The sequence below is a fragment of the Algoriphagus resistens genome (genome assembly GCF_001442615.1).
Taxonomy (GTDB): Bacteria; Bacteroidota; Bacteroidia; order Cytophagales; family Cyclobacteriaceae; genus Algoriphagus; species Algoriphagus resistens.
The window spans coordinates 1-115,343 of the sequence record NZ_LMXN01000001.1; the positions used below are offsets into that span (position 1 = coordinate 1).

78 protein-coding genes and 1 pseudogene (1 of these 79 running past the window's edge) are annotated in these 115,343 nt (G+C 41.7%); 43 read left to right on the forward strand and 36 right to left on the reverse strand.

What is annotated here, in order from left to right; genetic code table 11:
* The 7 genes from AS141_RS00005 to AS141_RS00035 form a co-directional block, all read left to right on the forward strand.
* A partial coding sequence (locus AS141_RS00005; protein WP_157243343.1) for a DUF7507 domain-containing protein occupies positions 1 to 2,068 on the forward strand: 2,068 nt, incomplete at its 5' end.
* Between the two features lie 107 nt (positions 2,069 to 2,175).
* Positions 2,176 to 3,438, forward strand: coding sequence for a replication-associated recombination protein A (locus AS141_RS00010; RefSeq protein WP_057935573.1), 1,263 nt, complete (start codon positions 2,176 to 2,178; stop codon positions 3,436 to 3,438).
* 218 nt (positions 3,439 to 3,656) lie between these two features.
* Positions 3,657 to 4,106 (forward strand): MarR family winged helix-turn-helix transcriptional regulator, encoded by a 450-nt coding sequence (locus tag AS141_RS00015; RefSeq protein WP_057935574.1) that lies wholly within the window; start codon positions 3,657 to 3,659, stop codon positions 4,104 to 4,106.
* Positions 4,107 to 4,163: 57 nt separating this feature from the next.
* Positions 4,164 to 5,168, forward strand: a complete 1,005-nt coding sequence (locus AS141_RS00020; RefSeq protein ID WP_057935575.1) for an NAD(P)/FAD-dependent oxidoreductase — start codon at positions 4,164 to 4,166, stop codon at positions 5,166 to 5,168.
* Positions 5,169 to 5,183: 15 nt separating this feature from the next.
* The gene (locus AS141_RS00025; RefSeq protein WP_057935576.1) at positions 5,184 to 5,504 is read left to right on the forward strand and encodes a 2Fe-2S iron-sulfur cluster-binding protein; all 321 of its coding nucleotides are present in this window, start codon (positions 5,184 to 5,186) and stop codon (positions 5,502 to 5,504) included.
* Positions 5,505 to 5,698: 194 nt separating this feature from the next.
* Positions 5,699 to 6,448: a hypothetical protein gene (locus tag AS141_RS00030; protein WP_057935577.1), complete on the forward strand. Its 750-nt coding sequence runs from the start codon at positions 5,699 to 5,701 to the stop codon at positions 6,446 to 6,448.
* Between the two features lie 73 nt (positions 6,449 to 6,521).
* Positions 6,522 to 6,968, forward strand: coding sequence for a YybH family protein (locus AS141_RS00035; RefSeq protein ID WP_057935578.1), 447 nt, complete (start codon positions 6,522 to 6,524; stop codon positions 6,966 to 6,968).
* 119 nt (positions 6,969 to 7,087) lie between these two features.
* On the opposite strand, the pseudogene AS141_RS26955 reads toward AS141_RS00035, so the two are convergent.
* Positions 7,088 to 7,213 (reverse strand): annotated as a pseudogene (locus AS141_RS26955) (ATPase); the annotation flags it as partial.
* 352 nt (positions 7,214 to 7,565) lie between these two features.
* Here AS141_RS26955 and AS141_RS00040 point away from each other — a divergent pair.
* Both AS141_RS00040 and AS141_RS00045 read left to right on the forward strand, forming a co-directional pair.
* Positions 7,566 to 7,916, forward strand: a complete 351-nt coding sequence (locus AS141_RS00040) for a DUF2147 domain-containing protein (protein ID WP_198293471.1) — start codon at positions 7,566 to 7,568, stop codon at positions 7,914 to 7,916.
* A 157-nt stretch (positions 7,917 to 8,073) separates the two neighbouring features.
* Positions 8,074 to 8,820, forward strand: a complete 747-nt coding sequence (locus AS141_RS00045; RefSeq protein WP_057935579.1) for a Dph6-related ATP pyrophosphatase — start codon at positions 8,074 to 8,076, stop codon at positions 8,818 to 8,820.
* Positions 8,821 to 8,825: 5 nt separating this feature from the next.
* Here AS141_RS00045 and AS141_RS00050 read toward each other — a convergent pair whose 3' ends face one another.
* From AS141_RS00050 to AS141_RS00065, 4 genes are all read right to left on the reverse strand, one after another.
* Positions 8,826 to 10,724 carry a TIGR00341 family protein gene (locus AS141_RS00050; protein ID WP_057935580.1) on the reverse strand — a complete coding sequence of 633 codons (1,899 nt, stop codon included), beginning with the start codon at positions 10,722 to 10,724 and terminating at the stop codon, positions 8,826 to 8,828.
* Between the two features lie 26 nt (positions 10,725 to 10,750).
* A complete protein-coding gene (locus AS141_RS00055) occupies positions 10,751 to 12,100 on the reverse strand; it encodes an AGE family epimerase/isomerase (protein ID WP_057935581.1) in 1,350 nt (449 codons plus the stop codon).
* A 186-nt stretch (positions 12,101 to 12,286) separates the two neighbouring features.
* Positions 12,287 to 14,404, reverse strand: a complete 2,118-nt coding sequence (gene scpA / locus AS141_RS00060) for a methylmalonyl-CoA mutase (protein WP_057935582.1) — start codon at positions 14,402 to 14,404, stop codon at positions 12,287 to 12,289.
* The gene (locus AS141_RS00065; protein ID WP_057935583.1) at positions 14,401 to 15,807 is read right to left on the reverse strand and encodes a methylmalonyl-CoA mutase family protein; all 1,407 of its coding nucleotides are present in this window, start codon (positions 15,805 to 15,807) and stop codon (positions 14,401 to 14,403) included. Before AS141_RS00065 ends, scpA begins: the two co-directional genes overlap by 4 nt.
* Before the next feature lie 405 nt (positions 15,808 to 16,212).
* Between AS141_RS00065 and dnaA the strand changes: the two genes are divergently transcribed.
* The gene (dnaA, locus tag AS141_RS00070; RefSeq protein WP_057935584.1) at positions 16,213 to 17,631 is read left to right on the forward strand and encodes a chromosomal replication initiator protein DnaA; all 1,419 of its coding nucleotides are present in this window, start codon (positions 16,213 to 16,215) and stop codon (positions 17,629 to 17,631) included.
* 86 nt (positions 17,632 to 17,717) lie between these two features.
* Here dnaA and AS141_RS00075 read toward each other — a convergent pair whose 3' ends face one another.
* The 3 genes from AS141_RS00075 to AS141_RS00085 all read right to left on the reverse strand — a co-directional run bounded on the left by AS141_RS00075 (position 17,718) and on the right by AS141_RS00085 (position 23,097).
* On the reverse strand, positions 17,718 to 18,134 hold the full coding sequence (locus AS141_RS00075) for a nucleotidyltransferase substrate binding protein (protein ID WP_057935585.1): 417 nt from the start codon (positions 18,132 to 18,134) through the stop codon (positions 17,718 to 17,720).
* Positions 18,135 to 18,419: 285 nt separating this feature from the next.
* Positions 18,420 to 19,862 carry a SusD/RagB family nutrient-binding outer membrane lipoprotein gene (locus tag AS141_RS00080; protein WP_057936179.1) on the reverse strand — a complete coding sequence of 481 codons (1,443 nt, stop codon included), beginning with the start codon at positions 19,860 to 19,862 and terminating at the stop codon, positions 18,420 to 18,422.
* Between the two features lie 10 nt (positions 19,863 to 19,872).
* Positions 19,873 to 23,097, reverse strand: coding sequence for a SusC/RagA family TonB-linked outer membrane protein (locus AS141_RS00085; RefSeq protein WP_057935586.1), 3,225 nt, complete (start codon positions 23,095 to 23,097; stop codon positions 19,873 to 19,875).
* 644 nt (positions 23,098 to 23,741) lie between these two features.
* Here AS141_RS00085 and AS141_RS00090 point away from each other — a divergent pair.
* The gene (locus AS141_RS00090) at positions 23,742 to 24,143 is read left to right on the forward strand and encodes a hypothetical protein (protein ID WP_057935587.1); all 402 of its coding nucleotides are present in this window, start codon (positions 23,742 to 23,744) and stop codon (positions 24,141 to 24,143) included.
* Between the two features lie 3 nt (positions 24,144 to 24,146).
* On the opposite strand, the gene AS141_RS00095 is transcribed toward AS141_RS00090, so the two are convergent.
* Complete coding sequence (locus AS141_RS00095) at positions 24,147 to 25,592, reverse strand: trypsin-like peptidase domain-containing protein (RefSeq protein ID WP_057935588.1); 1,446 nt, start codon at positions 25,590 to 25,592, stop codon at positions 24,147 to 24,149.
* Positions 25,593 to 25,952: 360 nt separating this feature from the next.
* Here AS141_RS00095 and AS141_RS00100 point away from each other — a divergent pair, with 360 nt between their 5' ends.
* The 5 genes from AS141_RS00100 to AS141_RS00120 all read left to right on the forward strand — a co-directional run bounded on the left by AS141_RS00100 (position 25,953) and on the right by AS141_RS00120 (position 33,495).
* Entirely contained in the window at positions 25,953 to 27,119 is a 1,167-nt protein-coding gene (locus AS141_RS00100; protein ID WP_057935589.1) for a 1-deoxy-D-xylulose-5-phosphate reductoisomerase, read from the forward strand.
* Complete coding sequence (gene rseP / locus AS141_RS00105) at positions 27,119 to 28,444, forward strand: RIP metalloprotease RseP (protein WP_057935590.1); 1,326 nt, start codon at positions 27,119 to 27,121, stop codon at positions 28,442 to 28,444. The genes AS141_RS00100 and rseP overlap by 1 nt, the downstream gene beginning before the upstream one ends.
* 307 nt (positions 28,445 to 28,751) lie before the next feature.
* On the forward strand, positions 28,752 to 31,229 hold the full coding sequence (gene lon, locus AS141_RS00110; protein WP_057935591.1) for an endopeptidase La: 2,478 nt from the start codon (positions 28,752 to 28,754) through the stop codon (positions 31,227 to 31,229).
* Positions 31,230 to 31,339: 110 nt separating this feature from the next.
* Positions 31,340 to 32,737: an ATP-dependent protease ATPase subunit HslU gene (gene hslU / locus AS141_RS00115; protein WP_057935592.1), complete on the forward strand. Its 1,398-nt coding sequence runs from the start codon at positions 31,340 to 31,342 to the stop codon at positions 32,735 to 32,737.
* 23 nt (positions 32,738 to 32,760) lie between these two features.
* Positions 32,761 to 33,495: an SDR family NAD(P)-dependent oxidoreductase gene (locus AS141_RS00120; RefSeq protein ID WP_057935593.1), complete on the forward strand. Its 735-nt coding sequence runs from the start codon at positions 32,761 to 32,763 to the stop codon at positions 33,493 to 33,495.
* 146 nt (positions 33,496 to 33,641) lie between these two features.
* On the opposite strand, the gene AS141_RS00125 is transcribed toward AS141_RS00120, so the two are convergent.
* A complete protein-coding gene (locus AS141_RS00125; RefSeq protein WP_057935594.1) occupies positions 33,642 to 34,127 on the reverse strand; it encodes a SixA phosphatase family protein in 486 nt (161 codons plus the stop codon).
* An 88-nt stretch (positions 34,128 to 34,215) separates the two neighbouring features.
* Between AS141_RS00125 and AS141_RS00130 the strand changes: the two genes are divergently transcribed.
* Positions 34,216 to 34,407, forward strand: a complete 192-nt coding sequence (locus AS141_RS00130) for a cold-shock protein (protein WP_057935595.1) — start codon at positions 34,216 to 34,218, stop codon at positions 34,405 to 34,407.
* A gap of 25 nt (positions 34,408 to 34,432) precedes the next feature.
* Here AS141_RS00130 and AS141_RS00135 read toward each other — a convergent pair whose 3' ends face one another.
* Positions 34,433 to 37,006: a mechanosensitive ion channel family protein gene (locus AS141_RS00135; RefSeq protein WP_057935596.1), complete on the reverse strand. Its 2,574-nt coding sequence runs from the start codon at positions 37,004 to 37,006 to the stop codon at positions 34,433 to 34,435.
* Positions 37,007 to 37,353: 347 nt separating this feature from the next.
* Here AS141_RS00135 and AS141_RS00140 point away from each other — a divergent pair, with 347 nt between their 5' ends.
* Both AS141_RS00140 and AS141_RS00145 read left to right on the forward strand, forming a co-directional pair.
* On the forward strand, positions 37,354 to 38,856 hold the full coding sequence (locus AS141_RS00140) for a S1C family serine protease (protein WP_057935597.1): 1,503 nt from the start codon (positions 37,354 to 37,356) through the stop codon (positions 38,854 to 38,856).
* Positions 38,857 to 38,986: 130 nt separating this feature from the next.
* Positions 38,987 to 40,279 (forward strand): serine hydrolase domain-containing protein, encoded by a 1,293-nt coding sequence (locus tag AS141_RS00145; protein WP_057935598.1) that lies wholly within the window; start codon positions 38,987 to 38,989, stop codon positions 40,277 to 40,279.
* A gap of 714 nt (positions 40,280 to 40,993) precedes the next feature.
* Here the strand turns inward: AS141_RS00145 and AS141_RS00150 are convergent.
* The 3 genes from AS141_RS00150 to AS141_RS00160 form a co-directional block, all read right to left on the reverse strand.
* Complete coding sequence (locus AS141_RS00150) at positions 40,994 to 42,439, reverse strand: DUF6600 domain-containing protein (RefSeq protein ID WP_057935599.1); 1,446 nt, start codon at positions 42,437 to 42,439, stop codon at positions 40,994 to 40,996.
* Positions 42,440 to 42,996: 557 nt separating this feature from the next.
* Positions 42,997 to 44,322, reverse strand: a complete 1,326-nt coding sequence (locus AS141_RS00155) for a Gfo/Idh/MocA family protein (protein WP_057935600.1) — start codon at positions 44,320 to 44,322, stop codon at positions 42,997 to 42,999.
* A gap of 894 nt (positions 44,323 to 45,216) precedes the next feature.
* On the reverse strand, positions 45,217 to 45,660 hold the full coding sequence (locus tag AS141_RS00160) for a hypothetical protein (RefSeq protein WP_057935601.1): 444 nt from the start codon (positions 45,658 to 45,660) through the stop codon (positions 45,217 to 45,219).
* A gap of 516 nt (positions 45,661 to 46,176) precedes the next feature.
* On the opposite strand from AS141_RS00160, the gene AS141_RS00165 reads away from it, so the two are divergent.
* Entirely contained in the window at positions 46,177 to 47,130 is a 954-nt protein-coding gene (locus AS141_RS00165) for a GIN domain-containing protein (RefSeq protein ID WP_057935602.1), read from the forward strand.
* A 143-nt stretch (positions 47,131 to 47,273) separates the two neighbouring features.
* On the opposite strand, the gene AS141_RS00170 is transcribed toward AS141_RS00165, so the two are convergent.
* From AS141_RS00170 to AS141_RS00205, 8 genes are all read right to left on the reverse strand, one after another.
* Positions 47,274 to 49,421 (reverse strand): family 10 glycosylhydrolase, encoded by a 2,148-nt coding sequence (locus AS141_RS00170; protein ID WP_057935603.1) that lies wholly within the window; start codon positions 49,419 to 49,421, stop codon positions 47,274 to 47,276.
* A 417-nt stretch (positions 49,422 to 49,838) separates the two neighbouring features.
* Positions 49,839 to 52,646, reverse strand: coding sequence for a PQQ-dependent sugar dehydrogenase (locus AS141_RS00175; protein ID WP_057935604.1), 2,808 nt, complete (start codon positions 52,644 to 52,646; stop codon positions 49,839 to 49,841).
* A 225-nt stretch (positions 52,647 to 52,871) separates the two neighbouring features.
* Positions 52,872 to 55,079, reverse strand: coding sequence for an alpha-galactosidase (locus tag AS141_RS00180; protein WP_232424779.1), 2,208 nt, complete (start codon positions 55,077 to 55,079; stop codon positions 52,872 to 52,874).
* Between the two features lie 60 nt (positions 55,080 to 55,139).
* Positions 55,140 to 55,934, reverse strand: coding sequence for an SDR family NAD(P)-dependent oxidoreductase (locus AS141_RS00185; protein ID WP_057935605.1), 795 nt, complete (start codon positions 55,932 to 55,934; stop codon positions 55,140 to 55,142).
* Positions 55,935 to 56,183: 249 nt separating this feature from the next.
* A complete protein-coding gene (locus AS141_RS00190) occupies positions 56,184 to 57,185 on the reverse strand; it encodes a Gfo/Idh/MocA family protein (RefSeq protein WP_057935606.1) in 1,002 nt (333 codons plus the stop codon).
* A 60-nt stretch (positions 57,186 to 57,245) separates the two neighbouring features.
* Complete coding sequence (locus AS141_RS00195; RefSeq protein WP_057935607.1) at positions 57,246 to 57,755, reverse strand: heme-binding domain-containing protein; 510 nt, start codon at positions 57,753 to 57,755, stop codon at positions 57,246 to 57,248.
* 98 nt (positions 57,756 to 57,853) lie between these two features.
* On the reverse strand, positions 57,854 to 58,087 hold the full coding sequence (locus AS141_RS00200; protein ID WP_057935608.1) for a beta propeller repeat protein: 234 nt from the start codon (positions 58,085 to 58,087) through the stop codon (positions 57,854 to 57,856).
* A 290-nt stretch (positions 58,088 to 58,377) separates the two neighbouring features.
* Positions 58,378 to 59,838 (reverse strand): Gfo/Idh/MocA family protein, encoded by a 1,461-nt coding sequence (locus AS141_RS00205; protein WP_057935609.1) that lies wholly within the window; start codon positions 59,836 to 59,838, stop codon positions 58,378 to 58,380.
* A gap of 408 nt (positions 59,839 to 60,246) precedes the next feature.
* Here AS141_RS00205 and AS141_RS00210 point away from each other — a divergent pair, with 408 nt between their 5' ends.
* The 3 genes from AS141_RS00210 to AS141_RS00220 are packed head-to-tail and all read left to right on the forward strand — an operon-like array spanning position 60,247 to position 63,059.
* Entirely contained in the window at positions 60,247 to 61,371 is a 1,125-nt protein-coding gene (locus AS141_RS00210; protein WP_057935610.1) for a Re/Si-specific NAD(P)(+) transhydrogenase subunit alpha, read from the forward strand.
* An 18-nt stretch (positions 61,372 to 61,389) separates the two neighbouring features.
* Positions 61,390 to 61,677, forward strand: coding sequence for an NAD(P) transhydrogenase subunit alpha (locus tag AS141_RS00215; RefSeq protein WP_057935611.1), 288 nt, complete (start codon positions 61,390 to 61,392; stop codon positions 61,675 to 61,677).
* A complete protein-coding gene (locus AS141_RS00220) occupies positions 61,674 to 63,059 on the forward strand; it encodes an NAD(P)(+) transhydrogenase (Re/Si-specific) subunit beta (protein WP_057935612.1) in 1,386 nt (461 codons plus the stop codon). The genes AS141_RS00215 and AS141_RS00220 overlap by 4 nt, the downstream gene beginning before the upstream one ends.
* A gap of 138 nt (positions 63,060 to 63,197) precedes the next feature.
* On the opposite strand, the gene AS141_RS00225 is transcribed toward AS141_RS00220, so the two are convergent.
* From AS141_RS00225 to AS141_RS00240, 4 genes are all read right to left on the reverse strand, one after another.
* Positions 63,198 to 64,121 (reverse strand): dihydrodipicolinate synthase family protein, encoded by a 924-nt coding sequence (locus AS141_RS00225; RefSeq protein ID WP_232424780.1) that lies wholly within the window; start codon positions 64,119 to 64,121, stop codon positions 63,198 to 63,200.
* A 39-nt stretch (positions 64,122 to 64,160) separates the two neighbouring features.
* Positions 64,161 to 65,159: a sialidase family protein gene (locus tag AS141_RS00230; protein ID WP_057935614.1), complete on the reverse strand. Its 999-nt coding sequence runs from the start codon at positions 65,157 to 65,159 to the stop codon at positions 64,161 to 64,163.
* A 60-nt stretch (positions 65,160 to 65,219) separates the two neighbouring features.
* Positions 65,220 to 66,362, reverse strand: coding sequence for a glucuronyl esterase domain-containing protein (locus AS141_RS00235; RefSeq protein ID WP_232424781.1), 1,143 nt, complete (start codon positions 66,360 to 66,362; stop codon positions 65,220 to 65,222).
* Positions 66,363 to 66,552: 190 nt separating this feature from the next.
* Positions 66,553 to 68,292 carry a BamA/TamA family outer membrane protein gene (locus tag AS141_RS00240; protein ID WP_057935616.1) on the reverse strand — a complete coding sequence of 580 codons (1,740 nt, stop codon included), beginning with the start codon at positions 68,290 to 68,292 and terminating at the stop codon, positions 66,553 to 66,555.
* 909 nt (positions 68,293 to 69,201) lie between these two features.
* Between AS141_RS00240 and AS141_RS00245 the strand changes: the two genes are divergently transcribed.
* Both AS141_RS00245 and AS141_RS00250 read left to right on the forward strand, forming a co-directional pair.
* The gene (locus AS141_RS00245; RefSeq protein WP_057935617.1) at positions 69,202 to 72,288 is read left to right on the forward strand and encodes a SusC/RagA family TonB-linked outer membrane protein; all 3,087 of its coding nucleotides are present in this window, start codon (positions 69,202 to 69,204) and stop codon (positions 72,286 to 72,288) included.
* 133 nt (positions 72,289 to 72,421) lie between these two features.
* Positions 72,422 to 74,167: a RagB/SusD family nutrient uptake outer membrane protein gene (locus tag AS141_RS00250; RefSeq protein ID WP_057935618.1), complete on the forward strand. Its 1,746-nt coding sequence runs from the start codon at positions 72,422 to 72,424 to the stop codon at positions 74,165 to 74,167.
* Positions 74,168 to 74,671: 504 nt separating this feature from the next.
* On the opposite strand, the gene AS141_RS00255 is transcribed toward AS141_RS00250, so the two are convergent.
* Together AS141_RS00255 and AS141_RS00260 are read right to left on the reverse strand one after the other, a co-directional pair.
* On the reverse strand, positions 74,672 to 76,501 hold the full coding sequence (locus tag AS141_RS00255; protein WP_057935619.1) for a metallophosphoesterase family protein: 1,830 nt from the start codon (positions 76,499 to 76,501) through the stop codon (positions 74,672 to 74,674).
* Positions 76,502 to 76,518: 17 nt separating this feature from the next.
* Positions 76,519 to 77,598, reverse strand: coding sequence for a phosphatidylinositol-specific phospholipase C1-like protein (locus tag AS141_RS00260; RefSeq protein ID WP_057935620.1), 1,080 nt, complete (start codon positions 77,596 to 77,598; stop codon positions 76,519 to 76,521).
* Positions 77,599 to 77,852: 254 nt separating this feature from the next.
* Here AS141_RS00260 and AS141_RS00265 point away from each other — a divergent pair, with 254 nt between their 5' ends.
* The 3 genes from AS141_RS00265 to AS141_RS00275 all read left to right on the forward strand — a co-directional run bounded on the left by AS141_RS00265 (position 77,853) and on the right by AS141_RS00275 (position 85,606).
* The gene (locus tag AS141_RS00265; RefSeq protein WP_057935621.1) at positions 77,853 to 79,670 is read left to right on the forward strand and encodes an alkaline phosphatase; all 1,818 of its coding nucleotides are present in this window, start codon (positions 77,853 to 77,855) and stop codon (positions 79,668 to 79,670) included.
* Between the two features lie 1,244 nt (positions 79,671 to 80,914).
* Complete coding sequence (locus AS141_RS00270) at positions 80,915 to 84,022, forward strand: SusC/RagA family TonB-linked outer membrane protein (protein WP_232424803.1); 3,108 nt, start codon at positions 80,915 to 80,917, stop codon at positions 84,020 to 84,022.
* A gap of 27 nt (positions 84,023 to 84,049) precedes the next feature.
* On the forward strand, positions 84,050 to 85,606 hold the full coding sequence (locus AS141_RS00275) for a RagB/SusD family nutrient uptake outer membrane protein (protein ID WP_057935623.1): 1,557 nt from the start codon (positions 84,050 to 84,052) through the stop codon (positions 85,604 to 85,606).
* A gap of 75 nt (positions 85,607 to 85,681) precedes the next feature.
* Here the strand turns inward: AS141_RS00275 and AS141_RS00280 are convergent, their stop codons facing one another.
* Both AS141_RS00280 and AS141_RS00285 read right to left on the reverse strand, forming a co-directional pair.
* Positions 85,682 to 87,166, reverse strand: coding sequence for a sulfatase-like hydrolase/transferase (locus AS141_RS00280; protein WP_057935624.1), 1,485 nt, complete (start codon positions 87,164 to 87,166; stop codon positions 85,682 to 85,684).
* Positions 87,156 to 87,821 carry a TetR/AcrR family transcriptional regulator gene (locus AS141_RS00285; RefSeq protein WP_057935625.1) on the reverse strand — a complete coding sequence of 222 codons (666 nt, stop codon included), beginning with the start codon at positions 87,819 to 87,821 and terminating at the stop codon, positions 87,156 to 87,158. The genes AS141_RS00280 and AS141_RS00285 overlap by 11 nt, the downstream gene beginning before the upstream one ends.
* Positions 87,822 to 88,285: 464 nt before the next feature.
* On the opposite strand from AS141_RS00285, the gene AS141_RS00290 reads away from it, so the two are divergent.
* The 6 genes from AS141_RS00290 (at position 88,286) to AS141_RS00315 (ending at position 98,390) form a co-directional block, all read left to right on the forward strand.
* Positions 88,286 to 89,917: a sulfatase family protein gene (locus tag AS141_RS00290; RefSeq protein WP_057935626.1), complete on the forward strand. Its 1,632-nt coding sequence runs from the start codon at positions 88,286 to 88,288 to the stop codon at positions 89,915 to 89,917.
* A gap of 105 nt (positions 89,918 to 90,022) precedes the next feature.
* A complete protein-coding gene (msrA, locus tag AS141_RS00295; RefSeq protein WP_057936181.1) occupies positions 90,023 to 90,523 on the forward strand; it encodes a peptide-methionine (S)-S-oxide reductase MsrA in 501 nt (166 codons plus the stop codon).
* A 46-nt stretch (positions 90,524 to 90,569) separates the two neighbouring features.
* Positions 90,570 to 92,261: a sulfatase family protein gene (locus AS141_RS00300; RefSeq protein ID WP_057935627.1), complete on the forward strand. Its 1,692-nt coding sequence runs from the start codon at positions 90,570 to 90,572 to the stop codon at positions 92,259 to 92,261.
* Positions 92,262 to 92,545: 284 nt separating this feature from the next.
* Positions 92,546 to 93,343 carry a phytanoyl-CoA dioxygenase family protein gene (locus AS141_RS00305; protein ID WP_057935628.1) on the forward strand — a complete coding sequence of 266 codons (798 nt, stop codon included), beginning with the start codon at positions 92,546 to 92,548 and terminating at the stop codon, positions 93,341 to 93,343.
* An 80-nt stretch (positions 93,344 to 93,423) separates the two neighbouring features.
* The gene (locus tag AS141_RS00310) at positions 93,424 to 94,827 is read left to right on the forward strand and encodes a sugar porter family MFS transporter (protein ID WP_057935629.1); all 1,404 of its coding nucleotides are present in this window, start codon (positions 93,424 to 93,426) and stop codon (positions 94,825 to 94,827) included.
* Between the two features lie 281 nt (positions 94,828 to 95,108).
* Positions 95,109 to 98,390, forward strand: coding sequence for a glycosyl hydrolase (locus AS141_RS00315; protein ID WP_057935630.1), 3,282 nt, complete (start codon positions 95,109 to 95,111; stop codon positions 98,388 to 98,390).
* 68 nt (positions 98,391 to 98,458) lie between these two features.
* Here the strand turns inward: AS141_RS00315 and AS141_RS00320 are convergent, their stop codons facing one another.
* Complete coding sequence (locus AS141_RS00320) at positions 98,459 to 99,619, reverse strand: sialidase family protein (RefSeq protein WP_057935631.1); 1,161 nt, start codon at positions 99,617 to 99,619, stop codon at positions 98,459 to 98,461.
* A gap of 499 nt (positions 99,620 to 100,118) precedes the next feature.
* Between AS141_RS00320 and AS141_RS00325 the strand changes: the two genes are divergently transcribed.
* A complete protein-coding gene (locus AS141_RS00325) occupies positions 100,119 to 100,499 on the forward strand; it encodes a hypothetical protein (RefSeq protein WP_057935632.1) in 381 nt (126 codons plus the stop codon).
* A 75-nt stretch (positions 100,500 to 100,574) separates the two neighbouring features.
* Here AS141_RS00325 and AS141_RS00330 read toward each other — a convergent pair whose 3' ends face one another.
* Complete coding sequence (locus tag AS141_RS00330; RefSeq protein ID WP_232424782.1) at positions 100,575 to 101,918, reverse strand: ammonium transporter; 1,344 nt, start codon at positions 101,916 to 101,918, stop codon at positions 100,575 to 100,577.
* Between the two features lie 152 nt (positions 101,919 to 102,070).
* Complete coding sequence (locus AS141_RS00335) at positions 102,071 to 102,919, reverse strand: N-acetylmuramoyl-L-alanine amidase-like domain-containing protein (protein WP_057935633.1); 849 nt, start codon at positions 102,917 to 102,919, stop codon at positions 102,071 to 102,073.
* A 684-nt stretch (positions 102,920 to 103,603) separates the two neighbouring features.
* Between AS141_RS00335 and AS141_RS00340 the strand changes: the two genes are divergently transcribed.
* The 7 genes from AS141_RS00340 to AS141_RS00370 all read left to right on the forward strand — a co-directional run bounded on the left by AS141_RS00340 (position 103,604) and on the right by AS141_RS00370 (position 111,411).
* Positions 103,604 to 104,593, forward strand: coding sequence for a glycosyltransferase family 2 protein (locus tag AS141_RS00340; protein WP_057935634.1), 990 nt, complete (start codon positions 103,604 to 103,606; stop codon positions 104,591 to 104,593).
* Positions 104,594 to 104,637: 44 nt separating this feature from the next.
* Positions 104,638 to 106,470 (forward strand): ABC transporter ATP-binding protein, encoded by a 1,833-nt coding sequence (locus tag AS141_RS00345; RefSeq protein ID WP_057935635.1) that lies wholly within the window; start codon positions 104,638 to 104,640, stop codon positions 106,468 to 106,470.
* A gap of 6 nt (positions 106,471 to 106,476) precedes the next feature.
* On the forward strand, positions 106,477 to 107,577 hold the full coding sequence (locus tag AS141_RS00350; protein ID WP_057935636.1) for a glycosyltransferase WbsX family protein: 1,101 nt from the start codon (positions 106,477 to 106,479) through the stop codon (positions 107,575 to 107,577).
* Positions 107,578 to 107,695: 118 nt separating this feature from the next.
* On the forward strand, positions 107,696 to 108,661 hold the full coding sequence (locus AS141_RS00355; RefSeq protein ID WP_057935637.1) for a glycosyltransferase family 2 protein: 966 nt from the start codon (positions 107,696 to 107,698) through the stop codon (positions 108,659 to 108,661).
* Positions 108,640 to 109,374, forward strand: coding sequence for a glycosyltransferase family 2 protein (locus AS141_RS00360; protein WP_057935638.1), 735 nt, complete (start codon positions 108,640 to 108,642; stop codon positions 109,372 to 109,374). The genes AS141_RS00355 and AS141_RS00360 overlap by 22 nt, the downstream gene beginning before the upstream one ends.
* Before the next feature lie 31 nt (positions 109,375 to 109,405).
* Positions 109,406 to 110,371, forward strand: a complete 966-nt coding sequence (locus AS141_RS00365; RefSeq protein ID WP_057935639.1) for a glycosyltransferase family 2 protein — start codon at positions 109,406 to 109,408, stop codon at positions 110,369 to 110,371.
* A gap of 83 nt (positions 110,372 to 110,454) precedes the next feature.
* Positions 110,455 to 111,411, forward strand: a complete 957-nt coding sequence (locus AS141_RS00370) for a glycosyltransferase family 2 protein (protein ID WP_057935640.1) — start codon at positions 110,455 to 110,457, stop codon at positions 111,409 to 111,411.
* A 319-nt stretch (positions 111,412 to 111,730) separates the two neighbouring features.
* Here AS141_RS00370 and AS141_RS00375 read toward each other — a convergent pair whose 3' ends face one another.
* Complete coding sequence (locus AS141_RS00375; RefSeq protein ID WP_057935641.1) at positions 111,731 to 112,897, reverse strand: glycosyltransferase family 4 protein; 1,167 nt, start codon at positions 112,895 to 112,897, stop codon at positions 111,731 to 111,733.
* 637 nt (positions 112,898 to 113,534) lie between these two features.
* Complete coding sequence (locus AS141_RS00380; protein WP_057935642.1) at positions 113,535 to 113,906, reverse strand: winged helix-turn-helix transcriptional regulator; 372 nt, start codon at positions 113,904 to 113,906, stop codon at positions 113,535 to 113,537.
* Between the two features lie 109 nt (positions 113,907 to 114,015).
* Between AS141_RS00380 and AS141_RS00385 the strand changes: the two genes are divergently transcribed.
* Positions 114,016 to 114,657 carry an NAD(P)H-dependent oxidoreductase gene (locus AS141_RS00385; RefSeq protein WP_057935643.1) on the forward strand — a complete coding sequence of 214 codons (642 nt, stop codon included), beginning with the start codon at positions 114,016 to 114,018 and terminating at the stop codon, positions 114,655 to 114,657.
* 45 nt (positions 114,658 to 114,702) lie between these two features.
* Here AS141_RS00385 and AS141_RS00390 read toward each other — a convergent pair whose 3' ends face one another.
* Positions 114,703 to 115,343 carry the 3' portion of a LacI family DNA-binding transcriptional regulator gene (locus AS141_RS00390; protein WP_057935644.1) on the reverse strand. 382 nt of this gene lie beyond the right edge of the window, so only the last 641 of its 1,023 coding nucleotides appear in the window; the start codon falls outside the window, past its right edge — the gene reads right to left on this strand; the stop codon is at positions 114,703 to 114,705.

Here is a 115,343-nt window from a genome sequence, read left to right on the forward strand (position 1 = left end):
ATTGACGAACGTCTTGGTAACCGATCCGCTGACAGGGATGGTTGAGACTATTCCTAATATGGAACCTGCCGAGTCTATCACTTATGAGACTTCCTACACAGTTACTCAGGAGGATGTGGTTAGTGGTAGCATCACAAATATAGCTTCAGCCACTGGTACAGGTCCTGAAGGAGAAGATGTAGAAGATAGTGATGATGCAGTTGTTGTTGTTTCTGGCAATCCTTCAATAGAAATAGTCAAGGATGCCGACAAGCATGCCGTGGTACTAGTTGACGAGGTGATTACTTATACTTTGGCTGTGACAAATACAGGAAATGTTCCTCTTGAAGACCTGGTGATCACTGACCCACTGACTGGTTTTGAAGCAAGTATACCTCAGTTGGAAATAGGAGAATCTGTGTTCTATGAAACTAACTATACGGTCACTTCGGAGGACATTGCCGCAGGCGAACCTATAGTGAACGTAGCCTTTGTTACCGCTCCTGATCCAAATGGTGGAGAGGACTTAGCTGATGAAGATGATGCGGTTACCGTATTGGTATGTGATGGGGAAACGTTGGTGACCGGACTGATTGCCAGTGTGCCGGACGGGGATCCATTATCAAATGTTCCAGTAGTCTTGATACCAAATGCCGGTGCCGCAGGCGATACACTCATGGTATTGACCAATGGAGCAGGTAGGTATATATTCAGGGATATTGCAGCGGGTGATTATACTGTTCAGGTGTTGGATGCCAATCTAATAGCTAGGGGCTATAGACCGATTGATGATGATGCTGTGGAAATTACCGTAGCACCTTGCGACTATAGCCCTGTTGATTTCAGCTATGCCCAAGGAGGAGATGGTGATCATAGTCCATTGATCAGCGGATATGTCTGGTATGATATTAATGGAGATGCTATCCAGAATGAATGGTATGATGCCGACGGCGATGATCAGGTCACTCAAAACCAAATCACTCCAGGTGTTCCTGTCAATATCTTCAATTGGGAATGGATAGATCTGAATGGTGACGGTAGCTATGAAGGGCCGGAAAATGAAGGTGAATTGAATAAGGCCGGATTTGGTAATCCTGTAGGCCAAAATATCTCTATTAAAGGTCCAGATGGTTACGAAGCGATGGCTACTGTGAGAGATTTTGGTAACTGGAAACATGTATTGCCTCAACCTGATCCATTCGGAGAATATGAAGTTACCCTGGTGACCGATCCAATATTTGATGCTCACGGGCTTCAGTTGGGTGTTTCAGGATTAGTGAAGGTATTGCCGGATGAGGGTGGTAGACTAACTGATCCAGAGGAGTTGAATAAGCTTGTCTGTGAAGTCACTACAGATATTGTGCAGTTCGGAACTGTTTCCCTAGATAGTCAGTCAAACTTCGATTTCGATTACGGTTTGCGCTGTTATGTAGTGGATGACGAGGTCAACTTGTCTGTGGAGAAAACCAGCTTCGGAGTAGAGATCTATGAAGGTGATGAATTTGAGTACGAAATTGTACTTGGCAACATCGGAGGGACAGATGCTACAGAAGTAGTCTTGATTGATGATCTGCCAGCAAATGTGACATACATAAGTTCTGAAGTAGCGACGAATGAAAGTGATGCTGAGATAAACACTACGGTATCAGGTAGTCGGATTACATGGACAGTCCCTCTACTTGTAGCGGACGCTGAAGTAGTGATCCGTATCAAAGTAAAAGCTGGCGACCCTGGTGTGATAACCAATGTAGCGGAGGTAAGCTCTCTCGAAGCTGATCTGGACGAATCGGATAACCAGAACAATGATGTAAATGAAATCTTACCGTTCCACATTCCTAATGTAATTACGCCTTCTACTCAAGATGGGGATAATGATACTTTCGAAATTCAGGGGCTAGGCAAGTTTGAAAGCAATGATATAGTCATCTTTAATAGATATGGTGATCATGTATTCGAAACAGAAAACTATCAAAATGACTGGGATGCCCCAGGGCAAGTTGCAGGAACCTACTTCTATGTGTTAAATACCGTAGATAAAAACGGTGGAAAGCATGAGTTCAAGGGGTGGATTCAAGTGATCAAGGATTAATACCTGATTGAACGAAGCAAGACAATCTTTGTCATAAATTTAGAAAGGCCTTCAGGGGCCTTTTCTTTTTGTCTAGTATCTTGCAGTTTCGTCCTTTCTCAGACAAAATGAACAACATACCACTTGCAGAGCGAATGCGACCAACCCGATTAGAGGATCTCATCGGACAGGAGCATTTATCAGCCCCTAATTCATTTCTTTTTAAAGCCATTAAATCAGGCAATGTGCCTTCTTTAATTCTTTGGGGACCTCCGGGAGTGGGTAAAACGACCATTGCCAATATAATTGCCAATGAAATAAAGGCCCCCTTTTATACTTTGAGTGCTATTAGTTCCGGGGTGAAGGACATTCGGGAAGTAATAGAAAAAGCTAAATTCCAAATGGGAGTAGTGCTTTTCATTGACGAAATACACCGATTCAATAAGTCCCAGCAGGATGCGCTTTTAGGAGCTGTGGAAAAAGGCATCATCCGATTGATTGGCGCAACTACGGAGAATCCTTCTTTTGAAGTAAATGCGGCTTTACTTTCCAGATGCCAGGTGTTTACATTGAATTCACTGGGGAAGTCAGAGCTTGAAGCGATGATACACCAAGCTTTGGAAAAAGATGCTGAATTAAAAAAGCTGAGTGTCCAACTGGAAGAATCTGATGCGCTGTTGAGAATATCGGGGGGTGATGGAAGAAAACTTTTAAACCTTCTGGAAATCGTTATTGACGGAATTAATGAAGATCCTTGTGTAATCACTGATGATAAGGTGATGAAAATCGCCCAGCAAAAAGTTGCACTTTATGATAAATCCGGTGAGCAGCACTATGATATAATTTCTGCATTTATCAAATCCATCCGAGGATCCGATCCCAACGCGGCAGTTTATTGGTTAGCTCGCATGATTGAAGGGGGAGAGGATGTCAAATTTATTGCCAGACGCCTGGTTATTTTAGCGTCAGAGGATATTGGTAATGCCAATCCTAACGCATTGCTTTTGGCTACAAATTGCTTTGAAGCAGTCAAAATAATTGGCTACCCTGAGGCCCGGATAATTCTATCGCAATGTGTTACTTATCTTGCCAGCTCACCAAAAAGCAATGCTGCGTATATGGCTATCAACCAAGCTCAAGCACTCGTCCGTGAGAAAGGTGACTTATCTGTCCCACTTCATCTCCGCAATGCACCAACTAAATTAATGAAGGACTTGAATTATGGCAAAGCTTACAAATATTCTCATGATTTTCCCGGAAACTTTGTGAATCAGGAGTTTTTGCCAGAAGAGATTAAAGGATTAAAACTATACGATCCGGGAGAAAATGCTAGGGAGAATGAATTGAGAAAATACCTCAGCTCAAAGTGGCAAGGGAAATATGGGTACTAAAAAAGTCTGAAATATGAAATCAGAAATATGAAGCGATAAATCTTTCGGTTTTTCACCAGAAAATATCCAACGAAAAACGCCGGACACTAAAATTCAAAGTTCTGACAACTTCCTCACTTTCCAACAATTGAATTTATAAACCTATAAACCCCATAAAAATTATAGAGAATTGTTTTTCGAGTCAGATTTTTCATATATTTGTCACACTAACTATTGGTATGACACAAGAGCAATATTCAAAGTATTCATTTCTATTGGACCGTACGGCCCGAAAAGTGAAGCAATATGCTCAGCAGCAATTCAAAACAGGAGATTTTGATGTGACCGTCGACCAGTGGCTAGTGCTGAAGAACCTGTCGGAAAACAACCTGCTAAGTCAGACGGAATTGGCAAATTTGGTTTTTAAAGACCATCCTACACTTACTCGTATTATTGATTTGCTTTGCAAAAAAGGGTACGTTGAGCGTGTGCCACATCCTCAGGATCGACGCAGTTTTCAGTTGCATCTGACAGAATCGGGAGCATCAAAAGTCGTTTCTCTGCGTCCGGAGATTCATCAGATTAGAGAGAAAGCCTGGGAGAATTTAAGTCCCCATGATTTCGAAGAATTCAAGCGAATCCTCAATACTATTTACCAAAATCTAAATGGAGAGTCGCTCGATCAATAATCAGTTAATAAAAAAAGAAAATTTTTAACCAGGGAAATCCCCAAATTTTCATTCATCATGATCCATACAGACCTTTGTATTATCGGAGCCGGCCCAGTAGGCCTATTTGCAGTATTCGAAGCTGGTTTGCTGAAAATGCGCTGTCATCTCATTGATGCCCTTCCTCAGGTGGGTGGTCAGCTTTCGGAGATTTATCCGCAGAAGCCTATTTATGATATTCCTGGCTATCCGGAAGTGAATGCGCAGGATCTTGTGGACAATCTGATGGAGCAGGCTAAGCCGTTTTCTCCTACCTTCACCTTGGGAGAGCGGGTAGATCACCTGGACAAGCAAGAAGATGGATCCTTTATTGTAACTACCAGTGACAAAACTCATGTACATGCCAAAGTGATTGTCATCGCCGGGGGACTGGGTTGCTTTGAGCCGAGAAAACCAGTAGTGGAGAATTTGGAGTTGTTTGAAGGAAAAGGGGTTACCTATATGGTGAAGAACCCTGAGACTTTCCGCGATAAGAACGTTATTCTTGCGGGTGGGGGGGATTCTGCTCTGGATTGGACTATTTTCCTTTCGAAAGTTGCCAAAAGAGTAACCTTGGTTCACAGAAATGAAACTTTCCGTGGAGCCCCTGATTCTGCGGCCAAAGTATTTGATCTGGCGAACAATGGAAAAATTGACCTGATCCTTTCAGCCAATCTGAAAGAACTTGGGGGTAACGGGAAATTGGATTCAGTGACTTTCGTCGATAAATCCAAAATTGACATAAAACTAGATGCTGATTACCTAATCCCACTTTTTGGGTTGAGTCCAAAACTCGGCCCAATTGCAGATTGGGGATTGAGCATTGATAAAAATGCTATAGAAGTGGATACACGGGATTATTCTACCGGAGTGGAGCGAATCTATGCGATCGGTGATATCAATACCTATCCGGGTAAATTGAAGCTTATCCTATGTGGATTCCACGAAGCTGCTATCATGATGCACTCTGCCTTTAAATATGTGTATCCGGATCAAAAATTGAGTTTCAAATACACAACAGTTAATGGTGTGAATTCATTTTAATCCTATTTTTGCGGCATGGTTAATTTCACTGTAGAAGATCAAGAAGGAAACCGTCAGGAATGCGAGGCGCCGGATGATATGGGCTTCAATCTGATGGAAATTCTAAAAGCATACGAATATCCCATTTTGGCGACTTGTGGAGGTATGGCGCTGTGCGGGACCTGCCATATCGAAGTGCTGGAAGGGAAAGACGAACTAGGACAAGCCACAGATCCTGAATTGGATCAGCTGGAGACTATGCCTGAATATTTTCCAACTTCAAGGTTGGCTTGCCAGATCCGTATTGGAGATGTACTGGAAGGTGCTGTACTCAAACTAAGAGGAGAAGATCAGTAAGCTGACTTCAACTTAACTATTCTAAAGCCACTCAGCAATGGGTGGCTTTTTTATGAGGTTCACTAACCGAAGAGATTGCCAATACCATCGTTGTCCTGCTTTTACAAAATCCGGACATTGAATTAATACAGATTTTTGCTTAAAAATACTTAAACACATTCAATGCTGTATGGCTTTTGCTATTTTAGAAGGGTATGAAATTTCTGTTCACTATACTTATTCTTGTTTTTGGATCTGAGGCTTTTGCTTGCAAATGTGCCTATAATGATCCTGTTAACAGTTTTGGTACTTCGGAATTTGTAGGACATATTAAAATCACTAAAGTTTATCCAAATCAGGGAGAAAGGTCACCTTATAGGGCAGATGTGGAATTACTTGAGCTTTTCAAAGGCTCAAAAATCAATTCGATTTTCGTAGGTGGCAGGTCAGATGGAAAAATTGGAACTTCCTGCGATGTATTTTATCCGGTTGGATCCGAATTGGTAGTGACGGCCAATAAGAATGAAGACGGTCAGCTAGTATTTGGAATGTGTTCCTTTATTATCGACTTGAAGACTGAGAGGAGGAATAATCAAAGAAATCTAGATGTGATTCGGACTTTGAGCCAATGGAATGATGAATACTCGGTTGACTTTGATTATACTATTTCTGCCAGTTATTCCGATTTTTTAGAAAGCAAAAATGGGATCAAATTGAAAGAGAAATTTGCACTGTTTGAAGTCTTATTGAATGATCAGCATAGTCCTTTAGAAATTAATGTGATCAAAGGATTTGACGATGCAGTAGATTCAGAGATAGTAGCTGCTCTTGTAAATTCCAAATGGCAACTAAAGTCTTTTGATAGTGATGGCCCAAGGCTAGATTCTGTAAAGATAGTAGTTCCGGTTTATTTCTATCCTTCAGAGCGCGGAGAAGAAAGTTTTATGAGTAAATTTTCACTTTAGAGAAATTGTAAGCTGAAATGTGCTACTCGGAATTTCAAAGTGTAACTTGTATGAAGCCAAAATCGTCTGTCTCATGAAAACCCTCACTTTCCTATTCTTTTTCCTTATCAGTTTTTCAGCTTTCTGCCAAAATCCGCTGAATACAAAGGGAGAATCACAAGAGATTATTGACTTAATCAGTTCCTATTCTAAAGCCAGGGAAACCAAGGATACGGTTTTGCTGAAGGAGATATTGGTAGAAGATATAGATCAGCTGGTTTCCTCAGGGGAATGGCGCAAAGGTATTGAGGCAGCCGTCCAGGGAATGATGGAGAGCTCATCAGCGAATCCAGGTGACCGAACGTTGAACGTAGAGTCTATCCGTTTTCTCAATCCCGATGCGGCAGTAGTAGATGCACGTTATGAAATTAAAAATTCTTCTGGTACCATCCGCAAAATGTGGAGCACATTTATAGTGGTGCTGGAAACAGAACAGTGGAAAATCTCAGCTATACGTAATATGCTCCCGGCAGGAAACTAGTCAATTATCCACTCACTGAAGTTATATTTATTTACTTCATTCCATTTTGCGTCAGGATATCCCTTTGCAAATGCAGCTGGGATTTTAGACTTAGAAGTAGTCCATTTACATTCAATTGCCTACATTTCCTGATTGCTGTTGATTTCCAAAAGATCAATTTCTTGCCCATCATAGGTTCTCCAAAAGAAGTATTGAGGGTTGTATCCTTTGGAACTGTTGTACTTCATCCATTCTACAATAATCCACTGCTCCCAGAGAAGAGACTTTTACATAAACAACCAACTTAATTTTTGAATTAATTTTACCCTGAAACTTATTCTTCAACTGTAATTCATTCAGATTCTACCAGTACATGTTCGAAGAGAAAATTATTAATGCTCCCGGCCCCGCTGTTTGTTAGATTGACATTTACCCATTGAAGCAGTCGGGAAAATGGGTATAAAGCAATTTGTGCCGGTTACTTTTTTGGTAATTACCTGATAATTAACTATTTTTTGAGGTTCTGTGACTTTTGGGAGGCGGAAATCATTTAATTAATTGGCGTCTCCAAAATGACTAATGTTCTTTTTATCATTTTAACTCTTAACCTAAAAAATCATGAATTTTAAGAAATTATCAATGCTCTGCTTTGTACTAATGGTGGCAGGTATGACAGCTTATGCACAAAGCGACATCACTGGAAAATGGAAAACAACTCTCGCTGGTCCTCAAGGTGATATGGAATTAACATTCAATTATAAAGTCGATAATGGAACGTTGACAGGTACGATAGCAAGCCAAATGGGTGAAATTCCTTTGGAAAATGGAAAAGTAGAAGCCAATAAATTCAGCTATGACTTTGCTGTTCAGGATATGACCATTTCACACACTGGTGAGCTTATTTCTGAGGATGAGCTTAAAGTCGTATCGCAGCGGGGCGAAATGAAACTTACCCGGGTAAAGGATTAAAAAAGTTGTTATTTCTCACACCCTATTTTAGCAGTTAACCTGTTGGGATAGGGTGATTTTTTGTCATACAGAGCGCAATCAGAAAAATTTCACATAGGCTAAAAAATTAGCATTCCGACCAGTTTTATCTATTTTTGGCCCGGTATTCCAATATTCAATGGTAAATAAAAAAGCTAAAGCTCTACTCAACTGGAGCGGAGGTAAGGATTCTGCCCTTACGCTATACAAACTACAGCAGTCCCAAGACTTTGAAATAGCCCGCTTACTTACTAGCATAAGCCAGAAATATCAGCGGATTTCTATGCACGGAGTTCGGGTGGATTTATTGGAGTCACAGGCGAAAAGCATCGGAATACCTCTAGTGAAAATGGAAGTGCCTGACATGCCATCAATGGAAGTCTATGAGAACGTAATGCGTGAAACACTTTCAGATTTGAAAAAGGAAGGGATAACCTCTTCGGTTTTTGGAGATATCTTCTTGGAAGATCTTCGGACATATCGTGAGAATAGACTGTCAGAATTGGGGATATTGGGCGTTTTCCCACTGTGGAAGCAACCCACAGATAGACTGATTCATGAGTTTTTGGAATTGGGGTTCAAGACGATTACTACTTGCGTGAATGAGAAATACCTGGACAAGAGTTTTGTGGGGCGTGTGATCGATGCTGATTTTTTGAAAGATCTTCCGGCAAATGTAGATCCCTGCGGCGAGAATGGAGAATTTCATACGTTTGTATACGACGGTCCGATTTTCTCCAACCCTATAGAATTTCAAAAGGGTGAAATTGTCTTGAGAAAGTATGAAGCTCCTAAATCTAAAGATGACGCAAACCAGTGCTTTTCTGACAAGAAAGAAGATCCCTCGAAATATGGTTTTTGGTATTGTGATTTGATTCCGGTTTAGCAGGACTACTTTTTTATATCACCCATTCTCACTCCTAAGGTCAATTCCAAAGAAATTTCCTGGCCGATTTCCGCTTCGATCTCTTTTCTGATTTCTTGAAAATCCTGCTCATCCAGAGCCGATTCTGAGAGTATTGTCACAGATAATTTAAGAGGTTGCATCTGAACTACTTTGACTTCCCTGAGTAAACCATGTGGGATTTCTTTTCCACTGAGATCCTGGATGATCTTGTTTTCTGCCACCATTTTATGGAAACTCAAGCCAAGCGGCAAAGCGATGGCGATCAGGATTCCTAAGCTGATCAGCAAACCTCTTTTGGCAAGACGAAATGGACTGAATCCGAGCATTAGGAAAGTCAGTGAAGCTGCCATTACGATTCCTGCCAGGTTGGTCCCCAATAAAAGCATTGCTCCGCTAAATACATTCCAATCTGTCCATCCAATGCCGATTCCTGCGACTGCAAGAGGAGGGACTAACGCTACAGAAATGGCGACTCCTGCCAGTGTTTTGGATATTTCTTCTTTGGAATAAGCATATGCGCCGGCGATTCCCGAGGCAATCGCAATTCCTAAGTCTAAAAGATTGGGACGAATACGGGCAGTTATCTGATCATTGAGCGCCTCAAGAGGTGTGATTATGGAAATCAGAATGGAGAAAAACAAACCGATTACAATTCCCCAAAATATGGTGATCATGCTGTTTTTGATCAGTAGGCTATCCTGACGGAGTGCGCCCATTGCCAAAGAAATAATCGGACCCATGAGCGGTGCCAAAATCATTGCCCCAATCACCACCGGAGCTGAATCACCAAATAAACCAAAAGTGGCAATCATGGTGGACAAAGCCATCAAAACCAAATAAGTCGAATTGGTTTGCGCATTTTGCCTTAACATGGAAAAAAGTTCCCTGAACTCTTCCGAAGTAGCGTGCCGCACCCATGGCAAATAGGAATGAAGTAACTCTTCCTTTAGCTTTCCAGTCGGTAGGGATTTTGCATTAATTTCCGCAGGACCGTCTTGCTCTTCCGCTTCGATTATGGATGCTCCGGGAAGCAGTTTGATTTTCTCCTCAACAAGGTTGATAATGAGTTCTTTTTCCTCGTACTCTTCGGCGTCGAGCGCAAATTGTATATTTCCTGAGGATGAAATCACCACTTCGCTGGTCGATATATAGCCGACGAATCGTGGAAGAGCCCCACCTTTTATAGGGAAAAATAGATTTTGAAGTCCAAACTGAATGAGAGAAAAAAGACTTTTGGGTGCCAATATGAGTAAATGGACCCGTCCATCATCGAGTCCTGATTTTTGGATTACCCGCCGGAAAATCAAGTTGCTTTCACAGTGGGCCACAGCCAGAATGCCCATAGCAGCAGTTTCTATTACTTTCTCCTCTTCGCTACTATTCTTGTATTTAATGGTAAAGGACTTGAGTTTTACTCTTCTGAAGAGTTTGAGTAGCTGCGAAAATCGGATTTTTACTCCCTCTAAGAAATTGCTGGCAGAATTAGTATACAGAATACTCAATGAGGTTCCGATGACCAAGGAGTTAAAAGCGACTTGCCCGTTCACCTGCATCAGGTCTGTTTCAGGGATTTCTCCGGCTTTTTGTATTTCCTCCCAAGCTTTTTCAAAGTTTGAATTTATGCCAAATCCTTTCCGCCCCTGTTCCATTTTAGGATGAGGAAGCAATCCTACGTTGACTTCGTTTTCTTTTAGCTTCTCAAAAAGCTCTTTTAGCAGAAAATCAGGCAGTGAACAGGCTAACCAATCATGAGAAGAGTACTCACTTAAGTCAAGTTTTGCAAAGGAAATGTGATTCTCAGGCTTTGGGTCAAGCCTTCCAAGTAGTTCATCTAACTTTTCCTGCTCCGTTTCTGGATCATATACAAAAGTAATTTTTTTCATGCAAGGCTTTTAAAATGCTACTCAATTCATTCACTATGCTCGCTCATTCCTCTCAATCGCTCTATGCAGTGATCCAGAGATCTGTAATGGTGGTAAATCCCCTTCCAGATATTTCCCTTACCGACGGTTTTTAGCTCGGGTTGTTTGTCGAGGCCTCCGGAAAACCAGTCTCCATTTTCATGATCGATCAGATAGGTATCGGAATAATTCCAAAGCTTTTCAAACTTACTATAATAATCATGTGGATCATCGGGATAGAGTTCCTCCATCAGCAAAAGTGCATTCATTCCTTCGGCTTGTGCCCACCAGTTTTTGGTATCATGGGTGATTCGAAAACCCTTCTTAAAATAATATCCTTCGTCATAAAAACCTCCTACATTTTCATCCCAGCCATTTTCCAACGCATGGTCTATCATTTTTTTTGCTATCTGATATGTTCTCGTGTCATTTTTCCGGCCTAAAACTTCCGATGCTTCTATCATCAGAAACCCTGTTTCCACATCGTGACCAAAAGAGACGTGGTCTAGGTTATGATGTGCCAAAATCACTTCTTCTGTGGAATCGACGAAAGTCACAGGCTTCCAATCTGGGTAAAGAAAGAGCGTCAAGTATCCTTTTTCAGTCACGATTTGATCTCTGATCAAAAGCAGCATTTCTTCCAGCCGATCTTTGACCAGCGGGTCTGGCCAGACTTGATACAATGCTGTGAATGCCTCCAGTAAATGAATGGAACTGTTTTGATCTTTGTAACCTAGATCAGAGGTCGAAGGAGTTTCTAACGGTCGGGAAATAGGAGTGCCGTCTGGCTCCAAATGCTGATAATATCCTCCATTTATTGAGTCGTGGGCATGGGTGTCCAGCCAATAAAAAGCTTCTTTTGCGAGTTTTAAGACAGATTCATCTTGCGAAGCATCATAATATGCAGCCAAAGCAAAGATTCCAAAAGCATTCCCATAGGCAGTTTTCATTGGATCACCGATCTGGTTTCCCTGTTTGTCGACTAGCCAAAAGAAACCGCCGTTTTTGGTGTCCCACATTTTGTCTCTGAGAAATTCAAAACCATGCTGTGCGCCGGATTCGAAATAAGCTGTTTCAGGATACTTTAGTGAAGCTTTAGCATTGGTCCAAAGGTGGCGTGACTGGGTTACGATCATTTTTTCCTGCTTTTCGCCAGGTTTGAAATCGTACGTGAAATTACTCAGAAATCCTCCATCCACCGTGTCTATCGAGAGGGGATACCACTTGTCTAGAACCTCTGTTTTGAGATGCTCTTCCATTTGATCGGCGAGAATTCCTTTTGGATTTTTTTCCTTTTCAGGAGAATGGCAAGCAAAGAAAAATAGCGATAGAATAAACCAGAAGTTTTTCAAAGTCATATTTTTTGAGCTGTTAGAAAATAAAAATCATTTATTGAAAAGAGACTAAACCCCTCTGTGATGGTTCAGGGAGACTTCAGTTTTTTTGATTGATCCTGAGGATAGCAGATTCAGAGAAGTTGAAATTACTTTGAGTGATCCTTTTGAGTTTGATGTCCTTTTGTTTTCTAAATAGAACAATTGATCTCACTCCGCAATCAGTTCTTTTAAGATTTCAATAGCTGCTTCTGACAGAACTGTCCCAGGACCGAATACTGCAAATACCCCAGCATCTTTAAGAAACTGATAATCCTTAGTGGGAATCACTCCCCCCGCTACTACCATGATATCAGGTCTCCCTAATGTTTTCAAAGCTTCAATTAACTTCGGGACAAGGGTCCTGTGCCCTGCGGCCAATGAAGAAGCACCTACAATATGTACATCATTTTCGATGGCCTGCTTCGCAACTTCTTCCGGGGTTTGGAAAAGCGGTCCTATATCCACATCAAAACCCATATCCGCAAAACCTGTTGCGATGATTTTTGCACCACGGTCATGCCCGTCCTGGCCCATTTTGGCAACCATAATTCTAGGTCGACGACCTTCTAGTTCAGTAAATTTGTCTGAAAGGGCAATAGCTTCCTTAAATGAATCCTGATTTTTCACTTCTGCTGCATATACACCGGTGATAGATTTTGTTTGAGCTTGATGACGGCCAAAAGCATCTTCCATAGCATCTGATATTTCTCCCAAAGTAGCTCTTTTTCGTGCTGCATCTATAGCTAGTTCAAGTAGATTTCCCTCTCCTGATTTCGCAGCTTGAGTAAGTGATTTTAGACTTGTTTCTACTTCCTTCTGATTTCTGGAATCTTTCACTTTTTTCAGTCTGGTAATTTGGGATTCCCGAACTGCATCATTATCTACATCCCGAACTTCAATTTCGGATTCCTCATCCACCTGATAGCGATTTACTCCGACAATAATATCTCTGCCGCTATCGATTCGAGCTTGTTTCTTGGCGGCAGCTTCTTCGATCCTAAGCTTTGGCAGCCCTGCTTCTATTGCTTTAGCCATTCCTCCCAGTTCTTCCACTTCTTCGATCAACGCCCAAGCTCGCCGCACCAATTGATCAGTCAAAAACTCAACATAATGAGAGCCACCCCAGGGATCAACCACATTGGTAATCCCGGTTTCTTCTTGCAGAATCAGCTGCGTATTTCTGGCAATCCTAGCAGAAAAATCTGTAGGTAAGGCAATCGCTTCATCCAGAGAATTGGTATGCAAAGATTGGGTGCCCCCCATCACAGCAGCAAGTGCTTCGATGGCAGTCCGGGTTACGTTATTATAAGGATCTTGTTCGGTAAGTGACCAGCCAGATGTTTGGCAGTGTGTGCGAAGTGCGAGTGACTTGTCAGATTTGGGATTGAATTGACTGACGATCTTGGCCCAGAGCAATCGACCTGCCCTCATTTTGGCAATTTCCATAAAGTAGTTCATCCCGATAGCCCAGAAAAATGAAAGTCTGGGCGCAAAATCATCGATATCCAGACCAACTTTTACCCCCGTCCTCAGGTATTCCAGGCCATCTGCAAGCGTATAGGCCAGTTCAAGATCTGCTGTAGCTCCTGCTTCCTGCATGTGATAGCCTGAGATAGAAATGGAGTTGAACTTCGGCATGCGCCCAGAAGTGAATTTGAAGATGTCCGCAATGATCCGCATAGAAGGCTGCGGTGGATATATATAAGTGTTTCGCACCATAAATTCCTTCAAAATATCATTCTGTATCGTGCCGCTGAGTTGCTCAGGTTGTACTCCCTGCTCTTCGGCAGCGACGATGTAAAAAGCTAGAATTGGAATTACTGCACCATTCATCGTCATGGAAACCGACATTTGATCCAGTGGGATTTGGTCAAAAAGCAGTTTCATGTCCTCGACAGAATCGATCGCTACACCGGCTTTCCCTACATCACCGACCACCCTAGGATGATCAGAATCATATCCTCTGTGTGTTGCCAAGTCAAATGCCACTGAAAGTCCTTTCTGCCCTCCTGCCAGGTTCTTTCTGTAGAAAGCATTGGACTCCTCAGCGGTTGAAAATCCTGCGTACTGGCGGATAGTCCAGGGCCGCATGCGATACATGGTACTGTAAGGTCCCCGCAAAAAAGGAGGAATTCCCGCAGCATAATTCACATGAGGTAATTTTTTGGTCAGTTCATCAAAAAATGCAGGAATGGAAATCTGCTCAGGAGACTCCCAATTTGTCTGGTCTTCTATTTTGGAAATTTGAATTTTTGATGTTTTCCAATTTTTCAGATCTGGTCTCATGTGATGCTCAGATAATTTTGTTCTACAAAGTATGACGCCCGACTGGGAAGCAATTGATAGTCTTTCTCGATCAGAGGAACGAAGGGAAGGTGATTTTCCAGTTTGCCTTTTGCGAGGTATTTATTTGCACCAACTTTTATTTTGGAATCAGCCAAAACCTGCTTTTGAATAGTTTCGCGTGAACGTCGAATTTCTTCATGTAGTTTACGGTTTTCAAAGCATTTTAGCCAGCCTCCATTTTCTTCCAAATTCTGAAGTCCTTCTATCACTGACTTTTCGATTTCTTTCTGGAGGGTTTGCAGGTAAAATGATCCTGCCGCAGGATCCATTACTTTGTCCAGGTAGCTTTCTTCTTTGAGAATTGATGCAATATTCCTGGCGATTCTCTTTTCCACTGACGAGGCATTTTTTCCTGCAGCAGGCTTTACCCAAAGTGAATTTCCTCCTCCAAGTATTCCGGCCATGACCTCGTAGGTCTGTCTGATGAGATTGGTGTTTTTATCTAAAAGTGATTTGCTCCACGTGCTGGTGGAAGTGATGATATGAATATCTTCCATGTTTAGATTTACTCCATAATTACCTGCCAACTCTACAATTAGCTTACGCAACGCTTTTATTTTGGCGATTTCTGCAAAATGTGAGTCGCCTACAGCAGTATGAAAAGCCAGATTCTCAAAAATCTGGGTAGGGGATATAGCTTTTTTGGAAAGTCCATCTATCAACTCGACTACCTCCCCTAATCCATATATCAGCTCTTGGATTCCTGTTCCTCCGGTAGTTGCGTAGCGTGATAAATCCATGGTCAAGGGGTAATAATCTGTAAATTCTTTGAAGTCATTTATTGCTTTTGCTGCTTGATCAACCCCCAGATCAAAGTTTTTTCCGCTGCGAAATAGCTCATCGCATGGATTCCATAAGATTGACCCATGAAGCATATTTGGCTTAAGATGAATCGAATGAATCCAGTCTTCTATCAAAAGGAAAAACTGCCCCGTATCCCCAGTAGGCAAAATGTTGGTTGATATGAATTCTGTGTGAACTGCATTCAAAACCTTGTTTAGATTTTCACTTCCTTCTAGATGAATCACAATTCCATCTGCTCCATTTTGCAGCGCATGCAGAATTTCCTCATTGGCTGATTTATCATCTTCGGGAAAAACAGAGACTAGGTTTGTCCAGATTCTTGGAGATATTTCTGGAATAATCGATTTTGGATGAAATTTGTATCCAGCTGCAGTTCCTTCCAAGTCTTCAGAGGTATAGAATGGCTGAATTTTGATTTTGTCCCAACATATGGAAGTCAGTGATTCATCAAAATCTTTTCCTTTTAGATCCTTTTTCACCTGGTTAATCCATTCTTTTTTGCTGGAAAAGGGGAACGTATAGAAGTCCTGATCTGTCATAGGTTGGGTTGAAATTTTTCTGAATCCAAGTTTCTTCGAATAATAGTCGTATTTCTACAAATTAATTATAGCTCAAATGGGACGTTATCAAAATTAGGGAATTGAAAAGTAAATAAAGAGTCAAATTGCTTCCCTTTACTATTTCTATTTAATTCAAGATTCTTTCAAGCAACTGAAAACTAGAATAGTTACTTATTAAGGCGAAATAGGAGCCTAATCGGCTTTACTATGAATTCCTCAAACTGAAATGTATTTTATCTCCAAATTTACTTTGGTCGGAAAAGTTGAATTGTTTAAAAACTCAAATTTTCAAGAAGAATTTCATTTTTTATTTAGGTTAATTTTCTCCAAATTTGACACCCTTGCACCTACCGCAAGATCTTTGTTTTTCAGAAATCTTCTCTAATGAGTTCAGAAGCTAGCGCCGTTTGGAATGAATGTTTACGTGTTATCGAACAGCACGTCAATGAGCAGAGCTTTTCAACTTGGTTTAAGCCAATTAATCCCGTCAAACTTGAAGGTACTTCTCTGACCATTCAGGTGCCGAGTCAATTCTTCTATGAATGGCTGGAGGACAATTATGTGCAAGAATTGAAATTAGCCATCAAAACTACTTTGGGGCAAAGCGGGAGATTGGAATACGCTGTGGTGGTAGATAGGGGAAACTCTTCGAACCAGCCTTATGTAGTTTCATTTCCACAGGGAAATACAGGGAATAAGAAATCCCAAACACCTGTAGAGCCAGATAAAACTCCCTTTGAGATGAAGTCGCTCAATGCGGAAGCATTAACAAACAGCAACCTCAATCCGACGTATACTTTTACCACTTATATAGAAGGGGATTGTAACAGACTGGCTAGATCAGCTGGTTTTGCGGTGGCCACAAAGCCCGGTATCACTTCCTTTAACCCACTGATGGTGTATGGAGGAGTAGGCTTGGGAAAAACCCATTTGGTTCAGGCGATTGGAAATGAGATCAAAAACGGCCCTGAGGATAAATTTGTGCTCTATGTGTCTTCTGAGAAATTTGTGAACCAATTTATGGATTCCATCAAGGATGGGAACGTAAAAAGCTTCACTAATTTTTATATGCAAGTGGATGTGTTGATTATTGATGACATTCAATTTTTGGCAGGAAAGGATAGAACACAGGAAATGTTTTTCCATATTTTTAATCACCTTCATCAAAGCAAGAAGCAGATCATTATGACCTCAGACTGTCCACCAAGGGATCTGAAAGGCTTAGAGGAGCGATTGCTTTCCCGATTCAAATGGGGACTGACTGCAGATTTGCAAATGCCTGATTTTGAGACCAGAGTAGCTATTATCCGCAGAAAAATGCAGTCAGAGGGGATAATTATTCCGGACGATGTGGTGGAATACCTTGCATATACTGTGGACACTAACGTACGTGAACTGGAAGGGATTCTTATTTCACTTATTGCGCATGCCTCATTGAGCCGTGTGGAGATCAGCCTTGAGCTGGCCAAAACCGTGATGAAAAATATCATCAAGGACATCGAGACGGAAGTTGGAGTTGACTTTATCCAGAAGACTGTTTCAGAATATTATGGAATAGCGCTTGATGATCTGAAAGCAAAAACTCGTAAAAAGGAAATAGTAACTGCGCGCCAGGTTGCTATGTATTTTTGTAAGGAATTTACCAATCACTCGTTGAAGTCGATCGGTTATCATTTTGGTGGAAGAGATCATTCGACTGTAATCCATGCTGTCCAGACAGTAAATGATATCATGGAGACAGATAGTTCTTTCCGGAATGCCGTACTGGAACTGAAGAAAAAATTTAAGATGAGATCTTATTAAAAGAGAGAGATTTAGGTTGTAAGGCGAGATTTTAATGTTTTAGGTTGAAATTCTCGTTACAGTTTACCTGGGTTTACGATAGGGGGTTACTCATCCAGCTTTTTGCCCATCGTATCTTCAAATCGCTGAAGTAATCTGATATACTGTTTTTGGATGTTTCCAAGAAATTTTTCCTGTGTATCAATCTCATAGACTGGATTGTACTGGATACGGTCTATCACCATGTCTAGCCATGCTTTTCCATCATCGATTAATTCAGCATGAAATGCTTCAACGGTCAAATCCCTAGAGCCTGAAAAGGGGCCTTTTCCTATTTGTTTGAAATAATGGGTAATCACGTTCAGGGCCAGCTCATGGGTTTCCTCAAAATGCTTCAAGAGATCCCTTGCTTGTGATTCGTTCAATTTGCCATTTTTAGAACGCTTTGCATGGTCAGTCAGATCAGCTAGTGCACTACTGAATTCTTCAAAACATTTCTCGCAGGATTTTATGACGGTTTTCATGGGATTGCTGGTTGATCTATGAGAATTAAAATAACAAAATATGATGAATAAATTATATTGTTAAGAGATTGTTTTGAAATATAATAGTTTACTTGATTTGCTTTTCAGAATTCTCTCAAGCACCTGTTCATTGTATAAGCATAAAATCGAGTCGCCTAGTTAATAAAAAGGAAAAAGCCGGCCCATTAAGACCGGCTTTATCTATATTCAGGACTAGTCAGACAACTGTTTTTATTTCTTAATACAGCTTTAGAACTATCCCATTTTTAGGTCTAAGATTTACCATCAATCACCTTTCCACCATAGAGGGGTATCCGAACTGTCCCCTCCAATAGCAGCGGCAGCAGAAGATCTATTGGCTCCGTTCAGGGTTTGTTCGTTGATAGGGTAAATCAATCTCTGCGGAATAACCAGGGCGCTTGCTCCTTCTACAGCCGGCGGTTGCAGGTTAGGTGCGTCCAGCCTTCTCCATTCCAACCAGGCATCGTAGCCTCTGTTGTATAAGGCAATCCATTTTTGGGTTCCGATAACATCTTTCCAGTCGCCTGCCGCACTACTATAAGCTACGCTAGGTTGAGCCAGGTAGGTGGATGCCTGCGCGGAAGTCCCTCCCCAATATGTTATGGAAGAAGTAATCGCATTATTGTAGTGCGATTCAGCATTTCCTCCCACGGCAAACCCTCTTTCCAATGCTTCGGCCAGCAGGAAGCTAACCTCAGAATAATCCAGTAATAGACCTTCGTTGGTAGGATCAGCCACTTTTGCGCTTACAGTAGAGAAGTCGGAGTAACTATTTGGATAACCATAGACACCTCCTTTATACGATCCGCCTACCTGTGTGAAATACTGAACTCTCCTTGGATCATTCAAGTCATTCATGACATCGACCAGGGTATTGGCTGCTACGTAATCTTCTCTGGAAGAATAGGGGCCTGTTACAGAATTAGAGACAGGGTTATTGTTTGGTTGAGCAGATAAATAAGGGTGAGTGGCATTATCCGCATTGCTGGTGAAAACATGTGGAGCAGCAGCTTCCACGAGAGTCTTGGCCTGCGCCGGATCCACGTCCGCAATGACCATGGCCAATTTCAACTTAAGGGAATTACCGAACTTTATCCATTTCTCCATGTCTCCTGCGTATAGGAGATCTCCTCCTGTATAACCTTCCTCTTCTGGGGTGATCATACTCAAAGCATCATTCAGACGACCAAGAATAGCATTATAGGTAGTTTGAGCGTCATCATACACTGGAAGCGAGTTTTCCGGATCAAGAGCTTGGGTATAAGGAACATCCCCGAAAGTATTCAGCAGGACAGACCAGGCGTACACTTCCATGATCTCCAGCTGCGCCAACTGATTGTTTTTGATACTCTCCTGAATGAGATCGTCTTCCATCAATAGCCTCTTAGCTTCATTGAGGTCCATCAAGACATCACGGTATAGACTTTGCCACATATTCTGAGGAATCAGTCTGGAGGTCATATTATACCTTGGTTCATCCAGATACTGGGTAGATGTCCAGTGCTGTACGTAGAACCTGTAGTTATTGGAATTGACACTCGCTGAGGTCAACGCATCCGTAAGATTCTTAACGGCTCCGGTGAATAATGTCTCACTTGGGACATTTATTGCATTTTTCTGATCCACGTTATAATCATCCAGGCCATTGACGCAAGATGTTGCAACCAATAGGGATGAACACAATAGACTTACAATTATTTTTTTCATTTCCATGATTTTAGAAATTCAATTTCACATTAAACCCATAATTCCTCATAGCTGGATAGGCACCACTTTGATAACCCCTGCCGGCATTTCCTGAACTCAAACCTTCTTCAGGATCAGAATACTTCATGTTTTTATGGATGATCCATAGATTACGGCCTACTAGCTGCAAATCAACTCCCTTGATAGCACTGTTGCTACCAAATAGCGTCTTAGGCAAAGAATAGGAAAGGATAAGCTCTCTCAGTTTGACATAGCTGCCATCATATACATACCATGCTCTAGGAGCTCCTACGTAGTTGTTGGCGGCATATCCAAATGGAGTCAGTCCGTCACCATTTTGGTTTTCGGCGTATATGTCGTTTGGAGTACCATCTTCTTTTACTCCAGGCAGCAATACTCCTCCTCCTTCAGAGACAGGAAGTCGAGAAGGGTTGCCTTTGTCATTCAGTCCTGCGGTTTCAGGATAAAGTCCGGTCGCTTCACCATACCACTGATCAAGAGACCATAAATCTCCACCTTTACGGATATCGATCAGGAAGGCAAGAGACAACCCCCTGTAGGTAAGGGTATTGTTGATACCTCCCAACCAGTCCGGATTAGGATCTCCGATGATTGTGCTAGCATCACCGTCCACCATATAGAAGCCATTTTCATCGACAGTCCTTTCTCCATTAGTGTAAACAAAGTCGTTACCACGGATCACACCGTAAGGGTGTCCAACAGCAGCATTGACGGATACGCCGCCCTGGAAGGAAGCTATTAGTACGTTGTCTACTTTATTGTCCCCTTCACCGTACAGACTGATCACTTCATTTCGGTTACGGGAAAAGTTAAGTCGAAGATCCCAAGTGAAGTTGTTGTTAGAAATAGGAGTAACGTAAGCACTTACTTCAATACCCTTATTTTTCATTTCACCTGCGTTCACAAATCTCCGGGTGTAACCGGAAGCTGCAGTAACGTTGACTGGCAAGATTTGATCGATGGTGCTAGACTGATATACAGTGAAGTCAAATCCAAACAAGCTGTTGAAAAAGTCCATTTCAAGACCAGCTTCGTAACTTCTCTGTCTTTCCGGTTTCAAGCTGGAATTATTCTTTGTATTTGGAAGCGAGAAAATCGGCACGGAACCAAAGCTTGTAGGCTTGTCATAGACATCATAGATACTCAATGGAGGAGCATCATTACCTACTTCGGCGTAATTTGCTCTGATTTTTCCATGAGAGATCCATGAAACGCTTTTAAAGGCATCTGTAAGCACGTAGTTTGCACCTACTGCAGGATAGAAATAGGTATTATCTCCTTCCGGAAGTGTAGTGGATTTATCCTGACGAGCAGACAATTCCAGGAAAAGCTTCTCCTTGTAGCCAAAGTTAGCATTGGCAAATACCCCATCTACCCCTCTTCGTAAATACTCCTCAACAGGAGGATTGACCGGATTGGCGGAATTAGAGAGTGAATATAGTCCAGGAACGACAAGTCCGCCATTAGTACTCGCACGGATGGAACTGGTCTCTTCTCTACGGATATTTCCACCCAAAAGTCCGTTAAAGCTTATATCCTCGGATATATCTTTGTTGAAATTTAACATCAAATCATAGTTGGACTCTCTGTGGTCTCTGTTGTATCTGGCATATTGGCTTACGCCGGTACTTCCCACAGCCAACCGCTCTTCCTGCATATCCGTGGTGGAGTTCAGGGTAGCTCTACCCATGATGCTCATCCAGTCGGTAAGTTTGTAGTTGAGCATGATATAGCCATAGATGTTGTCCCTTGAGTCATTGGAATAGTTTTCCCAAGCTGTCCAGTACGGGTTGTCACTATAGATTGGTCCTGTATTGGAAGCATTCCAGTTCCAGGTTTCATTCAGCCCGTTTCTGAAGTAGGCAGATTCCTGTTCCTTAATGTCTACATTGGTCTGCCACCATTGTCTAAAACTCTGATTCGGGTTTCTGCCATTATAGCCTGTTCCATATCTGCCCACACCTTGCGTATTCGTATAATTCGCTGAAGCACTTACGGTCAGCTTTTCAGTAGCATTATAAGAAGCAGTGAAATTGATCATGTTCTTATCAATGTTACTATTTGGGAGGTTGCCTTTAATGTCATTTCTGGTATATCCCAGATTAAAGACTGTTTGGTCTCCGCCTCCGTTTATGGTTATGCTCTGGTTGGAATTTAGGCCAGTCTCATAGAAGGTACTCGGGTCATTTTCAGCTGGAAGCCAAGGCCGGGTTTTGCCAAAATTAGGAGAAGTAGGGTCGACTGCATCCCACTGATATACCTGCAAGCTTGGATCAAAAGCTGGGCCATAAGAAGCATCATCCTGAAATCTCACGACTGGAGCCACCCCGCTGCCCATATCTACAGGAGTCCGGAATACTTGATAGTAACCTCCACCATATTCCTTCTGGTATTTCACAAAAGTACTCTTATCCATGCTACTCCAGATGACACCACTGTTTATGGCGATATTCATGCTGTTCTTTTTGCCTTTCTTGGTTGTAATCATGATCACACCGTTTGCTGCACGTGAACCATACAAGGCTGTAGCCGCTGCACCTTTCAGTACGTTGACAGACTCGATGTTGTCTGGGTTGATGTCCGCTGCAGCGTTTCCATAATCCACACCTACACCACCGGCCTGCTGTCCTGCTGTATTGTTGTTTGCATTACTTACTGGAACACCATCGATCACAAACAAGGCCTGGTTATTTCCTGAGATAGAAGAATAACCACGGATCACGACATTGGTAGATCCTCCCATGGTATTGTTGGTACGGATATCCAATCCGGCAACTTTACCTGAAAGTGTGCTCACAAAATCCGCAGTTCTAGCTCTGGATACCTGGTCACCTTTCACCTCTTGAGCTGAATAAGCAAGTTCATTCCTACTTCTTTCGATACCTAATGCCGTCACGACTACCTCTGACAATTCCGCGGCATCGTACTCGAGCACCACATCGATGACCGTTCTACCACCCACTGGTACTTCTTGGGTAGCCATACCTATAAATGAGAAGACCAAAACTTCTCCTTCAGCTGGCAAGCTTATGGAATACTCGCCTTCCAAATCTGTCACGGCACCCACGTTGGTGCCTTTTACAAGGATACTTACTCCAGGGATCGGACTCCCGTCCTCAGCAGAAGTAACCTTTCCTGTCACTGATGTAGTCTGAGCAAAAGAATATTGCAAAAACATACATAGTACGAAGGTTAATAGTACACTTTTTTTCATATGTGTTTGATTTTAATTAGAGTGAAATATAATAAATATTTCATGAAAAAATTATACTCTAGTAACATATTGATATTGAATTGGATTTAATGGAAACTCTATCCTGAATCAGAAAGATGCTTGCATAGGTTTTTTCCATTCAATTATTCATCCAGATGGAAGACTGAATAGAAGAGCCGTTGGATACAGTCTTGGGAGAGGGACCACTAAAAATCATAAATCCATTCCCAGAAATACACGCAACATCTCACATTCTCGACATCTTTATTAAGTGTCTCTACTGATTTTTACCGATTCCCATTACCAGTAAGAATTCCTCTTCTCGTGCCGTAAATAGGGTATGAAGGGTGCCGAATTTCATCAACAGTCTTTCAGTATTATCCGAACTTGACCCGGGAAAGCTAATCAGTATGCGGACTTATTGTTCTAGAAAAGGGTCTTTCCTTCTTTTTACCAGTGAAGGTCTGAGGTAAAAAAGATTGCCAAAGTATTGACACCCTAATAGAAGCCTTTTTAGGTAAAATGCACAAGACTTCTGTGAAGCTCAGTAAAAACGGCTTTCAGCTTGTTCTTTCTCCGGAAATTGCTGGATTTCGCTTCGAAAAGGGGCCGTTTACTCTATTTGACAGATCGCCGATTTTGAAATGGGGGAATTAACGGAGACTCCGTCTCACCTCATCAAATCAATTTCTGTTTATAACTCTATTCAATCGCTCAAAAGATTTGGTGTTTTAGGTTGGTTTGGAGTAGTCAACATTGAGATGAAAGAAGAATTTGATGATCCGCTAAAGACCAAAAAGGAAGCCTATCCATATTACCATGGAGTCAACCAATTGGTCCAGGTTGAAGAAGCGTTTGATCCAACTGATCCAGGCCTAAGACCTGTTTTACTTTGGGTCTCAGGTCAGTTTATTCAGCAGGATCAAACGCTGACTATGGATTGGAAGGCCTCTGATGTACCGGCTAATTACGTGGTATGGATAGATTTTCTTCGTAAGGACGGAACTTCTATCCAATGGTCGCAACCTTTCAAGTTTGTGCAATAAGCTTCAACGGATCGAATAACTCTGCATAAATGGCTGTCCATTGGAAGCCACGCCTTCCAACAGTAGCCTTCCACTGAATTTCTCCAAATAGGCTCCCACTTTATCTGGATCCTTGGCAGGATTACCATTTATTTGGGTGATTATGAATCCCTCTCTAAGCCCAAGTTCTCTTAGATAGCCCCGTGTCAGACCGGTGATTTTGATACCATGATCAACGCCAAACTTGTCTTTCTCAATAGTATTAACGGCTTCAAGTCTTGCTCCCAAAATGCTGGAGCTATAAAATTCCCGCTTGATTACACCATTGCCACCTTCTAGATTTTGAAGTTGAAGATTGGCTGTTTTGGCAGAGCCACTTCTTAAATAAGTTACAGAAAGATCATCCCCAGGGTAATAATAGGATAGTGCTTCTTCAAAGCTTCCTTTTCCGGTGATTGCCTGAGAACCGAGCTGGGTGATGACATCATTGCGTTGTAATCCTGCTCTTTCTGCCGCACCGTTTTTGATCACATGGGTTACAATCACACCGTCAAGTGTTTTGATATTCATTTCTTCAGCGAGTTCTGGTGTGATCTCCACTGCTTCAATGCCCGGAATAGCCTTTTGGACCTCTCCGTATTGTATCAAATCATTGGATACCTTCATTGCGATGTCCACCGGTACGGCAAAACCATAACCTGTATAGGAACCGGTTCTTGATAAAATGGCTGTATTAATTCCGACCAATTCCCCATTCACATTCACCAAAGCACCTCCAGAGTTTCCGGGATTAATAGGTGCGTCCGTTTGGATGAAGCTTTCCAGTGGGAAATCCCCACCCAGAATATTTATCTGGCGCTCTTTGGCAGAAACTATACCGGCAGTAACAGTGGAAGTAAGATTGAAAGGATTGCCGACTGCCAACACCCACTCGCCGATTTTCAGATCCCGGCTACTGCCTCGCTTGATCGCCGGGAGATTTGTTTCCTCGATTTTAAGTACTGCTATATCGGTGTTTTTGTCTGTCCCAACCAACTTGGCTTTGTAGGTTCTTTTCTTGTGCACGACCTCAATCGTTTCAGCCCTGTCTATTACGTGGTTGTTGGTCACGATGTAACCGTCATCAGAAATAATCACTCCCGATCCAGTGCTGACCTGTTGGGGAACTCCGCCCCCTCCGAAGAAGTAGTCAAACATACTATACCTTCTAGGATCAGTTCCGGAAAAATTCTTGATAAATACAACAGATTCAGTACTGTTTTCTGAGGCTTCTACAAAAGAAATCGGGGCGTCTGTGGTCGGGCGATTTGGCGAAGGATTATATTGTGAAGCAAAACTTACTTCTGTTTTATTATTCTGTGGGTAATCTGAAAATTGCTCAGGTTTATTGAAATTGAAAGTTGTCCAGAATGCAGCTCCTGCCAAGCCTGCCAGAAAGGAAACTCCGGTTGTTTTGAATAGACTGTTCATAGGCGAATCATTTATCAGTTTGACGAGTTTGTTGATATTCCGTTTTATAGATTCACATTTTTTAAGGTTTATAAAAATACGATGGCTGTCCTGTTTGCTTTCACATTCTATCTAAAAGGATAGTACAAGCTCAAATCTTCGTCTTAGGCAAACTTCGGCTTTCGGATATCGCTCTTCCAGCCAGGCAAACAAAGGGAATCTGGATACTTCATCGTAAGGCTTATGAGATTAATTATCATGCCATTTGGTAAAAACTGACGATTTGTACGAGGAAAAGTCTGAGCATCTTGTAATTTTGTCAGCTAGTGAGAAAATTCTCCAACTTGTGGGAGTTTTAATTACTCAACAATTACTAATTGAATGACAGAACCGAAACGCGTAGCCATCTTGGGTAGCACCGGAAGCATTGGTACTCAAACCCTAGAGGTAATTCGTAAGCATCCTGAAGACTTTATCGTTGAGGTTCTTACCGCACAGAATAATGCAGATTTACTGATATCCCAGGCGTTGGAATTTATCCCAAATGCCGTAGTGATTGGTAATGAGGAGCTTTATCCACAGGTCCGGGATGTCTTGCAGCCAAAGGATATAAAGGTTTATGCTGGGGTTAAGGCGATTGCCCAAGTGGTAGAAATGGCTACTATCGATGTGGTTTTGACCGCCTTGGTGGGGTATTCTGGGCTGATACCAACGGTGAATGCAATCAAGGCCGGAAAGCAAATAGCACTCGCCAATAAGGAAACATTGGTTGTTGCAGGTGAGATAATTACTTCCTTGGCAAAGGAAAATCGGGTCAATATCTATCCTGTTGATTCAGAGCATTCGGCAATTTTTCAATGTTTGATTGGTGAGTTTCATAATCCTATTGAGAAAATCATACTTACTGCTTCCGGCGGTCCGTTTAGGGGAATGGACAGATCCTTCTTAGCGACAGTCACAAGAGAACAGGCCCTAAAGCACCCTAATTGGGAAATGGGGGCAAAAATTACAATTGACTCCGCTACTTTGATGAACAAGGGGCTGGAAGTGATCGAAGCGAAATGGCTTTTTGGCCTGAAAACCGAACAGGTAGAGGTTGTCGTACATCCGCAAAGTATCATTCATTCAATGGTGCAGTTTGAGGATGGATCCATTAAAGCACAACTCGGATTGCCGGATATGCGTATCCCAATTCAGTTTGCCCTAAGTTTCCCAGATCGTTTGAAAAGTGATTTTGAGCGGTTTGACTTTATGAATTACCCCCAATTAACCTTTGAACAACCGGATTTAACAACCTTTAAGAACCTTCAATTGGCTTACAATGCACTTGCCAAGGGTGGTAACGCTCCCTGTGTGCTAAATGCTGCCAATGAAATAGCGGTAGCTGCTTTCCTAAAGAAAGAGGTAGGTTTTCTGGAAATGTCAGATTTGATTGGCGAAACTCTCGAAAAAGCTGAGTTTATTGCACAACCGAATCTGGAGGATTACGTGGAGACAGATAAGCGGGCAAGAGAAATTACTAAAGAACTAATAACGAATAAAGTATAATGGATACCTTAATTATGGTGGGCCAATTGCTCCTGGGATTATCAATTCTGGTAGGGTTGCACGAGTTGGGCCACTTGCTTACTGCCAAGATGTTTGGCATGAGAGTAGAGAAATTCTCAATTGGATTTCCTCCGAAAATCGCCGGATTCCAGTATGGTGAAACTGAATATTCCATTGGGGCGATACCATTGGGAGGGTTTGTGAAAATCTCCGGAATGGTGGACGAATCCATGGATTCTGAGCAGATGGCCGGTGAGCCACAGCCTTGGGAGTTCCGCTCCAAGCCAGCTTGGCAGCGCCTTATCGTGATGCTGGGAGGGATTATAGTCAATGTCGTTACGGGCATTGTTATTTTTGTGATCTTGGTTTATAACAACGGTGAGACGTATTATTCCCGTGATCAGGTCATAGAAAATGGAATCGTAGCCTTGGAGATCGGTGAGTCCATTGGCTTGCAGACCGGAGATAAAATATTGGATATTAATGGTGAACCGTATCAATCTCTCGGTGATCTGACTGCCGGTTCTGCGCTACTTAGCGAAAATGGCTACTATACGGTAGTCCGTGGGGCAGATACCCTAAAGGTAGCTATTCCAAGAGGCTTTATCAATTCCTTCAATAGTAAGGAGGCGATGAATAATTTTGTGGATATCCGGTTTCCGTTTGAACTGAAGGAAATAGATAAAGGAGGGGTGGCGGATAAAGCAGGGATTACCACAGATCATAAGATTCTATCAGTAAATGGGCAATCTATCACGTACTTTGATGAACTTCAATCAGCACTTGCAAATGCTAAAAGTCAAGAGGCGGATTTTGAGCTCTTGACCAACTCAAACGACACCATACATACGATGGTGGCGGTCACTGACCGTGGAACGGTTGATATTCTTGTAAATCCGATGATTGATATGGTGCAGCGAAAGTATGGCTTCACTGAATCACTGAAAAAAGGAACAGCTAAGGCATTTACTGTGGTAATAGTAAATGCAAAAGCCATGGGCAAAATGTTTACCGGAGAGGTGTCTACCAAAAACGTAAGTGGTCCTATCGGTATGGCGAAGATCTACGGCGATACCTGGAACTGGACTAAGTTTTGGACTATTACTGGCTTGATATCGATGATTCTTGCATTTATGAACTTGCTGCCAATTCCTGCACTGGATGGAGGGCATGTGATTTTCTTACTTTATGAAATGATTTCCGGAAGGGCACCTTCGGATAGATTTCTTGAGAATGCCCAGAAAGTCGGCATGGTGATTCTCTTGGCATTGATGGTTTTCGCCATTGGAAATGATGTGCTGAAGCTATTTACCGGAGAGGGGTAAAAGCTAGAGAAAAACCAAAATAAAGCCGAGAGAAATTTCAGGGGCAAAATCCAGCAAGGCCTGGCAGCATGGATTTAGTGTTTCCTGTTTTAATTGGAATTACCCATTTCAATCAAACGATGAGATTTGCGCCTACTCAGGTAGTCACTTTTTGAGTTTGATCCAGAATATCTTGACCAATAACTGCCATTCTGACCACTTCGGTCTCTTGGCATGCACCTTGACCTTTTAGGAAGAATCTTCGTTTATTGAAGGTTCTTCTTTTATTTTAGCATAAAACAGACAGCCTGGCTGTCAATCTGTCTATATGAGCCAATTCGAAAATTCTGTGTTTCAAAACTTAATGGTCGGTGAATTTGCCGGGGAGGGTGATCTGATCCAGCTGATTACAGACGAGGAAGATGATGCACAAGGAAAGGAAGTTCTTGAAGAAGAAATCCCTATCCTTTCAGTGAGAAATACAGTCCTTTTCCCCGGAGTGGTGATACCCATTACCGTGGGAAGGCAACGCTCTATCCGCCTGGTTAAAAAAGCCCAAAAAGGAAATAAATTGATAGGAGTTTGTGCTCAGATCAATCCAAACATAGATGATCCGGCGTGGGAGGATATCTACCAATTTGGTACAGTTGCCAAGATCATAAAAATGATCGTGCTTCCTGACGGAAACACCACGATTATTATTCAGGGCAAAAAGCGTTTTAAAATCAGTGAGCAAATCACAGATGACCCGTATTTTATCGCAAAAGCCGAGTATTTGGAAGAGAATTTCCCGAAGAGTTCCAAGAAGATCCAAGCGCTTGAAGAGTCTTTGAAAGAATCTGCTACACGAATTCTCCTGTTAAACCCTGAGATTCCACGCGAAGCGCAGGTAGCTTTGGATAACATCGACAATACGCCTTTTCTTACTCATTTTCTCTCCTCCAATATCAATGCTCCAGTGGAAGCCAAGCAGCGATTGTTGGAGATCAATGATGGTGTGGAGCGGGCTACACTTTTGCTTGAATTCATGATGAAGGATATCCAGATGCTGGAACTGAAATCTGAGATTCAGAAAAAAGTACATACAGATATAGATCAGCAACAACGGGACTATTTCCTTCGCCAGCAGATGAAAGTGCTTCAAACGGAACTCGGTGATGAAGGCCCTGAAAAGGAAGTTGAGGATCTTGCTGCCCGTGGTGCATTGAAAAAATGGTCTCCGGAAGTCAACAAGCATTTTCAGAAAGAACTCGATAAAATCCTTAGAATTAATCCATCTGCGGCAGAGTATCCTATCGCATTGAATTATGCAGAAACCATGGTGGAGCTGCCTTGGAACGAATTTACCCAAGATAATTTTGACCTGAACCATGCCAGGAAGGTGTTGGATGGAGATCATTTTGGGCTGGAAAAAGTCAAAGAAAGAATTATAGAATATCTGGCGGTTTTGAAGTTAAAGAATGATCTGAAAGGCCCAATTCTTTGTCTATATGGCCCTCCGGGTGTGGGTAAAACATCTCTGGGTAAATCTGTAGCGGCAGCATTGGGAAGAAAATATGTCAGAATGTCTCTGGGAGGTATGCATGACGAAGCTGAGATCCGTGGGCACAGAAAGACCTACGTTGGCGCTATGCCGGGTAAGATCATCCAAAACATGAAAAAAGTGAAAATCTCAAATCCGGTTTACGTGCTGGATGAGATAGATAAGCTCTCTTCTGATTTTCGGGGAGATCCCTCTTCGGCATTTTTGGAAGTGCTGGATCCGGAACAAAACAATGCGTTCTTGGATAACTACCTAGAGGTGGAATATGACCTGAGCAAGGTGCTCTTCATTGCCACTGCCAATTCACTTGATACAATTCAGCCCGCCTTGCGTGACAGAATGGAAATCATCGAGGTGACTGGCTATACCCAAGAGGAAAAGGTGGAAATCGCCAAGCGCCACCTAGTTCCTAAGCAGAGAAAAGAACATGGGTTGAAAGCCAAGCAGATTACGTTTGATAAAGCTGCGTTGGTGAAATTAATAGAAGACTATACCCGAGAATCCGGCGTCAGAAGCCTGGAGAGAGCAATTGGAAAAGTGGTAAGAAATATTGCCAAATCCATTGCAATGGAAGAGGAATATAACCCAAAGATCACTGCTTCGGCGGTCAGAAAAATATTGGGTTCTGAGATTTTCGACAAGGAATCTTATACTGACAATAGTATTGCGGGGGTGGTGACTGGCTTGGCATGGACAAGTGTCGGGGGAGAGATTTTATTCATAGAAACTAGCTTGAGCAGAGGGAAAGGCAAACTTACGCTTTCCGGACAGCTAGGCGATGTGATGAAAGAATCTGCGATAACTGCCCTGTCGTATCTGAAATCAAAAGCTGACAGATTGGGGATTGATCACAGAGTATTTGACCAATATGATCTTCATATCCATGTGCCCGCCGGGGCAGTGCCAAAAGATGGGCCTTCTGCAGGTATCACCATGCTTACTGCGATGGCTTCGGTGTTCACTCAGAGAAAGGTGAAAGCAAAGGTGGCTATGACAGGGGAGATTAGTTTGATAGGCAAAGTGATGCCTGTAGGGGGGATAAAGGAAAAAATCTTAGCCGCAAAACGGGCCGGTATCAAAGAAATTATACTTTGCAGCAAGAACAGGCGGGATATTGAGGAAATCGACGAGCAATACATAAAAGGAGTGGAATTTCACTTTGTGAGTAAAGTGGAGGAGGTTTTGGATATCGCTTTGCTAAAAGCTAAAGTGGATAATCCACTGCATTTCAGCCTCCAGCCCGAAACCGGAAAAGACAACTAAAAGGAATATTAAAGCTTTCAGACTAGAGGCTTTTTCCTTCAACTATAATACCTATTAAAGCTCAGGTCGCAACTAACCACATCGATCTGAGCACATTTTAACCTAACATCATGGAAAAAATACTTTCACTTACTCCTAGACAGATCGTCGCCGAGTTGGACAAATATATAATCGGACAAAACGACGCGAAACGCAACGTCGCTATTGCACTGAGAAATAGAATCCGTCGCTTGATGGTGAAGACAGCTATTCAAAAGGATATTGTACCGAATAATATTTTGATGATCGGATCTACCGGGGTAGGGAAGACTGAGATAGCCAGGCGATTGGCAAAAGTAGCCCATGCACCATTCACTAAGGTGGAGGCTTCCAAATTTACAGAGGTAGGCTATGTAGGTAGGGATGTGGAGAGCATGGTAAGAGATCTTGTAGAGCAGTCAGTGGCATTGGTAAGAGAGCAGAAAAATGAAGCGGTAAAGGCTAAAGCAGCCGAATCTGTGGAAGAAATTATTCTTGATATTTTGATTCCTCCCGTCAAAAATACTGGATTTACTCGCGCGATTCCTGTTGATACAGATGAGAATGAAGAGCCAAGCAGTGATGCAGAGTTGAATGAGAGAACGCGTGAGCGATTCAGGGAGAAGCTTCGTGATGGGGAATTGGACGATCGAAAAGTTGAAATCAACGTGAAAGCAGGTTCTCCTATGGGAGTAGGCATGATCGGGAACGGGATGATGGATGATGCAAGTATGGCAGGTCTTCAGGATATGATTTCCAACATGATGCCCAAAAAAGTCAAAAAGCGTAAAGTAAGTATTTCTGAGGCAAGGAAAATATTGCTTGAGGAGGAGATGTCCAAGCTGGTTGACTTTGAGGAAGTGAAGGAAGAGGCGATAAGACTTGCCGAAAATAATGGAATCATCTTCATAGATGAGATAGATAAGATCGCCTCTAAATCAGGTAAAAATGGAGGAGGGCCTGATGTGAGCAGGGAAGGTGTGCAGCGGGATCTGCTTCCGATTGTGGAAGGGTCAGCAGTCAATACCAAATATGGTGTGATTAACACCGATCATGTGTTGTTCATAGCGGCAGGTGCTTTTCATGTGGCCAAACCATCGGATTTGATCCCTGAGCTACAGGGTAGATTTCCAATCCGGGTGGAGCTTCAGAGCTTGACGCAAGAGGATTTTTCACGGATTCTGCGAGAACCAAAAAATGCGCTTACCAAGCAGTATCAAGCCCTATTTGAGTCAGAGGAAGTTTATCTTGAATTCAATGATGAATCTATTGAGGAGATTGCCAGACTGGCATTTCTGATAAATCAGGAAGTGGAAAATATTGGGGCAAGAAGGCTTCATACAGTGATGAGTCACTTGCTCAACGATTTCCTGTTTGATGTGCCGGATACCATTACAGCCAATTCCAAGATCATGGTTACCAAAGAAATGGTGCAGGACAGGCTGAGCTCCCTTGTTCAAAACAGAGATTTATCGCAGTATATTCTGTAAATTAGGTCTGAATATATATCCTTATGCAGAACTCACTTCTAATACTTACAGGGCATAGTAAAGGTCTGGGAAGAGCTATTTTGGATGCTTACCTTCAGAAGGATGAGTTTGAAATTATTGGGATTTCCAGAACCAAACTTGGATTGAACACCCCCAATCTCACTGAAATCAGCATGGATTTCAGTGAGATTGGGGTCATGGAAGATGCATTTACAAGACTTTTCCCCCTTGGGGATTTTAAGCAGATTATTCTAATTAACAATGCTGGATGGATAGGAGAAGTCAAATCGGTGGGAAATCTTCAAGTGAAGGATTTGAGTTCTCAGATCAGCATCAATTTATTGGCACCAATGTGTCTGACAAATGCTTTTGTGGCAGCTTTTAGGAATACAAAGGCGAGAAAGACCATTTGCAATATCAGCTCTGGGGCAGCTTCCAAACCTGTAGAAGGCTGGGGTGGATATTGTAGTACCAAAGCAGGGTTGGAGATGTTTACAAAAGTTGCTGCCAAAGAAAGTAAGGATCCTAAGTTAAGATATTTCAGTGTTGCTCCCGGTGTAGTAGATACACAGATGCAGGATGAAATAAGACAAGCGGATAGTCAGGATTTTCCTCAAATCGAGCGGTTCAAAAATTACAAGAAAAATGGTAATTTATCCTCGCCAGAGTCGGTGGCAGCTAAGATCGTTTACCTATTGGAAAATCAAGATCGATTCCAAGACGTAATTCAGGATGTGAGAAATTTCGATTTGCCTTGATCATGCTTTAACTGAAGAAAGAGTAGAGTTAGGTGCAGAAAGCGTAGCATTAAGAAACGCTAAGTGCTTTCAAAAAAATCATCCTAGTCCAATTTTGTTTACTGGGGCTGTGTACTGAAAACTGTGACTAGCTTTTCCAATCAAAATCATTTCTTAGGGTAATCAATAAACCAGGTTCTGGAATTTTCTGGCCGAACCTGAAGCCAATGTTCTGTATCAGAATTCCACCCATAGTGCCCCGCGGTGGGAAGATTATCCAAATTACCTCCAAAAAAATCTATAAAGTCATTCATTCCGGGATTGTGACCTACTACAAAGATCAATTCATTGGAATCATTTTGTCTCTGGATACATTTCAAAATCATAGCAGAAGACGCGTGATATAAACTTTTCTCGTAAGTTATTTTCGATTGGGGGATGTGGAGCACCTCGGCGAGTATTTTGGCAGTTTGAGATGCTCTGGTAGCCGTAGAACTTACTATAAGATCTGGGAGTATTCCTTTTTCTTTTAATCGGAACCCCATTTCGGGCACATCATTCAAACCACGATCAGCCAAAGGTCTGTCGTGATCGTCCAGATTAGGGTTGTTCCAAGCTGATTTTCCGTGTCTGACCAAAATTATTTTCTTCATTTCTTGAAAATAAGAATGATTATTTTGTTTTTTTTAATCGAATATTTACTTTTAGCGCTCTTTCAATTCCAATTTATCACAATTTATTATGTTTACCGGAACAGTAAAATTTTACAATGAAGCCAAAGGGTTTGGATTTATCGTTGACGATGAATCTCAAAGCGAAGTATTCGTACACGCAACCGGTTTGGTGGATCAAGTCGCACAGAATGACAAAGTGACTTATGACATCAAGGATGGCAAAAAAGGACCAAATGCAGTCAATGTCAAAAGAGCTTAATAGAGATCTTTTTTGTTAGCGAGAATCAATCCTCTGAAGATTTGCCTTCAGAGGATTTTTTATCTTTGGCGTAATCCTCTAACTTGGAATCCGGTTCCATAGGGCTTATGTCTTCACCTGGTCTGGATATTTTTTCTTGCCAGTTTGAAGGAACACTTTTCAAATAAAGATCCCGCTTTGGGAAAGGGATTTCAATATTGTTCTCGGCAAATTTTTCAAATATGGCGTTCATGACTTCTGCGCGGACATCCACCCAGATGTCCATGCTTTCCACCCAGAAAAGCACACGAAAATCCACAGAACTATCGTTGAAAGTTTGCATATAGACACGTGGGGAAGGAGCTTTCAGTATACGTTCCCCTTTCAACACCTCCTCCAAGACTGACTTTACCAGTTTCATATCAGATCCATATCCTACTCCAATAATCAGCTCTATTCTTCGTTTTTTATCGGAAAGCGTCCAGTTAATCAAGCTTTGGGATAGCAAGTCACCATTCGGGACTACAATTTCGGATCCATCATATGCCTGGATTTTACTGGCACGGATTCCTACATCTTTAACTGTACCTGCATTCATTCCGACTTGAATTTCATCTCCGATCTGGATGGGGCGTTCGAATGCAAGAATTATTCCTGATACCAGGTTGTTGATAATTGTTTGCAACCCAAAACCTATACCTACCGATAAGGCTCCCAACACGATAGCAATTTTGTCAAAGGGTATCTTAGCAGCAGTCATACCTATAAAGAAACCGATAATCAGGACAGCAAGGCGGATGAGAAGCACGGAGCTTCCTAATCGTTGTTTTCTGGAAGTTGCTGTTTTTTGATCTTTGACAGAAGCAAAGTAGGCAATGTTATTTGCAAGGAATGTGGAGACATACAGGATAATAACGAACAGAAATATGCTGCCGAATTGAAAAACGGTAGCACCAAGCGTACGGTCTGCAAGTAAGAATTCTGAGATCCAAGTATAAGCGTCGTCGAAAAAACCTAAGTGCCAGATCACACCATAAACCCAAACGGTGGTAGCAAAAACGTAAAGTATTCCCTTCATACGTTTCTGTAAATCCTGAAAGTCAAAATAGGAAGTGAACACATCGCTCTCTTTTTTGCTGTGTTCTATAAATAAATAGATGGCTTCTAGAAATACGTTGACAAAAAGGAACAGCCCTATACCTCGATAAAATAAGATAATCCCTGTGACTGAATAGGTTTTAGAAAGATTGAACCGCCCAAATACATTGGTTAAAAATGCAAATCCTTCTATTGCAATAAGGAATATAGCGAGGTATTTCAAGAAAGTATGATGCTTGTCTTTGCCTGATACCGCGTGCTTTAAAACTAAAATCCCCATTCCTACAAATAATAGGGAAGAAAGAAGTATATACCATCTCTCCTGATACACTACTTTCCAGTTTAAGCTGCTTACTGCCACTAAGAGGTAAGGGGCGAGAAAGGCAAACCAGATCTTATTGAGGTATTGACCAAACTGGTCTTTGATGAGAAAGCTGGATGCTATCACCATAGAAAGTGAAAGAATGGAAATAAAAACCAAGGGTGGTTTGGTGAAGATCAGCAGAAAAATGGGGAGAAGAATTAATAAAGTGGAGGAGAAAGTATGCTTTTTGAAATAGTTTACGCGGTCAAGAATAAGAGAGGCAAATTCCTTCTCGCGGCCAATTTCCCTGATCGTTGATCTAATCTTTAAATAGACAAGAATCAGTATAATGCCACAAAACAAAAAAGTATAACGCGTCCGCTCTACATATACTTTCATAAAAGCGGCATTGCCTTCCAGTGAATCTTTGACTACCGTCAGAAGGTTTGTTGTTTTTGAATAAGTTATTGCCTCCCAAGGGTAATTAATCTCCTTTGTCCAATATTGTCTGTCGAGTCTCTTTTTGTTTTGGTTTAGGAATTGTTTCAGAGCCATAAAAACCATGGTGTTTTCAGAAACTCTTGACTGAAATCTTGCTGTAAGAATCTCTTGTTCCACATAAATGCTGTCTACCGTTCTTAAAGATTCCTTTAGCATTTTGAGCTCGCTGTTGATGGCAGGCACCAAGGTGCTGTCACGGAGAGTCATCACAAAGAGCGAGTCTGATTTTATCTTGCCTAACCTGGTTCCTATGTCCGATAGCTTGTCCACCCTTTCTTGGATTTTCTTTTGGTATGCCTTATTCAGATTCTCATAAGTGGACACCAGATTCTCCATTCCTATCAAATAGCGGTGGTTAAGAGATTCCGAATCTGCTTCAGTTTTGGCTTTAATTCTTTTGGCTGACAGATTGATCTTTGGTAAATTTTCAGCCATTTCCGTTGTGTCCAAATACTCAGAAAGCTCAATGTTTAATTCGCTCAGATCGAATGCATAGCGCTGGGCTTTGTTTATGACCTGGGTAAGTATGGCCCCTGCTGATTTTTTGTTGCTGGTTGGGAGATTTGCTGAATCGGCAAATGTAAAAAGCGTATCTATTGCTTCAATTGAAGTAGTGGGATTTTCCTTGGCGCTATTAGGAGTGTCGCTATTCTCTTGTGCCAGCGTACTGAAGGAAAAAGAGAGGACGAGTATTGAGAAAATTAAAAAGCGCTTCATACAAAACATATTTGGCTTTAATATAATTAAAATAGATCTAAATGAGCAGGTAGTGCTTACCAAGCTGCATAAGTTAAAATAGTTCATCCGCCCGGTGACGGATTTCGTACAAGAATATATACATGTTCTTGCCGAAAATCTTAAAGTATGGGAAAACACTTGGTACTTGACTTGCTATTCGAACAATTTGCTGACAAATGTCTTTTAACTTTAATTTATTGATCTAAATACTCCTAAAAAGCGGTTAATTCATGTTAATTTGGCTGACTAGCGCCTTTTTCAGGTGTAATATTTGGATCTATTTTGTCATCACTCTGTTAAATACTTAAAAATAAACCTTAAGAAATATGAGCAAAAAACAATTCTTTCTGGGAATGCTTCTTGCCTCTTTAATAGGAGGCATAGTTGCCTTAGCGGGCGTTAGCTTTCTTTCTCAATCACAAAATGCCGCCAGCTTTGACGAAAAGCAAAAAGCAAGTTTTGTCAATTTACTTTCAGGAGAGGACTTTACAATTCCTGACGGGATTAATTTTGTAGCGTCTGCTGAAACAGTCACCCCTGCAGTGGTCCATGTAAAAAGCAAGATGGGATATACCCAAAGTGGTAGAATGCAGCGCGATCCGCTTCAGGAGTTCTTTGGAATACCTCCTCAAGGCAGGGGAGGGCCGCATCCAGGAGGGGCTATGCCTATCAGTTCTGGTTCTGGAGTTATCATTTCCCCAGATGGATATATAGTCACTAATAATCATGTAGTTGATAAAGCCACTGAAGTGGAAATTTCTTTAGAAAATAACAAGAGATTCATAGCAAAAGTAGTTGGGACAGATCCTACCACAGATCTGGCGTTATTGAAAATAGAAGATACAGGTCTTCCCTTTGTGAGATTTGGGGATTCGGACAAGACTAAAATAGGAGAATGGGTTTTGGCAGTCGGAAATCCATTTGACTTAAATTCTACTGTAACTGCCGGCATTATTTCAGCAAAAGCCAGAAATATCGGTATCCTCAGAGATGTTGAAAACAACTTATCTATTGAATCTTTCCTTCAGACTGATGCAGTAGTCAATCCAGGCAATTCTGGGGGAGCATTGGTAAACTTAGCAGGAGAATTGATAGGGATAAATACCGCTATAGCTTCTCAGACAGGAACTTTCAGCGGTTATTCATTTGCAGTACCAAGCACTTTGGTAAAGAAGGTAATGGATGACCTTATGAAGTATGGCACTGTACAGAGAGGATTACTGGGAGTGAATATCCAAAATGTCAGTCCTGAACTTGCGGATTATCTGGAAGAGAATTTTCCTGTCGAGCAAGGAGTCTATGTAGGTGGGGTTAATGAAAATAGCGGGGGAGAAGAAGCTGGTCTTAAAAAAGGGGATATTATCATAAGTGTAGATGGACATGTCACGAATAATGTTGCAAATCTTCAGGAAATGGTTGCCAGAAAACGACCGGGTGATAAAGTGGAAATAGAATATATCAGAGACGGCAAAACGTATAAAGCAGAAGCAACGCTGAAAAATTTTGCCGGTGATACTGAAGTAGTAAAGAAGGAAATTCCTAAAACATATGAGTTTGAAGGAGTAATATTTGAGGAAGTTAATGACAAGTTAAAAAATCACCTTGAAATTAGTGGGGGAGCAATTATATCTGGTGTCAGTGGTGGTAAATGGGGAGAAGCTGGAGCAAGGCCTGGATTTATAATTACTTCCATTATTACCGAAAGCGGCAGGGCAAAGATAACTAGCGTCGAAAGGCTGTTGGAAGTATTGGAAGAAACCGACGGTGATTCTATTGTTGTACTAGGAATGTTCCAGGATGGAACTGAGTATTATTTCGAAGTTGACTAGTAGTCTATAGCATCATTGCAGGGCAGGCCGGTGGTTTATTCATCGGCCTGTTTTTTTTTGGCAATTCATCGAGTAGGGTAAATAAATCAATGAGATTTTCTATTTTACTTTTTAATCAAACCCATACCCCATGAAAAAGTACATCAGCTTACTTAGCTGCTTGGTTTACCTACTGGTATTCAGTGAGAATATTCTAGCCCAAAGTCCATCAACCGTTCTTTCCCCTATAGGGAAACAACCAATATCAGGGGTTTCTGTTGATCGTCTGGAGCGTATCGATCAAATGTTAGACCAAACTGTCAGTTCTGACCAAGTTCCCGGATTGGTAGCTTTGATAGTCAAAGACGGAAAAGTAGTTTATCATGAAGCAAAGGGTTGGGCAGACGTGGCTTCCGGGAAAGCAATGGCCAAGGATCAGATTTTTAGAATTGCATCCCAGTCAAAAGCAATTACTTCCACTGCTGTCATGATGTTGTGGGAGGAAGGGAGATTCAGATTGGACGATCCTATTTCGAAGTATATCCCCGAATTTGCAAATCCGCAAGTATTAACGGGGTATAGCTATAGAGATACTACCTATTCTACCAGACCGGCTTCCAGAGAAATCACCATTAGAGATTTGATAACCCATACTTCCGGAATAGGATATGGTGTGATCGATGGAGATGAGCGGATGAAGCTGATCTATGCAAAAGCTGGAATAGTGGATTTGTTCACGACCGAACCTGTCAAAATCTCGGATAATATTAAAAAGTTGGCAAAGTTACCCTTGCATCACGATCCAGGCTCCAAATTCACCTACAGTGAAGGACTTGATGTGCTCGGGTATTTTATAGAAGTAGTGTCAGGAATTCCCTTTGATCAATTTCTTAAGACCAGGATTTTTGATCCTATCGGAATGAAGAATACGGGTTTTTATCTAAGCGACGCACAGGGTGAAAAACTGGTCACCATACACCAGAAAGTTGATGGTCAATGGAAGGCTTTCCCGGTGACCTTTTACGATCCGGATTATCCTAAAAAAGGAGCAAAGACTTTTTTCTCCGGCGGAGCAGGACTGTCTTCCACTGCAGAGGATTATGCAAAATTCCTTCAAATGTACTTGAACGGCGGAGTTTATAATGGAAGCAGATTGCTCAGTCCAACCACCATCAAAGCCATCATGAGTAACCAGGTAGGGGATTTACTGGGGAATGGAGGAAAAGACTATGGGCTGGCTTTTGGGCTGGTGGATGAGAACGGTGTTGCGCAGGGAGGAATTGGCAGCTTGGGGACATTTGACTGGGGAGGCTATTTCAATACCCAATATTTTGCCGATCCAGTCACCAATACTATTGGAATTCTGATGAAGCAAACCCAGGGTGGTACCGGAGATGAGTCTGGTTGGAAATTTAGACAAATGGTTTTTTCGTCAATTGAGTGAGGTATCGGTTTGTGAAAATATGAGCAACATAGCCAATTCTTGATCCTTTTATAAGAACACAAACGGAGACTGAATATTTGTCTCTTTAGGGAATGGCTGTGGGTAAAAAATAGCAAATTTAAAACCAGCCACGCCTCTAGGTACGGCTCATTTAATACTTCAGGACTGTACCTAAAGGCACAAAAAAAATATACTAATCAGTGGCTACCCATAGTTTGCCCCAATGGGGCAATTCGGCTTCATAAAGTTGCACGGGATTCCTTGCCCATGAAATCGTACGAATGGCTAGAAAGGGATCGACGCATGATGAAACAAAAAGAAAAGTCAATCGACTTCCCTTTTTTCAATAGATCAATAGAAGGCTTATGATGTATTGTGACCTTTGCGCTATCTTCGTGCCTCCTGCGGTATCGCTCAGTGGGAGAATAAGTTAGGCGACTGGTGTCGCTCGTGTTAAAAACAGGCTGCAAAGAGGTGAAAAAGTCTTATTCGAAATTTTACTTGGATGAGATTAAGTCGGGAAGTTGATTTTACAAACGTTCTAGAGGAAGATCGATGATTCTGGTTTTGATTAAGCAACCAACCAAATGTCCAAGACGGCAATTTATTATTCTTCTTAACTAGTCGTAACCTTAGTGCTCCTGACGTTTGAATAGCTTCACACAAGAAAAGGATAGCCATCTGGCCATCCTTTTCAATTGAGTTTATCAGAGATTAATTGTTTCCCCTGCCTCTGGAACTGCTGGTTCTGGAGGAAGAACTGCTAGAGCTTTTCGCAGGAGAGGCAGTTCTTGAAGGTGAAGACCTCTTCACCTCTGAAGTAGATCTGCTCGGAGCAGGGGCTGCCTGTTTTCTTTGGGTACTTCTGGCTGGAGCGCTTTTTACTGCTGGACTGGAAGACTGAGATCTTGAAGGAGCAGTCTGAGTTCTGCTTTGAGTCGACTTCTGTGTCGGGGCAGCCTGTTTTCTTGGTTGGGCAGATCTCTGAGTCGGCGCTGATTGAGTTCTTGGCTGGGACGAGCGCTGTGCGGGAGCCGAATTCTGAGTCCTTGTTTGAGCCGGAGCAGCCTTAGTCTCTCTGTTTGATCCTGATCTGCTTGTTGGCGCAGAAGTTCGTGACTCAGTTCTTCTTGAGTTAGCCGGAGCAGTGGTTCTAGTCTGATTTCCTGAATAAGGCTTCGTCTCAAAGCTACTTCCTCCCCTGGAAGGAGTGGCTGATCTTACGCCTGAATTTTCGGATCTACTAGGCGTAGTTGCTCTCTCAGTGGATCTAGACGATCTTGAAGGGCTAGTTGTCGATCTTCCAGATACAGCTTCCGATCTGCTATTCGTCCTCGAAGGAGTAGCAGCAGGCTGCTTTCTCGAATCTCCGGAAGATAACACCCTGGAAGGTCTGGCCGCTGTGGACGTTCCTCTTGCGCTTTGCAGATCAGGTCTATAGGCTTTTACCGCATTTCTTGAAGCAACAGTTCTACCGGGAGCTCTACTGTTTTCTATTCTGTACTCAGGATAAGATCTTTTCGTCACCCGCTCGATTTCGCGTCTAGGAGGTCCTGCGTAATACCTATTGTTATTGTACACTACCGTATTGTTGATAATTGTCGTGTTGTTGTAGATGTTGACACGTCTTCCTCTTGGTACGCAATAGGAGTACACATTGTGGTATACGAATCTATTTTGTGGCACAAATACCCAATAGAAAGTCGGGATGTTTACTCTTACGCTTACGCTGAAACCGGGTCCCATTGGTGCCCAGCCGTAATATCCTCCGCCCGTTCTCCAGTCTACCCAAGCTGGTCCCCAGTCGTAATCAGGGATCCATGCCCAACTTCGGTAATTCTCATCATAGTACCATCTTCCATAGTGGAAGGTGGCCCATCCCCAATCATAGTCTGATACCCAGGTATTGCCATAGCTCGTCATCACCCAGTGTCCGTTGGTGCCGTAAGGGTGAAAGTCTTCATACACAGCGGGAAGCCATACATAGCCATATCTAGCATCTTTGACCCAGTCGCCATAGGGCATCAGCTCGTCATAGAAAACCTGAAATGAGACGCCGGCCGGAACATCGGCTTTTGCGTCTTTTGGGCTAACCCAGAGAATCGCTAGGACTCCCATCATCAGGTTTCTCATCCATCGTGGTACTTGCGGAGTTTTCATTTTATGTGGGTTTAGTGATTAAATAAATTGCTTAAGTACTTCTGTAGTTTTGTTGGTCGTTTTTAAAGCTATCCTATTTAGTAGATGCAATTATCCAGAAAAAGGATGCATGCATACTAAAACCAAAATCACGCCAATTTTTTTGTCTTCTTTAAAATGAGCGATTGGTAGGTGAGGTTTACGTAAAAAAATAGAGCAATGGTTTCGGTAAATCTTAATATTTGCTTAAGAATAATTGAAAAATTCCATACTTATATAAAAAAATATATCAACTGTTTTTGATCTAGAGGATTATTTTCAAGATAGATTTAAGCTTTTGCCAGAAAAATGAGGTAAAACGGAATTAAATAATTTTATAACTAATCGGCTTTGCCGAAAATTTATCCTCCGAAGAGGTGTGCAGTAGTCGTATCTTCACTCAACTATTTTTCAATTTGTGGCAATACTTTTATCCTTTAGTTGAAATTCTAACGCTTCCACCCCAGGTGAGGCTATCAACCTGCTATAATACTTAGGCTAAGTTCACTGTAGAATTTTTAAGAGTTATACATGGATAGTTAAGAAGTTATTTTCGGTAAAGTCCAAGGTGCTCTATAGTTTGGCCAAATCAGTTCATTGGCAGCTGAATTTCCGGTAAATTCTCTTTTCGCTTCATCCCAAATCAATTCCTCAGCTCCAATTCTCGCGGCGATATTCGGGATATGGGCGTGCAAAGCAGCGAGTCGTCCTGCCTCTGGCGGACAAATGGGTTGATTTCGGGTTTTAATGCACTCAACAAAATTGGACACATGTAGATTGTGACTTTCAGTCATTCCTTCCAGTTTTTTGGCTTCTATTTTGGGAGTTTCTGTTTCTGGATCCCATTCCGGATAGATTTCATAGCCATCACGGTTGACTACTAGTGTACCTTTTTCACCAACATACCCTATTCCATAAGGCTTGCCATACGGCCCGCTTTGCAGCCCACCATTCATGTCGTAATTAATAAGAAAGTCCTTTTTAGGATAAAGTACATTCATTGTGTCAAAGGTGTCCCGATCCCGATTCTCTTTATTGACATTGGCTGCGTAGGTCAGCACACTGGAAGGGACTGCCGGAGTTTCTTCCACCCAGATCGCCATATCCAAAAGGTGGACACCCCAATCAGACATCAAGCCTCCTCCATAATCCCAAAAATGCCGCCAGTTTCCGTGAAAGCGATTTGGATTAAAACTTCTAGAAGGTGCTGGGCCCAGCCAGAAATCATAATCCACACCATCAGGTATCGCTGTTGCAGGCTGGATCAGGTTGCCTAGTCCGTAATTGAAGTTTGACCATATATTTACCTTTCTGATTTTCCCGATGTAGCCGCTTTTTACTAAATCCCGGGCTTCGATAAACCCTTGTCCTGAGCGTTGCTGCTGACCTACTTGCATTATCCGATTGTACCGTTTTTTTGCATTGACCATCAGATCACACTCACCAATGGTATTTGCCATGGGCTTTTCTACATAGACCTCCTTTCCGGCCTGGCAGGCGGCCACAGCGATCAGACAATGCCAGTGATCTGGGGTACCGATGATTACTGCGTCCACGTCGCTACGTTCCAATAAAATTCTAAAGTCATTATAGCTATCCGGTTTTATCCCTGTTGCTTTCTCCACTTCTGCGATTCTTCGCCCGAGCACATTTTGGTCTATATCACAGATAGCTACACATTCCACTTCCGGCAGCGCGATGTGATGGCGGAGAATCCCAAATCCCATACTATTGCAACCTATGAGCGCAACTCGTACCCGGTCACTTGCAGCGACGCCTCTCTTGGCCTGGAGTAGAGAAGGAGCCAGCCAAAATCCGCCGGCAATGATTCCTGTGGATTTAATAAAGTTGCGACGGTCATTCATGGGATCGGATTTTGGGTTGGGAAAAGAATCTTGAATTCAAAATAAGGGAAATTGAGATGAATAGGAATATCGGCTGATAAAAAATTTGTTCATTTCATTTCCAATTAGACTTAAACCCAAGGAATTAGAACAAGTACTGGTTCAATTGTTAATTTGACTTTTGCTGAAACCCTTCCTAGATTATATTGAAGAAGTTAAAGTATTCTTATGACCATGCGTTATAATCATCCCAGTGTATGAGGTTCTTCCTCATGCTCAATTTCATGTGTTTAATTTAAGCTGTTGGGAAATTACGTAACCTAATGATTTTGAAAGGGTAAATATTTTTAACACTTTGAAATAGCACACAAATTCCCTTCCCCTAAAAAAAAATCGGGAAACCAATTGTAAGAAAATAACAGTTAAGAAACTTAAAATTTTATGTTCATGATAGCTCCTGAACGAAGTCATGATTGGCGATAGTCTTTTGTGCTTAGCTGTGAGGACAGTTTCAAATATGGAGTTTCTGAAAGTTAGTAGCTTATTGAGATATTTTAACCTCCAGTAAAATCGCCCTTCTAATACTCAGTAAAGTTATTAATCATCCCCTTTTTGTGTCAAGCTCTTTGTCATGGGTATTTCATGTGTTTATAAGTTAGTTTTCTTAGTTCATTTAGGACGGTAGTCGAGAGACTTTCGGCAAGTAATAATCATTCCCCTGTGTGTCGAGCTCCCGTCATGGGTATTTCATATGTTTATAATTGTTTTTCAGTGATTACCTAATGTATTAAATTATTGATAATCAACTAATTTTACACTCGAATTCATTCAATGAGCGATATTGGCAATGTGTCAGGTTAAAGTAATTCAGAAAAGAATCTCGGGATAGTGTCTGGGAAAATAAGAATACGCGGATCAGTTATTTATCCTTATGGATCCATTCTTAAAAAACATTGCTATGTCAAAACGGATAGGAGCATTAGTTTCATGAGAATAATAAGCCTCATCTTCATAATAATAGCTATCATGATGGAAAAATGCCAACTCACAATGATGACAATTCTCTAAATGTTTAAGGTGGTTCTTTCTTAATTTCTTATGGAATTCCCGTTCCTTTTGAGCCTGCTCACGATAATATTCATTTTCTTTTTTGCCCATTTCACGATAGTATTCAGCCTCCTTTTTATCCATCTCCCGGTAAAACTCTGCCGATTTTTTATGGATTTCTCTTGCCCTTTCCTGTTCCTTTCTACTCATCTCTTCTTGGTGTTCTCCGTGTTTTTGACGCTTTCCCTGAGAAAATCCGTTAATAGCCATTCCCATAAATAAGGCTAGAATAAAATACTTTCTATAATCCATAACACAAGAGAGTTTGTACATTTGGGAAAATCCAAAATCTATGCCAGTCCAAAGGAAAAGGCACTAGACCAAAATGTCATAGGGAGTTAAATCTAAATTTAAATGACCTATCTTCTCAATTCTTATCGAGATCTTAACAGGTCTGCCTTAGAGTTTAGATGATTTTCAAAATCAACTAATTTCCGAGTCTAAAAGGCTTTCCATACAGGCAGTCATATCTTTTACATCCTTCAGAATTGAATTGAGTATTAAATTTCTAATGAAGTAATAGGTGTATCTGCATGAATGCACCTACTGAATATGTCTACTTCTAGGGTGAAAAATTCCCTTCTCGACATTTGTCGGGATAGGTTCTTGCCCATTTTTAAAAATGGGAATCGCCAAATTTGAACTTCCAGCATCAGTTCAAAGTACATTCGTGCAGTTAAGTGGGTACGAACAGGAAGTAATTCTACAATATTACCACAGGCATCATTTTTGTAAATTTATGTTAAACAAAACTGACCGATAATCTACATGAAGAAGATTTTGAACCTAGCAGTCTTTTTTGCTTCTCTTGTAATAGCTGCCTGCAACCACGATGATGAAAATGGACCGGAATTGCCCATGGAATTTACCGTAGACAGTTATGAAAGTGTCAGTGTGGATGGACAGCTCAAGGTGGTATTCCATCGTCTGGAAATACCTTCCCAGCAATCTGTATCTCTAAAATCAGATACAGCATCAGTTAGAACCACATCATCTACTAGCACCGGAGAATTTAAAGTAAAAATCAAATCCGATCCTTTGCAAAGAAGATCACTTCAAGTGAAAAGTGAGGGAGGCGTGCTTTTCATTATTGCAGAAAATAATATTATGCTTTCCGATAGTATTACTGTAGAACTTTATTCAGATGAGCTAAATGAAATCAGACTTGAAAGTGATCAAATTGCTGAATTTCGTGGAGTGTTTGATCAAGAATCATTGAATGTGGTCACTGAAGCGAGAAGCAAATTGGGGCTATACGATTTCAGGGTTGATTACCTGACCTGTAAAACCGAAGGTGAATCAGAGGTTACTTTATCCACCTACACTGAGGGCATGGGAGAAGATCCTTCTTTTGAGGAGTCCACAGGAGTTTTGATCAATGACCAAACCCTTTTGGTAAACAATTCTATTTATGTCCGTGGGGATAGTGTAAGACTTGAAGGTGAACTATGGATTGTTTATGGCAATGATGTTTCTTCTTATTTTGAAATGGAATTGTGTGATTTAAAAACCGAAGGAGAAACCATTATTGATGCCATTGACGCAGCATCCCGAAATGTAAATATCAAACTTGAAGGAAACTCAGAAGCCAGAATCTGGGCTACAGAAAGTATTACAGGAAAAGGAGAAGGGGCTTCCAAACTGTATTATATAAACGTTACTGGACTTGATAATAGTGGATTTGTTATGGAAGGAAGCGCACAAATAATAGCCTTGGAATAGGTGAGGGATTTTAACTTGAATAGGAAGTAAAATCTCGAAAGGTAACCATACTATTCAATTGTAATATCTATAGAAAGGTATAATTACAGTTAAACCTAATACCTCAATGTCTAGTCAAGCTTTCCAGCAGTTTGTTTCTCTCATCAACGCTCGATCACAATCCCCTCATATTCTCCCAGTTTCTCTACCTCGAATGATGTGTACCCATTCTCATGACTAAAGGTAATGTCATTACCATTAATCATACTCCATATCCGGCTGGGTTCAAAACTGGTTTTAACCTTAAAGTTTGTCCGATAGATAGGCAGGGGACTGAAATAGGTATTGCCACTGAATCCTGTGAGATTAACCAAATGCAGAATCATGCCTTCCATGGATTCGCTGTAATAATTTTCTGGAATATTTCTGGCATACTCTTGTAATACAGCTTCGACACGTGGATGCGCGTCTGTGACGATCAAGTCATTCACCTCAGGAAAGGTATAGTCAATCAGGTCTAACAGAATATTCTTATGCTGCTCATAACCATGTAAATAATACAGTTTGCCTAGATTGATCGGAAGAAGAATGGCACTGCTTTTGGCTTGTCTTTTTATACCAACTGCATGATAACCTGAGGGTCTGTGGCCACCAATTTTCTCTGGGGGGCCAGGTCTTCCCGGGGTATAAATAGGTAATTTTTCTTCATCTGCGGATTCAAAGTCATATAATCCCAAATTGAATTTCCAGAAAAGTAGCTCCTGCTGCTCTAATCTGGTGAAGAGCCTTTTGTCCTCAGGATTGAGGTAATAGCCACTGCCTTCATGATCAAGTTGCTTGATTTTGGCTCCAAATAGACTTTTTAATGCTTCAGGATGTGCTGACAAAGACCGATTGGTAGCTATCAGATTAGTGCCTGATTCACTGATCCGAATAAGTGCTTCCAAGGATGCTGCATCTAAGTTTGTGATTTCGGGCAGGATCAGTAGCTTATATAATTTGAGCTTATCTTCAAGATGCGCAATCTGGCTTTTCTCCACAATATCAAATTGGATATGGGATTCTTTCAGCATCAGTTGAATGCCACGATATTCCTGGGCAGCATCACCTGAGGGCCAGGATCCCGGAGCAATTACTCCTACCTGAGCTGGGGAAGAATAGTTTCCAAAATAAGGCTCATACTTCTTATGTATTGCATAAACCTCTTGATATGTATCAAAATTTCGTTCATCCTCATAATCACGGAAATCTCCCATAATGCTCATATCCAATCCTGAGCCGTTTGCGATATTTTCGTACAACCGGATAGCTACCTCCTCTGGCTCCACGGCATTGTATCTGGATTGGAAGGAAATCTGCTGGATACTGGCATTGCTGACAACGTGATCTGGATAAGAATGGATGGTGTTGTTTACATTGTCCGAGGCATTGTATGGCCAGTATGGCAGGGAATTAGTTTGAGATTCATGGCGGATAATATCCACATATTTTTCAGAGTAGGTACAGATGGCGATTTGCTCGTTTTTTGATTTGACTAGTTCATGGACTCGTCGTATCAGATCGTCAGAGGTGTACTGCTTAAATTCTTGATATTTTATAAAAATCGGATCGTTGGAATCTTCTTTTAAAGGAAGCTTTAATCCACCGCTGTATTCAGAAAAGCGTTTCATATCGTAGGGATTCTGATCAATCCCATGATATTCTCCTGTATATGCATTTTTGGTTGCATATCCCGGCATATTGATAAAAATTCCGTCGATAGGATACAATTCAATTACTTCTTCGACGATGTTGAATAATTGCTCTTGTTCATAGGGTGCATTGATAGAGATCACATACATATCGTCATTCACAATCCGTTTCCCCTCAGGAGACAGGTAAAACCAATCAGGTTGCTTAGCAAAAATACTTTTATGCGCCCTGCTAAAATCGAATCTCACGATTACCTTAATTCCATTCTCATGACATTTGGAGATGACATTACCCAGCATGTTATCCTTCATGTAAGGGTTGGTGTACTGATATTCCAGTTGGGTAGGGTAGAACGCCATAATTCCCCCCGCATTGATAATAAGCGTATTTGCAGAGAGGCTTTTAAGATCGGCAATCAGGGAATCAACCACTAGGGTTTCTGCTTCATAAGCAGGCAGATTGGTCTGGATCACCCGCAGGTTATTTGCTTTCCACCAAGGGATACTATCAGGCCAGGAAGAGGATTGGGCTAAGGCGCCAAAAGGAATCAGTAAAAAAATCAATCCATAAATCAAGTCTTTGTAGGCTGGTCGCATCAGGAAAAAAGAAATCGGTTTCATTCAATAGGTTAGTTTTAAGGTTGATGAAACAATATACCATGCTGAGGATTAAATCTGCCGTTTCGGTCGGGTCTTTTGTTTTTTTTAGAAAAGGGGTGTGATAGTCTCATTCCAATTCTCGTTTACATTATTTCCTAGGTTGTACCTATGGTTGGTGGAAGGTTCGACCGCTCGTGGAAATTAGAATCTCTCAGTACACCCCTTCCGTAACAAATCAAACTCTACCTTCCCATATTCATTTGGAGTGGTGGAAACGGACGCTTTTCTACATCATGGTTGGTGTTGTGGGCGATTCCGAAGGCATGTCAGCTTTTGGAGAAGCAGGGTAACTGCGTTTTCTGCAAATCAGCGATCCTCGGCGGTTAAAAAAAAGCCCCGTTCTGTGATGAAACAGGGCTTTGGATGATAAGCAAACTTTTACTGTAGTGTATTTGAGAATTGCACCTCATTGACACTCATGAGGATTTCGTCACCCTTTACTTGCGGGTTTTTGAAAATAATATATACATCATGATGACCATCTACTCCAGAAACGGATACTTTTCCAAGACTGGAATTTTGCCTTCTCCAATCGATAAAGTTCATAGTTGGCGGTGGTCTGAAACCAACGACTTGTTTTGCTATCAATGGTTCTGTCTGCCCGACTAGTTCTCCTGTAGGAGAGTCAATTCGGATTTCTATAGAGCCGCCTTTCGCATCTACTCGTGCACTGATGCTGGCGTACACCAGGATTTCCTTGATGCCTGTCAGATCTAGACTTTTAAATCCCAGGTAAGATTGATCACCTACCATAAAGAAATTCACGCTTGGGGTAGTCAGTAGATTTACTCCTTTGCGGAATTCGGAGGTTTGTGGATCCAGGTATGGATTTTTCAAAGCCACAAAATCACTTCCGGACAAGGCAGGTACATCTCCCATTCCTTTATCCGTGTAAGATGCGTGAAGCAGGAAGCTTCCCATGCCATCTTCATCGGCAGGAATCTCAGTTGTTACATTTCCGGAAAGTGGTAGTGATTGTGCGGTTGCTTTCACTGCATTCATATTCATGATGTAGTCCACCATACGTTTTGCGTCAGCTTTTGAAAGACTCGGGTGGGCACTCATGGCATGCTCGCCCCATACTCCGGCTCCACCGTTGATGATTTTGTCTACTAGCATCCCTACGTTGGCTGGAGTATTATCATATTTCGTCGCCACAGCTTCATAACTTGGACCGATGGAAGATTCAGCATATTGGTGGCAGGATTTACAATCGCTTGCCTCGATCAAGTTTCTGCCGATATTTTCAATGGCCTCAGATTCCACACCGCTTTGCTTGGAAGCAATCTCTACCGGGTCAAATCCTGAAGGCACATAATCAAATGTAACAGCCACCTCATTTGCCTGGATCCTTCCATCTGCAGTACTTCCGTCTTCATTGTCAGTGACATTGATGCTATAGGACATCGCATTTTCACCAAAGTAAAATGACTGATTGGCCCCGCTGAAATCAATACTGACTTGCGGAGCGGCATTGCCGGCAATTACCTCAAAGGAGGAGGTATTGGATTCACCTTTGGTGTCTGTCACGGTAAGTGTAACACGGTGTTTACCGGCTTCCTCAAAAGTATAGGAAGCTTTTTCACCTTTCAGTTCTGTTGTTTTACCACCTGCACCTTCCAATTTCCAGGTGTAATCCAGCTTGCTTTGATCATAGTCATCGTAATCGCTGGTGCCTGCGGCAGAGAAATTAGCCGTAAAGGGCACCGAGCCTGCCATTTTATCTGAAGTTGCCACCACACTTGGTTTACGGTTTCCAGCATTGTATTCGATTTTTATCAAGCGGGAATTTGCATTTCCTCTGAACCACGCACTTCCATATTCCAGAATATAAAGCGCTCCATCCGGACCAAAATCCATGTCAATTGCCGAGCTGAATGTCTCATTTGGTAAGAATCTCTCCATAGACTGATAGTCTCCATTTTCATCCATGGTGATCGCCATGATCCATCCGCGCATAAAGTCTACAATCATCCATTTTCCTTCATAGTACGCCGGAAAAACATAGGGAGCATCAGATTTGAAATCCGCTTTTCTGAATACAGGGCCTCCAGTAGCACTTCTTCCTGAGCTTCCGAGCATCGGGAATTCTTCCGAAACTCCATACGGATACCAGATCATAGCGGGAACAACCGGTGTCGGGAGTTCGCGCAGTCCGGTGTTATTTACCGATTCATTGACCGGATTGTTGACATCAAATGGCACTCCATAAGTGTCTGTCTCTAAGTTGTGTGCATTGTAGGGAATATTATTTCCTATGAAATACGGCCAGCCGAAAAATCCCGGGCCTTTTGCCTGGTTGAATTCATCGTATCCTCTAGGGCCCCATATCGAATCCTTGGAAGCATCAGGGCCAACCTCTCCCCAGTACAGATACCCAGTCTTGCTATCCAACGTCGGTCTCCATGGATTTCTGTGGCCCATGGTATAGATCTCCGGCTTAGTTTTTTCAGTTCCTACCGGGAAAAGGTTGCCTTTTGGAATCGTGTAAGTTCCATCATCCGCAGGAAGGATTCTTAGGATTTTTCCCCGTAGATCATTTGTGTTTCCTGGGGCTCGCTGATCATCCGAGTTCTCGTGGCCTGGTCGCTCGTCGAGATTAGAAGACCCTGAAGTGGGATTCACCGTGTTATTGCCCACGGTTAGGTACAAGTTCCCTTCCTGATCGAATACCATTCCCCCGCCTGTATGGCAGCATTCTTCGCGCTGTGTGGGTACAGCCAAAATAACTTTCCTGGAAGATTCAATTAACTTATTTCCATCCAGTTCCCATCGGGTAAGCACATGCTGGGTATCTACAGGATCTGCGTAATAAAAGTAGATCCAATGGTTTTTTTCAAAATCAGGATGCACAATTACACCCATCAATCCTTCTTCTGCTTCCCGCACCACCCCTTCTTTATTGGTGTATTTCGTGTTAACTGGGATGGTGGCAACCAGCGTAACTTCTCCGGTATTTTCATCCAGGATTTTTACCCCGCCCTTTCTTTCCACAAAAAGGATTTTTTTGTTAGGCAGAAAAGTCATTTCCATGGGTTCGTCCATGCCCTCGGTCAGAACTACTTTGGTGAAGCGGTTATCTTCAGGTTTTTCTGTGGATACTTTCAGGTCTGGTTTGCTACAGGAGAAAAATCCAAGTAACAGTGCGAGACCAAGCATAGAATAGGATCGGTAAAGTTGTATCATAAAGTATTATTTTGGGCAAATTGAAAAGGTTTATGCTGAAAAGATGAACTTCCAACACGGGTATGATTCAGGTAATATCTCCGCACGTGCAAGTTGTCAACTAGCTACCAGCATCTTTTAAGTAATAGGTAGCGGAGACACTAAATATATTGTGTCAAAATGAAAAAATAATAACTTAACCCAATTATTTTTAGACTATTAAGCAGATTTCCAAAAGGAAGAATTTTACTTTATAACAAACCAGGTATAGCCACCGGCAGGGATTTCCACGGGAACACCTACGCTGAAATCCCGGTTTAAAGCCAAGGTCTGCTCTTCTCCGTTTTCAAAAACCAGTGTAGCACTATCAGTTAAGCCTGTAAAATAAAGCGGTACATTAATAGATTTTTGAATAGGCTCAGCAGTTGGGTTAAATAGCATTGTCAATCCCTTTTCTTTTCCGTTTGGATCTACATGCATCCAGCCGTCCCAGTCTTTTCCATCCGCTCTTCTCAGCCGGACTATGTCGGCGTTCAGAATCTCACGGTGTTTCTTGTACCAGTCAATCACTCCAACGACCACTTCCTTGGTTTCTTTAGTGTCATAAAGTCTCGGACCGCGGTAGCATGCCTGTACTCCGGCTCCGTAATACTGCATCATCAGTTGCTTGTAGTCCTTGAGATGCTCAGATAATGGTTCCAGTACTGCATCGGCACCACCCCCATGATAAGCGGTAAGGGGTACAAATCCCCAGCCCATTGAAGGGGTTTTTTCCCAGGTACCATCGTAAATATTTTGGCGATTTAGGATTTTTTGTTGCTCGCGTGAAAGTGAAAAATTAACCTCTCTATATCCCAATGCGATTTTGTTACTGCCATCTAAAAAATACCAATCGGGGGCATTGATATAAATTCCCTGGCCATTCATCCAATGGTAAAGGTCTTTCTGCAAATTCATCTGGATCCACTGGGAATCCGTCAAGCCTTGATGGCCTGGGTGGGAAGTCGAAGCACAGACATCTCCCGGATATGGACCGTCATTTTCGAAAATATCGAAGCCGGTTTCAGAATAAAAACGCTTAAGTTTTTTGAGATAATCCAACCCCCATTCACTGGCAAGACACGGTGCGTTTCCAAAGAAAGCTCCTCCCGGTTTTCCTGTGATTGGGCTGATGACATCATTGGCTGGATCTATGCTCCGGGAGCTGAAAAGCGAATAACCTCCGATTTTGATTCCTCTGGTATGCGCATAAACAGCCAGGGATTTCCAGCGTGCGATATTGTTTTCAGAATCATCTTCCATATCGATATGGCTTCCAAAACTCAAAATCAATGCTTCATATCCAGTGGCAACACATTGCTCTATGGCCGTTTTCACCTCCTCATCATTTTTGCTTACCAAGTGCATGAAAATTGGATTTTGAAGAACCCATGGAGCAATAGTCCTATACATTTTCTTCCTCGCCAGACCATTCCTTTCCCGGTCATAGCTGTCAAGAACCAGTTCATAACTTCTAATTGACTCAAATTTTTGATTGGGTGCCAAAGTAATTCCAATTCCTTTATCAGGATAAACTTCCAAAATAGCCGGAGTTTCCAAATTGTAATTCACTTGTGAGGTATAAGTAGAATCCATCTTCCAATGCGAAGCTTGGTTACTCAGTTCGGCATGCATGGCATTGTTGAAAGCGAAATTGCTTTCTATATAAAGTTGATGCTGTTTTTTCATTTTTTCTGTGGCACCTACCACAGCCGATTCCTCCTCTACTAAAGCGAGTAATTCATGCTTCACCTGATCGATTTTGTATGTCTGTTTACCATCGTTTTCAATCGTCAAAAACTTCGCAATCAAAGGTATGTTGTCAAAAAGTTCATAATGAACATGAAGTGCTAATCCATTTAATTCAGGATGTGAATATGAAAATGACAATTTAATGCCTTTGGCCGGCAACGGCTGGCCTGTCCAAAAGGCAGTTTTGCTTGGAAAATGTGGGGTGATTTCTGAAACAGTATAGCGCTGAAACTTAAAGTTGTTTTCTCCATTCTCCACATCCCTCAGCCATTCCTTCAAAAAATATCCTTTTTCTGAGAGGTTAATTTCCCCACCTACCTTATATTCTTTCCCGTCTATGTTGACTACCGCTTCAGGTAATACGGATCGAAGCAATTGCTCCCCGTTCATTAGATTTTTGAAGTCATAGCAGACTGGATTGGGAGCCAAATAAAAACTCCGCTGAACCAGACCGTTGGTTATCACCAATTCACTTTCTGAGTCCTGGATTATTTCCGCAGGGTAAGGTTTTGCAAAAAGTAACCAATCATCAGTGCTTTGCCTGGCAAAAGAGGAAAAGCTGAGCATCAAAAAAAGAAAAGCTGAAGAATAAATTGAAAACTTTGCTTTGAGACCCAAGAAACGAATTCCAAACCATTTTCTATCAATTATATTCTTCAGCATAGTTTCAGATAATTTCGTATACCCAATAAACAACGTTTTTTTGGAGCATACAAAACCCAGCTAGATAATAGATTTTACCAATCCGCCTTCGACCCGGATAGCGGCGCCATTAGTAGCGGAGGCCAATGGACTGGAATAATAAACTACGGTATCGGCGACTTCTTCTACAGTTGCAAAGCGCTGAATGAGTGAAGTTGGCCTCATGTCCTGAAAGAATTCCTCTTCGACTTTTTTCACGGACTTACCGCTGGAAACTGACAAGTCTTCGATGAATTTACCAACCCCCCGGGATTTGGTAGGACCCGGCAAAATAGAATTTACCGTGACGTTACTTCCTTTGGTCAGTTCGGCCAATCCTCTGGCTACTGCAAGTTGGGCAGTTTTGGTCATCCCGTAATGGATCATTTCGTCTGGAATGAAAATCCCTGATTCGCTTGAAATGAAGATAATCCGTCCCCAGTTTTTGGCAAGCATTTGGGGAAAATACTGCCGGGCAAGTCTGATTCCACTAAGTACATTCACTTCGAAGAATCTCAACCAATCTTCGTCGGGAATATCTACAAATGCCTTCGGCTCGAAGATCCCTGCATTGTTGATCAAAATATCCACTGCTGGAAGTTCTTTTAACAATATGTCTACCTCTTCCACATTAGAAAAATCAGCAGGAATTCCTGTGATTTTATTGCTACCAGTTTCAGATTTCAGTTCTTCGATGGCCTTATCTATACTTTCTTGAGATCTGCCATTGATGATTACTGTTGCTCCTTCCAGTAAGAATCTCTTTGCGATAGCAAATCCAATTCCAGCCGTAGAACCACTGATGAATGCTTTTTTGTCTTCTAATTTTAAATCCATTGTGTGTGAAAATTAAAAATGTTCTGATGAAATGCAGCTGAATGCCACGTGCTAGAATAAACTAAAGTAAAGATCAGATAATTCGGTTGGGCGCAAGAAAATAAGCACAGATTGCCACCATTGCTGCCCTCACGAACGATCGGTTTTCTTTCTCATTTCGGTTTGTGACATAAATCGGCGCACGTTTAAATCATTTAAAAATAAACTGCGGCCTTTGCGGTTCATTTGTGGTCTTCGCGATTATAAAACTCAGACTTTCTGCTTCACTAATTGATCCATTACCCAGTTGGTTCTGGCTCCACTGATTCCTGTGCTTTTGCAAGTTTCGCTCCCAAGTAGATCGCCGACTATGGTTTTGATCAATGGCTCTTGAATATGCTTAGGAAGGGTGAAATTGAAATTTTCAATTCCCTTTTCATCAGTAATAAGGGTGAATTCTCCTTTACCAAAGGTCTCAAATTGGATTGTCCCTTTACTTCCAAAGATCGTTGTTTCATCTATTTCAGCATTTGCAGAGGAGCTGAAGCACCAATTCCCTGTACCCAGAACCCCGCTTTCGAAGACGAAACTTCCAGCCACGATATCTTCAGCTTCGTAAGCTCCAGCCTGATTGGCAGCAAATCCTTGTGCGTGGGAGATTCTACCAAAGAAAAAATCCATCAGGTCTAACTGATGAGATGCCAGGTCAAAGAAATACCCACCTCCGGCTAACTTTGGATCCACCCGCCAATTGGTTTCTACTTTGGTGATTAAAGAGGCATCAAGTTTTTGCTTTAGGTTGATGTGTACCGTTCGGATTTCACCTAATGCGCCTGAGTCTATTAATTCCTTGATCTTAAGAAAATGCGGAAGTTCTCTGCGGTAATATGCGACATAAAGTGGAACACCGGCTTTCTCACAGACTTCAATCATTTCAAGACATTCTGCATGGGTTCGAGCCATAGGCTTTTCTACATATACCGGCTTGCCAGCTGCGGCTGCAAGCTTTGCCAGTTCCAGATGCGCATTTGGGGGAGTGGCAATATAAATAGCATTCGTCTCGACATCATTGATCAGCTCATTTGCGGAAGTATACCATTTTTCTATGCCATGACGCTGTGCGTAATCCTTCACTTTAACTTCCGAGCGGCGCATCACCGCTACGATTTTACTGTTGGGAGCGAGGTTCATGGCGGGTGCGGATTTGACTTCGCATACATTCCCCACGCCCAGAATTCCCCATCTTACTTCAGTTTCTTGGATTTTGCTCATAAGTTAAAAATAGGGGATAAGTCTCAATCGAGATTACTTTATCCCCCATTTAAGTTTTTTTTATTGTACAGCAGGTGGACTTCTCCTCTTCATGACCAAACTATCAGCAGGGTAAGTGGCCTTGAGATGCGCCATCTGAGCATTTGCCCAGTCAATAATTACTTGTCTGTCCGTGTCTGAAAGATTTGCCTCAGGATGCAATCCCAAATAAGTGTAAGATTCTAAAGGCATCTCTTTGCTTTCCACCAACTCAGCGATTTCTTCCATTTTATGGTTTTGCCATGCCAAAGGGCGATTAGTAAATTCATCAAAATTTAAATCCCTTTTCCCATCCTGAATATGGCTATTTAGCCAATAGCCAATCGGCTCCACACTTGCATACCAAGGATATTCAGAGGTATTAGAGTGACAATTATAGCAGGCGTTGATCAAAAGATTATTGACATTCTCTGGAAGATCATAGCTTCCGGAGATGGGATGCCCGGCAGGTTTACCCTCATTTTTCTCATAAGGAATAAACTGAATTGCAACTAGAACGACCAAAATAACTAGTCCGGTTTTTCTCAGCATAGCTTATGAATTTTCAGGTTAAAATCAGAGAATTTGGCTTGGTTAAAATGTCATTCAAGCCATTCAAAGGTACTAATTTGGAAACGCTGGGTTAAGTATTATTTTTTGTGCCAGGATTTACCTTTGTTCTTGGAGTAGAAACTTCCTTTTGGTCCTTCTCCCAGCAATTCTTTACCGCCATCTGCCAAGTCTGTGAATTCTCCCGGGCTCGCTGGATTACCCATATATCGCTGATTCCAAGTTTCGCCCTCGTCGATAGAAAATTCAATTTTGAGCGTGTTGGTAGGGCAGATACGAATTAGTTCTTTTCCCTTTTTAATCATTTGTGCCATTTATAAATTATTTAATTCTTGCCAATCTAAGGATGCTTGTCGTTTAAAAAAAAACTATGCAAAGTATTTATGGATAAAACCCTATTTAATATTACTTTCTTCTAAGTTTTCTTGATTTTGATATTCGTCTTCATCCATAATTGTCCTAGCTCCACTTCAACTAGTAAGTAGGGGAGGTTTTGGAGTTGGACGATCCTTCTATCGGCTGGTTTATACTTCTGTATTATAATGTCGAAACCCGATCAAAATCAATTTGAACGGGTTTCGAATGATTTATATAAGGGGATGAGTTACATCTCCCATCCGTCTCTATACGTTCTTCCTACAAATTGGTTGGCCTCTTCGAAATTTGTGATCAGAAGCTTGTCTCCGTCCCAAAGTAATTTCTTGCGGCCGTAGAATTCTGGCTGTCCTTTACTGTTTTCCCGACGTAGCATATAACTGCGAATGGCTAGATTACCCATCAGAACAGTTTCAGTCATCGGTCCGGCATAATCAAAAGAGGAAGTCAGTCCTTTGTGCTCTTCACTTCCAAATCCAGCTTTACACGCATCTACCCATTTTCTTTGATGTCCGTATTCAGGCTCAATGTTTTCTTCTGTTTCAGGGCCGAATTCCTGCGTGCCATCGTTAAGATATAGCTTCGGCATCAATGGCGAACTATCATTGATGTTGGTAGAAATTATACCCTTTTCACCGATGATCAAAACGCCATTTGCCCCACCACCGATTTCTTTATCTGCGGGAATGATGTCCGGGTGTGCCGGCTTGATTCCGCCATCCATCCATGTCATAGTGATAGGAGACCTGCTTTTAGTGGTTTCTGCAAAATTCAATGAAATGAATGAAGAAGCGGGGCATCCTTCCGGATGGTAATCAGGAGTCCACATTCCACTGTATACCGAGCCCACACTGCATTCTGCATCCGTAGGATAATGTAAACCTAAAGTTCTAAAAGGTATATCGATCAAGTGACATCCCACATCACCGAGAGCACCTGTGCCGTAGTTCCACCAGCCTCTCCAGCTGAACGGATGAAGTTCCGGTGTGTAAGGGATTTCTGGTGCTGGGCCTAACCATAAATCCCAGTTTAACGCATCGGGCTTTGCACTTGGCTGAGGTTTTGGAAAAGCACCACCCTGAGGCCATACAGGTCTGTTTGTCCAAACTTCAACTTTGGATATTTTTCCGATTTTGTCATCATCTACCCATTTCTGGACCATTTTCAGGAGGTCATTTGAGCCTCCTTGGTTTCCCATTTGGGTTACCACCTTTTGGCTTCTGGCCATCTCAGTAAGCATTCTTGCCTCTTTGATGTTGTGAGTCATTGGTTTCTGTACATAGACATGCTTGCCACGCTCCATTGCATATTTGGCTGCTGGTCCATGTACATGATCCGGCGTGGAGATAGTTACAGCATCGATATCCTTTTCTTTGTCTAGCATTTCGCGGAAATCCGCATATCTCTTAGCATCTGGGAATCTTTCTACTGATGCTTTGGCAGATCCCGAAAAATCAACATCACATAATGCCGCCACACGCTCACGTCCATTCACTGACGCATTTCTGATATCGCTGGCACCCTTGCCACCAGCTCCGATAGCTGCTAAATTTAATTGATCACTTGGAGCAATAAATCCTACACCGCCAAGAACATGACGGGGAACAATCATAAAAGACGAGGCAATTGCTGCATTTTTGATAAAATCCCTCCGGGTTTGTCCCGCGGAATTTTTCTTGGAGTTGTGCATGAGGCTATTAGTTTAAAGTCAAATTGAGTAGTCTAAAATAGAGAAATATTTTTTTGAATGAATCCTGTTTGTTTTTAATTACTACTATGGGATGATCAGTGGTAAGGTCAATAATTGGCTGAAATTCCATTTTCGGTCAAGTTAGGGTTCTGTTTCAGCGGTTACATTACATAAATGTTGTTATATTGAAAAAACTGGGTTTAATTTCTTGTGCAATCGATAGCATTTTGTAAGATATTCCATTTTTAGGTTGATATTAAATTTTATGAATTTTCTATTAGACAGTACAAAATATCAAGAAATAGTAAGAAATCAGGATAATGCAGGTAGCCTTTGCAATAAATTCCTTGTTTCTTTGAATATATTGAAACGTAATAGCTTTGAAAGAACCAATTCAATCAGCCTAAAATGAAAATAGGAGTTTTAAAAGAGACCAAGGAAGGTGAACATAGGGTTGCCCTCAGTCCTGATGTCATCAAACAATTAATCAAAAAAGAATTTTCTGTGACAGTAGAACAAGATGCTGGCATGGGATCCAATTTTTCGAATGAAGATTACATGGCAGCAGGGGCTGCAGTAGGAAATACGCAAGAAGTTTTTTCTGCAGAAATCTTATTGAAAGTCAATCTTTTTACCAAAGAGGAAGTTGTCCAAATGAAAAACGGCAGCGCCTGTATCTCTATTATGTATGCTTATAATCATCCGGAAATACTGGATGAAATGAATAAAAAATCTATAATGTCCTTTTCAATGGACGCTGTACCCCGGATTTCCCGGGCACAAAAGATGGATTGCTTAAGTTCACAGGCAAATCTTGCCGGTTATAAATCGGTGATTTTGGGAGCAAATTATCTGGAGAAGATTTTTCCTTTGATGATGACAGCTTCAGGTACGATTACCCCTGCAAAGGTCTTGATTTTCGGTGCTGGAGTGGCTGGACTTCAGGCTATAGCTACGGCCAAGAGACTTGGAGCTGTGGTGGAAGTCAGTGACGTACGTCCCGAAACCAAGGAGCAGGTAGAATCATTAGGAGGGAGATTTTTGACCGTGGAAGGAGCCGGTGATGTGAAAGTAGAAGGAGGATACGCTGCAGAGGTGTCTGCTGAGTTTTTGCAAAAGCAAAAAGAACTTATCCAAACGAAAATCAAAGATTCCGATCTGGTGATCACCACAGCATTGGTAATGGGTAAAAAATCACCGATCCTGGTGACAGAAGATATGGTCAGGAGCATGAAGAAGGGCGCGGTGATCGTAGATATGGCAGTGGAATCCGGCGGAAACTGCGAACTATCTGAAAAGGATCAAACCGTACGCAAACATGGAGTGACCATCATTGGTGAGTCAAATCTACCATCACTCATGTCCACCAATGCAAGTCAGCTTTATGCCACAAATATCAGCACGCTGTTGCTGCATTTAGCTACAAAAGATGGATTCAACCTTGACCGGGAAGAAGAAATAACCAAAGGTGTTTTGATCACATACGAAGGTCAAGTAGTGCATGAATTCACCAATAAAATTTTAAATAAATAAGTATTAACCTTATCAATTATGAGCTCAGAAGCATTGATTATTCTGATTTATATACTTGTTCTGGCAAGTTTTCTGGGGTTTGAGCTAATTGCAAAAGTTCCACCCACCCTACATACACCCTTGATGTCAGGTTCCAACGCAATCTCCGGAATTACCATTGTAGGGGCCCTTTTAGCCTGCAATGAAATGGGCTATACCACCCTGAGTAAATGGCTGGGAATGGCAGCCTTGGTGCTGGCCACAATCAACGTAGTCGGCGGCTACACTGTCACAGATCGTATGCTTAAAATGTTCAAGAAAAAATGAGTTTAGCAATAGAATTAGCCTATTTGATCGCCTCCGTTTTGTTTGTGCTGGGGATCAAAATGTTGAATAAAACACAGTCCGCCAGAAAAGGAAATCGCATTTCAGCTTTGGGGATGTTTATAGCCATATTGGCTACGATGGTTCAGATAGATGCCATTTCACTGGTAGAGATTTTTGCATGTATTGTTCTGGGATCTGCTATTGGTCTTTATTATGCCAATAAAGTTGAAATGACCAAGATGCCAGAAATGGTTGCGATTTTTAACGGGTTCGGGGGTCTGGCTTCGTTTTCGGTTGCCCTTTCAGACTATTTCCTACGTACGAAAATCAATATGGAATCCATAGAATTGGTGACGGTGATCAGCATCATTGTATCGGTATTTATTGGAGGGCTGACCTTTACCGGATCATTGGTGGCGTACTTGAAACTAAATGGGAATATTTCCGGCTCGCCGATTACCTTCAAAGGTCAGCACCCGATAAACCTAGTTTTGTTTTTAGGATTTTTGGCCGCAGCTGTATTTACTATTGTTGACCAAACTGACCCAATACTGATTATCATCCTGATCGTAATTGCCTTGGTTTTAGGGGTTTTGACGGTGATTCCAATCGGCGGAGCAGATATGCCGGTGGTCATTTCTTTGCTGAATTCTTATTCGGGAATGGCAGCTTGTGCTACTGGTTTTATCCTAAATAATAATGTACTTATAGTAGCTGGTTCGTTGGTTGGGGCATCGGGAATTATCCTGACACAGATCATGTGCAAAGCCATGAATCGCTCCCTGATTAATGTGCTTCTTGGAGGCTTTGGACAGACAGTAAATGAGGCACAAGGAGATGGCCCGTCCATCACAGTCAAAGAAATAGGAGTGGAGGAGACTGCCATGTTGTTTGATGGCGTTTCTTCTGTAATTGTAGTTCCAGGTTACGGAATGGCAGTGGCTCAGGCACAGCATGTGATCCGAGAACTCATGGAGCAATGTGAAAAGAGGAAAATTGATTTCAAGTTTGCCATTCATCCAGTAGCAGGAAGAATGCCCGGACATATGAATGTGTTGCTGGCGGAAGCAAATATTTCCTATGACAAACTGATAGAAATGGAATCCATCAATGATGAATTTCCGAACACAGATTTGGTGCTTATAGTCGGTGCAAATGATGTGGTAAATCCTGCAGCCAGAAATAATCCCCAAAGTCCAATTTATGGAATGCCGATATTGAATGCTGATAAAGCCAGAACGGTAATCGTATGTAAACGAAGTATGGGTAAAGGTTATGCAGGAGTAGAAAATGAGCTATTTGGCTACCCCAATTGCCTCATGCTCTTCGGGGACGCCAAGCAGACTATTACAAAAGTAGTCAGTGAAATGAAGGAGATGTAAGTTCGTTGAAAGGCGTTGTATTTAATGAAAAAACGAGCGTTCTGAATTTCAGGACGCTCGTTTTGTTAAGATAAAATCCGGTTCAAGCTGAGCCTATTCCAAACTCTTCAGATCCAAGATGTAGGAATACTATAAAAACTAGTTACCCGGTTCTTTTAAAACAGATTTGATTCTCGCTTCTACCACATCAAATTTTTTGCGAAGACTCTCCTTTTCTTCGATGGAATAAGCACAAAGAGGCAGGGCCAAAATGCCTTTGCAAAGCCCGGAAAATGCCATAGAAGCTTTCAATCCCTTTAAGTAATTTGATTTATATGTGCCATGGTTGTAGAGATTCTGACTCAGAAACAAAACGGTCACTTGCAAGGCTTCTATCCGGTCGGAGTCCTTTGCCAGAATAGCTTCATAGAGCTTGACATATAGCTCAGGAAATAAATTGGCTCCTCCTGTCACCCCACCATGCCCTCCTTTATTCATCGTTTGAACTAAAATCTCCTCGGGTCCTACCAAAATCGTAAAATTTGGTTTTTCATCTAGCAGATCTATCAATGACTCAAAATATTTTAAGTCCCCCGAACTGTCTTTGATGCCAATTATATTTGGATGGTCAGAAAGTATTTTGACTGAATTGATATCGATGCTAATCCCCGTATGGGATGGCATATTGTATAATAGCAAAGGCAGCTCAACCCGATCAGCTAGTTTTTGGTAGTAGTTTATTAATTCTTTCTGATCAATATTCATGTAGAATGGTGGTGCTGCAACAACTGCTCTTGCTCCTGAATCCTTTGCTTTCACAGCCAACTTTAAGCTTTCATTGAACGAACAAACTGTGATTCCTACCAGCACAGGTACGCGACCATCTACTTTGGCGCAGGTCATTGAAATCAGTTCATTTTTTACTTCTGGACTAAGGCTGGAAAATTCACCGGTAGTGCCTAAAATAAAAATTCCATGGACTCCACCGGAAATAACACGATCAATTGTTTTGATCAAACTAGGATAATCCAGCGTAAAATCCTCATTAAGTGGTGTAATCAAGGGCGGTATTATTCCGCGCAAAGGTTTTGAAAGTGGCATGGCAGTGGTTGAATGGTAGTTTTAGATCGCTATAGATACGTACTTTACTTTTACGCGATTGTAAGTATAAGAAATATACACTGTTCCATCTTTAGCCTGAATAATTGCCGGATAGCTAAACTCACCATCATTCTCATCTTCAAGTTTTACTAATTCCTCCCAGTTTATTCCATCAGATGAACCAAAAAGCGATAATTTATTTCTTCCTTTTTTGATAGGATTGCAAACCAAAAGCTGGTAGCCATTAGCCAAACTTACACCATCAATTCCAGAATTATTGTTGACCAATTCTGTGGCTTCTACAGTCGTCCAGGATTTCCCCCCATCCGAAGACCAGGTCATGCCGATTACTCCTTCCTGAGTCCGCGCGAGCATCTGGAGTTTTCCGTTTGGATAAGATAAAACGGTAGGTTGAATTGCATGAAATGATCCGTTATCGATTTCTGTTTTTTTCCAATTTTGGATGTCCGAAGTGGTAGTTTCCACATGCATGCTCCACACGCCATTGGTTTCGAAGCTGCTTGGATGGAGCAGTGTGCCATCTGCCAAGAGAACGGGTTTGTTTTTAACAGGGCCAAGCATGCCAGGTGGAATCTGAATTGCTTCAGACCAGCTCTTCCCATCATCATCAGAAGTTTTGTAAAGCCCCCACCATTCTCTAGGATTTGGACCTTCTTTGTAGAAAAGGACAAGTTGTCCGTTCGGGCTTCGGTAAAGAACGGGATTCCAGGTTGGGTTTCGGAAGTCTTTATTTTCCACTCCATCAGCTACCATTTTCGGCTTAGACCAAGCCCCGTCGGTGAGTAGGGCTGTGTAAATGCTAACGTCAGGATGCCTTTCATATGTTCCACCAAACCATGAGGCCAAAATCCCATCCTCGGTCTCCACAAGAGTAGAGGCGTGACATTCGGGAAAAGGCGCTTGTTCAAAGATGAACCCTGAATTCAGGATTTTGGCATCAGGTTTTTCGGGAGACGGAAAAAAGCTGAATTGGGCAAGAATGAAAAGGAGGAGCTGCATGGATTTTGTTTTGGTTTGAAAGTTAAAATAATGGCTTGGAAAAAACGCAGTATCCCGTGCTCACCTGAACTGATTCCACTGGAGCTCTGCAAAATCTATAAAATGTTGCCAATCCTCCCAGGTTAGGTTGTGTTTTCCTTCCCGGATGTGATACCCTGCAAGTGGCTGGATAATCGGAGAATCCAATTCCTCAAAAGCTAAGGGGAAATTTACATTTTGGCCATAGATTTCGGAATAAACCTTGCTTCCCAGCTGTATGGAAATATATTCACCTTTTGGATCTGCCCATTGGTCTTCACGGGCGCTGGCGAAGTAAAGGGCGCGGGGAGCAATAAGTGAGGCCAGCATGTGCTGATCCACCGGGAGTGTTTCTTCCTGATCATTGAAGGCTGTGAAGTTTTCTGCAAACCAATGAGGAAAACGGGAATTGATCTGAGCAATTGTCTCACCGTACTTTCTTCTTGAGATTGCCGCTCCACCACAGCCAGATTCATTTGGAAAGGCTACAGCCCATCGTTTATCATTGGCAGCTGCCCACAGTGTGGCTTTCCCGCTTCTAGAATGGCCAACCAAGGCTGATTTTTTGGTGTCAAACAAGGAGTCTTGTTCAAAATAGTCCATTGCCCGCATCGCTCCCCAAGCCCAGGCGCCCAGTGTCTTCATGCCATCGTCTTTGGTCAGTTCTTCGGGATAAAGGGTGTTTAAAATCCCTTCGGAATACCTTTCAGCATCATCTGGGGCAACTGTTTCTCCATGGAAGGAAGCGGTAGCATATCCTCGGTCTATCAACTCTGCAACTGACCAATATCCTTCTTCTACCAGCTCGCCATTACCAGGGTTCGGGCGGTGATTGATTAACAAGAAGATTGGGAATGGGCCTTTCTTGGATTTTGGCAGAAATACATTCAAGCGCATGGTATGTGATTTCCCATTTCTAACTACTGCTATATTTACTTCTTTGAGAATTGCTTTTTCGGGATAGGGATTTTCGCTTTCCTGCACTTCTGAAAATGAAATAGTATCAAAATCAGCCGGGATATTACCATAGACATTTTCCCGGAAAAGATTCAGGATTTCAGGTCTTCGGATTTCCTCCCAATCTAGTTGTGTGGAAATTAGCTTTCCTTTCAAACTCACAAAAGGATCAGGAAGTATCAGGTCGGGGACTTTACTTTCTTCGTAGTTGGCATTGTGCTGAGCCATGGAAAATGAATAGTTGACAAACAAAAGGAAAATAATTAGGTAGGGTTTAACGGTCATATGTGTTACAGAAGTGTACATCCAAATGTATCGTTGATGCAAGAGTAATTTATTAAAATCTAGGGAATTACTAGGTTTTAACAAATTTTTCGGATGGAATAATGACTCCCTAATATATACTATATTTTAGCAATCAATTATAGTTTATCAAATTTGGAGCAGCTACGAAGATGTCTGATTTCCTAAATCTCAGGTTTTTCCTAAAGCCAAAAGCAAACTTGGATTGGCCTTCGTCATCATTGGGAATGAAAGTTCCCTTAATTTCCATCGTCCCAAAAATCAGGTTCTCATTTCGAATTCTCATCCCAAGACTTATTCCTGAATATTTCTGATACTTATTTTCGCAGGTAGGGCATTTCAGTTTTGCCCAATAGAAGGAAGAAAAAGGAGTAATTCGGAAGCCGATCAATGACCAAGGAGTAAATAAACTGGACTCAAAACCAAAAGAAATCCGTTGAGTGGCATCCACTTCATCCACCCGTAATCCCGGAATGGTATTTCCGCGGATCGTGAGCCAGTCATTGGTAACCCGGTCAAAAAGCTGCGTGTAAAAAAATGAACCTGAATTTCTGATTTTATACCTGCCCAAAGAAAAGACAGGAGAGTAAAATGTGCCACCCGTCTGTATTGCGACATCCTCTGGGCCATTGCGGAAATGACTCGCAGCATTGAACGTCAATTCGTAGAAACTTCCGCTTTTGGAAGCTCCTTTATAGTTTAAGTTAATGTCGCCATAGGGCCGTGCCAGCCCCATGGTTTTTGTATATCCTACGGTGGTGGAGAAATTATACCCAAACGGTATATCCTCTGTACGGCCAAAGCCATAAACGTATTGGGTTTTGAAAAAGTCCTGCTCGTAAACTGTAAATTCAGCCAGTACGCCCCGACTATTGTGGTAGCGGCTTTCATTCGTCATATATTCCTGCTCAGGTTGATCAATGAAATAGCCATCAAATGCACGCAAAGCCACAAACTCTCGGCGTCGATCCTGAAGGGGTTTTTCTGAACCAAAGTTAAAGCCAGCCCAAAGATTTGCCACATTGTATTTGTAATCAAGAAATAAGGAGTCTGGAAGGGAATATACATTTTTAGACCAATTTTGGCTCCATCCAGCTCCTCCTGCTAATTTCGAATAAGGTGAAACCAGTGGTCTTTCCAGACTGATCCCAGTTGCATATTCTTTCTCTTCTCCTGCGCTGATGCCTGAGTTTAACTGAGTATAATAAACCATTAAATCCACAAAACTTCCTAACAGACTGCTTTTGGAATAGGCTGCTGCTATACCTGTTTTAGGAACCCTGTCATTGTCATAAAGTACATCAAATTCAATTCCCTGTGCCCTTCCATCCACGTTTGCGTCATAGATTTTAAAAAGGGGAGCAGTGGGAAAGCTTCCTCCCACAGATCCGCCAATGCTGAAAATATCACGAGTTACCACAGTCAGATCCACCGAATCTGTGTCCACAATAGGAGTGACTATGATTCTACTTTCCAGAATGAAGCTCTGGTCTCTAAGATATCGCTCGTTGTCTCCAAGTTTGTATGGATTGAGCCGCTGGTTGGGCCTGATAAAAAGATGCTGCCGGATGGTTTTTTCACGAGTATTAGTGTGCAGGCTATTGGCGATGCGGCCAATTTTTTGAACAATGGGTTTTTCTTCACCATAAATGGAAAATTCAAATCCAACCCTTTTCACATTGATGTTGCGGATTATTTTTCCTTCAAAAGGGATGAATTTTTCCTCAGCCTTTTCCACCAATACCGTGTCCCTGCTAGATCGGGTGATCAGGTCTATCCCTTTGGAAAGCGCTTTTTGTGCTGCCGAAACTTTAGAGGTATCGTTCTCATCTTGGGCAAAAAGATCCATGCTCATACTTAAAAATATAAGTAGGGAGAGAAGTGCTCTAGATGATGTGTAAGACACGATTTTGAATGTTTTTAGAAAAACTCAGCGGTACTTGTTTATACCTTAAAGAAGGTAAGGGATTTCAGCGCATATTCTTTGCCATGCTTGCAAATCTACTAGGAGTTTGAGTAAGAGACTGGTCAGAACCATCAGTTTAAGAGAAAATAACAATCCATTAAATGGGTTTTAATGCCTATCTCTTGAACGTAGGATTTAGGAATAAGTAAAGCCCTGCATTTCGGTAGTTAAAAATTACCGTTATATAAGATTTCTCAAAACGCATTCATTTGTGTGAATTCTACTTTATTTAACTATTAATAATCACCTAGAAAATTCTGATTGCTTTGCATTGAATTAATGTGGATAAAAAGAGGTGCATATATGTTTAATGTTATCGTGCTACCTGGCGGTTGATTGAACTGAGGACAACTCGTGCAATTATATAGCAGAAAAATAGTTTTACCAGAGCTGTGATCGGCATTTTTCCGGAAAAAACCAGTCTCACTTTGGTGTCCCGAAAGTCATATAGCATATTGGTAATTATCTCTAGTACAGATGAATAGTTGATTAGAGTCAGCTCTGATAGTGATCCAGATTCTGGTTTCAGAATGATTGACTTCTAGCCTTGGATAACTTTTTTGGGAAGTATACTAATTTATGTTTGGACGTTTAAGTATGTTTCTCTATGTGATTAATTTTCACTGGGAAATTATTATATTGTTAAACGTATGCTTCTATATAATTAATATAAGGCTAAAACTTCCTTAACAAGCCTGTATCTTATATGATTTACTTTTGCACTGGAAAAAAACTAGATGTAAAAGGCTTTCCAGAATCAATTATTGAATTTCTTAGTTACCCAACACTTAAAATTTTATGCATTCAAAATTACCATTATCTAAAATCATCCGTGCTTCCACAGGCTTGATTATATGGGCAGGATTAAGTATAGGCCCATCATATTTAGTTGCCGAGGGTATTGAAATTGAGGAGAGGCTAAAGACAAACTACCCGTTCAGCGATTTGACGAGGGTAGAACAGCCAGTTACCGGTACGGTAACGGATGAAACAGGAGCGCCATTGCCTGGCGCTACGGTTCGTATAAAGGGATCAGTAAATGGTACAGTTACAGATCTTGACGGGAAATTTTCTCTTGAAGTGGGAGAAGATGCCATTCTTCAGATTTCTTATGTAGGCTATGTGATGCAAGAGGTTTCGGTGAATGGACAATCAATTATAGATGTCCAATTGGAACCGGATGCTACGCAGTTAGATGAATTGGTGGTAATTGGCTATGGTACCCAAAAAAGATCGGACGTCACCGGAGCCATCGGTTCTGTGAAAAGTGAAGATTTTAATAAAGGAGTGGTATCAAATCCAGTGGATCTTCTGCAGGGTAAAATAGCCGGTGTCAACATCACATCTACCAGTGGCGAGCCAGGGGCTACACAAAATGTGATAATTAGAGGTATCGGGAGTTTGCGTTCAGGAACTCAGCCTCTTTATGTGCTTGACGGTTTTTTGCTGGACAATTCCGATACAGGGGTTGCTTCAAATCCCCTAAACTTCTTAAATCCTAACGATATAGAAAGTATTGATGTGCTAAAAGATGCCAGTGCTACTGCCCTTTATGGTTCGAGAGCATCTAATGGGGTAGTGGTAATTACTACCAAAAAGGGAAAAAAAGGTACTACCCAAATGAATTTCTCTGCTTCAACAGCTTGGTCATCTATCGCTAAGAAAATCGATGTGTTCGGTGCAGATGAATTTCGTAGCCAGGTTGTCGCTGCAGGTGGAGCTTTAGAGGATTTCGGAGGAAATACAGACTGGCAGGATGAGCTTACCCAAACCGGATTTTCGCAGGATTACAATTTTTCGATGAGCGGGGCCAACTCGGAGAAATTTTCCTATTTCACCTCCGTAGGTTATCAGGATCAAGAAGGGATTTTGAAGAACAGTGAGCTGAAACGTTATTCCGGGAAATTGAACATGAACCAGAAGGCATTCAATGGAAGGCTAATCGTGGATTATAACCTGACTGCCTCTCACACTCAAAATTTGCGACCAAGCATCACCTCGACTATCAGTGATATGCTTAGTTTGAATCCCACAGTTCCCGCATACACAAATGGTGAGCCTACTTTATTGAATACCAATGCTTTGAATCCAATTAAGAGGTATGAGCTATATAGTGATGATGCTGCGAACAACAGGATTTTGGCGACGATTTCACCGTCTTTTGAAATTATTGACAACCTTACCTACAAGCTGAACCTTGGTGTGGATTACTCCAGTACAAACAGGTATCAGCAGTACAAACCTTATACAGGAGTGATCAATGAGTCAAATGTTTCAGACGGGGCATTGGACGAAATAATAAGTGCAAATACCAATCAACTGGTAGAGAATACCCTGACTTACAATTGGAATACAAACGTGCATAACGTAACTGTATTGGCGGGACATTCTTATCAGACATTCCTGGATGAATATAGATTAACTTCAGCCAGAGGCTTTGCCGATAATAATATTGAACCTAGGTACCAGGATCACAACAGTACCAGTGAATATCCTACCACGGTTAATTCCTCTGCTGTGAAGAATGAGTTACAATCTTTCTTCGGTAGATTCAATTATACCTATGCAGATAAGTATTTGTTTACTGCCACTTTCCGGGCGGATGGATCTTCCAAGTTTGGTGAGAATAACAAATATGGCTACTTCCCTTCCTTGGCCCTAGGCTGGAATGTAAGTAAGGAAGATTTCATGGCCAACTCGGTATTCGATAACTTAAAAGTGCGTGGAAGCTGGGGGCAAACGGGGAATCAAGAAATCCCTTCCAAGATCACTAAAGCCAGCTATTCTGAAGATAGACTTTCTCAAGGATCTGGCAGTCTAAATACATATCCTATTGATACCGATGGCAATTCATTGGACGGTTATCCTTATGGGATCGTGTTTACACGTCTGGCAAACCCTAACTTGCAATGGGAGGTGTCCACCCAAATAGATTTTGGAATTGACTTTGCATTCTTTGATTACCGATTGACCGGTACCTTGGATTATTTCAATAAAGTGTCCTCCAATATTCTACTGGAAGTAGTTCCTGCCGACCCTGTTCAGCCTACATCTACTTATTGGGACAATATCGAGGACATGAAAATCCATAACAGTGGTTTTGAAATAGCGTTGGATTATGCCAGCAATGAGCAGGGTGACTTCTCGTATAGCATTGGCGGAAATGTCACTTTTATTCAGAACGAAGTAAAAGATTCTCCTTATTCGGTGTTGACTACGGGGGCAGCCCAAGGAGCTGGTCAAACTGGTGCCACTATCAACGGATACATCAATAATCAGCCTATCGGAGCATTCTATATGCTTCAATTTGATGGGATTAGTGAAGACGGAGTAAATAGGTTTAAGGATATAAATGGAGATGGTGAGGTTTTGGACAATGACCGGAGTGTGGTGGGAAGTGCGATTCCTAAATTCATCTATGGCTTTCACACGAACTTTAAATACAAAGGCTTTGACTTAGGATTGAATTTTAATGGTACATCAGGAAGCAAGATTTACAACCACACAGCTATGTCCCTGTTCACCAAAGCTCAATTATCCAGATCTAATAACACCACGGATTTTGCTGTTCAATACCCGGAAGAGTCATTTAATAATTCCAATACGGTATCTACCAGATTCTTGGAGAGTGGCTCATTTTTTAGATTGAATAACGCTACCCTGGGCTATAATTTGAACACGGATGCGATGGGATTGGGAGATGCTTTTCAAAACATCCGCCTTTCTGTCACAGGACAAAACCTGTTTGTGATCACAGATTATACAGGATTCGACCCGGAAGTAAATACGGGTTCTACTGCAGGGGGGATTCAGACTTTTGGCATCGATCGATTCACCTATCCAAGAGCTAGAACATTCTCGATAAACCTGAATCTTACCTTTTAAAAAGTAGGGAATAAGTAAGTACTACAGAAAATTATAGATACATGAAATCGAGTATGAAGCAAGCGACTAGCACAGGGATGATTAAAATGCATGCGAGATTCCATATGGCCTTTAAAAGACAAATTATAAACACATGAAAAATAATAGATTTTACAAAATACTTCCGATAGCTGCTTTTTTATTCGCATTCCTCGGTTGTACAGATTTGGATGAAGAAGTTCTTGATGAGTCATTGACTGGCACAGGACAAGCGGAAGTGATAAGCGGATCTATTGCCCCTGTATATGGAATGCTCCGTCAAGTATGGTTGCATACGGTTAATTTTGGACTTCAGGAAGTTGCTTCGGATGAGGGGATACTTCCTTATCGTGGAGGTACGGATTGGTTTGATGGAGGTAAATTTATTGCTATTCACCAGCATCTGATGACGCCTACCAATAGTTTGGTGGGGGATACCTGGACCTATATCACCCTGGCTTTATCCAGGGCGGTTTTGGCAGAGGAGAGATTGAGATTGGAAGTGGAAAACGGCAATTCTAGCGCTCAGGACCCACTTTATGAAATGATAGCGATGAAGGCATACCTCAATATGTTGGCTCTGGATAATTGGGGGCTTGTTTTCAAGAAGAATAGCTCCGAAGAACTGTCAGAAATCCTCAGAGGTCAGGAAGCAATCAATTATATCGAAACCGAACTTTTATCAGTGGAGGATGTAATTAACAGCGATAAAGGACCTGGAAGAATGAACAAGCATGCGGTAAGTGCGTTGTTGGCACGCTTATATCTGAATGCTGCCGTGTATAGAGATCCATACGGAACGCCCGATTTTAGGTCAGAAGATATGGACAAGGTGATCCAGTACACAAACAATATTATCGATGGGCCGTATTCCTTGTCCGCTGAATACTTTGAACTATTCAATGACGATAATAATACAAATCCTGAAATAATATTTTCCCTTGATCAAAGAGGGGTATTGGAGACAGAGCACAGTCGCTGGGCATACTGGCCGATTTCGGGAGATTTGATACCAAGACCTGAATTTCCGAATACCCGTGGAACAGATGCGGTGGCAGTGACTCCGGATTTTTATCAGACTTGGGTAGATGCTTATGGTGATGTAGATCCTGCTGATGCCGATGCCCGATTCTTCCAGGAAAACACAATAATCCCTGAAAACCTAAAGGATCTTAAGGGAGTAAATCCTACTAATGATGAAAATCATTTTTATTCCATAGAAGCCACAGATTTTGAAATTAACAGAGGGATACTTCGAAATATTATCTGGGGTCCCAGAAAAGATGGAGGAGGGAATATACTGACGGATAATGAAGGTAAAGTAAGGATATATCCAGTGATCAACAGAAGGAGTAGTGGGGCCGACATACGTTATGTTGATCATACACTCAAGGTGGATTTCACCACAGAAGGAAGTTTACATAATGCCGGATACCGATTTTCCAAATACCAGTTTAGCCGCACAGCTACTAATTGCTGTAGTTACAGCAGTGTGGACTTGGTGTTGATCCGCTTGGGAGAGGTTTATTTGATGCGTGCTGAGGCTAAGTTGAGAAAAGGAGACAATGCTGGGGCTTTGGCAGATATCAATACCTTAAGGACTTCTAGAAATGCACGTCCAGCTCAGACTCCAGCTCCATTGAATGCAATTGATTTGGATATTTTATTCCGGGAATCAGGATTTGAGCTGTATTGGGAAGGACATAGAAGAACCAATCAAATACGCTTCGGAAAATATGAGGATAGTTGGACTGAGAAAACCGATACAGATGTCCACAAACGCTTGTTTCCAATTCCCCAAAGAGCAATGGATGGAGCGTCAAGTGAACCAGGGTTTTTGGTACAAAATCCAGGGTATTAAACCTCAGAAATAGTTAACTAAAAAGCCGATGGGATTTCTCATCGGTTTTTCTATGTGTGCCGTGCATGGCAATCAACTAGGTGGTAAAAGTCAACCGCGGAGGTTTGAAGTCACCAACTGCTTCATTATTACAACCTCAATCACTAGAGAAAACTAAGGAAAGAAGGCTACGTTATCTTTTCAGACTATTGCCAAAAGGTCAGACTCAAAACTTAAAGAACCGCGCCGTATCCCGAACGAAACGTACGGTGGTGCAGAATAGATAACAGCTAGTTTCCATCTCCTCGATTACCGATTATTTTTAACCACGGAGATAGTTGAAAGCAGCCATGGTACTTTTTCTTTCACCTCCGATAGAGCTTGTCAGTAATACATTTCTAAATTCCTGCTACTTTGGTCCTTATCCCAAAATCTATCCGCAGGGTTGTTTTTCTTTCTAAAAAACCGAAATGAATTTGGACCAAACCTTGGGGTATTCGGAATTGCGGGAACCCAAATTTGTAATCAATTCTCTATTTTCTTGATAGTATTATTCTTCAGATCTATTGTGAAGTGGTCAGAGGGAAGTGAGTAAAATATCTTCTCGAAAATCCCAAAAAACTGGATCAGTTCTTTGTTCAGTTTTTTATCATCCCTAAAAGTCTTTTGGGTGACAACTGGAATGATTTCTTGGTAAAAACGCAACCTATCTGCCGGAATTAGCCTTTTGCCGAGTTCATCTCCATTCTTTAGAAGATAAAAATCATCGATAATCGTATGGCTGGAGGTGGTTCTAATGGAATTGGATTTTAGCTTTTTGAGTTTTTCGGTTAGAAAAAGTTCACCCTCGTTTTCATCCATTTCACTCCAACTTACAAATTCCTCCCGTTTTAGATTCTGCAACAACAACGCGAGATTTTCCGGCCAATCGGAGGGGATAAATCTTGATTTTGTCAGCTCCGACAAATGATTTCTGGTATATTCCAGGTAATCCTTTGATGCTAAAATGGTGCTGTCCCAAATGCCGGGATCTTGTTTTTCCAACAGCCAGCGGTGCTCCATTCGATAAAGATCAAAGAACTCATTCATTTGGTCTACTTCTGCGAGCGGAATCGTTTCGATTTCAAATGTCGTAGTATTGGAGGTTTTTACAGTTTTATAAGCTGGGGGGAAGGCAGCTAAAGAAGGTACTTGGATATTATACATAGTATGGGTGGTTGTTTGGTCATGATAAATTCCGGTATCATTGATATGCATGTGTCCGGCGAAATGAATTCGGACTCCGGCCTCTGCATAAAGATTTGTGGTTTCTGTAGAAGGTACTCTTGCCAGCTGAAATTTCTGTGCTCCAAAAAGAGAACGCATTTCATCTGAGGCCCCATCGTGAAATTCCACTAATGGATAGTGGCTAAAGGAAATCAGTGTTTTCCCTCTTCTTTCAGCTTCAGAAGCTACTTTTGTGATCCAGTCTAGTTGGTGTTTTTTGTGAAAAGCAGCCTGATTAAAGCCTACGGATGATCCTTTCCACTCAGTTTCTGTATAAGTATACACATTTCCATCCAAAGCTAAAAGCCAAATGCCTTCAACTGGCTCAACAACATAGCTAGCATCAGGCAGGAAAAAACCCGGCTCACCGGCTTCATAGATTCTGTTTTCCAGGGTTGAACTGATTTTCGCCCTTTGAAAATCATAATTGTCCACATCGATTGGCTGGAATGGATGAGCCCAAAAGAGATCTTTTTCACTGGGGAAAAACCCAAAATCACCCAATGCACTGGTAATCTCTGCATAGCCCCAGTAATTGATCTGGTCAGAAATAGCGACTTCCATGACTGGAAATACATCCTTGGAACCTGCAATGGCCTGGGCAGATCCATCTGCGCTTAGAAAATCACTTTTACCAGCTACTCCTCCAAATGGCTTGACAGGATCGTGATTCCCCGTGGTCAGGAAAAAGCGCATTCCCAAATCGGATGAATACCTGTCCAGGATTTTCTTTAAAGCCATAACATTCATGGGCTGACCGTCATCAGTAAAATCACCGGGAAGCACTACAAGTTGAATCCCTCTCTTCTTCAAATCTTCGAGTGCGCTGATGAAAGCAAAGTAATTTTCGTTGAATAACCGGGTGGAGTTAATCTGGCTTTTCATCGTGCGAATAGTGGCAAATTTGCCGGAAGCCGGATTGAAAATACCTTTGAATTCCTCTGAATTCAGATCTGCATAGATGTTTTGCAAATGAATATCGGAAAGAAATGCAATTTGGGTTGCGTCTGTTTGTGCGTGGGTTGAAGGGGAGCAAACCAATTGAAGAGCTAGCTCTAGAATCACAGGAAGTAAGTATTTTCTGTTCAAAATCAGTTGAGGTTACTTTATTTGTTGACCAAAATCGGGTTAGGTCTTTCGAATGCATCTCCTTCGAAATTAACTTTATAACCCGATTTGAAAAAAGATGATGGCTGATAATAATCTGTGGAAATCACCTGGGCACCAGAAGCTTTAGCCTTTTCGAATCTGATGTAATTCTCATTTCTGGCCTCTTTGGTATCTGAATCTGCCCGTGTTCTGATCATATATCCTCTTCTGACAAGGTCGCTGATGTAGGATCCGTTTTCAATTGGATTGTTTATGATTCTAAATCCGGCAGTAGAATTACCTTCCTTTTTATTTACAAAAAGCACTGCAGTTTTCAATTCCGGTTTAGCATTCAGGTATCGGTCTATTTTTTCATCATTTTCATCTAATACAAAAAGAAACTTTCCTCTCATCTCATCCAAGACAGGCCAGTTCCCAGCCAAAACAGCAGATTCCAAATCCACATAATTTCCCCTCACCAAGTCTGGAGTAATCAATTTCCCCATTCCTAAATGTGTTCGGATTTCCAAATCTATGCTGTCCAAGGCTGTGGACGTAAAAGGAAGTGTAGGTCTTGTGCCGGGGATATTCCCATCTTTGGCATTGATCAAAATAAAGATGGGAGTATGATTTGGGTTGCTTTCGCTCCAATTATATAAGGCTTTCAGTGCATCTGCAAAAAGTAAGTAATGCGACTGAAAATCCAGATCCTGCACATGGAAAAGCTTTAGCCCCGGTTTGGAAAGTACATCATTGGGATCATATTCAGGAATGCTTCCACCGCTGCTTTTGATGATTTCCAGGCCTTTCGGATTGGAATACTTTCCCCCTTCAGGATCGTGGAAAACGTCCAGTTCCAAGTTCCTCAAGCCCATATCCAACTGAGCTTCCAGTGGAATATGTGCATATTCCAGGCTTTGGGAAGCAGAAGGGTTCACTTGGGACAAGTACTCCAGGAGTTCAGGAGCCATTTCACTTTTATAGCTGTTGTGGCTGCCAATTACCTGAATCTGATTTAGTTTAAGGTTTTGTGCAGAAAGATGCGTGGAAAAGAGGCTGCATAAAGCTGTGAGAATAAAGGAGGATCTGAATTTCATGCTGTAGGAATTAATTGGCAAATTTCAATTTTTTTGGCAGAAACCCGTGAAATAGCGCTTCACCTTTTTGTTATGATTTGGAAGCAGAGGGTAGAGATAGATATCATTGTAACTGATTCAATATCAGTACTCCTGAGTGTTAAGCTAAAGGTTTTGTCGGAATTATTCCTACCTCCATTTTATGAATAGGTTATGCATCGGTTAATTCCTGCCCTTATAGTCTTTTAATCCCATCTAATCAACTATTTTTGAGGATGCGTAACTTCTTTTTTCTCTCCCTTTTTCTTCTCTTGGCGGTTCTACAGGTTTCCGCTCAACGCACGGCAAAATTCCAGGTCCACTCACACAATGATTACCTCCAAAAAGTACCTTTTTGGACTGCTTACTCTGCAGGAGCATCGTCTATAGAAGTAGATGTGATTCTGAAAGACGGCAAGCTAATGGCCGCTCATGAACCTGCTAGCATTGACCCCAAGCGTACTATCGAAACTCTTTATCTGAATCCTATTTCCGAGGGGCTAAAAACAGGGTTGGTTTCCTCTGTCAATTTTCATTTGCTGGTGGATCTGAAAACAGAAGCCTACGCTACGCTGGAAGTCTTGTTGGAAAGCGCGAAGAAGTATGAAGATGATCTTTTCAGTGCGGGTAATCCAGGTGGGTTAAAATTGATTATTTCAGGGAACAGACCAAAGGCTGAGGATTACCGGAATTATCCTGAATGGATGCTTTTCGATTATCAAAGCATGGAATTGACCGAGGATTTACCTTGGAGCAAAATAGGAATGGTGAGTTTGAGTTTCCGTCAGTTTTCAGTTTGGAATGGGAAAGGAAGAATGGTAGAAGGCGAGCGTGAGAAAGTTCAGGACTTCATCGATCTGGTTCATAGCTTTAGTAAGCCAGTCCGTTTTTGGGGTTCTCCGGACAGTAAGACTGCCTGGAAAGCTTTCCATGAAATGGGAGAGGATTATATCAATACCGACCATCCGATAGACGCAGTAGAATACCTGGCTAACTTAGAAAAGAATAGCTATCAGAACCCCTCAAAACATGAAGTTTATCACCCGAAATTTGAGGTGGATGGGACAGAAGTTCCTGTGAAAAATGTGATTTTGATGATCGGGGATGGAAATGGATTGGCACAGATATCCTCCGGGTTATTTGCCAACGGAAATGACTTAAATTTAACCCAGTTGAAAAACATAGGTTTGGTGAAGACGCAGGCTGCGGACGATTTCACGACGGATTCTGCTGCAGGGGCTACCGCTTTTTCCACGGGTGAAAAAACAAACAACCGTGCATTGGGAGTGGATACTGAAGGAAGACCGTTGAGGAATTTGCCGGACATACTCGATGAATACGGATTCTCAAGTGGAATTATCACAACAGATAAACTGACAGGAGCGACTCCATCTGCATTCTATGCTCATCATTCCGAGCGTGATGATTCTGATCAGATTGCTGCTTTTTTGCCAAGTAGTAAATTGGATTTATTCATAGGTGGAGGTGGGGATAGTTTTACTGCTCAACTGGATAACTTAAAAAGTGCTGGTTTTAATCTAGTTGAAAGTCTGGAGGTTATGGATGCAGATCGGATCGGCTATTTTGCAGCTCCGAGATCCTTACTTAAAAAGCTGGATGGGAGAGGGGACTATTTGCTGAAGAGCACTGCATTTGCGCTCGATTTTTTTGATCAAAAAAGTATGCCATTCTTCTTAATGGTGGAGGCAGCAAGTATTGATTCGGGAGGGCATTCGAACAGTACTTCCATGATTGTGTCCGAGGTGCTGGATTTTGATGAGACGATCGGGGAAGTACTTCGGTTCGCAGATGAGCATCCTGGGACTTTGGTACTGATTACAGCTGATCATGAGACAGGGGGAGTTTCCATTCCTCAGGGAGATGTAGCTTCTTCCAAGGTGGAACTGGGATATCATAGTGATGATCATACGGGGATTATGGTTCCGATCTTTTCCTATGGAGCACATTCAGGAGACTTCAGAGGAGTGTATGAGAACACGGCCGTTTTTCACAAGATTATGAAATTTGTGAAGGAATATCATCAGAAGAACTAGGATGTTAACGACCTACCGTCTTCCTGCAATAGTGAAAGGAAGCATAAAGAGATTTCTGACAAAATCGAACGAAAGATCTATCGCGAAGCCCAAAAGCTTAAAAGGAAGCAGTATCAACCAGAAAACAGGGTAGAGAAATAGCCCAATGATGGCCAATGGCCAGCAGAGAACAAAAAGAATACACCAGAGTAAGAAGCTAATCATTTTTTGTTTTTTGTGGTTTTCTAATCAATACCTGTTCCAGTTTAATAAGCTGTATTCTGGGTAATTGGAGCTCATTCTGGCTTAATTTACTGTTTCAGTATCGTACATATGCATGCTTGAGCCGGACAGTCTTCTGAGCCCGAAAGAACAGTACAATCACTTTACCGGCTTTTTGAACTAAGTCTCCATGCTAACCCTTCCTTTTAGAAGGAGTTTAGTTCTGTGCAGAAAGTAAAGCCCAAATGCGGAATGAAAGAGGAAAGGTGAATTTTTGTATTATGCCGCGATTAAATTTTGTATTTTTTTATTTTGTAACCTTTAAAAGCTAAAATATTTTTATAATTTGGTATAAAGAAAGTCAAAAACACTCCAAGGTATTTTTAAGCTTAACCGGATAGGCCGACAGCGCCATTTCATTTTTTAGCATGTGCATTCTATTAGCTTGGAAGATTTGGGGATTCGTCTATTTAGTATGAATTAGACGCTTTTTTTGAGAAATATAAAGTTATTGAAATTAAGAATTGAGTTTTATAGCATTTTAAAATCCACTGTTTAATACAAAATAAACTGGCTTTAGTTTATGTTGGAACTGGGTTTAAATAATTGATTTACAGGTTTTTCATTTCTGGTCACCTGTTTTTATTGAAGTATAAGAAGCAAACCAGTTTCAACGGTGAGCTGATTTGATAAGTAGTTCGAATTTTTAACGAGTTGATAATTTAAACAAACTGCCAATGACGCATTCAGGCTAACCTTTAAAAGGAGCAGTTGATATTTCAGGGAATCCCTCGCTGCACAATACCCGCTGACTGTATATACATACAGTTTAATTATTTAATTAAAGTCAATACAATAAACCTCTCAAAAAAATGAAACCAAATCTACATAGACGGCTCTTAAGGATGTCTAAGAGGATCCTTTATGGATTCGTTATTCAGCTATTATTTAGCCCGTTGGTTATAGCAGGTCATCAAGCTATGCTCGGGCAAGAAAAAGTGCAAAAAGATAATTCAGGTATCGTTAAAGGGGATGCCAATAAAATGGCAAGTATCGCCCCAAACGAAGTATTCGAATCGCCCCTTAAGGTGGCAGATATTACTGTTACAGGAAAAGTACTGGATGAAACGGGCTTACCTCTTCCCGGTGCTACTGTTTCTGTGGCAGGCACTACCTCAGGTACTATTACCGATATAGACGGAAAATATACAATTACAGTGCCGGATGATGCAGAGCTTATCTTCTCTTATATAGGATATGAGCCCCAACGCGTTACTGTAGGCACTCAAACAGTAGTGAATGTCACCCTTAGTCCTGATGCGACCGCCTTGGATGAAGTGGTGGTAATCGGATACGGAACCACAAAGAGAAGCGATTTGACTGGTTCAGTAGGTTCTGTGGATGCAGAAGCGCTCCGTGAACGTCCGGCTTCTTCTTTGAATCAAGCGCTGGCAGGTAGGGTTTCCGGTGTGCAGGTAAACAACAACTCTGGCCGTCCAGGAGGAAGAACTACTGTTAGAATCAGAGGGTTTAGCTCCATCAACTCTTCTAATAATCCACTTTATGTAATAGATGGGGTACAGATGCCTATGGGTACATTGGATCAGACAACCAATGCGATAGACTATATCAATCCGAATGATATTGTCTCCGTGGAAGTGTTGAAAGATGCATCATCCACTGCAATTTATGGTTCCAGAGGGGCGAACGGTGTGATCTTGGTTACCACCAAAAAAGGCAGGGCAGGTGAAGGAAGTGTAACATACAATGTGGATTTGAGCGTTCCTATCATCGGCCCAAACAGGCCTGAAGTATTGAATGCGGAGCAATATCTCGCAGTGGAAGATCTTGCGTGGGCAAATATGGAGAAATATGACCCGGAAGGCTGGAATGATGGCAAGTGGGCCTACCTCAACCCGGCGCTGAGAAGAACCGATCCCCGCATTTTTGATAGTGAAGGCAACCCGCTTTACGATACGGATTGGTTAAAAGAAACAACCCAAAATAAGCTCTCACAAAATCATCAACTGGGATTTACCGGGGGAAATGAGCGTACTTCCTATTCACTTTCGTTGGGTTATAGAGATGATGAAGGCTTAGTTCAGACTTCTTATTTAAAGCGTTATTCAACAAGGTTCACCATAGAAGACAAGGTAAAAACCTGGTTGACGGTAGGCGGTAGTCTTAATTATAATAACCAGTCAGAAAATCTGGTAGATGTGAATGATGCTGTAGCACGTCAGATGGTGGAGGATTTTCCATTCCTACCGGTAAGGTATGAAGACGGAACATTTGCTAATAACCGTGATTATCCGTTTGCAGAAGGTACGATGAGCTCTATGCATAGACTACAAGGAAGAAGGTATATTCTTAATACGCAAACTACTCTTGGTAGTATGTACACCAACATTAAATTCTCGGATGCTTTGGAAATGAGAACAGCCTTGGGCGTCAATATTCTTACACAGGAAAACAATCAATCGCAGACAAGAACTTTGGCAATCGGACAAAATGGGACTGCATCCAAAAGCATGAGAAAAGATACCTTTTGGTCCTTGGAAAACTACCTGACGTATAATAAAGTCTTTGCGGAAAGACATGCTGTCACGGGGCTTCTCGGGATTTCTTGGCAGGAGAATAATTACACGGCTATGAATGCAAGTATCGAGAACTTTGCAACAGATTACTTCGAGTATAATAACCTGGGGGCAGGAAGTCAACTGCCAAGAGTTGGGTCAGGTGCGGCGCGAGAAGCGTTGAATTCATACTTTGCCAGATTAAATTACATTTTGGATGATAAGTATTTATTTACTTTCACAGGCCGTGCGGATGGTTCTTCTAAATTCGGAGAAAATAATAAATACGCCTTTTTCCCATCTGCAGCTTTGGCTTGGAGAGTGTCTGAAGAGGGGTTCCTTGCAGGAAACCAAACCATTTCCAACTTGAAAGTAAGAACTAGTTACGGACTCACCGGTAACTCAGAAATCCCTCCTTATTCTTCTCTTTCTCTGCTGAGCTCTAATTATTCTGCGATTTACAATGAAACCCAAGTAGGTGGAACCGGGCTTAATAGACTGGCAAACCCTGATTTGAAATGGGAAAAAACTGCTCAGACAGATTTTGGAGTTGAGCTGGGAATGTTCAATAACCGCTTGAATATAGAGGTTGATCTCTATTACAGAAAAACTACAGATATGCTACTGGATGCGCCTGTTCCAAGAACAAGTGGCTATGCAACGATCCGAAGCAATGTAGGTTCGATGGAAAATAAAGGGGTTGAGTTCACGCTCAATTCTGTAAATATTGATCAGGAGAATTTTAGCTGGAATACTTCTTTTAATTTATCGCTGAACAGGAACAAGGTGCTTTCACTAGCGACACCGGCAGATATTTTCGGAGTTGGTGGTCCTAATTTCACTAACCAGACCAATATCATCCGAGTGGGTGAGCCAGTGGGATCTTTTTGGGGCTTAGTGAGACTTGGTACTTGGAGTGAAGCCGAAAGAGCTGAAGCCGCGGAGTTTGTGAGTTATAGAAATGGACTTACAATTCTTCCCGGCGACATCAAGTATCTGGATGTAAACGGGGATAAAGCAATCAATGATTCGGATAGAATGATTATAGGCAATGGTAGTCCTGATTTCTGGGGAGCTATTTCCAACAGTTTCAGACTATACAATTTTGATCTTACAGTCGAGCTTCAATACAGTGTTGGGAATGATGTATTGGATATGACACTGCATCCAAGTGAAGACCGTCAGGCACTTGCGAATAGCTATATATCAGTCCTAGACGCCTGGACTCCTGAAAATCAGGATAGCCAAATTGCCGAAATCCGTGATACACGTGCCGGATATGTTACTAACGTAGATTCCCGCTGGGTAAAAGATGGGTCGTTTTTGCGAGGAAGAAACCTGCTTCTGGGTTATAATTTTCCATCAAATGTGACCAGTGCCATAAAATTGAGCAGGTTGAGGGCTTATGCCTCTGCCCAAAATTTCTTTCTCTTGACAGGTAAGGATATTGTCGGTGATCCGGAAGTTACTCCAACGAATGGAAATGTATCAAGTAACGTATTTTCTCAGGGAATGAACTGGCACAGTTACCCTAAACCAACCATCTTCATGTTTGGCCTACAGGTAACTCTTTAATTCTTTTCTACTTAAAGTGATAAACAAATGAAAAATTACATATATAACAAAGCAGGCAAATTGCTCTTAATTGGAGCATTGATGGCAGGATTTGCAGGTTGTTCGAGCTTCTTGGAAGAAGAGGATCCATCTAATTTGACACCTGAAAGTTTCTACACAATTCCTGATCATGCAGAGGCAGCCCTTGCTGCGGTCTATGCTGATACGCGGTTTATCGGAGGAGGAGCTGGGATCTTTTCGGCCAACTGGCAATTGCTTGAAGCTCCCACAGGGACTTCTACAACGGAAACAGCCCAAAATTCAGATTTAAACAATTTGTATGGGCTGATCTACGATTCAAGAACCCAGCACATGATCAACTGGTGGAATGGGTTGTACCGGGTTATTGCCCAGGCAAACCTGGTGTTGGATAAGGTTCCGGGGATTACCCCTATGGATGAGGCCCAGAAGACCAAAATTTTAGGTGAAGCAAGATTTCTTAGGGCATGGGCCTATTTCTATGTAGTCAGGCTATGGGGTAATGCGCCATTGATTACCGCTCCTCAAACTGCCAGTTCTGAGGATTTTAAACCATCTCCTGCTACTCAGGAAGCACTATATGCACTGATTGTGGAAGATTTAAAAGCAGCAGAGGCAGCGGGTCTGCCTTGGATGGATGAAAGCGGAAGAGCGTCTTTGGCTGCCGCCAAATCATTGCTTTCTAAGGTGTATTTGACTATGGCGGGTTTTCCTTTGAGTATGGGAGCATCTCACTATCAGCTGGCTGCGGATAAGGCCAAAGAAGTTATTGAGCATGGGTTGAGCAATCCATTATCGATCAATTTATTCCCTACTTACAAAGCAATTCATAACGAAAACAATGACAATAGATTAGAGCATATTTTTATGCTTCAATACAATGTGGTGGTTGCCGGAAATCCGATGAACGACATGTTTCCGAACTTCAAGCCGGTAACTTTTGCTGGCCCATCTGGAACGGGTAGTACAGTGCCTACAGAGGAATTCTACAATTCTTATGAACCGGGCGATCTCAGGGCAGTCAATCAGGAAGGATATTTCTATACGACTTATTATGAAAATGGCAGTGGAGCAGAGTTTGATCTGGGAGCTCCTTATATCTTCAAGCATTTTAATCAGATTGCTCTTGGGTCTAAGGATCAACCAGGAACCAGGTCCAACAACCTGAACGTACCGTTGATCCGATTTGCGGAAGTTTTATTGATCTATGCGGAAGCACAGAATGAAGTAAGTGGCCCAAATGCTCTTGCGGTGGAGAGTCTGAAAAGAATTCGGGACAGGGCCGGTCTGACTACACCATCTTTGGGTGGATTCACTACAGATACATTTCGGGACGCTGTCTTGAGAGAGAGGTGGCATGAGCTGTGTTACGAACAGATTACCTGGTTCGATATGCTTCGTCTGCGCAAAGTGTATAATGAAGCCACGAATGGATTTGATAATTTTGAAGGGCATACTAATCCAAGCTCTAATCAAACGCTTCAGGCAAAGCATTATCTGATGCCATATCCACTTCCGGAGATGCAGAATAATCCAAATCTTACCCCACAGAATCCTGGGTATTGATCAGTAAATTGAATAACACAAAAAGGGTCCATCATTGATGGTCCCTTTTTCATTTCAAGGGAGGGTAAGGTTGTTTCATTTTTCTACCCCTTCGAAATACCTCTTCAGTATATATTCGGGCTGCCAGCGATCGGGCTTTCTGGTAAGCGTATATGGGTCATAGTCAAGTTGCTTGATAACTGTGGCGGTCAGTACCGTTGTGTCACCGGAAATTTTTTGCCAATCGTTCAATAGGTTCATTAACTGATCTTTTGTGGAGAAGTGTTCCGGATTTTCGGCTAGGTTGTTCAATTCCAGCGGGTCATTTTCCAGATTAAAAAGCTGGGTGTACGCTCTTTCCGGATACCTGATCAGCTTCCATTCCGATGTCCGCACGGCTCGGACGGTGTTACGATAGGCAGTAAATAGACTATTTCGGGCTTTTGCGGTTTTTCCGGTAAGAATAGGTGCAAGACTTTTTCCGTCTACCTGCGAAGGTGTAGGAAGTCCTGCTAGTTCGGATAAAGTAGGATATAGGTCATAAAGATAGACCAAGGCATCGAAGGTTTTTTGTTTTGGAACCCCGGGGCCTTTGATGATCATCGGTACATTCGTGCTGTGCTCATAGAGACTTTGCTTGCCGAGCAATCCGTGACTGCCAGCAGCCAATCCATTATCCGCTGCATAGACGATGATGGTGTTTTCATAAAGCCCCTGGTTTTTGAGGGTTTGGATAATTTTACCTATTTGGCTATCCAAGTGCGTCACTAAGGCATAATAGTCAGAAAGTATCATCTGAATCACTTCGGGTTTTCTGGGCCAATCGGTAAGTAACTCATCACGAACCATCAAGTCATCAAACTGAAATGGGTGATATGGCTTATAATTTCCAGGTAATGGCAAAGTGCCATCTGGGTAATGATTGATATATCTCGCTTCCGGTGAATAGGGGTCGTGAGGAGCAGTGAAAGCTACATATGCAAAGAAAGGTTTGTCCGAGCCTGATTTTGCGTGGGAGTTGATGAAATCAATTACTCCTTGAGCAAAAACCTCAGTAGAATAACCTTTATAAGTTGGCTCACCTAGCTTTCCATTTTCATCATAATCCCTCATAGCTACACTATAGTGATCAGCCATGCCACCTAAATAGACATTTTTTGCCTGCTGAAAACTTGCTTCGAAAGCCTCTTTCTCGTTATGCCATTTGCCTGTTCCAAAAGTAGAATACCCGGCTTGCGCAAAGTCCATCGGCATGGTGCGTACCTCTTTGAGTTTATCATAGACATGAAACAGGCTTCTTCCACTAAGTAGCATGGCCCGACTGGCGGCACATACTGCTCCATGATTTCCGCCCATCACATAAGCATTTTCAAAACGGCTTCCTTCCTTGGCGAGCTGGTCCAGATTTGGGGTTTGGATGTAGGGATTTCCCGAAGCCCCAAGGGCATCAGCGCGCTGGTCATCCGCAAATAGGAACAGCACGTTAGGTTTATCCTTCTGCTGCTGCGCAAAGCTTTCTTGAAATGTGGCTGAAAATAGAAGTATGAGTCCTAATCCAATGAATTCAATTTTACACTTCATTGCTTCTTTCCTGTATAATGTAGCCGTAGTTTGTTAGGGTTTTTTCTTTTTCTTCCTTTCCTTTTTTAGTCAGGTAGGGGTTGATTATCGCCCAAATGCCTTTGACCATTGCGCCTCTTTCAGTGAACTTTTCAGTGGCCAGAACTTCCCTTTGAGACAACCAAAAAGTTATAATTATTCGGATAATATGCTGGATTTCCTCGTAAATTCCTGTTTCTATTTTCGACATGTATCCATCAGCAAGAAACTCCTGAAATAGTTCATCCATCTGTTGCTTTCGATATTCTGATGTTTTTTGTAAAAGCATGGAGATTTTCGGATATGCTCTGGTGATTTCCAATACATCTAGGTTGATGAAACGATAGCGGTACTGAAACTCTTCGAGTTGTATCAATAATAGATGTACATGTTCAATAGACGAATGATTTTCCTTTCTGATTATAAAATAATCAGACATTTCAGCTCTCATTTTATCATAAATTGCCAGAATAATGTCCTCCTTGGTTTTGTAATGATAGTCAAGATTGCCATGGCTGATTCCCATTTCGCCAGCTATATGTCTACTTGTTACCCCTTGTACCCCTACTTCATTGTATAGTTTGATGGCAGTTAATAGGATTTTATCCTTTGTCCTGATTTTTGTGGTTTTATCCATTTCTGAAGGCTTGGTTTTTTTAAAATGACGATTTGTCAAGTTATAGCTGAAAGGATGAAAAAGACGACTTTCATTCCCCTTTTTTTAAAAAGAATAGATCGTTTTTTAAGCACTCGTTTAATCAATACACTGCGATAGGGGAGCAGTCTGCCTTATAGTTGAAGACAGGTCCACTCCTGAATATCTTTTCCGATTAGTAGTTATAGAGTTCCAAAGAAGTTCCAGTGATTCCCATAGTTCTACCAAAGTATTATATTTAGGTCAAACGCACTATCTTATGAAGAGGGAAATTCAATTCGATAGATCAATCTGTCTTAAAAGTTGCCCTTTGAAATTTAAAATTAAGAACGGTACATAAACAGAAAAGAAAATGTCATACGCAACTTGGTTCTTTTGGCACAGTAGACTATTAATTTTAGCTTTGGACAATCCCGCTTTCTACTCCTTTCATTGATTACCTCAAAATGAAAAAAAAGACCCCATATCTTATTGGTGTTTGCATTGTGGCCCTTTTGCTTTCCTGTAGCAAAACAGCGGAAAAAGCCGAAATCAAACAACCCAATATCCTATTTATAATGTCGGATGATCATGCCTATCAAGCGATAAGCGCCTATGGTGAAGGGCTGAACGAAACACCGAATATTGACAAAATCGCCAAAGAAGGCGCGATTTTCACAAGGGCAACCGTAACGAACTCGATATGCGCACCAAGCAGAGCGGTTTTGCTGACTGGAAAACATAGTTTCATAAATGGAAAAGTGGACAACATCCAGGCATTTGATTGGGATCAGGATAATTTTCCTAAGCTCATGCAGGCCAATGGATACACTACCGCATTGATTGGCAAGATCCATCTGGACGGACAGCCACAGGGATTTGATTATTCGATGGTATTACCAGGCCAAGGCAACTATTACAATCCCGATTTTTTGATCAATGGGGAGAAGAAGAGAATTGAAGGTTATGTCACCGACATCACCACCGATTTGGCTTTGGACTGGTTGGAGAACGGTCGTGATAAGAATAAACCATTCGTTTTGCTTTACCATCAAAAGGCTCCACATAGAAACTGGAAGCCCGCTCCTAAATACCTGACATTATATGATGATCGGGAATTTACCCCACCTGCAAATTTCTTTGACGATGAAACAGCTTATCAGGGTAGGGGTACTGCAGCCCGGGAGCAGGAAATGGAGATTGATGAGATTATGCGCTGGGGCCGTGACTTGATGTTTGAGGTAAATCCTTATGGAGACAGCACTGGGTTGGCTGGAGATTTGAAAAGGTTTAACCCGGAGCAACTTAGGGCATGGAGGGAAGCTTTTGATCCGAAAAACGAAGCTTTTCTTAAAGCTTATGGGCAACTTGATGAAAAAATCATGAGTTTGGATAAGAAGCGTGAGATCGCCATTTGGAAATACAACCGATATATCAAGAATTATCTGCGGACAATAAAGTCGGTCGACGATGGAGTGGGGGAGGTTTTGGATTATCTAAAGGAAAATGGATTGGATGAAAACACCATAATAGTATATACTTCAGATCAGGGATTTTATTTGGGCGAGCATGGATGGTTTGACAAGCGTTTCATGTACGAAGAGTCTTTTCGAACTCCACTGCTGGTGAAATATCCAAAAGAAATCAAGCCAGGAACTACTGTTAAAAACTTGGTACAGAATCTGGATTTTGCGCCTACATTTCTTGATTATGCAGGAATCGAAGTTCCAAAGGAAATGCAAGGGGAATCCTTTAGAAAGCTGGTGAGTGGCGAAAGTAAGGAATGGAGAGACGCTGTGTACTATACCTATTACGAATATCCCGCAGAGCACAGCGTAAAGCGTCACAACGGTGTGGCCACAGATCGGTATAAACTGATTCACTTTTACTACGATATAGATGAGTGGGAGCTTTACGATCTGGAAAAAGACCCTAAAGAAATGAACAATGTCTATGGTGATCCTGAATATATTGATGTGAAAGACATGATGCACGAGAAATATGAAGAAGTAAGGACGAAATATGGCGACAGTGAGGCCAATGACAAGCGTTTCCTGGATGAGTATATGGAAGTTTACAACCGTAGGAATAGTAAATGAGGCGTTTTATCATTTTGAGCTTAACTTATAGCTTCAGATGTGGATGATAGTTGGGATCCTGATCACAATCTGTCAAGTTTCGTTAGTATTGAAAACCAAAGTATTATGAGTAATTATAAAAAAGCATACATCGCAGGGGGCTGTTTCTGGGGGATGGAAGATCTCTTTAGAACCCGTCCGGGAATTGTAAATACAGAAGTTGGCTATCAAGGAGGGCAAAACGAGAACCCTACTTACAGAAACCACCCCGGTCATGCGGAAGGAATTGAGTTGACCTATGATCCTAGCGAAAAATCCTTTAAAGAGATTTTAGATTTCTTCTTCAGAATGCACAACCCTACTACGGTAGACCAGCAGGGAAATGACAGGGGATCAAGTTATCGTTCGGCAATTTTTTACCAAAATCAAGAAGAAAAAGCAATTGCCCAGGAAATGATTGACATCGTCGATAATTCTGGAAAATGGCCGGATAAGGTGGTAACTACACTGGAGCCATTTTCTCCCTTTTGGCCAGCAGAGGATTACCACCAGGATTATCTGGTAAAAAATCCCAATGGCTATACCTGTCACTACCTCAGATTTGAAGATAGTTTTATCAAAAAATAATTAGCAGCAACAACGTGCCTTTTTATCTAAAATAACCCATTCTAAAATGAAGCATATTCTAAAATCAGTTTGCCTGGGAAGCTTGGCTCTTCTTGCTTTTGCATGTAAAACGGAGGAGGCTGAAAAAACTTCAGAGAGACCCAATATTATCTTTATAATGTCGGATGATCATGCCTATCAGGCAATTTCTGCTTATGATGATAAGCTGATCGAAACACCGAATATTGATCGTATAGCTGCTATGGGAATGCTCTTTACTAATGCATCCGTAACTAATTCGATCTGTGCACCGTCTCGGGCAACGATTTTAACCGGAAAGCATAGTCACATAAATGGCAAAGTGGATAATCATTTTCCATTTGATACGACCAATGTGACTTTTCCGCAGATCCTTCATGACGCGGGTTATCAAACTGCCATGTTTGGGAAATTACATTTTGGCAACAGTCCAAAAGGCTTTGACCAGTATAAAATTCTTCCGGGGCAGGGAGCATACTACAATCCTGACTTCATCACCAAGGATGAAGGAAATATAAAAGTGGAAGGTTATGTGACGGATATCATCACAGACATGACCTTGGACTGGCTACAGAATGAGCGAAAAGCTGATCAGCCATTTTTCTTGATGTATTTGCATAAAGCCCCTCACCGTGAGTGGCTGCCTGCTGAGCGGCATGTGGAGGAATTTACTACTAGGAATTTCCCGGAACCAGCGACACTTTTTGATGATTATTCGGGAAGAGGAAGGGCGGCCAGGGAAGCAGAAATGAATCTGCTGACGGATATGCACTGGGCGGGAGACTCCAAAGTTTACCCCGAAGTCATGGATGAGTTGGGGATTGAAGAGACATCAAGTTGGGATAAGGGTGCTTTTGAGCGTGAAGTGGGGAGACTAAATGAATCGCAGCGCGCCGTTTGGGACCAAGCGTATATGAAAGTGAATGAGGAGTTCAAGAAGGCGTATCCTACGATGACTGAGGAGGATAAAATGAAGTGGAGGTATCAGCGTTACATGCAGGATTACCTTGGCACGATCAAGGCTGTGGATGAGAATGTGGGTCGGGTCTTGGACTATTTGGAGGAAAACGACATGATGGAAAACACACTAATCGTTTATACTTCCGATCAGGGATTCTACCTTGGTGAGCATGGCTGGTTTGATAAACGCTTTGTTTACAATGAGTCGTTCAAGACACCGCTTTTGATGGCGTGGCCAGGGAAAGTAAAAGCAGGGTCAAAATCTGATGAGATGGTTCAAAATCTTGATTTTGCCCAAACTTTTCTTGCCGCAGCGGGACTTGAATCCCCTTCTGATATGCAAGGCGAGAGTTTATTGCCTTTGCTGACGGGCGATACAGCTAAGTGGACACGTGATGCTGTGTATTATCACTATTACGAATACCCTTCTGTGCATATGGTGAAGCGCCATTATGCAATTGTAACCCAGGATTATAAGTTGACGCATTATTATTTTGATGTAGATGAGTGGGAATTGATTGATCGAAAAAATGATCCTATGGAGTTGAAAAATGTCTACGAAGATCCTGCCTATGCTGAAATTAAAGCGGATTTACATAAGCAGCTAGAAGGCTTGAGAAAGAAATATGGTGACAGCTCAGAAATCAGCCAGAAATACATCGACATGTATTTAGATGATCTGGCAGATCGTAAAGGTTTTTTCGGAGGGAAAAACACCGAGTTGATAGACAAGATTTTCGAAGATAGAGAGAAGAAATGATATGGGTTTTGCCCAGTTATAGAAGCCTTTGCGGACTAGTTTGTTGAGGCTTCTTGTTTTTTTACCGCAAGGCACAGAGATCATGAAGGAAAACGCAAAGGATGATTTTAAGTTCTAGCAATTCAAGGTGTTATTCAGGGCTATACGTATTAATTTCTACGTAAGCAAATATTGATTTATCTGTTACAAAGGCTCTGCGTTCTTGACTTCTCCTATGCGGTAAAGATCATTTAATTTTTTTTAGAATTTGAGCTCCTTAATTTGACTGTAAATATCCCAAACCCATGAATAATCTGAATCAACCCTATCCAGTCTCTTCTGAAGCAAAAGCATTTTACCAAGAGAATAATTACATCAAACTCAGGCAGGTGCTGGGTCCTGAAGAAGTAGCGTATTTCAATGAGGTGATTTCGGCAGAAGTAAGTCGAAAGAATACGCAGGAAAAACCATTGGAGGAAAGAGATACCTATAGCAAAGCGTTCCTGCAGATTTTTAATCTATGGACGGAAAATAAGGAGATCAGAAAACTGGTGATGAGCAGGAGGTTAGCTCAAATCGCATCTGATTTGATGGGTTGCGAGCAGGTGAGGATTTATCATGATCAGGCCTTGTTCAAGGAGGCCGGTGGAGGAATTACACCCTGGCATGCAGATCAATATTATTGGCCAATCGACTCAGATAAGACAATTACCGCATGGATTCCGCTTCAAGCTACTCCATTGGAAATGGGGCCATTGGAGTTTTCTGCCAAAAGCCAGCAGATTGTTTTCGGCAGAGACTTAGAAATAGGGGATGATTCAGAGTTAAAAATCAAAGAAAATCTACGGATTAATAGCTTTGAACATGTGATTGAAGCATTTGACTTGGGGGAAGTGAGTTTTCACTCGGGCTGGATATTCCATCGCGCAGGGGCCAATCAGACAGATCAGATGAGAAAAGTCATGACGGTGATTTATATGGATGCTACCGCCAAACTCAAGAATCCTGCGAACCAAAATCAAATCCATGATTGGAACACCTGGTGTCCCGGAGCGAAGATCGGGGAAGTAATCAATACACATTTGAATCCAATTGCCGGGTAAGAACGGGATTGCTGAAATGAGAAAATGCACTATTTTATCGTTTTGATATTGCGCAATTTCCCAAAACTTATCCTGAACCTATGAAGCCTGCCTATTCCTACAACCAAACTTACATTTGGCTTATTACCCTCACAGCTGCTTTAGGAGGATTTTTGTTTGGGTACGATTGGGTGGTAATCGGTGGTGCCAAACCATTCTACGAACCTTTTTTCAATGTTACTTCGGCTGCTGACCAGGGCTGGGGAACAAGTTCGGCTTTGGTCGGCTGCATGATCGGAGCAGGAATGTGCATCCTTATCAGTGATAAATTAGGAAGAAAAAGACTGCTCATTGTCTCAGGATTGCTCTTTTCTCTTTCTGCTATTGGAACAGCCCTGGCAGGGACTTTCTGGGAATTCAATTTTTATAGAATCATCGGTGGAGTTGCCATGGGAGTTGCACTCAATTTATCTCCGCTGTATATCGCCGAACTTTCTCCTCCCGAAAAGAGAGGAAAAATGGTGACTATCAATCAGCTTTTGATCATGATTGGCGTACTGTTGGCCCAGCTGGTGAATTGGCAAATATCACTGGCAGATACACAATTGGCGGATCATGCAAGCTTTGAGATGATCGCAGCAAGTTGGAGTGGCCAGATTGGTTGGAGATGGATGTTTGCTGCAGAAGCAGTTCCGGCACTTTTGTTTTTTGTGTTGATGTTTTTTGTTCCTGAATCAGTGCCCTGGCTGATCAAGAATAAAGAGGAAACCCGTGCACGAAAGATCCTGGAACGAATCGGTGGTGAAAACTATGCAGACGATTCGATCACTGAAGTGAAAACTACACTAAAAGAAGGTGATTTCGGCCAGGTGAATTTCAGGGAATTGTTTCAGAAAAAGGTGGTGAAGCTGCTTGGGATTGGTGTTTTTCTGGCATTTCTACAGCAGTGGAGTGGGATCAATGTGGTGATCTATTACGCGGCTGACATCTTTCAGGCAGCAGGTTACAACCTAAAACAAATGATGCTGAATATTGTGGTGATCGGGGGTGTGATGGTGCTTTCTGTATTCATTACCATTTTCACCGTTGATAGATTTGGCCGGAAAAAACTGCTACTGATCGGTACTTCTGCGATGGCTATATTGTATGGATTGATTGGTTACTTTTTCTTTATTGATCTTGGGGGCAATGCTGTAGTATTTGCTGTATTGACTAATGTGATGTTTTATTCCTTCACTTTGGCGCCGCTCCTGTGGGTTGTACTTTCGGAGATTTTCCCGACGCGGATCAGGGGAGCCGCTATTTCCATCGGAGCATTGGCACACTGGGTTGGGAACTTTACCCTGACCTATTTCTTCCCCGCTATCCGGGAGAACCTGGGCTGGGCAAATAATTTTTGGCTGTATGGAGGTATCTGCGTCTTTGGTTTTCTGGTGATTTATTTTGTGTTACCTGAGACGAAGGGAAAATCTTTGGAAAAAATAGAAAAGGAGCTGATGGGGTGAACGATCTAGGGTCAGAGGCTACGATCAATTTCATTGATAGGCCCCCGGTCAACCAAATCTTGGGCAATCCCCATCCTTTGTCCACCCATTTTCCGAAAATTCCAGATAGAAAATTTTGGAACTTTCCCACATTCCCCGGTACGGTAGATTAAATATTCCAACAAGCAATTTTTTGCCTTCCCTGCCCCAAGATTTAATTTATGGCTTTCACCGTACTGGGCAGGATGGTTGTTTCATTTTGAAACATTAGACTTAAGGTACTTATCATACAATAAACCAAAATGAAAAAGTTACTAGCCTTTTTGTTTGCCTCACTTTTGTTTTCCCAATCCTTTGCCCAGCAAAACCTATCCAAAGAAGAGTTAAGCCAGCGCTTTCTAAATCCGGCCAATGAAGCTAGGCCGCGCGTCTGGTGGCACTGGATGAACGGAAATATTACCCAGGATGGTATTCGTAAGGATCTTGACTGGATGCAGCGTATTGGAATCGGAGGTTTTCAAAATTTCGATGCCAATCTTTTTACTCCTGTGGTAGTTGATAAAAAGCTGGTGTTTATGACACCTGAATGGAAACAGGCATTTAAACTTGCAACTGATCTGGCAGCAGAAAAGAAGCTGGAAATGGCGATTGCCGGTTCTCCCGGATGGTCCGTTACAGGAGGTCCTTGGGTGGAGCCAAAAGATGGGATGAAGAAATATGTATGGTCTGAGACTACTGTGGAGGGAGGGAAGGTGTTTAACGGGGAACTTACCAAGCCGTCAGATGTTACAGGAAAGTTTCAAAATGTTTCCGTAGAAGAAGGAGGGATTTCGGGCGGGTTTATCGGGGAAATGCCTAGTTTCTATCAGGATGCACTTGTGGTGGCATATAAAGTCTCAGATACGGAGAAATCTATAGATGAACTCAGCTTTAGGATTACAAAATCAGGGGGAGATTTTGACGAAAAAAGATTAATAGATGGTGATGTAGGAGAACATATGGCACTGCCTCCAATGGCAGTAGGAGAAGATATGTGGATTCAGTATTCTTTTGATGAGCCCCAGACTTTTCAGGCAATGGCAGTAGCGGGTGCAAGTTTTAGTGCTTTGGCAGAGTTTAATGGGGGGCCGGAAAACCGCAGTCTGAAAGTCAGCGATGATGGCATAAACTTCAGAACTATTGCCAAAGTTTCAGGAAGTACTGTTCCTTTCAATACGGTAGCTTTTTCACCGGTGACTGCAAAATACTGGAGAATGTGTTTTGAGACATTGGAACCAGAACCCAATATCTTCGCCGCCATGTCCGGTACGCCTCAGGAACTGAAACCAGAAGGAGTGGAGATTGCTGAATTTGTGCTTTATAATACACCAAGGGTAGATCAGTTTGAGGATAAGGCGGGATTTTCTCCATGGACAGAGAATGGAGAATTGGCAAAAGCTAATCTCTTACATGATTCCGTTGAGGCGATTGCGGTCACAGATGTGATGGATCTCACCTCTCTAATGAAGACTGATGGAAGTTTAATTTGGGATGCTCCAGCGGGAAAATGGAGAATTTTACGCTTGGGATATTCACTCACCGGAAGACAAAACCACCCCGCTTCACCGGAAGCAACTGGGCTGGAAGTGGATAAACTGGATCCTGGGGCTGTAGGCAGGTATATCAATCATTACCTGGACTTATATCAGGATGCAACCGGTGGTAAACTAGGTCCGGGAGGCCTGGGCTTTATGATATTGGATAGTTATGAGGCGGGGCATATGAACTGGACCCCAGGTTTTCAGGATGAATTTGAAAAGCGAAGAGGCTATTCAATGACTTCTTATTTACCGGTTTTGACTGGCCGGGTTGTGGGAAGTTTGGAGCAAAGTGAGAAGTTCCTCTGGGATTACCGAAAGACTATCGGGGAAATGATCGTCGATAATCATTACAATGTAATAGGTGAGGAGCTGAAAAAGCGTGGGATGAAGCGTTATACTGAGTCACATGAGAATAAGCGGATTTATCTGGCCGATGGAATGGATGTGAAACGCAATGCTGATATTCCTATGTCCGCCATGTGGACACCTGGAAGCCTTGCCGGAGGAACGGAAGAGGAAGTTCGCAGTGAGGCTGATATACGGGAATCTGCTTCGGTGGCTAATATATACCGAAAACCTTTTGTCGCGGCAGAGTCAATGACTTCGGTTGGAAAGCCTTTTCAGGAATATCCGGAAGTACTCAAGCGTACAGCAGATCTGGAAATGGCATCCGGAGTCAACAGGTTCGTAATACACACTTCGGTGCACCAACCTTTGGATGATAAGAAACCGGGGTTTTCCCTGGGGCCATTCGGACAGTATTTTTCCCGTCAGGAAACCTGGGCGGAAATGGCAAGAGCATGGATAGATTATTTGGCCAGGAGCTCCTTTTTATTGCAGGAGGGTGAAAATGTGGCAGATATCCTTTATCTCTATGGGCAAAACACGAATGTTACGTGGGTTTCGCGCGAAAAACTTCCCACGATTCCTCAAGGATATGAGTTCGATTATGTGAATTCTTCTATTTTGATTGAGGATATTGAAGCATCTAATGGCAAATTGAATTCCCCTGGCAGCACTTATGAAGTGTTGATGTTGGATGAAAGTACCTCTCTGATGACCTTGTCGGTTCTTCAAAAGATCAAAAATCTGGCAGATGCGGGAGTGAGAATTATAGGGGAAAAGCCTGTGAAATCACCAAGCCTGGCTGATGATGAGCTGGAATTTCAAAAGCTCGCAACTGAACTATGGAATAAAGCGAATGTGGGGACTGATGCAGAAATACCAATTCAGCCTGACGTTTTGATCACAGAAACTGATCACAGAATCCTTTTCAGGCATAGAAAATCCAGCGACAGAGAAATTTATTGGTTGAATAATAGAAGCCAGGATCCGACCACAGCGAGGGTGAGTTTTAGAGTGTCGGGCAAGGTACCGAAACTTTGGGATCCGATCTTTGGTGAGGTGAAAGACATTTCTTATCAAATCGAAGGGGACCGTACGGTTATCCCGCTAAGCTTTGAGTCTTGGGATGCTTATTTTATTGTTTTTGAGGAAAAAGCTCTACAAAATTCTTACCTCGTGAAAGCTAAGTCTGAAGCTCTTGTTACAGAGCTAAACCGTAATTGGAAGGTTGATATTGCCGGGAAGACTATTACATTACCTTCTTTGTACTCTTGGCATGAAAGCACAGATGAGCAGGTAAAGTATTTCTCAGGGTCAGCTACTTATAAGACTACGTTTAATCTTGCCGATCGAGACAAAAGCAGCAATTATGAAATTGATCTGGGCGAAGTAAAAGTAATGGCTGAAGTTTGGCTGAATGGCAAAAATCTGGGCGTGGTTTGGAAAAAGCCCTTCCGGTTAGACATCACCGAAGGGTTGAATTCTGGTGAAAATCACCTGGAAGTTGTGGTGGTGAATTCCTGGGTAAACCGATTGATAGGCGATGTCCAACCGGGAGCTGATAAATCGGCCTTTACCACCATGCCTTTTTACCAAGCTGATTCGCCTATGGTAAAATCAGGATTGATTGGGCCAGTGAAAATTGTACATAAATTTTAACAGAAAATCAGAGTTTATAGGCCTCAGTAGGAATGTAAGCTGGAGCCTTGTGATTTTTACGGGAATTTTCATTTCATCCAATCAACAACTTTGAAGACTATTTCTTTGTAATCATCCCGTTCATAGAGAATACCTATTTTTTGGGGACTGATTAAAACCAAATCGCTATAGGCTGTCCAGGATTGACCCTGAATATTTTCTTTTTGGTCTATCGGGATAGCTTTTGGCCAGGATTTCCCTTTATCCCTACTGATTTTTACCGTTAGGTTATTTCTGGATTCTGTGTCGGCATTGTTGGAATGGGCCAAAATTGTATTTCCATTTTCGTCTTTAAAAGAGAGCATGGAGCCTTGGCAAACCGGATCAGGTAAGTTTTCTTCAAAATATTGTTCAGTCCATGTGGCACCTCCATCTTCAGAATAAGCGATAATTCTGCTAGGTATATCCCCGCGTTGGTTTCGGATACTCATGATCATCCTCCCTTCTGGAAGCTCCGCCGCGATAGATTCATTAGATCCGGGGAATTTGATCGATTCGGAGATTTTGAACGTCTTTGCATGGTCGTCAGTGTAAAAACCATGTGCCTGATAATCCTTGGATTCATCCTGTGGAGGGCCTTGAGAATGGTTTGCGGCAACATAAATTCTTCCCTGGTATTCACCTTCTTGAAATTGAAACGCATGCCCGGGCGTATTGGCATAGTGTCTCCAGTCTGAGGGGTTTGTATATGAAGGATTAAAGTCAGGATTATTGGGCTTATGTACTTGACTGGTGATATTTACAGGTTTCTCCCAAGAAATGCCAAGGTCATTGGACCTGATCATCCACACTTCCCGTACGCCTTTATTCATCCGTATATCATATTCATGGTTGTTGCCCGTATTGTAAAATAAGTAAAGAACCCCTTCCGGAAAAGCCGGATCAAATAGATCCAATACCGGTGCAGGATTTCCTGCCTGAAGATCATCATAGTCCACGATGGTCTGAAGAGATGACCAGACTTTGCCTTGGTCATTGCTCCTTTTGAGCACTAGGTTAATGTCTCCGTAGTCATTTGATCCATTCACTCTGCCTTCGGCAAAAGCCAGAAGTTCGCCGTCGGGTAAGCTAATAATAGCCGGTATCCTGTAGGTAGCATGCCCTTCTTTTCCTCCTTCGAAAACTGGAGTTACTTGGGCAGGGAGAATGCTACAGTTAAAAAGAAGGCAAATGATTAAGCACAAGCGCATACAGAAAGGTTTTATTTTTTCCAATAATGAGAAATTCTAAGTCTGGAAACAAGGCTTATGCAGGTGCGCGTCATCTATATGCTTTATAGCCAAAAGAAAAATTCAAGGCTATATTCCCTTTCTGACTTAGATTTTCTGTCGGCCTGAAACAACAATCAGGATTTTTTCAGCTTCCCGAAGAAATATATCTGAATTTGTTCTAGAGAGTTTTCAAATGATTACTTTATCACTGTCCAACTTTGATAGGTAGCTATGAGACCGGACCTGTCATAGGCCAACAGGCAATAGGAAGAGCGAATACGGTTTGGGATTTGCCTTGCTAGATTCCTGCCTGATGGTAGGAGGCGAAACGAGCCTTCCCGTTGGCCAGACAGGTTCAGTTTAGGCTATATAGCCTCTGAAAAGCAAGTATAAACACATTAAACATATCCATTTTGACTTAAAAAACTGAGTTAGATTAAGCTGATCTAAAAAATCTCTACCTTAAATAGTGCCCAGAATGTTAACTATCAAAATAAAAATACTCCTAATTCTATTTTTACCTCTGTCATTAAATTCCTGTGATTCTTTAGAAGACAATGGAATTGATGTAACCATAATTAACAACTCTAGCGAATCACTAACTGACTTGAAATTCACTACGACTGAGCTTTTAGATAGTGTACCTATTGGAAAAGTTCAAGCGGGTGAACGTGTGACTGGATTTTTATCCATGCAGAGAAATAAGGCTGATGGGGCATATTCTTTGACTTTTACTCGCGCGGATGGGGAAATTGAAAATAGCATCTCAGGTTATTATACAAATGGAGGCTCGCTGGACAAACGTGTTGAGTATAAAGTGGAAAATGATACAATACTGGTAGAATTTTTCAGTTATTGATTTGGCTAATAATCACCTTTTAGCCTAAAAAGCCCCTGATTTCTCAGAGGCTTATATTTTTCATAGCAGGTATTGCTATATAGACTCTCCGTGCTGGGAAATATCCAGTCCTATTTCTTCATATTCCTCACGTACCCGCAGCGTAACAAATTTATTTAGAATAAAGAAAATTGCATAAGCCATCCCAAAGGAGAAAATACAGACACCTACTAATACAATCATATGAGATCCGAAGACGGAAATTCCTCCATGAAGAAGGCTGGTACCTTCCTTTCCTGCGAAAATAGCGGTGAGAATCATTCCCATGATTCCGCCGATTCCATGACAGGCAAATACGTCCAATGTATCGTCGATTTTCTTCAAAAATTTGGCATTCATAGCAAGGTTAGACACGATTGCGCCTATTCCTCCAAAGAAAAAGCTCTCTGGAACCGTAATATAACCCGCAGCCGGAGTGATGACTACCAGTCCGACTACCGCGCCTATACACGCTTGCAATGCGGAGATTTTCCTTCCTTGGATTCTGTCAAATAAAACCCATGTCATCATTGCTGTAGCGGAACTTATTGTCGTGGTGGCAAAGGCTAAAGCTGCGGTGGCATTTGCTCCAAATGAAGAGCCTGCATTAAATCCAAACCATCCAAACCAGAGCATGCCTGTTCCTAGGAGCACATAAGTAATATTGGAAGGCTCATGATGGGGTTTCTTTCTTTTACCCAAAAATAAAGCACCCGCCAAAGAAGCCATACCTGCACTGATATGTACTACTGTGCCTCCCGCGAAATCAAGAACTCCAAAATAAGCTCCTATCAGCCCGTTTGGATGCCAGACCATGTGGCAAAGAGGGGCATAGACAAATAAGGAGAAAATCCCGATAAAGAAAAGATATCCGATAAATCTCACCCGCTCGGCAAAGGATCCAGTGATGATTGCCGGAGTGATCACAGCGAATTTCATCTGGAATAATGCGAAGAGAATAAATGGGATAGTAGTTCCCAGTGCTTTGTGAGGCAGTTCGGCCACCTGATTAAAGAATAGGTATTGGAAAGGATTTCCAATAATTCCGTATTTCACTCCGTCTATGGTTATACCGATCGGATCTCCGAAAGACAAGCTAAAGCCCACTACTACCCAAAGCATGGTGATTACACCAAGGGAAATAAAACTCTGTAGCATAGTGGAGATCAGGTTTTTCTTGTTGACCATCCCTCCATAAAATAGAGAAAGCCCCGGAGTCATGAGCAAAACAAGGCAAGACGCCGTGAGCAGCCAGGCAATATCTGCAAATACCAGATCTTCTTCCGTGCCAAAATTTTCAAGAATAGGTTGAGCATGTTTCCAAAAAAGGCCTACAACAGGAGCTGCAATCGTTATAAGAAAAGCTACTTTCCATTTGAATTTCATTCCACTTTTTTCCATGGTCCAAAAGTAAAAGAATTAATCTTTTGTTCTGCATAAATCAATAAATCCAGAATAAAAAGTCAATAATTATAATAAAACGTCTTTAATGTTATGGAAAAATGAATCTTCTACTCAGCACGCTAACGCTTTAAAAAACAGTTTTTTAAAGATCAACTACCCGTCAGTCTCGCCACCATTATTCCTGATTGGGATTTGTTTCCTGCCAGATACTCACTGAGCGGTTTCTCTGAGATTTCAACTTCCATATTTTTAGAGCTGGCATGAAGCAAATGTATTTTTCCGTTTTTTTCAATTGCAAATCCCGTATGTACAATATCGAGATTGTCCATAGAGGTAGTGATGGCGATGAGGTCGCCGGATTGAATGTTGTTTTCCAATTTGCTTATCTCAGACTTGGGGATGTAGAAATAGTTCCTTTCTTGGATGACGGATTCTGTGGCTTTAATTTTTTCAAGATTGAAAGGATCAGCCAGTTGAGCATAGAATTTTGGGTTTTCCGACATGAAAGAAGGAACATTTGGATAAGGTGATCCTCCGATTTGCTGGGTGATATCAGTTAGAATCCCCTTTTGTTGATTTTGATAGATCCAATCCGAAAAATAATGAAGGCGGGAAGAATAGCCTTGATTCATTCCGTTTCTATAGCGCAGGTGTGCTAGTTCCTTTTCAAAGGCTTCAAAAGTAAATTCACCTTTCTTTGCCAGCCTGACCAATGTAACCACAGTTTCCAGGTAAGTGGTGCAATCCAGTCCGTTTAAATTGATTACCAGTTTTTCCGCTCCCGGTAGTTCCAGTGTTTTTTCTACGTATGGAGTGTTTAGGAATTTCTTTCCGATTAAAATTACTAACTCATTTGTAGAATTTTTGCTAAAATCTGTCTCAGAAAATTGAGCAAGCATTTCTTCCAGCTTTTGTCGGCTTTCCAAGGAGCAGACAGTTTGGGCTTTGGAGAGGAATGGGATAAGCAGGAAAAGACCTAATCCTATAATCTTGTACATGAAGAGTAGTATAAATGATCTGCTAAATAGAAATATAGAAAGCGTAGAAACTAAATAACTCCCAAATAAACAGAATCTGAAGGTTTTCTTTTTCTGGTTCGGCGATTTTCTTGACTGAATGCCAAATAGGCATGCCAATCTCCTTCAAGAGTCCAAAGGAGTGCTCGAGCAGGTGCTCTCCCTTATATTTCTGTAGCTAGCCACCCCTTTTCATACAGATGCTCTTTGAGTTGGGTTATGGATTATCAAATATGCTTCGTCCAATGCTTGTACACTGGACGTTCCGGAATTGTCTTTACAGGTAAACCTTAGCGTATGCCAGGATATCATTAAATTGACCATTCATTGATAGTTCTATTCACACAGTATTTGCGTAGAGCTAGGCGGGAAGCTTGAGACCTTTGGGATAGTTGTCTGTCCGAAGGAATAGTCTTCCCGGATGAGAGTGAATAAGCGCTGATTGCTCGCTTAAGTATTTAGCTTTGTCTGTAGCGTTTTCGCTTTACTTCCGTTCTAGAAGAAATAGAAAACAAAACCAACGGTTATCTTTGCAGTTGAAATCTCCTCTCTCGGCCTTTTGCAAGTAGGTTGCTTGAGAGGTTTCTCTAGCTTTGTCTATTCTCATTTTCCAAAAAAACGCATCAGCGAACTACCTATATCAATCCTGATTCCACATTGCTCCTTATGTCCATCAAGAAGAGTGTTTCCATCATAATTCCCAACTACAATGGAGTTTCCCTTCTTGAAAAATACCTCCCTGATACGCTAAAGGCAATCCGATATGCTGAAGTCCCTTTTGAGATAATTGTTGTGGATGATTACTCCTCTGATGGTTCGGTGGGCTTCCTGAGAGCTAACTATCCAGAGGTGAAGCTGCTTGTGAATGATTCCAACCGCGGATTTTCTTACACCTGCAACCAAGGAATTCAGTTCGCTAAGATGGATTTGGTCTTACTGTTGAATTCAGATGTTTCTCTTACCGAGAAATATTTCTCCAAGCTTTGGCGTTATTTTGAGGATCAGGACGCGTTTGGAGTGATGTCAAGAATTATGAATAAGGATATGGAAATTGAGGATGCTGCGCGATTTCTTGCTTTTAGCGGAATGAAATTCAAAACAACCCATTTTTTCTATTGCAATGATCCAGTTAAAAAGACCCCGACAGCCTATCTTTCAGGAGCAAATGCACTGATTTGCAGAGAAAAGTTGCTGGAGCTAGGAGGTTTCGATGAAGTGTTTTCTCCTTTTTATTGCGAGGATGTAGATCTAAGCTTCAGAGCGTGGAGGCTGGGGTGGAAATGCTACTATGAACATGAAGCAATCTGCTATCATGAAGTGTCTACTACCACACGTAAGGTGAAGTCCAGAAAAGCACTCCAAGTGGCCGTGTACAAAAATAAATTTACCCTTCATGCAATTCATCTTGATGGGATGTCGCTAGGACTTTGGTATGTTCAACTTATTTTTATAGAAGTATTTTTACGTGTGTTGATAGGGAAATTTTGGATTCTGGACGCTATCAGGGAGTTCTACAAAAACAAGGAGCAAATCCAGCTTTCCAAGGAAAAATTAAGAGAACAAATGGTTAAAAGAAATTCCACTTCTAGCCTCCATGATGTGAAAAAAACATTTTTTGATCCAGTCCGTACTTGGGATATTAGTTTTGTCCGATAATTAATTAAATATAAACCAACTAGTTACATTGCTGTAATACATTGATGAAGACTTATTTCAGGTTATTGGCATTTGCCAGGCCCATAGAAAAATTTGCCATTCCCTATCTGCTTTTTACGGTGTTGGGAGTTATTTTCAATACGCTCAACCTGGCGCTTTTGGCGCCTTTACTGAGTACGCTGTTCAATACTGAGGAAGGTGCTGAAACTGCCGTTGTTAAGCCTGAGAATTGGACAGATGTATTTGGCTATCTCAATTATTACGCGTTACAGGCAAATGAGCAGTATGGACCACTGGGAGCCTTGAAGCTGGTATGTGGGGTCATAATCTTATCAGTTCTACTGGGTAATCTCTTTCGGTATCTTTCCGAAAGAGTAATGGAAAACATGCGGATTCACACCTTGCTTAATTTGAGAAAGCGGGTGTTTGATAATGTCATGAACCTTCATGTGGGCTATTTTAGCAATCAGCGTAAAGGGGACATTATTTCCAAGATTTCATCCGATGTACAAGTGGTTCAATTTTCGGTGACAGCTACGCTTCAGGTGATTTTCAAAGAACCCTTACAGCTAATCGCCTATATATTTATGCTGTTTGCCATTTCTTATAAATTGACCGTATTCTCCTTATTGGTAATTCCTATTTCTGCATTTTTCATTGCAAAAATCGTGAAACGGCTTAAAGCCCAAGCTACCCAGGCGCAGCACCTTTATGGGGTGATGATCAGTTACCTGGACGAAGCGCTTTCTGGCATTAAGATCATCAAAGCATTCAATGCTACTGAGCTGATCAAAGATAAGTTTCATAATGAAAATGTGAAATATTCCCAGCTAGGAAAGAGGATGGCCAAAAGGCAACAACTGAGTTCCCCAGTATCGGAATTTCTTGGTGTGACTATGGTGACCGGAATTGTGCTATATGGAGGTTCTCTGATCATCAACAACCAATCGGAGCTTTCACCTTCTGACTTCATTGCTTATATCGCGTTATTCAGCCAGGTAATGCGCCCTGCCAAAGCGCTTACCAACTCCTTTAGTTCAATACATTCAGGACTGGCAGCTGGTGAACGGGTTTTGGAATTGATTGATGAAAACCCTGAGATCAAAGACGTTCCAAATGCTAGAGAATTGGTTGATTTCAAGGAAAATATTGAAATCAAGGACCTTTCTTTTTCCTATCCGGGCAGACCGGTGCTAAAAAATATAAACCTGATCATCCCGAAGGGGAAGACTGTTGCACTGGTAGGGCCCTCAGGTGGAGGAAAATCTACTTTGATGGACTTGCTACCCCGTTTTATCGAGCCTCAGCACGGAACTATCAGCATCGATGGCTTCGATATCAGGAAGGTGACCATGGATTCACTCCGTGGGATGATGGGGCTGGTGAATCAGGACTCTATACTATTCAATGATACCATTTATAATAACATAGCCTTTGGGAATCCTGCCGCAAGAGCGGAAGAGGTGGAAGCGGCAGCCAAAATTGCCAATGCGCATGAATTTATTCTAGAGACGGAGAATGGCTATCAGTCCAATATGGGTGATAGGGGTCTCAAGCTTTCCGGCGGCCAAAAACAACGGATTTGTATTGCCCGTGCCGTCTTGAAGAATCCACCGATTATGCTCTTGGATGAGGCCACCTCGGCCTTAGATACAGAGTCAGAGAAGCTGGTTCAAGAAGCACTCAATAATCTGATGAAAAACAGAACTTCTTTGGTCATCGCCCATAGACTGAGCACTATCCAGAATGCGGATATAATCATCGTGCTGGAAGGCGGTAAAATCATCGAGCAGGGTAATCACCAGGAACTGCTCGCCAGAGAGGGTCTTTACCATAGATTGGTTCATATGCAGCAATTTTCTGAAGTAAGCGAATAAGAAAGTATGAACAATCAAATTAAGCCCATAGCGCTGTATTTGCCACAATTTCATGCTATTGCGGAAAATGATAAATGGTGGGGGAAGGGATTCACAGAATGGACAAATGTAAGGAAAGCCACTCCGGGATTTGAAAATCATTACCAGCCTCATGTACCTCTAAATGAGGATTATTATACATTGGATGATGTGGAAGTAATGAGAAAGCAGGCTCTTTTGGCTCAATCGCATGGGATTTATGGGTTTTGCTTTTACCACTATTGGTTTAATGGAAAACTCCTATTGGAGAAGCCTATACATCAATGGATGGAAGCTACGGATATTGACTTTCCATTTTGTCTCTCTTGGGCGAATGAAAATTGGACAAGAAGATGGGACGGCAAGGATAAAGAACAATTGATTGCCCAGCAATACGACTTAGAGGATGATAGGAAGCATATTCAGTATTTGATTCAATTCTTCAAAGACGAGCGGTATATCAAAGTGGGGAACAAACCTGTGTTTCTGATGTATCGCTCAGAATCTCATCCTTACATCAAAAAAGCGACATCTATATGGAGGGAAGAGGTGATCAAAGCAGGATTTGATGGGCTGTATCTGATCAGAATGGAGAATTTTGAGCAAGGTATAGATCCTGCTTTACATGGTTTTGATGCGGGGATGGAGTTTGCGCCGGAACGGGCTTCTTCGGGAGGAAAAATTCTCAAGGATAATAAGTCCGCTTATTTATTTCACAAAACTCTACATACTTTGGGGGTAAAACCTGATAAACGCTATGAAAATGGCATTTATGATTATGGGCGATTGATTCATGGGATGAGTACAAAAGAAACTCCTCCTTACACATATTTCAGATGTTGTTGTCCCGGATGGGACAATTCCGCCCGAAGGAAACAGAACGCAATCATTTATATAAATTCCGATCCTGAAAAATTCCAACAATGGTTTGAATTCACTAAGGAGTGGACTGAGGATAATCTTCCTGAAGAACTTCAATTCGTGTTTATCAACGCCTGGAATGAGTGGGCAGAAGGCTGTCATCTGGAACCTGACAACAGGTGGAATTATGAATACCTTTTAGCTGTAAAAAACACCCTCGGCAAATAAAACAGGTTGGCTTTACGTAATCTTGATTATGAAATCGAGCATGTCGAAGGATACACCACTGGGAAGATTATATGAATGCGATATTCCAAATAGCCTTTGACAGACAAGTTATAATTCTATGAATAAAGTTTCAATTATAATCCCTGTCTTTAACTATGCTTTTGTGCTTAAGGAGACACTGAGTAATCTTCTGGAGCAAACTCATCAAAACTGGGAGGCGATCATCGTTGATGATGGCTCTACGGATGATTCCGGTGAAGTTGTAGCAGAATTTGTCTCCCGGGATCAGAGATTTAGATATTTTCATCAAGAGAATAAAGGAGTTTCTTCCGCCCGAAATCTCGGTATTGAGCAAGCTACAGGAGATTTTTATCAGTTTTTGGACGGAGATGACTTGCTGAGCCCGGCTAAGTTTGAGCTACAGTTGCAGCAGTTTGCCTCTGATCCGCAATTGGATATAAGTTACACAGATTGCTTCTACTTTTTGCACAAGGATCCCACGGAGTTGCAACCCGATATAGAAATGGAAGGCCGGGAGTGGATGCATAAGATTCAAGGAAGAGGTTACGATATGGTTTGGTCTTTGATAGATCAGAATATTACGGTAATAAGTAGTCCGCTTCTTAAAGCCTCAGTACTTAAATCTGGGATACGCTTCAGGGAGGGCGGAGCATATTTGGAAGATTGGGAATTCTGGTTGAAACTTGCTTTTGCTGATTATTCATTTCACTACCTCAGGCATGCAGACGCATTTACCTCCATCAGATTGCATAACAGGAGCGTAACAAATAAACATCAGAAAGCTATGAAGGAGGAGGTACTTACCTTAAGGACCAAGATGGATGAATTTGTTTTGCAGTCGCATTTCAACCCGGAAGAGAAACAAAATTTAATAGCCTTCAACAGGAAGCTGTACAAGGGGAACTATAAGAGGCTTATATACCATGTTGGTTTGTGGGATTTCAAAGAACTCAAAAGGCTGAAAGAGCAATTGAGCACAGGAGAATTCTGGAAGTACTACCTCAAGTCAATAAATCATCAAAGAAAGGAATTGTTTAAATCATGGATAAAACGATTGAGATAGATATTATTATTTTAAGCTATGCAAAGGATGACAAGTTGAAGAGGGTGACCGAGAAAGGACTCGAAACTCTTTTGGCTTCTGAACCTCAGGACACCATCAAGTTTCATGTGGTGGTATTAGAATCGAATGCCGCAATAAAGCCCTATAATTATCCGAATGTTCGCACGGTATTTCCTAAAAAGAAATTCGGCTATCATAGGTACATGAACATGGGAATAGAGATGACCTCTAGTTCATTTGTCTGTATTTGTAATAATGATCTCTTGTTCAGTCCGGGTTGGGCGTCGGAGATTTTGAAGGTATTTAGAGATGATCCCAGCTTGAGCAGCGTGTCTCCCGCGTGTTCTATACACCATCCTGAGCAGGGAATTTCTATTAGAAACGGTGTTAAATATGGCTACGAAGTACGTGCAGAACTGGTGGGATGGTGCTTGTTTTTCAAACGTGACATGCTCAAGGTGACGGGGAAGCTGGATCCGAAGTTTAAATTTTGGTATGCGGACAATGACTACAGCATGATGCTTCAAAAACATGGCTTGAAGCATGCCTTGGTGACAGATGCTATCGTGGATCATCTGGAGAGTCAAACACTCAATACCGAAGATGAAAAAAACAGGAAAAGACTTACTGCCCGCGAGCGTTTCTATTATGAATATAAGTGGGAGGGAAGAAGTTATTTTTCTTACCTAAATAGATTGCGAAAGTTTAAATAATATGGTTATTCGCAATGATGTCGGTTAAATTATGAATAAAGTTTCTATAATTATTCCTGTATTCAATTACGGATTTGTACTTGAGAATACACTGGGCAATCTTTTGATTCAAACTCATGAGAACTGGGAAGCGATCATTGTGGACGATGGCTCTACGGATAATTCTCGTGAAATTGTAGCTGAATTTATCGCCAAAGATCGGAGATTTAGGTATTTCTATCAAGAAAACAAGGGAGTGTCTTCTGCTCGAAATCTTGGTATTAACCAGGCGACGGGGGATTTTTATCAGTTTTTGGACGGTGATGACTTACTTAGTCCAGCTAAGTTAGAGGTACAATTACAGCATTTTGAGTCTAATCCACAGCTGGATATCAGTTATACTGATAGCTTCTATTTCTTTCACGATAATCCCACGGTTCTACAGCCCGACAGAGAAATGGAGGGGCTGGAGTGGATGCTGAAGCTTCAGGGAAGAGGATACGAAACAGTTTGGTCATTGATAGATCGGAATATCGCGGTGATAAGCAGTCCGCTTCTCAAAGCTTCTTTGCTGCAATCCGGAATACGATTCAGGGACGGGGGAGCTTTCTTGGAAGATTGGGAGTTTTGGCTGAAACTTGCTTTCGCTGGTTTTTCCTTTCACTACCTCAAGCATGAAGATGCATTTACTTCGATCAGATTGCATAACAGGAGCGTTTCAAATAAGCATTTTAAATCTATGGAGGAAGAAGTTCTTACCTTAAGAACCAAGATAGACGGGTTTATTATGAAGTCTCATTTCAATCCGGAAGAACGTCAAAAATTAGTAGCTTTCAACAGGGATCTTTTTAGGGGGAATTTTAAAAGGCTTATCTATCATGTAGGGCTGCTGGAGTTTGAAAAGCTCAAACGTCTGAAGGAACATTTGAGCACTGCTGAGTTTTTGAAGTACTACGCCAAGTCAATAAATCATCATAGAAAGGAATTATTTAAATCATTGATAAAACGGTTTGGGTAGGAGTTGACTCTTTAAACTTTGCGAAGGATGCCGATCTTAATTGATAGGGTAGATTTAAATAGTTTACTTCTATAAAGGATAATATGAATGAGGAAAAACTAATTTCTATAATTATACCGTGCTATAATTTTGGAAGATTTCTGCCGGAGACAATTGCGAATCTGAAAGCCCAGGTCTATCAAAATTGGGAGGCAATTTTAGTGGATGACGGGTCCACTGATAATACACGACAAGTAGTAGATGAGCTTACTGTTGAGGATAAAAGATTCATATATTATCCGATTAAAAATACAGGGAATGCAGGGGCAAGAAATATTGGGCTTTCGCTGGCAAAAGGGGATTATATACAATTTTTAGATGCAGATGATTTGTTGAGCTCCAGAAAACTCTCTCTTCAGGCAACTGCACTTGCTACTATGCCGGATAATGCCATCTCTTATACCCGGAATATTTACTTTGAGCATGGAGATCCTGACAGGGAATATCCTGATTTTGTTAAAAAAGGGGCAAAGTGGATGCCTGAAGTAAACAATGGAGGCTTGGAAGTAATGAGGCTCCTAGTTGAGAAGAATTTCGCCGTCATTAGCAGTCCCTTGTTTTACCGAAAATTCATTGAACAGCGTGAGATTAGATTTCCGGAGTTTTTGGACAATAAAGTGGACTGGTATTTCTGGCTTGATTGTGTTTTGAAAGGGGCCACACTTCATTTTTTGGATCATGCTGAGGCTTACACCAAGATAAGGTTACATAATAAAAGTATCACTGCAGATAACGATACCATGAGGTTTGGAGAAATTATTTGCAGGAGTAAAATACCCCAATTGATCAAAAAAGCCCCAATTCCTTTAGACGCTAAATCAAAATTATTGTCTTTGAATAAGTACTTGCGAAAAGAACGCCTAAAAGACATCGTCTATGGTGTATCCCTTGTCGATATCAATTTATTCAATCAACTCAGAAAAAACCTTGGTATTGGAACGGCTATACATTGGTATTGCAAAAATCTGAATTTTTTAAGGAAGAGCTTCTCAAAAAAGTAGTTCAGAACTTCATAATGTTTTCCTGCTTTTGCCAAAAATTCCTTAAATGCGAGCTAGGGTTTGATTGATGTTGAGCGGTTGCCCCATTTTTATCCCGCCATTCTTAGGTGCCTTTTCCTTCCCATAGGGACATCCGACAATCACTGCTACATAAGTTTGGGTGCAGCCAACAACTTTGGGTTGTAGACGATACTACAATAGAAAGCAAAGATTTGGGATAAATCAGGGGAGGTGTTAAATATCCCTTGGATTTCAAAATTCTTTCCGGATTATAAAGTAGTAAGATAGAGCTAAGGTCTTTGCCCATATAGACCAATTGCTAACTGGCCAATACGGGCCTTCTTGCTAAGGATGGCTCCAATACTTCCTCGTAGATTTCCATAAGCTGCCTGGAAATAATACTTTGATCGAACCGCCTGATATTTCGATAACCCTTTTCGATGAGATTCTCCCGGTTGTTTGGATCTGAAAGCATTTCAATATTCTGAATCAATCCGTCGATGTCATCGGGTTTGCCGTAAAGGGCACCATTTCCTCCTGCTTCACGAAAACATGACCCCGTACTCGTGATAACCGGAACGCCCATTCGCTGAGCCTCTATGATAGGAATTCCGAATCCTTCAAAATAGGATGGATAAATAAATACATGAGCCATCTTGTAGATTGCAGGAAGATCTTCAAAAGATACATTGTGCAAGAAAATAACTTTGCTCTCTAAATTATGCTCAGCAATGTATTTTTTCAGAAGGGGAAGGTACGCTGTTGGCCGCCCTATTACTACCAGCGGATACTCCCAATCTTTACGTTCTTTCAAGGCTTGAAGAATCAACTGGACGTTTTTTCGCTTATCTATTGTGCTGACAAAAAGTAAATAGTGGTCAGGGATGTTATACTTTTGCTTTACAACAAGGCTTTTTTCATAGCTCACATCCTGATGGAAAATTTCATGCACACCCTGATAGACAACCTTGATTTTTGACGGGTCTATCTGGAAATAGGAAATTAGGTCTTCTTTTGTTTGTTCGCTCACCGCGATTACCTGATCTGCAGCCATACATGAGCGTGACATTTTCAGTTTGTAGATCTGTACATCTATTGGGTTGAACAGCTCTGGGTACCTACAAAAAAGTAGGTCATGCACCGTAACTACGTATTTGGTGGATTTATTTTTAAAAAGTGGGATTTCATTGCTAAGGCCATGAAATATGTCTAACTGACTTTCACAATGTTTAGCCCCCTGAAAAATACTTCTCCAAATACCTGAGGCAACGGGGAGTTTCCACAGATCGTTAGGAGTTATGGTTTTCTGATTAGAATTGTTGCATGCCTGGGATATCTCCATGGCTTCTCTACGGACTTCAGGGGTATATAAGAGGTAGTCGTTGGTTGGGAAATTTTGGCTCAATGACTTTAAAATAAACCTGCTATAATTGCCAAGTCCTGTAAAATTTTTGAATGCACGTTTTGCATCAAATCCGATTCTCATATAGGTGGTTGGTTTAGTCTTCAAGTATCTTAACGATGGTTTGGGCTATAACGCTACAGGAATACTGCCACAAATGAAAAAAAGCGTTCTACCCCAAGTAGATCCTGATTATTCAAGAAACTCTTCTTTATCAATTCACCAATGTTTGGGAAAAAGCATTTGATACATCTTTACGTATTCCTTGCCGAATAAAAACTAAGGTATATCGAAATGTGTAAGTTTACAAATTTTGTATGTTTAATACCCTTACAAAAAAACATTAAATTGTGTTTTTGTCATTTTATTTTGGATATAATTGGCACTTCTCCTAAAATTTTTTACGCTGATATAGGAACAATTTCTTTTGCCGGTCCTTGTCACCCAAGGTTTTATGGAGTTTCCTAATTCCTTGTTCTATAAGGTGAAAAAATCAGGCAGGTCCCGGGACACGATTGATTTGTTCAAGGCTCTGGGAACAAGTTGACCTATAGTTCCCCGGTGAAAACCCGAAGCGATTCTTTTGCAGTTTCTGACCGTTTTAATGAAGTAGCAGCGAATGCCCAGGATCAGAATATGATTTGTTGAAGACTTTTAAGCTGATGCTGATTCAAAGCCAATCGCCGAGCTCAGTAAATAATGGCTGACTTACGATAGGTACCTAAAAACTGATAAATTCTCCCTTTTCCTTGACGGTCTGATTGCCCCATTGAGTAATAGCTTCCAAAATAGGCGCTAAAGTTTTGCCAAAATCTGTCAGGCTGTAAACAACTTTTACAGGTGGTTTTTTGCCATAGACTTTTCTTGCTACTAAACCGTCATTTTCTAATTTTTTCAACTGTAAACTCAACGTCATTTCTGTAATTGTTGGCATCTCCTTACGAAGTTCGTTGTACCGCTTAGCTTCGTCTTTCAAATGGTAAAGTATTACTGCTTTCCATTTTCCGCCCACCAAATCCATAGTAAGACTGACCGTACAGGGATAGTTTTTCCCATTTAGTTTCACATAATCACCAATACATTCTGTTTTCATTTTGCTGTTTTTTTAACCTATCTGTTTAGATAGTTATTGCAAATGTAGATTGCTAAAAATAGTTTTGCAACTATAATAATTATAGTCCAAGTTTTAAAAATGAGGAAAGATGAAAATATTTATTGTTCTCGCGCATCCTGAGGAAAAGAGTTTTAATGCAGCATTGTTTCACACTGCAATCAATGCTCTGGCAGGAGCTGGCCACGAAGTGAAAACAACGAATTTGTATATAAGTAATTTTCAGCCGGTAAGCGATAAAAGAAATTTTACACACCTGAAAAATGCGGATTATTTCAAGCAACAAGAAGAGGAAAAATATGCCTTACGACAAAATGCATTTTCGCCCGATATTTTATCAGAACAGGAAAAGGTACAATGGTGCGATGTAATGATATGGCAATTTCCGTTGTACTGGTTTTCAGTACCTGCTATTTTAAAAGGCTGGATAGACAAGGTGTTTACTATGGGTAAATTCTACGATAATGGAAAAATTTATGACAATGGATTTTCGGTTGGAAAAAAAGCCCTTCTTTCAGTAACAACGGGTGGCCCCCAGAAAAATTACGTGGCTGACAACTATGGAAGCATAAGCTCAATTCTATTTCCTATACATCGGGGAATACTGGAGTTTCTTGGTTTTTCGGTACTTCAACCGAAAATAATTTATTCTGTAGAACGGCTTGATGACAAAGAAAGAAAAATGATACTTGATCATTGGGCAGAAAGATTAATGAATATTGACAAAGAATAAGGGTATGGTTTTGGGGTGCATATACTAAAAAGGATTTTGAAGTGGCTACAGAACCTGAAGCCTGTGATTCAAACAGGACTGCCGTATCACCAATTTTGTCTCCAGGCTTTTAACTTCCAATCCAATGTCGGGATTATTGATTTTATTTAGCAAGTATATTGCCCCTATCGCACCCATTTCAAATGGCTGCTGGTTCACAGTGCTCAAGGTAGGATGTATAAAGGAAGAAATAGGTTCATCCGCATAGCCGATCACTGATAATTTTTCCGGGATCGGGATTTTAAGTTCGCTTGCTACCTTGTATATCTCAAATGCCAGGTAATCACTGTAGGCAAATGCCCCATCCACCTGGAAATTAGTCATACAAAACCTGATTTTTTCCACCAGATCTTTGCCGCCGCTTTCCAGGATCAGTTCCTCTTTTAATTCGATTTTATGCTTTCGAAGCGCCTCTTTATAGCCCATAAAGCGGTTGAAGGTTGTGGATAGATTTTCCGGTCCTTTTATATGGAGGAGGTTCTTACAACCAGTCTGGCATAAGTAATCTACCGCAGAAAAAGCCCCATTGAAATCGTCAGAAACGACATAAGGAGTATCTATTTCCTCCGTAAATCTATCCACCAGTACCAGTGGAGTTCCGCTGTCCATCACCTCCTGCAGATGTTCAAACTTGTCATTCATTTTGG

What these genes read in the sequence shown, in the direction of transcription:
- AS141_RS00010 (WP_057935573.1), top strand. Translation starts at nt 2,176, where the DNA reads ATGAACAACATACCACTTGCAGAGCGAATGCGACCAACCCGATTAGAG.
- AS141_RS00015 (WP_057935574.1), top strand. Translation starts at nt 3,657, where the DNA reads ATGACACAAGAGCAATATTCAAAGTATTCATTTCTATTGGACCGTACG.
- AS141_RS00020 (WP_057935575.1), top strand. Translation starts at nt 4,164, where the DNA reads ATGATCCATACAGACCTTTGTATTATCGGAGCCGGCCCAGTAGGCCTA.
- AS141_RS00025 (WP_057935576.1), top strand. Translation starts at nt 5,184, where the DNA reads ATGGTTAATTTCACTGTAGAAGATCAAGAAGGAAACCGTCAGGAATGC.
- AS141_RS00030 (WP_057935577.1), top strand. Translation starts at nt 5,699, where the DNA reads ATGAAATTTCTGTTCACTATACTTATTCTTGTTTTTGGATCTGAGGCT.
- AS141_RS00035 (WP_057935578.1), top strand. Translation starts at nt 6,522, where the DNA reads ATGAAAACCCTCACTTTCCTATTCTTTTTCCTTATCAGTTTTTCAGCT.
- AS141_RS00040 (WP_198293471.1), top strand. Translation starts at nt 7,566, where the DNA reads ATGAATTTTAAGAAATTATCAATGCTCTGCTTTGTACTAATGGTGGCA.
- AS141_RS00045 (WP_057935579.1), top strand. Translation starts at nt 8,074, where the DNA reads ATGGTAAATAAAAAAGCTAAAGCTCTACTCAACTGGAGCGGAGGTAAG.
- AS141_RS00050 (WP_057935580.1), bottom strand. Translation starts at nt 10,724, where the DNA reads ATGAAAAAAATTACTTTTGTATATGATCCAGAAACGGAGCAGGAAAAG.
- AS141_RS00055 (WP_057935581.1), bottom strand. Translation starts at nt 12,100, where the DNA reads ATGACTTTGAAAAACTTCTGGTTTATTCTATCGCTATTTTTCTTTGCT.
- scpA (WP_057935582.1), bottom strand. Translation starts at nt 14,404, where the DNA reads ATGAGACCAGATCTGAAAAATTGGAAAACATCAAAAATTCAAATTTCC.
- AS141_RS00065 (WP_057935583.1), bottom strand. Translation starts at nt 15,807, where the DNA reads ATGACAGATCAGGACTTCTATACGTTCCCCTTTTCCAGCAAAAAAGAA.
- dnaA (WP_057935584.1), top strand. Translation starts at nt 16,213, where the DNA reads ATGAGTTCAGAAGCTAGCGCCGTTTGGAATGAATGTTTACGTGTTATC.
- AS141_RS00075 (WP_057935585.1), bottom strand. Translation starts at nt 18,134, where the DNA reads ATGAAAACCGTCATAAAATCCTGCGAGAAATGTTTTGAAGAATTCAGT.
- AS141_RS00080 (WP_057936179.1), bottom strand. Translation starts at nt 19,862, where the DNA reads ATGAAAAAAATAATTGTAAGTCTATTGTGTTCATCCCTATTGGTTGCA.
- AS141_RS00085 (WP_057935586.1), bottom strand. Translation starts at nt 23,097, where the DNA reads ATGAAAAAAAGTGTACTATTAACCTTCGTACTATGTATGTTTTTGCAA.
- AS141_RS00090 (WP_057935587.1), top strand. Translation starts at nt 23,742, where the DNA reads ATGGGGGAATTAACGGAGACTCCGTCTCACCTCATCAAATCAATTTCT.
- AS141_RS00095 (WP_057935588.1), bottom strand. Translation starts at nt 25,592, where the DNA reads ATGAACAGTCTATTCAAAACAACCGGAGTTTCCTTTCTGGCAGGCTTG.
- AS141_RS00100 (WP_057935589.1), top strand. Translation starts at nt 25,953, where the DNA reads ATGACAGAACCGAAACGCGTAGCCATCTTGGGTAGCACCGGAAGCATT.
- rseP (WP_057935590.1), top strand. Translation starts at nt 27,119, where the DNA reads ATGGATACCTTAATTATGGTGGGCCAATTGCTCCTGGGATTATCAATT.
- lon (WP_057935591.1), top strand. Translation starts at nt 28,752, where the DNA reads ATGAGCCAATTCGAAAATTCTGTGTTTCAAAACTTAATGGTCGGTGAA.
- hslU (WP_057935592.1), top strand. Translation starts at nt 31,340, where the DNA reads ATGGAAAAAATACTTTCACTTACTCCTAGACAGATCGTCGCCGAGTTG.
- AS141_RS00120 (WP_057935593.1), top strand. Translation starts at nt 32,761, where the DNA reads ATGCAGAACTCACTTCTAATACTTACAGGGCATAGTAAAGGTCTGGGA.
- AS141_RS00125 (WP_057935594.1), bottom strand. Translation starts at nt 34,127, where the DNA reads ATGAAGAAAATAATTTTGGTCAGACACGGAAAATCAGCTTGGAACAAC.
- AS141_RS00130 (WP_057935595.1), top strand. Translation starts at nt 34,216, where the DNA reads ATGTTTACCGGAACAGTAAAATTTTACAATGAAGCCAAAGGGTTTGGA.
- AS141_RS00135 (WP_057935596.1), bottom strand. Translation starts at nt 37,006, where the DNA reads ATGAAGCGCTTTTTAATTTTCTCAATACTCGTCCTCTCTTTTTCCTTC.
- AS141_RS00140 (WP_057935597.1), top strand. Translation starts at nt 37,354, where the DNA reads ATGAGCAAAAAACAATTCTTTCTGGGAATGCTTCTTGCCTCTTTAATA.
- AS141_RS00145 (WP_057935598.1), top strand. Translation starts at nt 38,987, where the DNA reads ATGAAAAAGTACATCAGCTTACTTAGCTGCTTGGTTTACCTACTGGTA.
- AS141_RS00150 (WP_057935599.1), bottom strand. Translation starts at nt 42,439, where the DNA reads ATGAAAACTCCGCAAGTACCACGATGGATGAGAAACCTGATGATGGGA.
- AS141_RS00155 (WP_057935600.1), bottom strand. Translation starts at nt 44,322, where the DNA reads ATGAATGACCGTCGCAACTTTATTAAATCCACAGGAATCATTGCCGGC.
- AS141_RS00160 (WP_057935601.1), bottom strand. Translation starts at nt 45,660, where the DNA reads ATGGATTATAGAAAGTATTTTATTCTAGCCTTATTTATGGGAATGGCT.
- AS141_RS00165 (WP_057935602.1), top strand. Translation starts at nt 46,177, where the DNA reads ATGAAGAAGATTTTGAACCTAGCAGTCTTTTTTGCTTCTCTTGTAATA.
- AS141_RS00170 (WP_057935603.1), bottom strand. Translation starts at nt 49,421, where the DNA reads ATGAAACCGATTTCTTTTTTCCTGATGCGACCAGCCTACAAAGACTTG.
- AS141_RS00175 (WP_057935604.1), bottom strand. Translation starts at nt 52,646, where the DNA reads ATGATACAACTTTACCGATCCTATTCTATGCTTGGTCTCGCACTGTTA.
- AS141_RS00180 (WP_232424779.1), bottom strand. Translation starts at nt 55,079, where the DNA reads ATGCTGAAGAATATAATTGATAGAAAATGGTTTGGAATTCGTTTCTTG.
- AS141_RS00185 (WP_057935605.1), bottom strand. Translation starts at nt 55,934, where the DNA reads ATGGATTTAAAATTAGAAGACAAAAAAGCATTCATCAGTGGTTCTACG.
- AS141_RS00190 (WP_057935606.1), bottom strand. Translation starts at nt 57,185, where the DNA reads ATGAGCAAAATCCAAGAAACTGAAGTAAGATGGGGAATTCTGGGCGTG.
- AS141_RS00195 (WP_057935607.1), bottom strand. Translation starts at nt 57,755, where the DNA reads ATGCTGAGAAAAACCGGACTAGTTATTTTGGTCGTTCTAGTTGCAATT.
- AS141_RS00200 (WP_057935608.1), bottom strand. Translation starts at nt 58,087, where the DNA reads ATGGCACAAATGATTAAAAAGGGAAAAGAACTAATTCGTATCTGCCCT.
- AS141_RS00205 (WP_057935609.1), bottom strand. Translation starts at nt 59,838, where the DNA reads ATGCACAACTCCAAGAAAAATTCCGCGGGACAAACCCGGAGGGATTTT.
- AS141_RS00210 (WP_057935610.1), top strand. Translation starts at nt 60,247, where the DNA reads ATGAAAATAGGAGTTTTAAAAGAGACCAAGGAAGGTGAACATAGGGTT.
- AS141_RS00215 (WP_057935611.1), top strand. Translation starts at nt 61,390, where the DNA reads ATGAGCTCAGAAGCATTGATTATTCTGATTTATATACTTGTTCTGGCA.
- AS141_RS00220 (WP_057935612.1), top strand. Translation starts at nt 61,674, where the DNA reads ATGAGTTTAGCAATAGAATTAGCCTATTTGATCGCCTCCGTTTTGTTT.
- AS141_RS00230 (WP_057935614.1), bottom strand. Translation starts at nt 65,159, where the DNA reads ATGCAGCTCCTCCTTTTCATTCTTGCCCAATTCAGCTTTTTTCCGTCT.
- AS141_RS00235 (WP_232424781.1), bottom strand. Translation starts at nt 66,362, where the DNA reads ATGGCTCAGCACAATGCCAACTACGAAGAAAGTAAAGTCCCCGACCTG.
- AS141_RS00240 (WP_057935616.1), bottom strand. Translation starts at nt 68,292, where the DNA reads ATGAGCATGGATCTTTTTGCCCAAGATGAGAACGATACCTCTAAAGTT.
- AS141_RS00245 (WP_057935617.1), top strand. Translation starts at nt 69,202, where the DNA reads ATGCATTCAAAATTACCATTATCTAAAATCATCCGTGCTTCCACAGGC.
- AS141_RS00250 (WP_057935618.1), top strand. Translation starts at nt 72,422, where the DNA reads ATGAAAAATAATAGATTTTACAAAATACTTCCGATAGCTGCTTTTTTA.
- AS141_RS00260 (WP_057935620.1), bottom strand. Translation starts at nt 77,598, where the DNA reads ATGAAATTCAGATCCTCCTTTATTCTCACAGCTTTATGCAGCCTCTTT.
- AS141_RS00265 (WP_057935621.1), top strand. Translation starts at nt 77,853, where the DNA reads ATGCGTAACTTCTTTTTTCTCTCCCTTTTTCTTCTCTTGGCGGTTCTA.
- AS141_RS00270 (WP_232424803.1), top strand. Translation starts at nt 80,915, where the DNA reads ATGGCAAGTATCGCCCCAAACGAAGTATTCGAATCGCCCCTTAAGGTG.
- AS141_RS00275 (WP_057935623.1), top strand. Translation starts at nt 84,050, where the DNA reads ATGAAAAATTACATATATAACAAAGCAGGCAAATTGCTCTTAATTGGA.
- AS141_RS00280 (WP_057935624.1), bottom strand. Translation starts at nt 87,166, where the DNA reads ATGAAGTGTAAAATTGAATTCATTGGATTAGGACTCATACTTCTATTT.
- AS141_RS00285 (WP_057935625.1), bottom strand. Translation starts at nt 87,821, where the DNA reads ATGGATAAAACCACAAAAATCAGGACAAAGGATAAAATCCTATTAACT.
- AS141_RS00290 (WP_057935626.1), top strand. Translation starts at nt 88,286, where the DNA reads ATGAAAAAAAAGACCCCATATCTTATTGGTGTTTGCATTGTGGCCCTT.
- msrA (WP_057936181.1), top strand. Translation starts at nt 90,023, where the DNA reads ATGAGTAATTATAAAAAAGCATACATCGCAGGGGGCTGTTTCTGGGGG.
- AS141_RS00300 (WP_057935627.1), top strand. Translation starts at nt 90,570, where the DNA reads ATGAAGCATATTCTAAAATCAGTTTGCCTGGGAAGCTTGGCTCTTCTT.
- AS141_RS00305 (WP_057935628.1), top strand. Translation starts at nt 92,546, where the DNA reads ATGAATAATCTGAATCAACCCTATCCAGTCTCTTCTGAAGCAAAAGCA.
- AS141_RS00310 (WP_057935629.1), top strand. Translation starts at nt 93,424, where the DNA reads ATGAAGCCTGCCTATTCCTACAACCAAACTTACATTTGGCTTATTACC.
- AS141_RS00315 (WP_057935630.1), top strand. Translation starts at nt 95,109, where the DNA reads ATGAAAAAGTTACTAGCCTTTTTGTTTGCCTCACTTTTGTTTTCCCAA.
- AS141_RS00320 (WP_057935631.1), bottom strand. Translation starts at nt 99,619, where the DNA reads ATGCGCTTGTGCTTAATCATTTGCCTTCTTTTTAACTGTAGCATTCTC.
- AS141_RS00325 (WP_057935632.1), top strand. Translation starts at nt 100,119, where the DNA reads ATGTTAACTATCAAAATAAAAATACTCCTAATTCTATTTTTACCTCTG.
- AS141_RS00330 (WP_232424782.1), bottom strand. Translation starts at nt 101,918, where the DNA reads ATGGAAAAAAGTGGAATGAAATTCAAATGGAAAGTAGCTTTTCTTATA.
- AS141_RS00335 (WP_057935633.1), bottom strand. Translation starts at nt 102,919, where the DNA reads ATGTACAAGATTATAGGATTAGGTCTTTTCCTGCTTATCCCATTCCTC.
- AS141_RS00340 (WP_057935634.1), top strand. Translation starts at nt 103,604, where the DNA reads ATGTCCATCAAGAAGAGTGTTTCCATCATAATTCCCAACTACAATGGA.
- AS141_RS00345 (WP_057935635.1), top strand. Translation starts at nt 104,638, where the DNA reads ATGAAGACTTATTTCAGGTTATTGGCATTTGCCAGGCCCATAGAAAAA.
- AS141_RS00350 (WP_057935636.1), top strand. Translation starts at nt 106,477, where the DNA reads ATGAACAATCAAATTAAGCCCATAGCGCTGTATTTGCCACAATTTCAT.
- AS141_RS00355 (WP_057935637.1), top strand. Translation starts at nt 107,696, where the DNA reads ATGAATAAAGTTTCAATTATAATCCCTGTCTTTAACTATGCTTTTGTG.
- AS141_RS00360 (WP_057935638.1), top strand. Translation starts at nt 108,640, where the DNA reads ATGGATAAAACGATTGAGATAGATATTATTATTTTAAGCTATGCAAAG.
- AS141_RS00365 (WP_057935639.1), top strand. Translation starts at nt 109,406, where the DNA reads ATGAATAAAGTTTCTATAATTATTCCTGTATTCAATTACGGATTTGTA.
- AS141_RS00370 (WP_057935640.1), top strand. Translation starts at nt 110,455, where the DNA reads ATGAATGAGGAAAAACTAATTTCTATAATTATACCGTGCTATAATTTT.
- AS141_RS00375 (WP_057935641.1), bottom strand. Translation starts at nt 112,897, where the DNA reads ATGAGAATCGGATTTGATGCAAAACGTGCATTCAAAAATTTTACAGGA.
- AS141_RS00380 (WP_057935642.1), bottom strand. Translation starts at nt 113,906, where the DNA reads ATGAAAACAGAATGTATTGGTGATTATGTGAAACTAAATGGGAAAAAC.
- AS141_RS00385 (WP_057935643.1), top strand. Translation starts at nt 114,016, where the DNA reads ATGAAAATATTTATTGTTCTCGCGCATCCTGAGGAAAAGAGTTTTAAT.